This window comes from Cerasicoccus frondis (assembly GCA_031296915.1).
In the GTDB taxonomy this organism is placed as follows: Bacteria; Verrucomicrobiota; Verrucomicrobiia; order Opitutales; family Cerasicoccaceae; genus Cerasicoccus; species Cerasicoccus frondis.
Genome location: JAVDPC010000004.1, coordinates 1 through 115343 on the forward strand (window position 1 = coordinate 1; position 115343 = coordinate 115343).

At 53.4% G+C, this 115343-nt stretch carries 80 protein-coding genes, 2 tRNA genes and 3 pseudogenes (1 of these 85 running past the window's edge); 34 read left to right on the forward strand and 51 right to left on the reverse strand.

All coding sequences use genetic code 11. The features are described from left to right. Positions 1-102: 102 nt before the first annotated feature. From RBB63_RS03895 to RBB63_RS03930, 8 genes are all read right to left on the reverse strand, one after another. Positions 103-1110, reverse strand: coding sequence for a dihydroorotate dehydrogenase-like protein (locus RBB63_RS03895; RefSeq protein WP_309381289.1), 1008 nt, complete (start codon positions 1108-1110; stop codon positions 103-105). Between the two features lie 96 nt (positions 1111-1206). Then, entirely contained in the window at positions 1207-4782 is a 3576-nt protein-coding gene (nifJ, locus tag RBB63_RS03900; protein WP_309381292.1) for a pyruvate:ferredoxin (flavodoxin) oxidoreductase, read from the reverse strand. A gap of 197 nt (positions 4783-4979) precedes the next feature. Beyond that, positions 4980-6599, reverse strand: a complete 1620-nt coding sequence (locus RBB63_RS03905; RefSeq protein WP_309381294.1) for an ATP-binding protein — start codon at positions 6597-6599, stop codon at positions 4980-4982. A 214-nt stretch (positions 6600-6813) separates the two neighbouring features. Beyond that, a complete protein-coding gene (locus RBB63_RS03910) occupies positions 6814-7332 on the reverse strand; it encodes an STAS domain-containing protein (RefSeq protein WP_309381296.1) in 519 nt (172 codons plus the stop codon). An 82-nt stretch (positions 7333-7414) separates the two neighbouring features. Beyond that, positions 7415-10165, reverse strand: a complete 2751-nt coding sequence (acnA, locus tag RBB63_RS03915) for an aconitate hydratase AcnA (protein WP_309381298.1) — start codon at positions 10163-10165, stop codon at positions 7415-7417. 56 nt (positions 10166-10221) lie between these two features. Next, the gene (locus tag RBB63_RS03920) at positions 10222-10692 is read right to left on the reverse strand and encodes a redoxin domain-containing protein (RefSeq protein WP_309381300.1); all 471 of its coding nucleotides are present in this window, start codon (positions 10690-10692) and stop codon (positions 10222-10224) included. 99 nt (positions 10693-10791) lie between these two features. After that, the gene (locus RBB63_RS03925) at positions 10792-11724 is read right to left on the reverse strand and encodes a cyclase family protein (RefSeq protein ID WP_309381302.1); all 933 of its coding nucleotides are present in this window, start codon (positions 11722-11724) and stop codon (positions 10792-10794) included. Positions 11725-11769: 45 nt separating this feature from the next. Further along, positions 11770-12084, reverse strand: a complete 315-nt coding sequence (locus RBB63_RS03930) for a hypothetical protein (protein WP_309381303.1) — start codon at positions 12082-12084, stop codon at positions 11770-11772. Positions 12085-12775: 691 nt separating this feature from the next. Between RBB63_RS03930 and tyrS the strand changes: the two genes are divergently transcribed. Further along, positions 12776-13954 carry a tyrosine--tRNA ligase gene (gene tyrS / locus RBB63_RS03935; RefSeq protein ID WP_309381305.1) on the forward strand — a complete coding sequence of 393 codons (1179 nt, stop codon included), beginning with the start codon at positions 12776-12778 and terminating at the stop codon, positions 13952-13954. Positions 13955-14056: 102 nt separating this feature from the next. Here tyrS and RBB63_RS03940 read toward each other — a convergent pair whose 3' ends face one another. Then, entirely contained in the window at positions 14057-14284 is a 228-nt protein-coding gene (locus tag RBB63_RS03940) for a putative signal transducing protein (protein WP_309381307.1), read from the reverse strand. An 865-nt stretch (positions 14285-15149) separates the two neighbouring features. Here RBB63_RS03940 and RBB63_RS03945 point away from each other — a divergent pair. The 5 genes from RBB63_RS03945 (at position 15150) to RBB63_RS03965 (ending at position 19924) form a co-directional block, all read left to right on the forward strand. Further along, complete coding sequence (locus tag RBB63_RS03945) at positions 15150-16127, forward strand: sodium:calcium symporter (RefSeq protein ID WP_309381309.1); 978 nt, start codon at positions 15150-15152, stop codon at positions 16125-16127. A 35-nt stretch (positions 16128-16162) separates the two neighbouring features. Further along, positions 16163-16633 (forward strand): SRPBCC family protein, encoded by a 471-nt coding sequence (locus RBB63_RS03950; protein ID WP_309381311.1) that lies wholly within the window; start codon positions 16163-16165, stop codon positions 16631-16633. Positions 16634-16935: 302 nt separating this feature from the next. Next, positions 16936-17841 carry a FecR family protein gene (locus tag RBB63_RS03955; protein ID WP_309381313.1) on the forward strand — a complete coding sequence of 302 codons (906 nt, stop codon included), beginning with the start codon at positions 16936-16938 and terminating at the stop codon, positions 17839-17841. Between the two features lie 85 nt (positions 17842-17926). After that, complete coding sequence (metX, locus tag RBB63_RS03960; RefSeq protein ID WP_309381315.1) at positions 17927-19075, forward strand: homoserine O-acetyltransferase MetX; 1149 nt, start codon at positions 17927-17929, stop codon at positions 19073-19075. A gap of 153 nt (positions 19076-19228) precedes the next feature. Further along, positions 19229-19924: a DNRLRE domain-containing protein gene (locus RBB63_RS03965; RefSeq protein WP_309381317.1), complete on the forward strand. Its 696-nt coding sequence runs from the start codon at positions 19229-19231 to the stop codon at positions 19922-19924. A 66-nt stretch (positions 19925-19990) separates the two neighbouring features. Here the strand turns inward: RBB63_RS03965 and RBB63_RS03970 are convergent, their stop codons facing one another. Further along, on the reverse strand, positions 19991-21001 hold the full coding sequence (locus RBB63_RS03970; RefSeq protein WP_309381319.1) for a LysR family transcriptional regulator: 1011 nt from the start codon (positions 20999-21001) through the stop codon (positions 19991-19993). Positions 21002-21344: 343 nt separating this feature from the next. On the opposite strand from RBB63_RS03970, the gene RBB63_RS03975 reads away from it, so the two are divergent. From RBB63_RS03975 to RBB63_RS03995, 5 genes are all read left to right on the forward strand, one after another. Beyond that, positions 21345-21971, forward strand: a complete 627-nt coding sequence (locus RBB63_RS03975; protein ID WP_309381321.1) for a peroxiredoxin — start codon at positions 21345-21347, stop codon at positions 21969-21971. A gap of 128 nt (positions 21972-22099) precedes the next feature. Next, positions 22100-23047 (forward strand): thioredoxin-disulfide reductase, encoded by a 948-nt coding sequence (trxB, locus tag RBB63_RS03980; RefSeq protein WP_309381323.1) that lies wholly within the window; start codon positions 22100-22102, stop codon positions 23045-23047. Between the two features lie 112 nt (positions 23048-23159). Continuing rightward, positions 23160-23498 carry a divalent-cation tolerance protein CutA gene (gene cutA, locus RBB63_RS03985; protein ID WP_309381325.1) on the forward strand — a complete coding sequence of 113 codons (339 nt, stop codon included), beginning with the start codon at positions 23160-23162 and terminating at the stop codon, positions 23496-23498. Positions 23499-23541: 43 nt separating this feature from the next. Then, entirely contained in the window at positions 23542-23871 is a 330-nt protein-coding gene (locus RBB63_RS03990) for a hypothetical protein (RefSeq protein WP_309381327.1), read from the forward strand. 77 nt (positions 23872-23948) lie between these two features. Then, positions 23949-25025, forward strand: coding sequence for a LacI family DNA-binding transcriptional regulator (locus RBB63_RS03995; protein WP_309381329.1), 1077 nt, complete (start codon positions 23949-23951; stop codon positions 25023-25025). Positions 25026-25032: 7 nt separating this feature from the next. Here RBB63_RS03995 and RBB63_RS04000 read toward each other — a convergent pair whose 3' ends face one another. From RBB63_RS04000 to RBB63_RS04035, 8 genes are all read right to left on the reverse strand, one after another. Next, on the reverse strand, positions 25033-26097 hold the full coding sequence (locus RBB63_RS04000) for a hydroxyacid dehydrogenase (protein ID WP_309381331.1): 1065 nt from the start codon (positions 26095-26097) through the stop codon (positions 25033-25035). Positions 26098-26186: 89 nt separating this feature from the next. Next, positions 26187-27929 (reverse strand): sodium:solute symporter family transporter, encoded by a 1743-nt coding sequence (locus RBB63_RS04005; protein ID WP_309381333.1) that lies wholly within the window; start codon positions 27927-27929, stop codon positions 26187-26189. Between the two features lie 41 nt (positions 27930-27970). Continuing rightward, positions 27971-29602, reverse strand: coding sequence for a glycosyl hydrolase family 28-related protein (locus RBB63_RS04010; RefSeq protein WP_309381335.1), 1632 nt, complete (start codon positions 29600-29602; stop codon positions 27971-27973). Between the two features lie 166 nt (positions 29603-29768). After that, on the reverse strand, positions 29769-30560 hold the full coding sequence (locus tag RBB63_RS04015; protein WP_309381337.1) for a PEP-CTERM sorting domain-containing protein: 792 nt from the start codon (positions 30558-30560) through the stop codon (positions 29769-29771). 50 nt (positions 30561-30610) lie between these two features. Next, positions 30611-32005: a carbohydrate binding domain-containing protein gene (locus tag RBB63_RS04020; protein ID WP_309381338.1), complete on the reverse strand. Its 1395-nt coding sequence runs from the start codon at positions 32003-32005 to the stop codon at positions 30611-30613. An 82-nt stretch (positions 32006-32087) separates the two neighbouring features. Continuing rightward, positions 32088-32783 (reverse strand): prepilin-type N-terminal cleavage/methylation domain-containing protein, encoded by a 696-nt coding sequence (locus RBB63_RS04025; protein ID WP_309381339.1) that lies wholly within the window; start codon positions 32781-32783, stop codon positions 32088-32090. 64 nt (positions 32784-32847) lie between these two features. Further along, a complete protein-coding gene (locus tag RBB63_RS04030; protein WP_309381340.1) occupies positions 32848-34344 on the reverse strand; it encodes a hypothetical protein in 1497 nt (498 codons plus the stop codon). A 264-nt stretch (positions 34345-34608) separates the two neighbouring features. Beyond that, on the reverse strand, positions 34609-36843 hold the full coding sequence (locus tag RBB63_RS04035) for a CBM96 family carbohydrate-binding protein (RefSeq protein ID WP_309381342.1): 2235 nt from the start codon (positions 36841-36843) through the stop codon (positions 34609-34611). 376 nt (positions 36844-37219) lie between these two features. Here RBB63_RS04035 and RBB63_RS04040 point away from each other — a divergent pair, with 376 nt between their 5' ends. The 3 genes from RBB63_RS04040 to RBB63_RS04050 all read left to right on the forward strand — a co-directional run bounded on the left by RBB63_RS04040 (position 37220) and on the right by RBB63_RS04050 (position 41703). Further along, on the forward strand, positions 37220-38014 hold the full coding sequence (locus tag RBB63_RS04040; RefSeq protein WP_309381344.1) for a PEP-CTERM sorting domain-containing protein: 795 nt from the start codon (positions 37220-37222) through the stop codon (positions 38012-38014). A gap of 196 nt (positions 38015-38210) precedes the next feature. Further along, complete coding sequence (locus RBB63_RS04045; protein ID WP_309381346.1) at positions 38211-39632, forward strand: glycoside hydrolase family 16 protein; 1422 nt, start codon at positions 38211-38213, stop codon at positions 39630-39632. A 163-nt stretch (positions 39633-39795) separates the two neighbouring features. Next, positions 39796-41703: a glycoside hydrolase family 16 protein gene (locus tag RBB63_RS04050; RefSeq protein WP_309381348.1), complete on the forward strand. Its 1908-nt coding sequence runs from the start codon at positions 39796-39798 to the stop codon at positions 41701-41703. Between the two features lie 90 nt (positions 41704-41793). Here RBB63_RS04050 and RBB63_RS04055 read toward each other — a convergent pair whose 3' ends face one another. The 4 genes from RBB63_RS04055 to RBB63_RS04070 form a co-directional block, all read right to left on the reverse strand. Beyond that, positions 41794-43569: a GH1 family beta-glucosidase gene (locus RBB63_RS04055; RefSeq protein WP_309381350.1), complete on the reverse strand. Its 1776-nt coding sequence runs from the start codon at positions 43567-43569 to the stop codon at positions 41794-41796. Between the two features lie 94 nt (positions 43570-43663). After that, complete coding sequence (locus tag RBB63_RS04060) at positions 43664-44278, reverse strand: hypothetical protein (protein ID WP_309381352.1); 615 nt, start codon at positions 44276-44278, stop codon at positions 43664-43666. Positions 44279-44367: 89 nt separating this feature from the next. Beyond that, positions 44368-48132, reverse strand: coding sequence for a pilus assembly PilX family protein (locus tag RBB63_RS04065; protein WP_309381353.1), 3765 nt, complete (start codon positions 48130-48132; stop codon positions 44368-44370). A gap of 1052 nt (positions 48133-49184) precedes the next feature. Continuing rightward, the gene (locus RBB63_RS04070; RefSeq protein ID WP_309381355.1) at positions 49185-50744 is read right to left on the reverse strand and encodes a GH39 family glycosyl hydrolase; all 1560 of its coding nucleotides are present in this window, start codon (positions 50742-50744) and stop codon (positions 49185-49187) included. A gap of 432 nt (positions 50745-51176) precedes the next feature. On the opposite strand from RBB63_RS04070, the gene RBB63_RS04075 reads away from it, so the two are divergent. From RBB63_RS04075 to RBB63_RS04085, 3 genes are read left to right on the forward strand one after another with little or no spacing between them, the layout of a single operon-like run. After that, positions 51177-52010 carry a hypothetical protein gene (locus tag RBB63_RS04075; protein WP_309381357.1) on the forward strand — a complete coding sequence of 278 codons (834 nt, stop codon included), beginning with the start codon at positions 51177-51179 and terminating at the stop codon, positions 52008-52010. A 2-nt stretch (positions 52011-52012) separates the two neighbouring features. Further along, complete coding sequence (locus tag RBB63_RS04080) at positions 52013-53317, forward strand: NAD(P)/FAD-dependent oxidoreductase (protein WP_309381359.1); 1305 nt, start codon at positions 52013-52015, stop codon at positions 53315-53317. A 16-nt stretch (positions 53318-53333) separates the two neighbouring features. Next, positions 53334-55088, forward strand: a complete 1755-nt coding sequence (locus RBB63_RS04085; protein ID WP_309381361.1) for a sulfite reductase subunit alpha — start codon at positions 53334-53336, stop codon at positions 55086-55088. Positions 55089-55145: 57 nt separating this feature from the next. Here the strand turns inward: RBB63_RS04085 and RBB63_RS04090 are convergent, their stop codons facing one another. From RBB63_RS04090 to fumC, 3 genes are all read right to left on the reverse strand, one after another. Continuing rightward, positions 55146-60926: a glutamate synthase-related protein gene (locus tag RBB63_RS04090; RefSeq protein WP_309381363.1), complete on the reverse strand. Its 5781-nt coding sequence runs from the start codon at positions 60924-60926 to the stop codon at positions 55146-55148. 114 nt (positions 60927-61040) lie between these two features. Further along, a complete protein-coding gene (locus tag RBB63_RS04095) occupies positions 61041-61265 on the reverse strand; it encodes a DUF2249 domain-containing protein (protein ID WP_309381365.1) in 225 nt (74 codons plus the stop codon). A gap of 23 nt (positions 61266-61288) precedes the next feature. Next, a complete protein-coding gene (fumC, locus tag RBB63_RS04100) occupies positions 61289-62680 on the reverse strand; it encodes a class II fumarate hydratase (RefSeq protein WP_343219117.1) in 1392 nt (463 codons plus the stop codon). Positions 62681-63307: 627 nt separating this feature from the next. Between fumC and RBB63_RS04105 the strand changes: the two genes are divergently transcribed. The 5 genes from RBB63_RS04105 to RBB63_RS04120 all read left to right on the forward strand — a co-directional run bounded on the left by RBB63_RS04105 (position 63308) and on the right by RBB63_RS04120 (position 68290). Further along, the gene (locus RBB63_RS04105) at positions 63308-64327 is read left to right on the forward strand and encodes a tyrosine-type recombinase/integrase (protein WP_309381368.1); all 1020 of its coding nucleotides are present in this window, start codon (positions 63308-63310) and stop codon (positions 64325-64327) included. Continuing rightward, complete coding sequence (locus RBB63_RS04110; RefSeq protein WP_309381370.1) at positions 64324-65151, forward strand: hypothetical protein; 828 nt, start codon at positions 64324-64326, stop codon at positions 65149-65151. The genes RBB63_RS04105 and RBB63_RS04110 overlap by 4 nt, the downstream gene beginning before the upstream one ends. Positions 65152-65375: 224 nt before the next feature. Continuing rightward, positions 65376-65633 (forward strand): helix-turn-helix domain-containing protein, encoded by a 258-nt coding sequence (locus RBB63_RS23640; protein WP_425503864.1) that lies wholly within the window; start codon positions 65376-65378, stop codon positions 65631-65633. 1003 nt (positions 65634-66636) lie between these two features. After that, positions 66637-67800 carry an AAA family ATPase gene (locus RBB63_RS04115; protein ID WP_309381371.1) on the forward strand — a complete coding sequence of 388 codons (1164 nt, stop codon included), beginning with the start codon at positions 66637-66639 and terminating at the stop codon, positions 67798-67800. A 142-nt stretch (positions 67801-67942) separates the two neighbouring features. Next, entirely contained in the window at positions 67943-68290 is a 348-nt protein-coding gene (locus RBB63_RS04120; RefSeq protein WP_309381373.1) for a hypothetical protein, read from the forward strand. 1 nt (position 68291) lies between these two features. Here RBB63_RS04120 and RBB63_RS04125 read toward each other — a convergent pair whose 3' ends face one another. After that, positions 68292-68498: a helix-turn-helix domain-containing protein gene (locus RBB63_RS04125; protein WP_343219118.1), complete on the reverse strand. Its 207-nt coding sequence runs from the start codon at positions 68496-68498 to the stop codon at positions 68292-68294. A 150-nt stretch (positions 68499-68648) separates the two neighbouring features. On the opposite strand from RBB63_RS04125, the gene RBB63_RS04130 reads away from it, so the two are divergent. Continuing rightward, complete coding sequence (locus RBB63_RS04130) at positions 68649-68942, forward strand: hypothetical protein (RefSeq protein WP_309381377.1); 294 nt, start codon at positions 68649-68651, stop codon at positions 68940-68942. Positions 68943-69011: 69 nt separating this feature from the next. Next, a complete protein-coding gene (locus RBB63_RS04135) occupies positions 69012-69281 on the forward strand; it encodes a hypothetical protein (protein WP_309381379.1) in 270 nt (89 codons plus the stop codon). A gap of 70 nt (positions 69282-69351) precedes the next feature. Here the strand turns inward: RBB63_RS04135 and RBB63_RS04145 are convergent. The 4 genes and pseudogenes from RBB63_RS04145 to tnpB form a co-directional block, all read right to left on the reverse strand. Further along, positions 69352-70688 (reverse strand): annotated as a pseudogene (locus tag RBB63_RS04145) (DUF3387 domain-containing protein); the annotation flags it as partial. Then, positions 70670-70819 carry an IS66 family transposase gene (locus RBB63_RS23645; RefSeq protein WP_425503867.1) on the reverse strand — a complete coding sequence of 50 codons (150 nt, stop codon included), beginning with the start codon at positions 70817-70819 and terminating at the stop codon, positions 70670-70672. The gene RBB63_RS23645 and the pseudogene RBB63_RS04145, both read right to left, overlap by 19 nt. A 213-nt stretch (positions 70820-71032) precedes the next feature. After that, positions 71033-71365: an IS66 family transposase gene (locus RBB63_RS04155; RefSeq protein WP_309381387.1), complete on the reverse strand. Its 333-nt coding sequence runs from the start codon at positions 71363-71365 to the stop codon at positions 71033-71035. Between the two features lie 41 nt (positions 71366-71406). Then, positions 71407-71751 (reverse strand): IS66 family insertion sequence element accessory protein TnpB, encoded by a 345-nt coding sequence (gene tnpB, locus RBB63_RS04160; protein ID WP_309381389.1) that lies wholly within the window; start codon positions 71749-71751, stop codon positions 71407-71409. 148 nt (positions 71752-71899) lie between these two features. Here tnpB and RBB63_RS04165 point away from each other — a divergent pair, with 148 nt between their 5' ends. Then, positions 71900-72343: a transposase domain-containing protein gene (locus RBB63_RS04165; protein ID WP_309381391.1), complete on the forward strand. Its 444-nt coding sequence runs from the start codon at positions 71900-71902 to the stop codon at positions 72341-72343. A gap of 410 nt (positions 72344-72753) precedes the next feature. Here the strand turns inward: RBB63_RS04165 and RBB63_RS04170 are convergent, their stop codons facing one another. The 7 genes from RBB63_RS04170 to RBB63_RS04200 form a co-directional block, all read right to left on the reverse strand. Continuing rightward, a complete protein-coding gene (locus RBB63_RS04170; RefSeq protein WP_309381393.1) occupies positions 72754-74097 on the reverse strand; it encodes a sulfatase family protein in 1344 nt (447 codons plus the stop codon). A 68-nt stretch (positions 74098-74165) separates the two neighbouring features. Beyond that, positions 74166-77933 (reverse strand): cellulase N-terminal Ig-like domain-containing protein, encoded by a 3768-nt coding sequence (locus tag RBB63_RS04175; RefSeq protein ID WP_309381395.1) that lies wholly within the window; start codon positions 77931-77933, stop codon positions 74166-74168. A 168-nt stretch (positions 77934-78101) separates the two neighbouring features. Beyond that, on the reverse strand, positions 78102-79145 hold the full coding sequence (locus tag RBB63_RS04180) for a zinc-binding dehydrogenase (RefSeq protein ID WP_309381399.1): 1044 nt from the start codon (positions 79143-79145) through the stop codon (positions 78102-78104). A gap of 38 nt (positions 79146-79183) precedes the next feature. Continuing rightward, positions 79184-80620, reverse strand: coding sequence for an MFS transporter (locus RBB63_RS04185; protein WP_309381401.1), 1437 nt, complete (start codon positions 80618-80620; stop codon positions 79184-79186). A gap of 97 nt (positions 80621-80717) precedes the next feature. Beyond that, positions 80718-80990, reverse strand: coding sequence for a hypothetical protein (locus RBB63_RS04190; RefSeq protein ID WP_309381403.1), 273 nt, complete (start codon positions 80988-80990; stop codon positions 80718-80720). Between the two features lie 276 nt (positions 80991-81266). After that, complete coding sequence (locus RBB63_RS04195; protein WP_309381405.1) at positions 81267-82148, reverse strand: PEP-CTERM sorting domain-containing protein; 882 nt, start codon at positions 82146-82148, stop codon at positions 81267-81269. A gap of 231 nt (positions 82149-82379) precedes the next feature. Beyond that, on the reverse strand, positions 82380-84860 hold the full coding sequence (locus RBB63_RS04200; protein ID WP_309381407.1) for a glycoside hydrolase family 9 protein: 2481 nt from the start codon (positions 84858-84860) through the stop codon (positions 82380-82382). A gap of 224 nt (positions 84861-85084) precedes the next feature. On the opposite strand from RBB63_RS04200, the pseudogene melA reads away from it, so the two are divergent. The 3 genes and pseudogenes from melA to RBB63_RS04215 all read left to right on the forward strand — a co-directional run. After that, positions 85085-86359 (forward strand): annotated as a pseudogene (melA, locus tag RBB63_RS23685) (alpha-galactosidase); the annotation flags it as partial. A 951-nt stretch (positions 86360-87310) separates the two neighbouring features. Further along, entirely contained in the window at positions 87311-88342 is a 1032-nt protein-coding gene (locus tag RBB63_RS04210) for a LacI family DNA-binding transcriptional regulator (RefSeq protein WP_309381411.1), read from the forward strand. 132 nt (positions 88343-88474) lie between these two features. Beyond that, positions 88475-90817 carry a GH36-type glycosyl hydrolase domain-containing protein gene (locus RBB63_RS04215; protein ID WP_309381413.1) on the forward strand — a complete coding sequence of 781 codons (2343 nt, stop codon included), beginning with the start codon at positions 88475-88477 and terminating at the stop codon, positions 90815-90817. A gap of 48 nt (positions 90818-90865) precedes the next feature. On the opposite strand, the gene RBB63_RS04220 is transcribed toward RBB63_RS04215, so the two are convergent. From RBB63_RS04220 to RBB63_RS23600, 6 genes and pseudogenes are all read right to left on the reverse strand, one after another. Continuing rightward, positions 90866-92476: a sulfatase family protein gene (locus RBB63_RS04220; protein ID WP_309381415.1), complete on the reverse strand. Its 1611-nt coding sequence runs from the start codon at positions 92474-92476 to the stop codon at positions 90866-90868. Continuing rightward, positions 92463-94004 carry a sulfatase gene (locus tag RBB63_RS04225; protein ID WP_309381417.1) on the reverse strand — a complete coding sequence of 514 codons (1542 nt, stop codon included), beginning with the start codon at positions 94002-94004 and terminating at the stop codon, positions 92463-92465. Before RBB63_RS04225 ends, RBB63_RS04220 begins: the two co-directional genes overlap by 14 nt. A gap of 270 nt (positions 94005-94274) precedes the next feature. Continuing rightward, positions 94275-94976 (reverse strand): hypothetical protein, encoded by a 702-nt coding sequence (locus tag RBB63_RS04230; RefSeq protein ID WP_309381420.1) that lies wholly within the window; start codon positions 94974-94976, stop codon positions 94275-94277. Between the two features lie 7 nt (positions 94977-94983). Beyond that, positions 94984-98538 carry a hypothetical protein gene (locus RBB63_RS04235; RefSeq protein WP_309381422.1) on the reverse strand — a complete coding sequence of 1185 codons (3555 nt, stop codon included), beginning with the start codon at positions 98536-98538 and terminating at the stop codon, positions 94984-94986. A gap of 166 nt (positions 98539-98704) precedes the next feature. Then, the gene (locus RBB63_RS04240; protein WP_309381424.1) at positions 98705-99295 is read right to left on the reverse strand and encodes an integrase core domain-containing protein; all 591 of its coding nucleotides are present in this window, start codon (positions 99293-99295) and stop codon (positions 98705-98707) included. A 197-nt stretch (positions 99296-99492) separates the two neighbouring features. Further along, positions 99493-100383: pseudogene (locus tag RBB63_RS23600) on the reverse strand (type I restriction-modification system subunit M); the annotation flags it as partial. Positions 100384-100749: 366 nt separating this feature from the next. Here RBB63_RS23600 and RBB63_RS04255 point away from each other — a divergent pair. Next, positions 100750-100824: transfer RNA gene (locus RBB63_RS04255), tRNA-Arg, on the forward strand. A gap of 39 nt (positions 100825-100863) precedes the next feature. Here RBB63_RS04255 and RBB63_RS04260 read toward each other — a convergent pair. Then, a tRNA-Lys gene (locus RBB63_RS04260) sits at positions 100864-100939 on the reverse strand. Positions 100940-101537: 598 nt separating this feature from the next. Between RBB63_RS04260 and scpB the strand changes: the two genes are divergently transcribed. Beyond that, entirely contained in the window at positions 101538-102401 is an 864-nt protein-coding gene (scpB, locus tag RBB63_RS04265) for an SMC-Scp complex subunit ScpB (RefSeq protein WP_309381428.1), read from the forward strand. Here the strand turns inward: scpB and RBB63_RS04270 are convergent. Beyond that, positions 102398-103744 carry an MFS transporter gene (locus RBB63_RS04270; protein ID WP_309381430.1) on the reverse strand — a complete coding sequence of 449 codons (1347 nt, stop codon included), beginning with the start codon at positions 103742-103744 and terminating at the stop codon, positions 102398-102400. The two genes, scpB and RBB63_RS04270, sit on opposite strands and share 4 nt — an antisense overlap. A gap of 173 nt (positions 103745-103917) precedes the next feature. On the opposite strand from RBB63_RS04270, the gene RBB63_RS04275 reads away from it, so the two are divergent. Then, positions 103918-105519: an FAD-dependent monooxygenase gene (locus RBB63_RS04275; protein WP_309381432.1), complete on the forward strand. Its 1602-nt coding sequence runs from the start codon at positions 103918-103920 to the stop codon at positions 105517-105519. 6 nt (positions 105520-105525) lie between these two features. Here RBB63_RS04275 and msrA read toward each other — a convergent pair whose 3' ends face one another. Genes msrA through RBB63_RS04290 form a run of 3 tightly spaced genes read right to left on the reverse strand, consistent with a single transcriptional unit; the run spans position 105526 to position 108037 of the window. Further along, positions 105526-106173, reverse strand: a complete 648-nt coding sequence (gene msrA, locus RBB63_RS04280; RefSeq protein ID WP_309381434.1) for a peptide-methionine (S)-S-oxide reductase MsrA — start codon at positions 106171-106173, stop codon at positions 105526-105528. A gap of 39 nt (positions 106174-106212) precedes the next feature. Beyond that, positions 106213-107343 (reverse strand): hypothetical protein, encoded by a 1131-nt coding sequence (locus tag RBB63_RS04285; protein ID WP_309381435.1) that lies wholly within the window; start codon positions 107341-107343, stop codon positions 106213-106215. Positions 107344-107359: 16 nt separating this feature from the next. Then, positions 107360-108037 (reverse strand): hypothetical protein, encoded by a 678-nt coding sequence (locus tag RBB63_RS04290; RefSeq protein ID WP_309381437.1) that lies wholly within the window; start codon positions 108035-108037, stop codon positions 107360-107362. Between the two features lie 253 nt (positions 108038-108290). Between RBB63_RS04290 and RBB63_RS04295 the strand changes: the two genes are divergently transcribed. Then, on the forward strand, positions 108291-109628 hold the full coding sequence (locus RBB63_RS04295) for a glycosyltransferase (RefSeq protein WP_309381439.1): 1338 nt from the start codon (positions 108291-108293) through the stop codon (positions 109626-109628). Here the strand turns inward: RBB63_RS04295 and priA are convergent. Continuing rightward, a complete protein-coding gene (gene priA / locus RBB63_RS04300; protein WP_309381441.1) occupies positions 109625-111856 on the reverse strand; it encodes a replication restart helicase PriA in 2232 nt (743 codons plus the stop codon). The genes RBB63_RS04295 and priA overlap by 4 nt on opposite strands. A gap of 173 nt (positions 111857-112029) precedes the next feature. Next, a complete protein-coding gene (locus RBB63_RS04305; protein ID WP_309381443.1) occupies positions 112030-113652 on the reverse strand; it encodes a DUF7507 domain-containing protein in 1623 nt (540 codons plus the stop codon). A 208-nt stretch (positions 113653-113860) separates the two neighbouring features. Here RBB63_RS04305 and RBB63_RS04310 point away from each other — a divergent pair, with 208 nt between their 5' ends. Together RBB63_RS04310 and RBB63_RS04315 are read left to right on the forward strand one after the other, a co-directional pair. Next, positions 113861-114322: a Fur family transcriptional regulator gene (locus RBB63_RS04310; RefSeq protein WP_309381445.1), complete on the forward strand. Its 462-nt coding sequence runs from the start codon at positions 113861-113863 to the stop codon at positions 114320-114322. Positions 114323-114331: 9 nt separating this feature from the next. Then, on the forward strand, positions 114332-114709 hold the full coding sequence (locus RBB63_RS04315; protein WP_309381446.1) for a tetratricopeptide repeat protein: 378 nt from the start codon (positions 114332-114334) through the stop codon (positions 114707-114709). A gap of 56 nt (positions 114710-114765) precedes the next feature. On the opposite strand, the gene der is transcribed toward RBB63_RS04315, so the two are convergent. Beyond that, positions 114766-115343, reverse strand: partial view of a ribosome biogenesis GTPase Der gene (gene der / locus RBB63_RS04320; protein WP_309381448.1) — the end only. It continues 901 nt past the right edge of the window; only the last 578 of its 1479 coding nucleotides appear in the window; the start codon falls outside the window, past its right edge; the stop codon is at positions 114766-114768.

A 115343-nucleotide genomic window follows, 5' to 3' on the forward strand; every position in this document is an offset into this window, starting at 1 on the left:
TTGGCATTTCAATCACGGGCTTCCAGCCCGCTCAATCAAAGCCGCCTTGCGCTGCATCCAATCTATACCCCACCTGAATCGGCAATCTAGATGAAAAGTGCTCTAAACCAACTCTGCTTGAGGCTCCCAGGATTGCAGGATGCGCACATAGTTGCCGCGCTCGATGACTTCCGGGTTCGGCGCGTGGCGGTAGCTCATGCTGCCCTTCATCTGCGCCAGCGACTCGTACTCGTGATCTTCCATCCAACGCTCTAGATCGGTGCGCAGATCCTCGATCCGCCCCACCCCATTCACCAGCAGCTCGGACACCATCTGCACGACGTCGGCGCCGCACATGACCGCCTTAATCGCGTCATCCCGCGTGTGGACCCCGCCTGTGCACGCCAAGTCCAGCTGATAGCGCCCAAAGAGCACCGCCAGCCAACGCAAACGCAGCAGCAGTTCAGAAGAATCCGACAGACTGAGCGTGGGCTTCATTTCCAGCTCTTCGATGTCGATGTCCGGCTGGTAAAAGCGATTAAAGAGCACCAACCCTTTCGCGCCCGCCGCTTCCAGGCGACGCGCCAGGTGCGCCATCGACGTAAAGAACGGCGACAGCTTGACCGCCACCGGTATCTGGATCGATTCGCAAACCGTCTTCACGATTTCTTCCGTGCGCGCCTCGACAATCTCCGCCGATTCGCTGGACACACGGGGCTGGTAGTAAAGATTTAGCTCAAGCGCATCGGCGCCGGCCTTTTCGATCTCTTTGGCAAAGTAGGACCAGCCGCCGAGGTGCGTGCCATTGAGCGACGCAATGATGGGCACATTGACGGCCTTTTTCGCCGCGCTCAGGTGCGCCAGGTAATCCTCCGGTCCGTAGTGATACTCGACCTCTTTCGGGAAGTAGCTGCCCGCTTCCGCAAAGCTTTCCTCATGGGCGTAAACGTGGGCGTCGAGGCCGGCTTGGTGATGCGTCACCTGCTCTTCAAAAAGTGAGTGCAGCGTGATGGCAGCCGCGCCCGCGTCTTCCGCCTTGCGCACGCGATCAAGGTTCGAAGCCAGTGGCGAAGCGCCGAGGATAAAGGGATGGGGCAGCTCGAGCCCGAGGTATGTCGTGGTGAGATTCATGGTTTTTAATTTTGAATTATGAAGTATGAATTATGAAATGGTTCGAGTTCAGAGCTCGCTGATTTTCATAATTCATCATTCTGCATTCATAATTATTTAAATCGGCTCGCCGGTGTCGTCTTTGGGTTTGTTGACCTGCGCGAGGTTTTCGTAGAGGCGGCGTTGTGCGCCGTCGATAGACTCTGCCCGGTTGATGAGCTCCTTCGAGCGACCGGGGTTGACTTGCGCCAACGAACGGAAGCGGACTTCGTTATCCACGTATTCCTGCAGCGATTTCTTCGCCGCCTTGCTGTCGAGCTGAAGCGCGGGCTCGCCCAGATCAACACGGCGCGGATCGTGGCGGTAGAGCGGCCAGTGTCCGCTGTCCACGGCCAGCTTTTGCTGCTGCAGACCGAAGTTCAGGTTGTAGCCGTGGGCGATGCAATGGCTGTAGGCGATGACCAAGCTCGGCCCGTCAAAGCTTTCGGCCTCGTCCATTGCCTGGATCACCTGGCGCTCGCTGGCGCCCATGGCGATCTTGGCCACGTAGACGTTTTGGTAACCCATCGCGATGAGGCCCAAGTCCTTCTTCGGCGTTTCCTTACCACCGGCGGCAAACTTCGCCACCGCGCCCATCGGCGTGGACTTCGAGGCTTGGCCGCCTGTGTTGGAGTAAACTTCCGTGTCGAGCACCAGGATGTTGACGTTGCGTCCGCTGGCGAGGATGTGGTCCAGGCCGCCGAAGCCGATATCGTAGGCCCAACCGTCGCCCCCGACGCCCCACACGCTCTTGCGAACGAGGAACTCGGAGAAGGTTAGCAGTCGCTTGGCTGCCGGCTCGTTCATGCCGATCAGCTTGCGCTTGAGCTCGGCTACGCGGTCGCGCTGAGCGAAGACGGACATCTCATCCTTCTGATGGCTCATCAGGATTTCGCGGACCAGCATGTCGCCCAATTGCGGCGCGAGTTGCTGGAGGAGTCGGCGCGCCATTTCCGTCTTTTTATCAACGGCCAAACGCATGCCCATGGTGAACTCGGCGTTGTCTTCGAAGAGCGAATTGCTCCAAGCCGGGCCACGTCCATTCTCATCCGTGCAATACGGAGTCGTGGGCAAGTTGCCGCCGTAAATGGAGGAACAGCCAGTCGCGTTGGCGATCATCAGGCGGTCGCCAAAGAGCTGGGTGAGCAGCTTCAGGTAAGGCGTTTCACCGCAGCCAGCGCAAGCGCCGGAGAACTCAAAGAGCGGTTCGCGCAGCTGAGTGTCGCGAGTGGTGAGGCCCAGCGCGGTGCGCTCGGGGCGAGGCAGCTCCTGGAAGAAGTCCCAGCGCATCTTTTCCTGCGCCACGGTCTCCTGGTGCGGACGCATGTTGATCGCCTTCTCGCGTGGGTTGGCCTTGTTCTTGGCCGGGCAAGCGGTCACGCAAAGTCCGCAGCCGGTGCAGTCCTCGGGCGCTACTTGGATGGTGTAGCGGTGGCCGGTGATCTTGCGGTCCTTGAAGGGCGCGGAGAGGAAATTCTCGGGCGCTTCGTCGAGCGCGTTTTCCGGGTAATGCTTGCAGCGGATCGTGGCGTGCGGGCAAACGAGCGCGCACTTGCCGCACTGGATGCAGACCTCGGGATCCCACACGGGGATTTCGGTGGCGATGTTGCGCTTCTCCCACTGGCTCGTGGAGCACGGCCACGTGCCGTCGACCGGGAAGGCCGAGACGGGCAGCAAGTCGCCATCACCTTGCAACATGACGCCCGTGACTCGTTGAACGAAGTCTGGCGCCTCCGCCGCGACCGCCGGAGGGAAGGCGATGGATGAGTTGGCGGCGGCGGGGAGGTCAACCAGATAAAGTGAGCTCAAGGCCATGTCGACTGCGGCGAAGTTCTTCTCCACAATCGCGGGGCCCTTGCGCATGTAGGTCTTTTCGATAGCGCCCTTGATCTTCGCGATGGCTTCGTCCTTGGGCAGGATGCCGGAGATTGCGAAGAAGCAGGTCTGCATGATGGTGTTCGTGCGGCCTCCCATGCCGGCCTTGCGGGCCACGGCGTAGGCGTCGATCGTGTAAAGCTCGAGCTTCTTTTCGATCAACGTTTGCTGCACTTCGAAGGGTAGCTTCGACCAAATTTTTTCCGGCGGGAACGGCGAGTTCATCAGCACGGTGGCGCCTTCGGCGGCGTATTTCAGCACGTCGTATTTCGTCACGAACTGCCACTGGTGGATGCCCACAAACTTCGCGCTCTGCACGAGGTATGGCGCCTTGATCATCTTCGGGCCAAAGCGCAGGTGGCTAACGGTCATCGCGCCGCTCTTCTTCGAGTCATACACGAAGTAGGCCTGCGCGCAGTTGTCGGTTTCTTCGCCAATGATCTTAATGGTGTTCTTGTTGGCGCCGACGGTGCCGTCGCTGCCGAGGCCGATGAAGACCGCGGAGAACTGATCTCCAGAAGCAACCTTGAAGTCTTCATCGACCGGCAGGGAACGGTGGGTCACGTCGTCCACGATGCCCACCGTGAAATGGTTGATCGCGTCGCCGCCGAGCAGGTTGTCAAAGACCGCCTTGGCCATGGCCGGGTTGAACTCCTTGCTGCCGAGGCCATAGCGACCGGCGAGCACGGTTGGCTCACTGACCATCTTGCCGAGGTCCTTCGCTTCGCGCAGCGCGGTGACGACGTCCTGGTAAAGCGGTTCGCCGAGGGCGCCGGGCTCCTTCGTGCGGTCGAGCACGGCAATACGCTCCACCGTCTTCGGCAGCGCGTCAACAAAGTGCTGCAGCGACCACGGGCGGAACAGGCGAACGGCCAATACCCCGACCTTGCGGCCATCGGCATTCAGCGCAGCGGCGGCTTGTTGACAGGTCTCAACACCCGAGCCCATGACGATCACGACGTCGGTCGCATCCTCAGGGCCGGAGTATTCAAAAAGCTGATAACGGCGGCCGGTCAGCTCGCCGAACTTCGCCATGATGCGGTCGACGATTTCCGGCAGCGCGTCGTAATAGCCGTTGGCGGCTTCGCGGGCCTGGAAGAACACGTCGGGGTTCTGCGCGGTGCCGCGAATCATCGGGGCGTCCGGGGTCAAGCCGCGGTCATGGAAGGCCTTCACCGCGTCGTCATCGATCAACTGATCGAGCACTTCATTGCTGACGGACTCGTAGGTGTTGATCTCGTGCGAAGTGCGGAAGCCGTCGAAGAAATGCAAGAACGGCACGCGGGACTCGAGCGTCGCGGCGTGGGCAATAGCGGCCAAGTCCGCGGACTCCTGCACGCTGTTGGAGCACAGCATCGCAAAGCCCGTCTGGCGGCAGGCCATGACGTCCGAGTGGTCGCCGAAGATCGACAGCGCGTGCGTCGCAAGGCTGCGCGCTGTCACGTGGAGCACGAACGGCGTCAGTTCCCCGGCGATCTTATACATATTGGGGATCATCAGGAGGAGCCCCTGCGACGCCGTAAAGCTCGTCGCTAAAGTGCCGGCGGTCAACGCGCCGTGGAGTGCGCCGGCTACGCCGCCTTCACTCTGCATTTGGACTACAGTTGGAACATCGCCCCAAAGGTTCTGCTTACCCCCCGAAGCCCACTCGTCCGAAAGCTCGGCCATCGGGGTGGACGGCGTGATGGGGTAAATGGCGATATTCTCGCTGAGTCGGTAGGCCACCGAGGCTGCTGCTTCATTAGCGTCGGTGATGGCAAATTCAATTGGCTTATTCATGGGTTGCTCAACAATTAGATAAGCTAACCAAATCCGCCAATATACGCAAGAAAAACTAATGTGATACTGATTCTCGATTAATTTAATTTATCAAATTGTTAAACGCATACGGAAAGTACGCAACAAAGCCCCCACCAAAAGTGAAGGCTCCGGGCCTGAAATTTTTCCTACAGGCTAAAAAGTTTTTTAGTATTCTGTTAGACGTGCTGACTATTTGCCGGGCTATGCTGCTCAAGCAACTGCTGTAATTTGGCGATTAATTCATGTCTCTGGTAAGGCTTCCCCAAGTGGGCGTCCGCGCCGACATTGATAACGCGATCCTGGTCTTCCTCCATCGCATACGCGGTGAGCACCAGAATCGGCGTCCGTTTTTCATGATCTTTGTTCGACTCACGAATTTTGCGAATCGCCGCCAAACCATCCATTTTGGGCATGCGCACATCCATAACGATGAGGTCGAAATCATCCTCGTCAAAGGCTTCCAGCGCTTCCAGGCCATTGGTCACCGCAGTGACGCTTACCTGGTTCATCGTCAGCATTTTGCGCAAAATATGGCGGCTGGAGGCATTGTCTTCGGCAATGAGAATGCGGAGCACATCTTTGCCATGTGGCGGATGGAGTGTGAACGACTTTCGCTTGTTTGAAACCTGAAGCCCACTGCCAGAATTGGGCGACCCAAGCCGCACTAATGCCGTGAAGGCAGAACCAACGCCCTCTTCGCTGTCGACAGTCAGACCGCCCCCCATCTTTTTGGCCAGCTCGTTGGAAATCGCCAGACCGAGGCCGGACCCCCCACGCTCGTCATTAATTTCACCGTGCACCTGGCTGAATGATTCGAAAATTTCATCCACCCGATCGGGCGCAATGCCAATGCCTGTGTCATGCACGGCAATGCTCAGGCACACGTTGTCATCCTCAACCTCCTCCACATGCACGTGGACATCGATCTGCCCGCTGTCAGTGAACTTAATGGCGTTGGCCAGGAGGTTGGTCACGATCTGAGAGAGCCGAATGGGGTCTCCGTAAACATATGTCGGCATGTCGTCTGAGACTTCGAGCACGAGCTTCAACCGCTTCGCCTCGGCGCGCACGCGCAGCAGCTCCACGATATTGCTAATGGTGAAGTTCGGATCAAAGGGCACATTTCTCAGCTCCAGTTTTCCCGCCTCGATCTTGGCCAGGTCGAGGATGTCATTGATGATCCCGAGCAGGTTCTCACCCGACTGCTGAGCTATGCCGATTTCGGTGGTGAAGCGTTTCTTCAGTTCCGGGTCCGTGCCCATTAGCTCAATGGAGCCCAACAATCCATTGAGCGGCGTGCGGATTTCGTGGGACATGTTGGCGAGAAATTGAGACTTCATGTGGCTGGCGGCTTGTGCGTCGGCCACCTTCTGCGCTTCCAGTTGCAGCTCCTCCTTGGTCTTTTTCAACTCCTGTGGATTGGGCAGTCTCAGCGCTTGAGGGATCAGGCGAAACAGGACCGCTGCGCTCGCGATCGACACAACGCCGGTGATGCTTAAAACAACCCCTTCGGCCATGTAATACGGCTTCCAAATGGTCAATATGGCCATCGCGTGCGTGGCGGCGCAGCACAGGATAAACAAGGCGAACAGGAGAAAGACATGCTTGTAAATGATGTCCTTACGCTTCCGGACAAAGTAGAAAAGCCCGAAAGGAATGGTGCAGTAGGCAAAAACCACCATACCGTTAGCCACAACGTGCAACCACAAAATCCAGGGGTCCCACATGTAACAATGTCCATGGGGCATGAATGCAGTGCTGCAAAGTTCTTCCCACCAGTTGCTAATCGCGCTCATAAGCAAACACCCTAGCAACCATTCCTCATAACGCGAGCAAACAAGACCTTTACGAGCCTTTTACGGCCGCCTTTTTCACCTCATGGTTTGCGTTCGTAGGTTCCCCTTAGACGTCGTCAATTCCTGATAAATCAACCATCAAGTCTAAGACCCTCACCTAAACTGTATTAAATTCACACCCACCTAGGGCCGGATGGCCGCAGAGGCGCGTAACTTAAGGCGTGTCCTTATCGACCTGTAGTCGCAGGAAAGAAAGGACGTCCTGGAATTTTTTCTGATTGCTGCTGTCGGCTTCCACGAGGCATTCATGCGCCCGGAGGACCATGGCGGCGTTGTCCCGCTCGGACTGGCTGGCGCCTTGAAGCGACTCCGACTGCTTCGCATTGAAGGACATCTCAAAATCGCCGGTCTCCACGTTCATGATGCGATGGAGGCCCAAGTTGCGAACCAGCTCCAGGTTGCGCTGACTCAGGCGCACCAGCGTGAAGTCGCCTGGTGGCTCCAGCTTACGGAACTCCAGCGCGGCGCCGGCCATGATGCCGAGAAACGTGCTGTCCATTCCCGTGCAGTCTTGAAAATCAATCACCACGCTGCGCTTCCCCATCTCGGCCACACGGTCGAAAAAATCGCGCACCGGGGCGCAATTAAGGAAGCTCGCGCGGCCATGAATGCGCAGAATCACCGGCTCGGAATAAGCATCGATGAGGAATACTGGGCTCTCGCTGTCAGGCATGCGTTTGGGTTAGTCGAAATTTCTTTAAATATGGTCTTTCGGCCCGGTCAAGCCCAAGCCTAAAACGAATAAATGTTGCTAATTATTTATCGAGCAATTGGCGTAAGACATAAGTTAAGATACCACCATTACGGTAATATTCAATCTCAACTTGAGTATCTAACCGGACGTCCAAGGTGACTTTTTCCTCTGAACCATCTGCACGGTGGATCACCAAAGTGGCTTCAGCGCCCGGTTTGATGTCTTCGCTCAAACCGAGCAGGTCGTAGGTTTCCGTGCCGTTCAGCGCGAGGGTGTCCTTGTCCTCCCCTTCCTTGAAACAAAGCGGGAGGACGCCCATGCCGATCAGGTTGCTGCGGTGAATGCGCTCAAAAGATTTGGAAACCACGGCCTTCACGCCGAGCAGCGCAGTGCCCTTGGCCGCCCAGTCGCGGGAGGAACCCATCCCATAATCGACGCCGCCAAATACGATCAAGCCCTCGCCCCGCTCTTTGTAAGTCATCGCGGCGTCGTAAATGGCCATCACCTCGCCGTCTGGCTGCAGCTTGGTGTAGCCGCCTTCCTTGCCGTCGGCCATTTCGTTGCGAATGCGGACGTTGGCGAAGGTCCCGCGCGTCATGACGCGGTCATTGCCGCGCCGTGAGCCATAGCTGTTGAACTCCCGCACTTCGACGCCGTTTTCGATCAGGTAACGGCCGGCTGGGCTGTCTGGCTTGATCGCGCCAGCCGGGGAAATGTGGTCCGTCGTCACCGAAGCGCCCAGCAGCGCCATGGGGCGCAGCCCCGCAAATGAGGTAATCTTGCCTGGCTCCATGCCGAAGCCTTCAAAGAAAGGCGGGCGCTGGATGTAGGTCGAGTCCGCGTCCCAATCGTAAACGGCCCCCGTGGAGGATTCCACGCTGTTCCACTGCGGATTGGCCGAGTTAAGGTCGCCATACTTCGAGCGGAACATCTCCGGCTTCAGGCCTTTGAGAATGTTGCTCTGGATTTCTTCGTGGCTTGGCCAGAGATCCTTGAGGTAGACCGGATTGCCGTCCTGATCTTCGCCCAGCGAATCGTTGTCCATGTCGAAATTGACGGTGCCCGCGAGCGCAAACGCCACCACGAGCGGCGGACTCATCAGGAAGTTCGCCTTGATCGAACCGTGCACGCGGGCTTCGAAATTGCGGTTGCCGGACAGCACCGACGCCGTAACGAGCTCACCCTCGGAAATCGCTTCTTCAACGGATTGGTCCAGCGGACCAGAGTTGCCAATGCAAGTCGTGCAGCCGTAGCCAACGAGGTTGAAGCCGAGCGTGTCGAGATACTCCGTCAGCCCGGTTTCATTCAAATAATCCGTGACCACGCGGGAACCAGGGGCCAGCGAGCACTTCACGGTTGGGTCGATTTTCAGCCCTTTCTCCACGGCTTTTTTCGCGAGAAGGCCCGCAGCCAACATCACCGATGGATTGGAGGTATTGGTGCAACTGGTGATCGCGGCGATCAACACGGAGCCGTGGGTGATTTCCGGCAAAGTCTCGGTCTGAACCAGGGCCCCACCTTCGTCTCGCCAGCGCTCGATGTCTTTGCTGGTGTCGACTGTGGCCTTGCGCGTGGCGGCTTGGGTCGGCACGCCATAGCCGCCATCCGAGACTGGCGCGTGGAGCATTGTGTTGAACGAGTCCTTGAGCTTGTCGAGGTCGATGCGGTCCTGTGGACGACGCGGGCCAGCGACGCTCGGGACGATCGTGCTGAGGTCCAGGTCGAGGCTTTTGGTGTAAGTGATCTCGCCCGCTCTGGGCATGCCAAAGAGTCCCTGCGCTTCCAGGTATTCCTTAATGGTCGCAATTTGCTCCTCGGTGCGGCCCGTGGCGCGCAGGTAATCGAGCGACTTTTCATCCACCGGGAAGAAACCCATGGTCGCCCCGTATTCCGGAGCCATGTTGGCGATAGTCGCGCGGTCCGCCAAGGTCAGCGCTTCCGTTCCTTCGCCGTAAAACTCCACAAACTTGCCCACGACCTTTTCCGCGCGGAGCATTTCCGTAATGCGCAGGGTGAGGTCGGTCGCGGTCACGCCTTCCTTGAGAACGCCGGTCAGGTTGACGCCGATGACTTCCGGCGTCTGGAAAGCAATGGGCTGGCCCAGCATACCGGCTTCCGCCTCGATGCCGCCCACGCCCCAGCCAACGATGCCGAGGCCATTGATCATGGTCGTGTGCGAATCGGTGCCCACCAGGCTGTCCGGGTAAAGCACGTTCTTGCCGCCGATTTCTTTCTGGAAAACGACGCGCGCCAAATACTCCAGGTTCACCTGGTGCACGATGCCAATTGCGGGCGGCACCACGCTGAAGGTTTCAAAGGCCTGCTGCCCCCACTTCAGGAATTCGTAACGCTCGCGGTTGCGCTCGAACTCGCGTTCAAGATTCGCCACGAAGGCGCTCGCCGTGCCAGCGCGGTCGACTTGCACGGAGTGGTCGACCACGAGGTCCACGGGCACCAGCGGCTCGATCAATTGCGGGTCAGCATTGAGCTCGCTCACGGCGTCACGCATGGCCGCCAGATCGACGAGCAGCGGAACGCCGGTAAAGTCTTGCAACACGATGCGGCTCACCACGAAGGGCACTTCCTCCGGCGCGGGTGAAGCCGCATTCCAATTCGCCAACCGTTTAACGTCCACTTCCGTAATGCCTGCCGTGCCACAATTGCGCAGGATGCTTTCGAGGACAATACGGATCGAAACCGGTAATGAAGAAACCGGCCCCACACCGCTTTTTTCCAGCTCCGGCAGGGAATAATAGAAACCCTGGCCGGAAAGTTCTGTTAGGACATTAAACGGATCGGCGAGTTCTGACATAAGGTTAGTTAAAGCGAAGCAAGATTGATGCGAGTTCTGTCAGAATGGAATAAAGTTTAACTGATGGCAGCCTTCACCTCGTCAAACGGCGGCAAGTTATGCGGGTCTTCCGTTACCCAGGAATAAACGATCTTGCCGTCGGCATCGACTACGAACGCCGCGCGCTTGGCGACGCCCTTGAAGCCGAGCAGGTCTTCGTAAAGCACGTCGTAGCTCTTGGCCACGTCCTTGTTGAAGTCCGACAAAAGCGGCACGGTGATCGAGTTCGCCTTGGCGAACGCTTCCTGCGAGAACGGGCTGTCCACGGAAATGCCGTAAACCACGGCGTCCAGGCCAGCATACTCGTCGAGCGCGCTGCTCATGGTGCAAAGCTCATTCTGACAAACGCTGGTGAAGGCCAGCGGAAAGAAAAGAAGTACGGTTTTCTTGGACCCGTAATTCGCGCTAAGGGTGACGTCCGAAAGGCCGTCTGCGTTTTTAGTCTTCAGCGTGAAATCAGGTGCGGAGGTTCCGGTAGCAAGTGCCATAGTCTAAGTATGTTTGGAATGAAGCTCTAAACCAAGTCCTATGCCGCAGCCAAGTCAAGCATTGGCAAGAAACAGTGTGAATGTTGGCCGTCGCTTTTATTACTTAATTAAATTCGGCTTCCCGCCTGGTGTCAACACGCCCTGGGCATTTCGCCGCAGCGGGACGCCAGCCACCGGCAAAGGCGCACCCGGCGCTTCCTCCACCGACACGCCAAAAGGCCAGTCCGGCGGACATATCGCGATATACCGGGCAAAGCCGCCCGTGCCGCCCAGCGGCTTCGCGTAGCCAATCGCCACCAGCGCGCCAGCCTCCGGAACCTGATCGAGGTTCATGACGCCCTCAGCTTGCGCGAAGTTATGATGCATTAGCCAGGCCTCGCCCTCCAGGTCATCCGAGTCGTCAGTGTCCAGCGGCTCGTGCCCATGGAATAAAATATGCCGCTCCAAATGCAGAAACTTGAGCGCGGGCAAGCTCACCCCCGGAAATGGTTTGTCCGTGAAGTGCTCCACGTCGCTCCACTTTTTGTACCAGTCGCTGCGAACCATCACCACGGCGCCCTCGGGGATCAGCCCGTTTTCCTTTTCCCAGTCAATGATGTCATCGATGGTCAGCTCGTAGCCCGCGTTGTCCTTCAACTGCTCCACAATCGAAATCACCACCAAGGGGCGCACCGCAAAGGTCGGCGGCAAGTCGCTGATCGTCGCGCCAACGGGATTCCAATGCGCGGGCGGATCTAGCTGCGTGCCGTATTGGTCGCTTGGCAGCACGTAAGCCGTCGCGCGGAAACCCTGCTTGGCAATGGTGAACGCCTCCCCCTTTTCGACGTAGCCTGGCATGTCCTTGCCCGCGACGGTGGCGGAAAACGTCGCCTCGCCAAAGCCCGGCCACACGGGTTGCACCGGGGCAAAGGCATGCGTGAGGTCGACGTATTTGGCAGCCTTGAGGTGCTCCTGGTAGACGTCCCAAAGCGGGTGATCAGCCTGCGCCGAAAGCGCCGACATTGCGAGTAAGCAGACGGAAATGATTTTCATGGCGAGCCATAGATTGCCTGCGTTGCCCGCGTGGCTCAAGCCCGATTACTCAGCCGGGGCCGAGTTCTTCGCTGCATCGCCAAACTCCTTGAAATAAGACCGCGTCGCCACCGCAAACAGCGCCATGTAAGCCACCAGCGCCATGCTCTCCTGGAAAATAGCCACATTGATCCACTCAAAATAAGCCGAGAGATACAGCGAAATCATCCCGAACACAAAGCCGCCCATGATCGCGAAGATGAAATAAAACGACACAAACGCCGCCAATAAATACGGCGCCACTGCCCACCCCGGCCGCGTCCACCACGCCAACAGCGGGAAGCACGCAACCAGAATCAAGATGATGACCAGCATATCCATTGGCCGGGGATGCTACGTGGCCTAAACCCAAAACCGCAAGCCTTCTAAGGCGTGTTCGAAAATGCAAAAAAGCGATTTCAAAAGGTGGAGCCCGGTGTCCCTACCGGGCTTGTTTCATCCAGCGGGTTGACGGAGAGGCAATAGCAAGCCCGGTAGGGACACCGGGCTCCACCTGTTCGAACAGAACCTAGCGAGCGCCTGCGAACTTCATTGCCTAACCAAGGCGACGCCCAAAGTAGTTGGCGACAGCTTCCCCACAAAGATCAATGCTCTCTCAAGAGCCCCCCACAGGCGCGCTTCGCAGGATAAACGACCAACCTGCGAAGCACTTAGCTTGCGCGCCTCTGAAATCGGGAGAAAGAAACCTGCTGCCGTACGCGTACCAACACCATGCACAGACGGCAGTGGATGTAGTATGCGGATGGCAACAGGATCTTTTTCATAGCCTCAGTAATGGATGAATGCGGGTGTAGAAAACTAATTCCAGGCCAGGAATGCAAATTACATAAGCCCTTAAATTTTATGGGCCGTAGCCCCAACATTAGGAAGCCTCTGAAAATGAGCGCAGACCCACGCCACGAATCCGCACGAAAATCCGCCAATACAAATTCTCCCAGAGGGTGTCACAACATTTGCCCTTGTCCATCGGCGGCGAATCCGCCTTAAATCCTCAGCTTTCCAAGTAAATCCCATGAGCCGACTCGACATCATTACCCAGAACATCGACACCATCATTGGCGCAGACGAGCTGATGGACCGCATCCGCAAGGGCAAAAAGCTCCGCATCAAGCTCGGCGTCGACCCCACCCGCCCCGACCTCACCTTCGGACACCTCGTCGTCTTCAATAAGATGAAGCAGTTTCAGGACATGGGCCACGACTGCATCCTCCTCATCGGCGACTACACCGCCACCATCGGCGACCCCTCTGGACGCTCCGACACCCGCCCGGTCCTGACCGAGGACGAGGTCCGCGCCAACGCCGAAACCTACCTCGAACAAGCCTTCAAGATCCTCGACGAGGAGCGCACCATCGTCCGCTACAACAGCGAGTGGTTCGGCCAAATGTCCTTCGGCGACACGCTCAACCTCGCCCGCAAGATGACCGTGGCCCGCATGCTTGAGCGCGACGACTTCTCCAAGCGACACGCCAGCAACAGCCCAATTTCCATTGTCGAGTTCCTCTACCCGCTCGTGCAGGGCTACGACTCCGTCATGCTCGAAAGCGACGTCGAGCTCGGCGGCACCGACCAACTCTTCAACATGCTCGTAGGCCGCCAGCTCCAGAAAGACGCCGGGCAGCCCGAGCAGGCGGTCATCACCATGCCGCTCCTCGTCGGCCTCGACGGCGTCAAAAAAATGTCCAAGAGCTACGACAACTACATTTCCTTCAACCACTCGGCCAAGGATATGTTTGGCCGCATCATGTCCATCAGCGACGAGACGATGTGGGACTACTACCGCCTGCTCCTCCTCATGGACGAAGATCGCATCGAGCACCACAAGAACGACCACCCGATGGTCGCCAAGAAGCACTTGGCCTCGTCCATGGTCGCCATGTTCTACTCGCTGCAGGAAGCCAAGCATGAGCTTGAGCAATTTGAGCAGGTATTCGCCAAAAAAGAGCGCCCCGACGACATGCCCGAGTTTTCCTGGTCCCAGCTCGCGGGCGACGAGCCCAGCTACGGCCTGATCAACCTCATGATGGCCACGGACTTTTTCCCGAGCAAAAAGGAAATCCGCCGCCTCATCGAGCAGGGCGGAGTCAAGGTCAACGACGAAGCCATCAACGACCCGACCTACTCCTTGGAAAAGCCCGCAGGCGAGCTCGTCATCCAAGCCGGCAAGCGCAAATTCTTCAAGGTCGCTTAACCTGCGTTCCACTAGACCAGTAGCATAGGCGTCCCGCCTGTGCCCGACTCAACCTAACCGATCCACGCAGAGGCGTCCCGCCTGTGCTTCGGAATGCGCGCGTCAATCAACCAGTTGGTCCTCATCCAACCCGGCGATGATCTCGCGCGCCGTCTCGGCGTCCTCCTCGTTAAAGACGCAGATATTCGGGTACATGACGGGAATGGGAATTTCCGTAGTCATCGTGATGGAGTTCCAGTTGCGCACCATCGTCGGAATGCCTGCGCTCTCCAGCATACTGTTATACAGACCGACGCGGGCGGAGCTCATATCGCGAAAAACCTCGATCATTCTGTATCCAAGGATGCCGCAAAACGAGCCAATGTCAATCCGCCCCACGTTAAAACCATACGCTGTTTTTCAACCACGAAGGACACGAAATACCGAAGCCACCGAGACGTTAAGATCTCACGCGAAGACGCGAAGGCGCGAAGGTTGCCCTATTAAAATTTGCTGCTTCAATATGCTTCGTTCGGGAGCTTTGCGTCTTTGCGTCTTTGCGTCTTTGCGTGAGTCTCAAACAAGTGCCCCACAGCCTTCGTGTATTTCGTGTCCTTCGTGGTTGAAAAGCAGCGCCTCGGCGGCGTCTCCCCCCAAGCAAATCCTTCCACAAAAAAACTTCTCATTTGTTCACTTTTATCTTGTTCACTAAATGAAAATGTGAATACTGTATTTTCAACTCTGTAACCGCCATCCCTACCACCATGAAAAAGACCCTCTCACCCTATCCACTTTAGCGAACCGGAGGCGCGCCTAGCCGCGTTGCCTCCTGAAGACTGCTTGCGATTGCGCGCAACGCTGGACCCGCTTACCGGGCACATTTGCCGAGTACGGGCGACTTTGCCCCCCTCCTCCCCCCGGCAACGCCCCAGGGTTTAAACTTGGGCTTCCCACGCCAGCCTTGCCTCGATCTATGCCAGCTCGCCGTCACGCTCCTTAAGATTCCAGCGTCGATTAATATACTATTCGCTGCCCCTGCTCCTTACCTGCGCCCATCCGGCGACGGGCCAGGAACGCCGTTCTTTGCCAGCTGCCCATCCACAAGCTCCCCCCCCTCCCCCTGCTGCTCGAGTGATTTCGGGCGGGCGTTTCCGTTAAGAAAAAGTGAAGGATACAAACCCTGCGGAAAAATCTTCCGTCTGGATCGTAAGCTGCTTTGATTAAAGGACTTCGCGTGATTGCCCAACTACTCAACAATCCATGGTATTTGCTCAGCCTGTTCCTGGTCGCTTCGGTCCTGATGATCTGGCGGCTGGAAGAGCTGTCCAATGGCGGGATGGAGGGCACCGTGCTGGGCAACCTCGTGATGCCCTACCTGTCCGGCCTGGGTAACCTGTTTTTCGTCGTCGTCATCCTGCGCACGCATCAGCCCGGCGAGGAAGTCATGACGAACTGCCTGGTCAATAACGCGACAAACCTGACGCTCTTGCTTGGGCTGCCCGCCGTCATCTGGGGGCTCAATCTGAGCCCCAAAGGCAAGGCCAAGAAAGCCAAGCAACAGGCCGAGCTCCACCGGCTCGCCCTCCTGCTCACGCTGATGGCCATCTTCTTCTTTGGCGGCATCACCTGGGCGCTCGGCAAGGACGGCGTGCTCGACTTTGGCGACGGCCTCGCGCTGATCGGCCTGTTTTTCCTGTGGCAGCTTTTTCATGTCTATGAAGTGCTCAAGGAAAACGTCCGCAGCTCCAACCGGTTCAACCCCTGGCTCATCGTCGAGCTGACCCTCCTCACCCTGGGCGGCTACGGCCTGCTGTTCAGCATCACCGGGCTCGTCAACTGGCTTTCCTCGATCGACACGGGCTTCATTAGCCGTGAAAACCTCGGCCTACTCACCGGCCTGCTCATGGCCTTGCCCAATGCGCTGCTCGCCATTTTCTATGGCGCACGGCAGGAAGCGGACGTTGTCTACAGCGCGCAGGCGGGCGACGCCCACGTGTGCATCCCGCTTTGCGTGGGGCTTTACGCCATCGTCTCCCCCCTCCGGCTGCCGGACAACTTCACGCCCGCCATCCTGATGATCGCTGGCGTGGCGGCCTTCCACGTAATCAGCCTCGCGCTGTTCCGGCGGCTGCATCGCGTCAGCGGCGGCCTGCTCATTGTGCTCTACGGCGTGTTCCTTTATTGGAGCGCCTGACTTGCAAAAACGCCGCGCCTGACTTGGCTTGCGGCGTGTGGCACTCGATTCGAACTGAGCTGAAGCTGGACCTGCCAAGGGACGAGGTCTTCGCGTTTTTCGCCCAGGCGGAAAACCTGGAAAAGATCACCCCGCGCGAGCTGGGCTTCCGCATCCTCTCCCCCCTCCCCATCCAAATGCGACAGGACGTGGAGATCGATTACCGCATTCGCCTCCACGGCCTCCCCCTGCGCTGGCGCACGTTGATCCCCGTCTGGAATCCGCCCTACGAGTTCGTCGACGAGCAAATCAAAGGCCCCTACAAAACGTGGATTCACCGCCACACCTTTGAGGAGCTCGGCCCGCAGCAAACCAACATCATTGACTACGTGCGCTACGAACTGCCGTTCACGCCACTGGGCGATCTGGCCTTCCCCCTGATTCGCCACCAAGTGGAAAGCATCTTCCGCCACCGCAACGCCGTCATCCCCCAACTGTTGGTTCAGCAGCGAGCGACTACAAAATAGGCGAACCACTGCCCCCCCCTAGCGTCTGTTCAAAAGGTGGAGCCCGGTGTCTCCACCAGGCAAAGCAGTGCTTCTCAGGAAAAGGCGCCGTGGATCGTCTCGACCCACAGCTTCGTTGGCAATGTAGGGCTCATCAGGATGAAACAAGACACAAGGGACACTGGGCTCCACCTTTTGAAATAGCTTTTTGCATTTTGAAAACACTACCTAGGGTATTAATTACCGCCGCAGCCGTATGATGAGCCGTCTACACGCTTGACCCCGCCCCCGCAGAAAATTATTCTTCACGCAAATTTCTATCCGTGGAACTACTATTACAACGCACTGCTGCTAAACGGATCACCTGGCTTTTGGGCTTGGCTTTGGTCCTATTCTCCTTCGCCTGGGCGCAAAACATGGCGCCTATGCCAACTGCCGCGTCGGTCAACGCCGGGATGAAGCCCGCCGTCGCACTTGTCGCCCGCGTCACGGGCAACGCCACCTTCACCGACTACGCCAAAGGCGAGGAAGGCCGCATCGAGCCCAAGATGAAGTTCAAGCAAGGCGTCACGATCAACACCGCCGCCGATGCGACCGTGGTGCTCCTGTTTTCCAATGGTTCCACGCTCACGATTCAGCCAAGCTCCACGCTCTCCATTGAGCAATACCTGCAGGCGCCCATCCCCGAAGGCTCCCCCTCCCTCGACGCTCTCGAAAAGGAACCCAGCACCTCCAAGACCAAGCTCCGCCTGCTCGAAGGCGACATCATCGGCTCGGTGAAAAAGCTCAACACCGAGGAAGGCTCCAGTTACGAGGTGGACTCCCCCATCGGCACCGCTGGCATCCGCGGCACCAACTTCTCCTTTAGCACGAAAGTGCGCGGCGTCGCGACGCCATCTGGCCGCTTCGGCATTTCCGTGGGTCGCGGCATCTTCATTCCACTGGCCAACGAGCAGCAAGTCGTTGACGCAATGGAGCAGGTCAGCTTTACCGGCACGCTCAACGCCGACGGCTCGGTAACGATCACTAGCTTCCAAACCGGCGCCATGTCCGAGGCCGAAGCCCTGGCGATCAACGTCCCCGCCCGAGCCGCCCAGGCCCTCCTCAAGGGCGTGGACTTCAGCTCATTCAGCGACGACGGCGCACAGGGCGGCAATACCCGCCGCGGACCAATCACTCCGCCGCCGACCCAACCCGAAGTCACGCCAGACCAAGGCGTCCGGGATTAACGCAGCCCCATTGCCCGCCTCTTCGTTTCGCCTTGGGTGAATTGAACTTGCGCCGCAGCGTCCGTGGTTAAACAGTCCTGCTTGCATGAATGACGCATCCGCCATTCTCGAACAAGACACCTCGGGCGAGGTCGGCCTCGTCTCTTGGGAGGACTATGTCCACGAGCAGCCCTTCACCTGCGAAGGCGGCGGCGTCCTGCCGGGCTTTACCCTGCGTTACGAGAGCTACGGCCGACTCAATGCGCAAAAGACCAATGCGATCCTGATCTGTCACGCCCTCAGCGGCGACCACCACGCCGCCGGCGTTCATGATCTCAACGACCGCAAGACCGGCTGGTGGAATTCCATGATCGGCCCCGGCAAGCCCATCGACACCAACGAATACTTTGTCGTGTGCTCGAACTGTCTCGGCGGCTGCCAAGGCTCCACCGGCCCAGCCTGCATCAACCCGGAGAACGGACGCCGCTACAGTCTGGATTTCCCCGTGGTCACCATTCGCGACATGGTCCGCGCGCAAAAGCTGCTCGTCGAGCACTTGGGCATCGAAAAGCTGCACGCCGTGGTCGGCGGCTCCATGGGCGGCATGCAGGTCCTCCAGTGGATGATCGAATACCCGGACGCCCTCAGCCTGGCGCTGCCCATGGCCACCACCGCCCGGCAAAATGCGCAAGCCATCGCCTTTAACGAGGTGGGCCGCAGCGCCATTATGCAAGACCCGGAATGGCGTGGCGGCGATTATGGCGACGGCCAAGGCCCCCACGTCGGCCTGGCCATTGCCCGCATGATGGCCCACATCACCTACCTGTCCGACCGCGGCATGGATGATAAATTTGGACGCCGGAAGCGCTCTTCCGACGCCCGCGAGCTCTTTGACATCGAATTCGAAGTGGAAAGCTACCTGCGCTACCAGGGCAAGAGCTTCGTCAATCGCTTCGACGCCAATACCTACCTGTATTTCACCAAGGCGCTCGACCGCTTCGACCTATATGGGGACAACGGCAGGCTCGAAGACCTGCTGAAGATTGTTGCCTGCAAAACGCTCGTCATCGGCTTCAAGACGGACTGGCTCTTCCCGCCACACCAAAACCGGAAGATCGCCCAAGCGCTGCTCCGCTGCGGCAAGCACGCCACCTATGCAGAAATCGACAGCGATCTCGGCCACGATTCGTTCCTCATCGACGCGCCGGAACTGGAAGAGCTCATCCGCCGATTCCTCTGCGCCTCCGGCAGGTAAACGGCCAAGCTCTTGAGGGGCCCTCGCCCCCTCTTTTCGCACGGTTACCCGTTGCACGGTTGGTTAAAATATCTTTGCCAAGCCAGGTAATTATTAGTAAATTAAAGAAACCCTAATACAGGCGCCTCACGCCTCTAACCCCCGAAGAATACAATGCACCTCACGAAGCTTACCCTCGTTGCTGCGACCTTGTGTGTCGCCAATGCCGTTTCCGGCGTAGTCATCGATGCGACCGCCGACACCTACGTCTACCTGCGCAACCCCGATACTGTCTATGGCGGAGACGCCACATTTGAAACTGCCAATGACGGAGGCACCTTTGGCTTACCCAAGGCAGATGACCGCTGGGCCATCATGCGGTTTGACATTTCCAGCGAGAGTAAGCCCTTCACCACGATCTCGCTCGCGCTCGAGCAGATCAGCGGAGACGCCGCAGACTTCGTCGTCTATGGAGTGCCCGATCTGGGAGCCGATGAATTCTTCGATCAGAGCACCTACACCTTCAATACATCCGCCTATGCCGCCACGACCAATGCCCCACTCAACGACGGTGGCCTGAACAAAACAAACCTGCTGGACCTGGGTTCATTCAGCACCAGCGGCGCGCAGAATATCAGTTTCACCAGCGCCGAGATGCTGAGCTTCGCCAACGCGGATACGAATAACATGCTCACATTCATCCTCTACCAGTCGACTCAGAATAAGTTCGCCCGCGTGTTTAACTCATCGGAAGCGGCCAGCGGTCAGGTACCCCAGCTCAGCATCAACGCAGTGCCCGAGCCCTCCACCTACGCGCTCCTCGCTGGCGCATTGGGACTCTGCATCACCTTGCTCAAGCGCCGTCGTTAAACGGCAAGCTTGACTCGCGTCTCCCCCAGCAACAACGGGGTGAGAGGCATGCCGAACCAGCCCAGCTCAATTCCGGTTCTTACGCTTGCCGCGCAAAGGCGGCTTGTTGGCGGTGACGAGTTTTTCACTGGGCTTTTTGGGCTTCTTCTCAGCGATCTTCTTTGGTTTTTCCGGCATGACTTGAGTGCGTTGATTGAAGACATTGCGCAGATGCAATTGGAACTCCCTCGCCGCCAGCGGTAAAGGGAAGTCGGGCAACGAAGCGAAGACAATTTCACGCTGTGGCGGCGGCTCCTGAAACTGAATAACGTGCAACCCGCTGTCCGGCGAAACATCGCCCAACGCCATGGCGGGCAAGAGCGACACCCCGGCGCCGGAGCGAATCAGCGCCTTGAGCGTCTCCACCTGCGCGCTGAGGAAACGCACACGCGGGCGGAACTCGGCTAGCTTGCAAAAGCGCATCACCTGGCCCGTCAGGCAGTGCCCCTCGCGCATCAAGATGAACTCCTCTTCGCGCAAATCGTCGAGCGTCGGCGATCGCTGCTGTAGGTGATGGTTGCCGTCCGGCGTCACCAGAAATAGCTCTTCATGCCCAAGAGTTTCCGCCTGCCAGGGCCCACCTGATAGCGGCGGGCTGACAATGACAAAGTCCAGCTCATTGCGCTCCAGTTGCGCCAGCAGTTGCTCCGTCGTCGCCTCGTGAACCACGAGTTCTACCTGCGGATGCGCTTCATTGAAGGCCAAGAGCGCCTCCGGGATCAGGAACGGCGCGACAGTCGGAATCGCGCCCAGGCGAACAGCGCCGCTGATGACCTTTTGACGATCACGCAGTTCCTCCACCGCGCTCTGCGCCTCTGCAAGGATGCGGTTTGCGCGCGTGAGGAGAATTTCCCCGGCGGGCGTGAGACGCGATTTGCCACCCGGCAATCGCAGGATGAGCTTTTCGTCCAACTCTTCCTCTAGCTTACGGATTTGCTGCGACAGCGAAGGTTGCGCGATGTGGCACTGCTCCGCCGCGCGAGTGAAGTTGCCCGTCCTCGCCACGGCGGTAAAATAGCGCAGTTGATGCATTTCCATGGTGGTGTTTTTTAGAGGCAGAAGGGAGATGGGAGAAGGCAGAAGGGAAAAGATGGAGTCGTGACCGTTTGCAATGAAGCCTGCGGAGTGACAAAGCCATTCATTACCGAATTTTATTCCATCTCGACGCCTTCTGCCTTCTCCCATCTCCCTTCTGCCTAAAAGAAATTCTTCCATTAACTAATAACCAGAATCCCACATAGGCAACACCTATCAAAACGATAGGAACAATATATTTCACGAATAGCGATTTTCCAGCTATAACTTTTCGCAGTCAGGGGCTGGGCATCGCCATGCCTGTTCCTGACATCTCTCAGAACAAGCAATATAACTATCTGTAATCATGCCCGTATTAGTCGGTAAGAAAGCACCAAACTTTAACGCACAGGCTGTCGTCAACGGCCAGATCGTCGAAAGCTTCACGCTGGATCAGTTCCTCGGTAAGAAGTACGTCGTTCTGTTCTTCTACCCGAAGGACTTCACTTTCGTCTGCCCAACCGAGATCATCGCCTTCCAAAATGAGCTCCAGTCCTTCCACGACCGCGACACCGAAGTCATCGGCGTATCGACGGACACCGAATTCTGCCACTGGGCCTGGGTCAACACCCCCCGCACCAACGGCGGCATCGAAGGCGTCAAATACCCGCTCGTGGCTGACACCAACAAGACGATTTCCTCCGCCTACGACGTGCTGACCGGCGAATACGACATCGACGTCGAAGGCAACCTCGTCGCATCCGGCGAACTCGTCGCCTACCGCGGCTTGTTCCTGATCGACAAGGAAGGCGTCGTCCGCCACCAGGTCGTCAACGACCTTCCGCTGGGTCGCTCCATCAAGGAAGCGCTCCGCATGGTCGATGCGCTGCAGCACTTCGAAGAACACGGCGAAGTTTGCCCAATCAACTGGGAAAAAGGCGCCGACGCCATGACTCCTTCCCACGAAGGCGTTTCGACCTTCCTGAGCAAGTAAAGCTTGATTTCAACCCGGCTGGGGCGGATAAATGCCGCCCCGGCCCTTTTTTAAAAGTTACAGCGCAGCCCAACAAACCAGCAGGCCGCGCTGGCAAATTTGGCATTCACACTTAGCTTTAACATCTCATGGAAAACGTAATCATTTTGGGCACAGGCTGCGCCGGCCTCACCGCCGCCATTTACACCGCGCGCGCCAATCTGGAGCCCCTGCTCCTCGAAGGTTCCCAGCCCGGCGGTCAGTTGACCACCACCTCCGAAGTGGAAAATTTCCCAGGCTTCCCGGAAGGCATCGACGGCTTCATGCTCATGGACAACATGCGCAAACAAGCCACCCGCTTTGGCGCCCGTTTTGAGCAAGACCTCATCGCCAAGATCGAAGTCGAAGACGGCGTGAAGATCCTCACCGCCGAAAGCGGCAAGGTTTACAAAGCCCGCACGGTCATCATCGCCACCGGCGCACGTCCGCGCCTGCTGGACATTCCAGGCGAAAAGGAACTGTGGGGCGGCAAGGGCGTCACCACCTGCGCAACTTGCGACGGGGCCTTCTACCGCAACATGGACGTCGTCGTCGTGGGCGGCGGCGACACCGCTTGCGAAGAAGCGCTCTTTCTGACCCGCTTTGCATCGAAGGTCTACCTCCTGCATCGTCGCGACGAACTGCGTGCATCGAAGGTCATGGCCGATCGCACGGTTGCCCACGCCAAGATCGAATGCGTATGGGACACCGTGGCCGAGGAAGTGCTCGCTGATAGCGATGGCATGATGAACGCCGTGCGCGTCAAGAACGTGAAGACGGGCGAAGTCTCGGAGATCGAAGCCAAGGGCTTTTTCATCGCCATTGGCCACATCCCGAACACCAGCTTTGCTGCGGGCGTCCTCAAGCTCGACGACGAAGGCTACATCGTCAGCGATCACGAGAGCGGCGTGCACACCGAAATCCCCGGTCTCTACGTGGCTGGCGACTGCTCGGACCACGTCTACCGCCAGGCGATCACCGCCGCTGGCATGGGTTGCCGCTCCGCCATCGAGGCCGAGCGCTGGCTCGCCGAACAGCCCGAACTCGCCGAAGCATAAGCAGGCAGGTTTCCTTCATTGGCTTCTACACAAGCGCCGGTATCATGCCGGCGCTTTTTTGCGACCCGACTTGAGCATAGACGAACCAGCGTAATTGTCATAGCAATTGATCATGTTGACGCCTGAACCCATCGCCATTGGCTGGAGCACCACGCCGAGCCGCGAGCTTGCTGAACAGATAGGTCGCGCGCTCGTGGAAAAACGTCTCGTGGCCTGTGCGCAGATAACTGGGCCGGTCACCTCGATCTACCGTTGGCAAGGCGAGATCTGCCAGGAAGAAGAATTCCGGCTGGTGCTCAAGTTTTCCGCCGCCCGCGAAAAAGCGGTCCACGAAGCGCTTGTTACGCTACATCCCTATGACACACCGCAGTGGATCGTAACTCATGCGGACGCTGGTTCGTCGAACTACGTCGCGTGGGTGCACGACAGTCAACACGAGGACGCGCCGTAATCGACGGCTTGACCCCTCATCTGCACGGCGCCATTTTGGAGCCATGCAACTCTTTCGCCACTGCTTCCTGATTGCGAGCGCCGCAACGCTGCTCACCGCCTGCAAGACCAACCAGTCCGAACAAGCGCCGCCACCGCCAGCGCAACTGGTAGGCGGCCCATGTGAGTACAACGACACGCCCGGCATCGCCGTTGTTTCCGATTCCGACGCGGAGCAAGTGCGCTTCCTGATCGATGGCCGCATAACGCCTTATTCGCGGCAGGATCTGCCAGACTACGACTACCAGACTGGCGCGAAATTTAAAGTCATTGAAAAGCGCATCACCAAGGGCGCCTGCACGCCCTACATCCTGGAAATACTGGGCCCAGCCTAGTCCAACCAGACTTTCAAAGAAGTTCATTACCGCGCGCCTCAACGCTGATAACAACTCCCCTATCCCCCTCTGATCGCATGAAACCGCGTGTCACGATTCGTGAAATAGCCGAAAAGGCCGGCATCCATTTCACCACCGTCAGCCTGGCGCTCCGCAACAGCCCACGCCTCAAGGAAAGCACCCGCCAGAAAGTGCAAAAGCTGGCCAAGGAAATGGGTTACGTGCCCGATCCCATGCTTGCGGCGCTCAACGCCTATCGCCAAACCAAACAGCCGGTGCAGTATCAGGCGACGATTGCCTGGATTCATAACTGGCCTAGCCCAGACAGCCTATACGGCTCTGGTGAATTCCTGCAATACTACTTGGGCGCTATCGACCGAGGCAAACAACGCGGCTACCAGATTGAAGAGTTCTGGATTCGCGAGCCGGAAATGAGCATTGCCAAACTCCACCGCGTGCTCCGCGCGCGGAACATCCAAGGCGCGCTCATTGCTCCCCAGCCCAAGCAGGGAACCTACCTCGATCTTAATTTCGCTGACTTGTCCGCCGTCACTTTCGGCCACAGCATGCAGCCTCCGGTACTGGATTTGGTGACGAATCATCAAAGCCATACGATCAACCGACTCCTCCAGCATGTGCTTGAGCTGGGCTACCGCCGCATCGGCCTCTGTGTGCCGGAAGACTGGAACGCCAAGGTCGAAAACGCCTGGAACAACGCCATGATCATCCTACATGCCGAGCGGCCGGATCTCCCTCATATCCCGCCGCTGTGGGAACGTTGGGACAAGGTCGATAACAGCGACCTCAAAAAGTGGGTTAAAGCAGAACAGCCGGACGTGATTATTTCCCATCACCGCGTCTATGAACGGCTCAAAAAAATCGGCGTTAAAATTCCAGAAACGATCGGCTTTGCCTCGCCGTTTCTCAATGACAACGACGAGGTTATTTCCGGTATTTACCAGAATGATTTTCTCATTGGGCAAAAAGCGGTGGACATGGTCATTGGCATGCTTCAGCGCAATGAATTAGGTCTGCCCGAAAGCCCGGTGCGCGTCCTCGTCGAAGGGCAAATGCGACCCGGCAAAACACTTCGTCCACAGAACTCCCAACCCGCTCAGACAGCCCGTAGAAAAAACGCCAAGATTAAGTCGTAGAATTGCACTAAGTTGAGCGGTCGTAGATTTCCAGAGTCACGACGTTATCAGGAGTTTCGCCGTTCAGGTATTTTTCGATGTTGGTCATGGCTTGTTCCCCCAGCAAGGGATACGTGTCCCAAGTTGGCCCCGCCACATGCGGCGAGAGCAGGATATTCTCCGACGTTCTCAACGGAGAATGCGCAGCGAGGTGTGCGGTATGAAACACATCCAACGCCACACGAATGCGCCCTTCCGACGCCAGAGCCGCCAGGGCCGACTCGTCTTCCACCAAGTGCCCCCGGGCGATATTCACAAACACCGCTTCAGCCGGCATTGTTCGCAGCAGGGACTCCGTTACGGAACCACGACTGAGATCATTGAGCCCCTCGCATTCAATGAGGATGTCACTCGTGGCAAATAGCTCAGCCAAGCTTTCACTACGACGCACGCCATGCTCCGCGAAGAGCGCAGATGGAACTCCCTGCGACCAGGATGATAGCCTGACCTGATGTGGCTTGAGCATAGACGCCAGCTCGCGCGCAATCGCGCCAAAACCATGCAACCCCACTCGCTTCCCGCGTAAGCTGCGCGTTTTCATTCGCGGCATCATCGCAAACATTGGCTGCGGTTCAGCTATAAGTGCGGGCCAGTGCCCAACGTTACGCAAACAGGAAAGCACCATTAAGAGCGCATGCTCCGCTATCGTATAACTGATTATATTCCCCCAATTACTAACCAAAACTCCTTTCTCCAGAACTACTCTCGGAATACGTGGCTTTACCGATCCTGTAACGCTGCAAACATACTTAAGTGGACAGTCATCCGCCAAAGCCCAGCTCACCGGAATTTTGGGGCAACTCCAGGCCGTCACCAACACCGTTGGTCTCAGCTCGCGTAAAGTCTCAGCCCATTCACGCGCGCTCATCACCTTGGCGTTCACCCAGGTCTTACGCGCATCTGCGGCAAAACGATCATCGCAATCCGGCAAAAACAATTGCCGCTCTTCAGGCGTCATGACGAAGAGCACATGCTCGGGGTCGAGCGCAGCAGCCAGACTGCGCGGCTCAATGCTAGCTGAATCGGATTCCATTATGCATCATCATAAGCGGTAAAGCGCCTGCGTAAACAGACTGAGCCGACAAATTTATTCTACCTGTTGAAATGAGTAACATGTCCATTCTATCCATTATTTGACTTCTCAGCTCGTGCGACCCGACGCCCCGCCAACGTAAGCGCGACGCCAATCGCCACCACCGATCCACCGAGCGCCACGATTTGCAGCCGAGCGCCAAGCGTGTTGGGCATGAGCAGGAAAAGCAGTATCCCACTTCCAAGCACAATGGACACACCCCCTAAAACTTTATACTGCACCGCATCCTGCGATTGCCCGACCTCTTGTGCGAAGTCTACCGGACGATGCATTTTCTCATAAAACCCTCTGACCTGCTCACGATATTCCGCCGAAGCAAATCGCCATAAGGGCAGACTGATCAAGCAGCCGATGACGCTGAATAAATAAATCCAGATCAGCCGATCCTGAATCGTCCAGGTCTGATTGAACAATGAACTTTGTATCACAAAGTAAACGGATGGAATCAGCGCCAACGCGATGATGATGTAGTAAGACCACCAGTGCAGGCGCTTAATCCACAAGGCTAACAATACCGGCATGCCCAGCGGCAAACCGACCACTGCGGATATCATCAGATACGCGTCAAACAGGGAGAGCTCTTTCTGCAATGCAAGCATCAGCGCCACGGCGATGATGTACACACCAAGCAGCACGGTGAAAACACGACAAAGCATCAGCCCGGTTCGGTCGCTGATTGCCTTCAAGCCCATCCACTCGCGCACGCGTGGAATCATATTGTTGACGATGACTCCCGAGGTGTTGTTAAGCCCCGTATCCATACTGCTCATCGTAGCCGCAAGCATGGCCGCAAGCATCAGCCCCATCAAGCCATTGGGCAGCAGGTTTTGCGCGACCACCGCATAGCTCGCAGTCGCTGGCTCCTTCACCGCCTGCGCCAAAACTTCGTCACCATAAACAAAGCGCGCCACCATCGGCGGCAAGAACCACACAATTGATCCAATGAACATCAACACCGTTGCAAGCATTGCCGACCAGCGTGCGCTCTTGCTGTCCTTAACCGACAGGAAGCGCCCCGCGGTTCCAAGATTGATGTAGCCTTGAAGCTGCAGAATAAAGACCATGATCACCCATTTCCAAGTGAACTTGTCATCCGGAAATGCGCCGGGCTCTTTGATCCATTTAAAATCTTCGGCAAACCGGGGGTCCTGAAAATACGCGAAGAATTCACCAATGCCCCCCACTTTATGAAGCGCCAAAAAGAACACCAGAACCGTGAGCGCAAAGAGGATCAATCCTTGCACAAAATCAGTCGCCATCACCGCCCAGCGTCCACCGGTTGTTGAGTAAAACAAAACGATCACCCCGAGCACAACGATCACCCAGGTTGTAGGCACGTTTAAGATCGAGCTGGTAAAAATTGCCAACGCATAAAGCTGTGTCGCCGCGCCGATGGGATGAATCAGCAAAGCAAAATAGGCGCTAAATTGCTCCACACTTACGTGGAAACGTTCGCGCATAATATCGGCCCAGGTAGTAGCGCGCGTTTGTCGAAACCACGGCCCCAGCCAAACGCACAACAGCAGCCCTACACAGTTCGCCACGTAGATGACCATGAACGTCGGACCGGCGGAGAAAGCTGCTGAAGCATTGCCAGTAAACGTAAAGGCGCTGATGCCGGACATAAACATGCTGGTTCCAACCATCCACCACGCACCTTGGGCGCCGCCACGAGCGAAGTCGCTGATATTCCGATTGAGTCGCGAAAACAACGCGCCAACCACCATGAGAATGAGCAGGTAAAGCCCCAGCGTTACGTATTCAATCCACATAAAGCGCCCCCTGATCGATCACTTGCTGGACCAGCCAAACATCACTGCTTAGAGCTTAAGCGACGATGCACTTGATCGACATACAACGACTGTGGAACGAGCGAATCCCCCTGTCCCACGCCCTCAACGAAGTCAGTCGAGTCTACCGCATCAGCTGGTCCACGCGTGCCAATCACATAGCCATTATCATACTGGTGCGAGTAAACCAGCACTGGTCGTTCATCCGAATAACGCAGCCCGTTCGTATTCCAAAAGACAGACTCTGTCGTGGTGACGCCGTGAATAGTCGCGCCACCCCAGGGCCGGAACGCACGCGCCTCCAGGAAGTCGCCATCGCAGGTAATGTTGTCCAGTAGATTGGCCAACGAAACGAACATGTGAAAGTCCGAGGCTAAACGTCCATCTTTAGCCACACAGTTATAGATAACATTGCCGCTCGCCGACATGGTGCCGAAGCTGTAATTGTGACGTCCACTTTCCGCATAGCAGTCACGCACCAAATTATCCTGACCAGCCATCGTGAAGAGATAGCCATTGCCTCCTTCGCCTTCGTATTGGGGGAAACGTAGATCGCAATCCATCACGGTCACCAACCGACAACGCATAAGCTTTAATGCACCGGAAACCACATGGATATCCGGATCATTGCCTTCCGGCGCATAAGTGTTTACGCGGCGCACCCAACCGTTTTCCACATAGCTCAAGTTGATCGCCTTTGAACCATGCACGGCATAGCCGATGGTGTCCGGCTTTCTGAAATCAATCATTTCCACGCCTTCGCCGGGCTGTTGTTTCATGCCAATGGAAAAGTCTTCGAGCCCAACTTCTTCAAGCATCGCGCCACTCACTTCGACGATGCGCGCATTGTCTGCACGGTAAAGATAACCGCGTGTGGGCAAGTCGATCGTAACCGTGTTCTTCTCGGGATTGATGTCCGTAATGCGACGATAGTAGGTCAAGGTTCGATTACGGGACTGGTCCGGCTCCCACTTTCCGTGCATACCAACCAAGTCAATGTAATGCTGCGTCAGGTCATTACGAATCACCACCGCGTCTCCCACTTGCAAACCACGCACATCCGCCAGTGGTATCTCCCTCGTCGGCTTCGGCAAATCAGCAGTGATCAACACGCCTGGATAATCTACGCCATCGGCATTCCACGAAGTGGCCATCCGAGGGTTGACATAGATCACATATTTTCCACGCATGTCGGTCGCGTCGTTAAAGAGAAATGTCTGCCCAGTTCCGGCGCCCCGCAGCACGACTCCATTGTCTCGCATGTATAATGCCGCGTCGGCGTCTCCCTGCGGCGCCACGCGGTATATGCCCGGTGGGAGATACACTACGCCACCGCCAGAAATGCCAGCGTCGTCAAGCGCCTCCTGAATCGCGAGCGTTGCGTCCTCCTCTCCTGTTGCATCGGCATAATAAGGCGCCTGCGTAACGTCAAAGACAAGCCCGGGCACATCGGTCGGCGGCTCCATGCCATAGCGATATCCTGCATAAGAAAAATCGTGCAGGAACCTACCCTCGGCGTCGGTGAATCCTGGCGTCCAATCTTCAGGATAAAGGGCCGATCTCCAAGCATCAACCGGCGCCGCAACCTCTGCTACCGCCGATGTCAACCCAATCGCCAAAAAGCCAAATAATAATACTACGCGTTTTTCTAACATTAATAATGATTCCCATATTTCGGACGCTGTCGTCCCCGACGCCGCCCTCAGGCCATCGCTTTAGATACAAACCATTTACCCGCTCATTCAGTAAACGAATGAGACTACCCTGTAGCTAAAGATCAACTGGCTACGAGGCCGCCGCCGAGGCGCCGACAACTAAATACTACCGCTTGCGGCGACGAATAAATGCGACCGCCAAACCAGCAAAGCCAGCCAACATGGCGTAAGTCGATGGCTCGGGCACGTTTTGCATGGAGAAATTATTCCACTCAGCTCCCTCATCTCGACCGCTGATAGTTTCCTTCCCCCACATACCGAAAAAGTCTCCAGTCAATGGATCGCTGTCCGTGTAGTTCAATGTGTAACTATCACTATCCCGATCCGAAGTAAATGTCGCTGCGATGCTCAACTCTCCACCACTATAGGTGGCAGTTATATCATAGCTAATGTCATATCCGATGTAGTCACGCAGCTCGTGGCTTCCATCGCCATCAGCATCCAGCGTCGTCAACACATCTCCAACCTCTTTCGCTAGAAACACGGAAAATCCATTAGACTGCACGCCCCTCAAATAAAAATGATAAGCGTTCGTCGGGTCATTGGCGTCACCCAGGAAAAACATGCCTAGTTGATCGCTGGACCCCGGACCATCTGGCCCCGGGTAGTATACGGTACCGCTAAGTGTGAAGGATTCAGCTGTTTCGGCAGAGCCGCCATAGAATGTATTCTGGACCGCCGCCAAATAGTCCCCAGACACCTCATCCACATAACCAAACGTGCCGGCACCAGTATCAAGCGACCAAGTTGCAGTGGCTGGCGCTGTAGTGGTGAAGTCACTCGCAGACGAAGTGAAATCGTTCGTGTAGTTAGCGTCGTTGATCACACCTGCACTAGCGAGGCTGAATACAGCAGGGGTGGCGAGCAGAGCGAATGTGGTCTTTTTCATCTTATTCATTGGTATTACTTTGGTTTGTATATTTCAGGGTTGGGTAAAGTAGAATTGGGTTAACGTTGGGCGACTTGTTGTGCGGGCTTTCCATCGAGGCTGGCGGCATACTCGGCAGGCGTCATGAAGACCGCCTCTTGCTCGACCAGGAAATCGATGATCTTTTCGAACTCACTCCAGCGGGCGCCGCCCCAATGCATCGGGTGGCCTTGGAGAACAAAATATTCGCGGTCCGAGTTCTTCGCATAACCCGCAACGAATCGCTTATAATTGGGTTGGCCAACTGAAGCTTCCAAATTCACCGCCCAGACACGGTCCAGTACCGTCACCTTGCCCTCAGCGGCGAGCGAGCGGCCCATTTCATCAATGGGCGATGGATACAACCAAACCCGCATGTCGGGATCTTCGGCCATTGCCTTAGCGGTTGCTTCATCCTGGTGCGCGCCCGAGCCTCCGCCCCCGGGTCCAAAGGTTTGCAATGCAAAGCCGAGCTTCTCCTTGGCGAGCGCCTGCGACTTAGCGAAGCGCTCATGCTGCTCCGCCTCGGAACGACCAGAGAATTCACTGCGCTTGCGGCCATCTGCATCTTTCCACACGCCATGATCCCAGCCATGAAACCAAATTTCCACCAGACCGGATTCCTGCCGCTGCTGAATCCACTCAATGTAGTCCGGCGATGCGACCTCCAGTGTTTCGGTGATGATGCCGATGCCGTGTTTGATATTACGCTTCGTCATATAATCCGAAACCTTCGTCCACAAGTGATGCGCCTGACCATCGATTTGGCGCAGGTCATCCAGCTTTAGAATAATGACCGGCGGCTGAGCGCGCTCAGGCAACGTCTCCGGGATTTGCTCCTGTTTGGCAATTTTTGCCAAGCGCGCCTCATTGCGCTGGATCGCAGCCTGAGAAGCCGCCTGCATCTCTTCCAAGCGTTGCAATGGTTGCGCACCTTCAGCCAACCCAGTGATTTCAAAATTATCCAGCCACGACGTGCCAGTGGCGGAGCTCCAGGAATGAACCCAGATCGAAAAAGCAACGGCGCCCTCTGGCATCACCTGCGACACCGAATAGTGCTTCCAACTGCCGTCGCCACTTTTCACTGCAACGCTTTCAATGCCGTTGCCACGACTTTTTCCATTGCCGACAAGCTTGTCGTTCGCATCGACTGGCCAGATGTATACGCCGAGGAAATTGGCGTCGGCTTTGGCGTCAAAGGACACCGTGATCTCCTGCCCCGCCCTCACCGCATAGCGACCGCTATGCAGGCCCGATCCGTGTTGCTTATCGTTATCCACCACACGAAGCCCTTGCTTTCCTGAATGTGCAGCATCAGCCGTCGCTTCGCTCATGGCGTCACCAACCAGCCACCCATCCAGGCCATCTTCAAAACCACCGTTATACGGCGCAGACGCCTGCAGGACATTGCCCAACATCAGCAACAATGAACTCATCAAGCAGGATTTCGTAAAACTATAATTCATCATATCTTAATTTATCGATGTTCAAAGGTTTAAACCAACGGCCCTAAGCGTTTTACAAATTGCCACGACCGCGAGCGATGACTTGCAGCACTTCGTCCAAGCTCAGTAGCTCCACATGCCCATCCACAAACAAGTAATTCGCTTTACTCAGATGGCGGATGGGATCACCCGATTGAAACTCATCTGTTTCCTCATCTGGCTTCATGTTTTTCCAAACACTGCAGTGATAGTCATCTGCATCTCCCAACAGCAGCACGTTGCTCGGGTCTGTGACTAAGGCGACCGGCGTTTTGTAATCAAGGGCGCTACTGGTGCTGTCGCTCGAATCTTTATCTATAGTTCGGTTGGCCACATTGCCATTCATGCCAGTGCGGCCATGCGGGCAAATTGCCAGCGTTACCTCGCCGTCTTCTCCGGCAATCTGCCGGATGTTGTAGCCAACATACTCGGCGATCTCCGTTTCCCAGTGCCCATTTTCATTCTGAGGTCCGAGATCTGGATTGGCTCGCGGGTGCAGGCGGGCGGCCGGGAAATAACCATTGTTGTCAGCCGCATAGGCATTGAAGGCAGCGCCAATCGAGCGCATGTTAACTGAGCACTTGGCTGCATCAGCCCGCTCTTCCACCCGCTGGTAGACCGGAAAGAGAATCACAACCAGCAGGGTAAAGATCGCAATGACTGTCAATAACTCTAACAGTGTAAACCCGGAGTGCGCGCCTATACTGTTCTTGGGGGAGTGGGGCTTCATTGGTAAAGAGTATTCCATATCTGGATGAGGGTGTCAATTTAGGCAAAATTCTAACTGTTGAATTCTAACGATCATAGGCGGGAAGCACATTCTGAATGCCCCAGCTCGACACATCCGGCCCATAGACCGGCCAATCATAGCCCGACATAAATGCAGGCTCCACCGCGAGGTAAAGCGACTCTGGCAAGACCGCGACCGAACTGATGTCTCCCCAGTTAACCCAACCGCTTTCATATTGATTGGCGCCCAGGTAGTGATTGGTTCCCTGCGCCCAGATGGTTTTCAGGATGTTGCCGATTAAATTCTGGTCGTGCGTATCTTGATTGATCGCGCCCACCTCTTCGGTCGCATAGTTGCGAAACCAGGTATTGGCTGGCCCATTGGCGCCCCAGGCATTGTCCGCCAAGCCTTGGTGAAGCATGTTGCCCTCCATCAGGTTGTTGTGGGGAAAATGACCATGCAGGCAAAGGCTGTTGGTGTTGTTGATAAAGTCTGGCTCCAACGAGTTATAACTAATCACACAGTGGTTCGCTCCCTTTTGCAGCAAAACATGGTGACGCAAATTCCAAAGCTTGTTGTTGCTGATGCGCGCTTTGGTCGTGCATAAGTTAGCGACAATGCCGTAGCCATAACCGCCATCATAGAGAAACGAGTCGTGCACGTCGTTCTCTTCCGCAATGACATTGATGCAGTACTTAAACGCAATGTGCGTATTGGAGCTGTTCTTGGACTCAACTTGCTTCACGTAACCGTTGTTCACGTAGCGCATCGAGATATTGTCGACGCCGAAAGAGCCATCGTCATTGTGTCTGGCTCGACGGACTTTCATTTGCTCGATGCCAACGTTCTGCAGCATGTCGATCTCCTGCAAATGCGGCAGATAGTCTGCGGGAAAATCGAGCCCCAGCTTTTGGTCAAAAAAGATTTTATGCTCTGCTCGGTCGATGTTCGTTATTTCAAAAATCTGCCCATAGAAGTAGTTGCCACTATTGTCGTGCGCGCCGTAAGGATCGTCCTCCAGGTAAAGCTGCACAAAGTCCCCGACATCCAAAGTCGTGTCGTCCGCATAGACATGGTCGGCGCCCATGACCGGGGAATTCGTCACGGCAATTGCACTGCCAACGAATCCACCGCCCAGAAAACTAACGCCGCCAACGCTCGTGGACGACATACTGATGATGATCTCCGTCGAACCGGAGCCCTGCCCACGCAAGCGCACGTTGTCGCGGCTCATCACCATGTCGCTGTAAACCTTGAAAACGCCTGCAGGAAATTCCAACAGTAAGTTGCCTGTAGGATAGGCCGCAAAAATGTCGTTCACCTTGTCGATGATATCGACGCTGTGGTCATTGGGAATCATGCCCCACTGCGTTACGTCGATCGCGATCCAGGAGCCCGGGTCCGCCCATTGCACATCTTCCCAGCCCGATGGCGGGAGTCGATCTGCAGGCACGTCCTCGTAATCAAATGCGCAAAGCGACTGCGCTGAGAGGCAGCCTGTAAACAAGGCGACGCGGACAACAGCTTTGAACCAGGCAAAGCGAGAATGAGACGGGGTCATGATGGGGCCTTTCAATTCAAGGTGGGGGTATTGAGAACTTGCGCAAGGGGCTGCGCAGTTCGCTGAGCTGTGCGCTCATGTCTTCACTTGCTACTGAATAAAATCGGACGCAGGCAAGCATTGCGAAATTCTACCTGTAGGATTTTTTCTGTGATTCGCCACGCTCCCTCTCCCCAAATGGGCATAAAAAAATCGCCGTCCTTGCAATAAGGACGGCGACCATAGAAGTGCTTTAATTTACTTTGCGATGCAAAGCATATGGCGTTACCAGGGTGTAAAGGTAGAGCCAGTAAGTCCGAACTCTCCATCATTGCTGGCGCCATTCCACCAGTCAGCGATGTAGGCCAAGTCGCCACTCGCATAGCCTTTGCTGATTCCATTCTCCGTGCTATTAACGCCTTCCAACGAGCTAACCGTGTCGTTGGTAAAGTCCACGTCCGCCAATAATACATCCGAGGCAACCGGCGTAAACGAGACCTGCCCAAAGTTCGTATCGGCATACCACGCGCCTGAACTGTAGAAAACCGCAATCACATGCGCTGCATTTCCAGTATAAGCGCCAAAGCGCGTGTCCACGTCGGCTTCACTATACATCAGGTACCCTGCGCCGGATCGCTGATCATGCGCAGCCACACCATTGTTTAGCGGTGTGATGTCAATGCCAGTCATCGGCTCGCCTTCCGTAATTTTCACGTCGCGAAACTGCGCATAAACACCATCGCCTGCATCATCATCTGACACAATGACCAGGTAATTCATATTGCCAGTGTAGACGTTGCCAATGTTAACGACATAGGTGGAAGGTCCGCCATTGAGCACGTAGTCATTCGTATCTTGATAAGCGTTCGCCCATGTCTGTGTACCGGCAACCTGGAAGACACGCATTGTGTCGTTATTGTTGTCATTTTCATCCAAACCAATACCCAAGATTTCGCCGCCTTCAACTGCCTCAACAGTAAACTGCAACCAAGTGTCTGATGTTACGGTATAGCTAAGCGGGAACTTGATCCACCCGTTTTTACAAACCGACATATCGCCGCCATCATCGGCAATCGCCACGTTGGGAATTACATTGCCACTGTAGGAAGTGTAGTCATCGCCAAAGGCAACATTACCACTACCGTCGATGGAGGTAGACGATGCAGGCGCGCTCGACTTTGTGCCCGACCAAACCTTGACGTAATCGAAGTCAACCGCCTGGTTATTCATCTCGGGTATTGGCGTATTGCCCGCGTAAGAGCCACCGACCTGCATCGATAGCAAGATGTAGGCAGGCACGTCCATGACTCGGTCATCTTCACGCACGCCGGTCTTCACGCCGTCCACGTAGAACTCCAGCAGACCTTCTTCCCAGTATACGCCATAGGTGTGGTATTCGCTGCTGTCATCAACAGGCACTGGCCCCCACCCCAGCAGCTTATGTGAACCACCATAACCATCCCAATGTGTTGCGTGCGACAGTTGATATGAACCCTGCACACCATAGCCTTCAAAGATGTCAATTTCCATTCCCTGCCCATAGTCCTCGATGACCACACCGTTATCTTCCAAAGTCTCGTGATAAGTGCTGTCAGTCCGGTCGCTGTACATCGAACGCGCACTGAGTTCATCGACACTGCCGTAATTAGTGTCAGCGGATGTGCCCCACTTCGTATAGGAGTCATCGCTTGGATAGTACGCTACGCCGTTGATGATCAATTGCGGGCGATAAGCGACCGTCGTTGCCTCCTTACTGTAGAACCATTGTCCGCGTCCTTTGCGAAATTCATCAGCGAGCGCGAAGGAAACAATGTCATCACCGCTGACTTCTGCGGTGACGAATTCGGTGACATCGAAATCCACATACGTGCCCGTAGGCGCATCGTAACCGAACTTCTGCTCAATGTAGAGCGGGTCCCAGGCAGGCTGATTATTCCAGGTAATGGAGCCCTCGGTCCATGAGTCGTCATGCACCCGGAACAGCTGTAAATTGTTGGGCTGACTCGAGCTATTGCCAACTAGCTTCGCGCATAGTCGCAGCGTTGCCGTGCTCACCGATCCGATGCCGCTCGAGCTTAAGTCGAATTTAATGAACACGTTGTTCTTCCATTCCTTCGTGCCATATTCATCGCGCTCCGGCATCAGCCAAAACGCCGGCCAAACCCCTGATACGCTTGACCACTTGGCGCGCGTTTCAAAGTAACCATACTTTTGTTTAAAACGCAGAAACGTCGTCAACTCAGCGCCCGAATACGCATAGGTTGCATAACTGAAGTCAACCGGATCAGTGGTCGCCTTGAGTGATAGCGCGCCGCTGGCGACTTCATAATTTTCAACATTGTTGCCGCCAAGTCCTTCGATAAAGGCGTCGGCCGGGCCGACCTTCCAGGTATCGCCATCGATGACCGATGTGTTAAATTGCTCTTCAAACGTCAGCGTAAAGCTGCCGGGGGGTGGGTCGGCAAACAACAGTGGGGCAGCCGCAAACACGCAGAACAGTGAGATCTGATATCTTTTCATACTTAGGATAACGGGTTAAGAGATAAACGCCGTAAGGCGTTTGAGGGTATGTTCCGGCAAACTCCGGAACGCAGTCATCCTAGCAAATTTTTACCACAAACGGTGAATGGATTGCCGATGCACTCTTTGCGATCTGCCGACTGTAAGCCATCAATTTGAAAGCGGACGAACGTCCATCCCCGGCCAAAGTCGCCGGGTCCCCACCCTATCCTGAAGCCAGCGCCTCAACGATGTCAATCTGTGGGCCCCTAGAACTGTCGATAAATAACACACAAGGTGTCAGTAAAAGGCTAACGGTGTGATGAAAGTCTATGCTATGCTTGGAAACTTAAACAAACCTCTGAATCTTTCTATAACCCTCACCCCATACCTTAAAATGAAGCATAAGTTCATCACCGCACCCTTAACCCTGGCTCTTTGCGCAACGTCGCTTACCGCGCAAGTGCTGATGTTCAACTTTGGCAGCACTGCCGTCCCCGGCGGCGAAGCGGGCGACAGCCCCTACCACACCGAAAACCCGACTTTCAGCGGAACCAGCTGGAATGAACTCGGCAACTCCGACAGCTCCTCCCTGATCTATGCCGACGGCACAAGCGCAACCGGCATTGCACTCGACCTCGGTCGTTCCAACCCACTGAACTCAGGTTCCACGGTCGACTTCACCACCAACCCATCTTCCACCAACACCCTCAGTGATGACGGCGGCGTTTATTCTCTCACAACGATGCGTAGCACGATTTGGACGGGCAACAATAACGTCGATGACAACTGGGTTGCTGGCCAGATAACCGGCCTCGCAGCTGGCCAATACGAAATCCTCATCTGGGGCAACAACGGCAACGTCAACCTCGGCGACACTGAAATGGCCGTGTATGTCACCTCCGGCTCCGCCGCCTCGACTTTCGATTTCGACGGACTCGGCAGCTCTGCCCTGTCAAACAGCAACAACTCCAGTTGGACCGACGGCGTTTCCTATTCCAAGGCAACGATCACCATCGCGAGCGGCGAGTCGATTTACTTCGCTGTCGATGGCACGAAAACGCCTTCCTTCAATCGCGGCTTCCTCAGCGGTGTGCAAGTTGCCTCCATCCCGGAACCCGGCGCCTACGCGCTGATCCTCGGCGCCTGCGTTCTTGGCCTGCTGGCTCTGCGTAGACGCGGCAACAAGTAAAAGCCTCCGCCCGAGGTTATGACTTTCAAGAACCGCTGTCTTTTGGCAGCGGTTCTTTTTGGCAATATAACCTGCCATTTTTCGCCCCATACAGTTGTCGGCAATTCACACGCAAGTCAGGTCAGCAATTGACACAGCAACCATCGGCTGCCGATAGCCGACACAATCCTATCCCGAGCGAATCACTCCCCAAACGATGTCTTCCCAACCAAGCTTACGCCACTTCGGCGCTTCCTGTTTTTCTCTCTTTCTATTCTCGCTGAACGCCATTGCCGCCAGCGACGCAACGCAACGGCTCAGCAACTACAGCAAGGCAGACGCCCTCAGCCAACTAAAGCCGCACCGAGCCATCATAACAGACGACGGCAGCGACCACACCCTGACCATCAACTTCGAACCAGACGGCTACCCCAAGCTTGCATTCCCCTGCCCAATTGGCGGTTGGGACCTGTCTCCATACCAAGGCATAGAATTACAAGCGACTAACCTCAGCGAGCATCCCGTGCGCGGCGCCTTGCGCATCGACAATCCAGGCGAAGACAAGGAGCAATTTTGGAACACCGAGTCTCAGCTCATTCAGCCCGGCGAAACCGTAACGCTGCGCTCCGTTTTCGGGCAAAACAACGGGCGTCCCGGCTTCCCATTGGACGCCTCTGAAATCACCGCCTATCAATTTTTCCTCGTCAACCCAAGCGCGCCTACCGTCATGAAGCTCGGTGAACCCGCAGCCTACGGCGCCGCCAGCGAAGAACAGCGGCGCGAACGCTTTAGCAAACCTGCCGACCGACAAACCTCGGTCACTCAGCCAGACTGGCTGGGAGCACAGCCACCGATTTCTGGCGATTGGGTAATCGCGCTCAATGAAGAGTTCGACCAAGACCAACTCAACGCAGGGATCTGGTCCACCCGCCTTGCTTTTGGCGGTCCAGCGAAGATCGAAACCCAGCGCTATCGCGACGAAAATGTCCGCTTGGAAAACAACGCCGCCGTTCTGACCGTAGCAGTCAATCCAGGCCATCAATACGACGACCCAACCCTGCCGCAACGCAACTACGCCGCCGGGATGCTGTCCAGCTACGACCGCTGGACACAACGTTATGGCTACTTTGAAATGCGCGCTAAAATGCCAACCGCGAGAGGGCTCGCGCCGACGCTCACACTGATTCCCGATCGCGGCGCCGATGGCGGACTCAACCTCCACGAACGCCGCACTTCCCACGACTTCAATGGCAAAGGCATGGAGATGGACATCGTGCGTCACCTCACCGAATGGGGCCCGGGCCGCGTGGGCATTGGCGTGCGCTGGGGCGGCCCGGCCGGCACGCACATTCAGCGCAATTGGGGCGACAGTTACATCTACCACGGTCCGACCGAAGACGGCTGGCACACCTATGGTTTACTCTGGGAACCAGACCGCCTGGTTTGGCACATTGATGGACAGAAAAAGGGCGAGTGGCAGAGCGACGCCATCGCCGACGTCCCCTGCTACCTGGCAGTCACGCTGCCCATGGGCAAGCACGCCACGAAAAACGTCGACCAAGCTAGACTCCCCGATGATTGGCGGATCGATTACCTGCGCGTCTGGCAACTGCAAACGCGCCTTACGGCAGTCGACTGACCGATACCAGACAGCAATTGCCCCCTACTGCATAAGCTGTCGACACACTTGCGTTTATGCATCATCATTTGACCATTCAACCACCCCAAAACGGTCAGTGTTTACCACAGCCCAAGTCTGCCCATGACTTGTCCCCAACCTCAATATTCGCTATGATGTTCCCATGTTAACCTTGACTCGTTATCCCCAAGCTACGCCCACCCGCGTCTCTCCTCACCGTCTCTTCAGACTCTTGTGCGTCGCGCTGCTTCTGGCTGCGCCAGCACTCCAGGCCCGCGACTGGGACACCAGCTTCGCCGACTACGACGTGACCGTGAAACCTACGGACGACACCGTGAAAATCGACTACGCCCAAGCTGGCGTTTTCGATGGCATGACACTCACCTTCGACCAAGGCAAGTCGAGCTATCCCGGTGTTCGCTTCCTGCCGCCGGAAGGCCAAACCTGGAACTTTTCCGAATTCACCTGCATCGACATCACGTTGACCAACGAAGGCGAAAATGCGGTCTACGTAACGCTGCGCGTCGACAACAAAGGCGACTGGCGCCAAAAGCCGTGGAACAATGAATCCGCCCGGCTCGCCAAGGGCGACACGAAAAACATTCGCGTGTTTTTTGGCTTCAGCGCGCGCAAGCCAGGCTACGAGCTCGATACATCGAACGTATCCGCCGTCCAGCTATTCACCGGCAAAGCCTCGGAGGGTCAAAAATTAAAAATTGATAAACTCAAACTCAGCAAGGCGCCCTCCCCTTACAAGCCCAACGTCGCTCCCGTAAACAGCTACGTGCTCGGCGAAGGCGCCGCCTCCATCAAGCGGACTTACACCGGTCGCGCTGACGCTTCTTATTCTGGCGGCGAAGGCGCAGACCCGCTGACAGTGCATTTCCAGGAAGCCAATCAAGCAGTGGACATCGCCCCTGCTGACGGCGTAATGTGGGATTTTCGCCAGGGCTATCAACTCGAAGTCAGCGTAAAGAACATTGGCCGTTCAAGCATCAACCCAAGCGCGAAAGCCACCAGTGGACGCGGCGACACGGACCTTGCTACGCTTGCCGCCCCTCTCAAGCCCGGTGAAGAAGGCAAGCTCACCATTTCATTTATTCGCGCTAAATCCATGGACGCCGGCTTGGGCCGTAAGAATGAATTTTTCGAAAGCAATAAAGCCAAGACCATCACCCTCTTGTCCAACAGCGACACGCCTCAGGAAATCGAAGTGACGTCCATTCGCTTGACGGCGCCGCCACTGAAGTTGCCCGACTGGGTCGGCAAGCGCCCGCCAGTGGAAGGTGATTGGAAAATGACCTTCCGCGAAGAGTTTGACGCCGATGAACTCAACAGCGATGCCTGGCGCGTTTACGCTTCGAACTTTTGGGACAAGGTCACCCGCTTCAGCAAGGACAACGTCCAAATGCACGATGGCAAAGCGGTGCTCATCTACGAGAAGAAGGCCGGACACCACAACGACGACCCCACCCACAAACGCTACAACGAATACACCACCGGCTTCCTCGACAGCTACGGCAAATGGGTCCAGCGCTACGGCTATTTTGAAACGCGCATGAAGCTGCCGAAAGCGCCCGGCCTCTGGCCAGCATTCTGGCTCATGCCTGATCGCGGCGTCGAAGCCGGCCCCCAATGGAAGCGCCAAGACACCGGCAACGGCGGCATGGAGTTCGACATTATGGAGTTCCTCTCCGGCTGGGGCCCCTACCGTTTCACCACTGCATTCCACTACGACGGCTATGGCAAGGATCACAAGGCCACGGGCTCCGGCGTCTACACCGGCCATGACGAAGAGGGCTACATCACCACCGGCCTGCTCTGGCTCCCCGGCCTGGCCGTCGTCTACAACAATGGCCGCGAAGTCGCCCGCTGGGAGACCGATCGCATTTCAGACGTCGAGTCCAACATCATCTACACCTTTGTCGCCGGTGGTTGGGACAACGAGCCAATGGACAACAAGCAATTGCCGGATGAATTCATCATTGATTACGTCCGCGTCTGGCAGCGCGCGGACCTCGCATCCGACGTTGATGGCTTTAAGAGCGAAAGCTCTGCATCAGAAAGTTAATTTACTTTGCACTGCAAAGTAACTCGTATCCCTTCATGGAAAAAGCGCTTCGGTCTACCGGAGCGCTTTTTTATGGAGAAGCACACCGGCTTACGAAACGCGCGGATTCTTCGAAACCTCGATGGCGGGTATTTCGTTGGCGCTTTCCTTGGTGCGGTATTGCCGCTGGTATTCACCCGGCGTCATGCCCATCTCTTTACGGAAAACTTTCGTGAAGTGAATGCGGTCCGAGAATCCGCAGCAATCCGACACCACGCTGATCAATATCTTCGGATCACGCAGCATATTCCGCGCGCACTCCAGGCGTATCCGGCGGATGTGAGCGCTCAGGCTCACCCCGGTATACTGCTTGAAGCGACGGCTCAATGAATCCGGGTGGCAATTTAAATGCGCCGCAATGGTCTTCACATTGAAGGCCTCGGAAATGTTATTCTCGATGTAGCGCTGCGCTTCCTTCACCACATAGGGCACGGGCTCCTCATGCTTGTGTGCAAATTGCCGGAGCGACTCACCATTGGTGCTGATGATTTCCTGGTAAGTAAACGCCGACTCCTTGAGCGTGCGCTCCTGCGTTTGGAAATCAACAAACACCAGGCCGAAGCGATGCTTGTACCCTTCCTGCCATTCAAAACTGTCGAGTAGCGACCAATGAAAATACCCCTGTACATCGATGCCGTCGCTGATCGCTCGATGCAGCGACAACAAACTGCCGACGATGAATTCCTTGCGATTCGTATCGTGCACCGCGCCATCATGGCCAATCTGATCCAGCAGCGAGCAACCATTTTCAGTAATGATGAGCGGCGTCTGATAACGCTCGTGAAAGTAACGCAAGGCCCAGTAAATGCCATCGGTATTGAGTGACCATTCGTAGGTGGAAATCGGCTCGTTTGGCTCCAACTCCACGCCAACGGGCACGCCGGATTCGCTCATTTTAATCGGGCTAACCTGGAAGAGATTACAGCCGCAGAAATCAATCGGCTGGTAGATGAGCTTCATCTCCGACTTACTGGCGGCAGGCGCATTCTTGCCATATATTTGCAGCCCCTCTTCCGGATAATGCCCCAGCAGCACCGGATCAGTCCACCAACATGTGTTCCACAGATTATTCGGATAAATCGCGTAAGTCGCCTCGCGCGCAGCGTTGATGTCGTTCAGCGATTCCGTCGCTGGGCGATAGGCGGATGCTGCCGGCGACCAGCCAATGGTGGGCTTCAACTTCGCGTGATTTCGAATCGCCGCCACCGCACGTCCATGGGCGAGCAATACATTGTGACCGGCCAGCAAACACTCGCGCAGGCAGAGTTTCAAGCCCGGAGCCTGGTAGCCATCGTAGTAACCCAGACCGAGAAAACATTGCGGCTCATTGATCGTCATCCAGTGGCTAACGCGATCCGAAAACTGGCTGATGACAACGCGAGTGTATTCCTCGAACCACTTCGAGCTGTCGGGGTTGAGCCAGCCACCGCGCAAATAAAGCGCATAGGGATAGTCCCAGTGAAACAGCGTCACCCACGGCTCGATATCGTGCGCCAACAACTCATCAATGAGCATATTATAAAAGCGCACGCCTTTCTTATTCACCTTGCCCGTGCCGTTGGGCAACAGACGCGGCCAGGACAACGAAAAGCGATACGACTTCACGCCAATGCGCGCCATCAGCGCCACATCTTCCTTAAAGCGATGATAGTGATCACAGGCGACTTTGCCCGTTTGGTTACGCCACATGCGCCCCTCTTCCTGGACAAAATAATCCCAGACCGAAAGCCCTTTGCCATCCTCGTCCCAGGCGCCCTCCACCTGATAGGCGGATGACGAAACGCCCCAGTTAAACTGGTCGGGAAATTTCATGCTCGGGGTGCTCATGCCTTAACTCAGTATAACATGAAATCAGCCAAGCAGTCGCAACAAGGAAATGTCAGAAAATGACCTCCACTTGCCTTTTTTATCCATGGACTAATTACAACACTTGAGGCACGCCTGCCTCATCAGCAACAACGCTTTCGCGCGCCTCACGCACAATGAGACCAATCGGATTTGGGTCCTGCCTCGTTGGCGGGATGTCCATAATCACGAGCGTTGCGCGCGTGGTGTTGTCCACCGGCCTGGGCTTGCTGACAACTTTGATCCAACCGTTTTCCTCGTCATTGACGGCGACTTTAAGCCATGTCTTGCGGCCTTCCGGGTAAGCTGTTTTTTCGGTCTTCCCGGAGTCCAACAGCATGTTATGATCCGCCAACCGAATGGCCAGACGCCGCTTGGACAAATTGATTACGCGGTACTCCGCCAACGGATGCGCATCCAGCGAATGCTCTAGCACGACGGTTCGCAACGTATCATCGTTCGGGTTTTCGTTAACTAAAATCAGGAACGGCCCCGGCCCAGCTGGCAGCTTCGTTTGCGCGAGCACTTGCTTAATTGGCGCGCCATCCGCCTGTGGGTTTGGCGTCTTTCGATAGAACGCTACATTGCGGTTGGGCGGCGCCGTAAGCCAGGGCGAGAACGACGAAGGCGTCGCGTAAACCCGTTGTTCTTCCTCATCTCCATCATAGAGCAGGCTAATTGAATTCGACAAGGAAAGGAGTCGAAATCTGACAGCCTCTTCTGGCGCTGCACTGGCAGTCAAGAGACCGCCAAGGCTGCTGATTAAGCAAACAAGCGCGATTAAACTTCGTCGTTTTGGAGCCATCGAAAACTGATTATTTTATACCTTCGGCCGAAGGCTTGGTTAAGCGTGGCGGTAGGCGCGTCTTCCGGGGCGTCGGCTTCGTCCAGGTAATCCGGCATGCGCTGAACCACCGCTTCGCACCAGGCGCCAATTCGGTCGCCAGAGAAAGTGGACTCGACTTCGCCGTAGGCGCGAATCGTAAACGTGTCGGACCGCGCCGTGAGCCCGGCGCCGATCGCGGAAAGCACATCGGCCTGCGTGATGTATTTCGGCGAAAACGCGGAACGGTTGCTGTATGGCTTACGCTCCTCATCTCCACCCTGCAAACGCTGCAAGTCGTAGGCATATTTGGAGCCGGAGCCAAACTGGCTGCTCGTCTTGTAATTGCCTTTGTGCTCTTGCAAATCATCTTCAGCCCAGAAATCCACCTCTGCATCGTTAGTGGGAAACGCCTGTATGACATCGCCCAAACTGTCGGCGTCAGCCGTGCTCCAGGTTCGGTCAATGGCCGCCTGAATCACGCCGCGCAACGTTTCGTGTTCATAGGGCGCGTCGGTGACTTCCGAGTCATCGGTATCCGGGTTGTCCACGAGTCGGCGGTTCACAAAGTCTCCCACTGAAATGAACGGCCCACGGTTTTGAATCTCAATGACAATGTTGTGCGCGAGCTGGGCAATCTCCTGCTCGCTCAGGCTGCGATAGCCCTGCCAGGGGTCGTCCCAAGAGTCATCCGCCGTGGGGTGCGTGAAGCGCGGGTAGGCAGCTTTGTATTGCAAAGTATTATCGAACGCGCCCGTCTCGGGATTGTATTTCAGCCCATAGCCGGCCCCTAACACTGCGCGCCATGCCTGCTCGGAAGTCGAGTTGACGTTGAAGCCGCCCTCCAAGGAAAGCTCTGCCGCAGCGGTATCTGCATCGCGCAAGCGCGTCGAATCCCCCGTGTGCGTCATCCGCGCGTTGGGGAGTTTGTCGGGGACCTGCCCAGTGCGGGGAATCGTGGAGAAATAATACGCGTCCCAAAGATTTCGATTCAGCAAGTAAGAGATGTCGTAATACGCCTCCATGTCTTCCTTGAGCAACTTGATGGAGTTTACCGAATCCGCACGCGCCAGCTCGAAGTCTTCCGGATCCAGGATGCTGCCCGTGGTCGAGCGCTCATGCAGTCGAAAATCAGCCAGGCTGTTGCCAATCGGATAAGACGGATACGCGCCAACCAGCGAAAGGTTCGCATGCTGCAGTTGGCCAATGGACTGCAATTCGTCATCGCTGCCCAGGATTTCAAACAAGGTCGCATCGACCGGGCCTTCGCTCGACCAGTCATGCCCGGAGCCGGCGGAAGTGCGGTTACTGTCGTCACCTTCATCGTTGGCGAATTTCTGCCAGGCGCTGCTATCCCCCTCGCTGCCAGCGGTGGCAATGAAGAGTGGCAGGTAGTCCATGTCCCGTCGCGTCCGGCCATTGCGCGGCGCCCGCATGTTGCCCTGGGCGATCCAACGCGTGGGGAACATGTATTGGTTTTCATTGTACTGCGCGTTGTTCCCGGCGCCCGAGAAAAGCGCATGCGTCATGATCACGTAAGCAATGCGCGGCGAGGACGCGATCGGCGCTGGCGCCTGGATGGCGGACACCTCATCGAGAACCGACCCGCCTTCCTTCTCCGCCATGTGCACCACATATTCTCCCGCAGTCACGCTGACCAATACTGGCTCGTTCGTCATGGTCTGCACCACGGCGTTTTTCCAGTCGATGCTTTGATGGCTCTGGTACCATTCAATATCCGTATTGGATGGATTAAATCCAGCGGCGTCATCCATCGGAATGGCCGCCAACCGGTCCGTTCTCGGTTTTCCCAAATACAAATGCAGGCCTCCCTTCCCATCCTCCAGCAGCGCGCTGGATAAGCTCACACTAGGCTCCCCGAGATAATTAAAGCTATAACGAGCGCCTGCCCGAAAGCGGGTGTCCGCTGCGTAATTTTCATCGAGCTGGCCAATGGGCACGGACACAAATGAATCCGGCTCCGGCTCGATATTTTCCAAGACCGGGTAGCTCGCATAACTGTCTCCCCGTTGCGCATATGGCAGGGAAAAAATCAGACTTTGACCGGGCGGAATGTCCGGAACTTTGAGGCCAAAGCGAATGTATTGCCCATCATCCTTGGATAGCGCAGAGCCGCTTTGGTCGATGCCGCGGCGTAAATCCACATTCGCCACATTCTTCCAGGTGTAGTCCGTCCCGTCATGTGTGCCGGGGGCGTCGACGTCCACGCCGATCCGCGCTTCAACGGAGCCCCCCATCATCATGCCGACCTCCATGTTCGCGCCCCGCGAATCCAATGCCGGCGCCTTCAGCGTAACGTTGTATGGATTCCACAGGACGACCATCGGGTAGAGATTCAGGTTGATGTCCGAGCCCGCAGCAGCGCCATCAATCGTGAAGCCCAGCCCCAGGGAAAAATACGTGAGCACCGGCGCCGCGCCAACATCGTCGCTCTGCGTTGCGTCGTTAAAAATCGGCAACCGCATATCGATTTCATTCGCGGCGTTCACGCGAGTTTGCGCGAAGCTGCGCAAGTGTCCCCAAGTTGGAACCGCGTAGCCCGTGGAGTCCGAGCCATGCCGCGTCCACAGCAAATTATCATTCGCAGTGGCGTCTGAGGCTGGAATCGTATACCCCTGCGCAAGCAGCGCGGACAGGTCACGCTTCAGACCTCCGGCAAAGCTGTCGGTCAACAAAGAAGCAGAGGCGACTGAAACATCGTGAAAACGACGCCGTTGCGCTGCGGCGTAATTCGCTGGCTGCGGCGATAGCATGACCAAATCGCCCAGCCCGGAAGCGCGCGAAAGCCCGGAATCGGGATCATACCAATTGCCAATCATGCGATCCGAACCGAGGTCCTGCTCGTTGTCGTCCTGCGCCATGAGCTCGATCGCCGCACGGCTCGGATTAACGAATGCGTTGGCCGCATCGGTCAAATTCGACTCCCGCGTCAGGTTCGCGCGGGCCTTCACATTTTCATCGCCGACCCACCAGGCGTAGCCATTGGTCATGCCGTTTTCATTGACGTCGTCGATCTCCACAAGCGGGGCCACCACGTAATCCTCCGGCACGCCATTGAGCAGTGGGGACAGATCACCCACCGCGCCGCTGCCGACCAAAATCCGCGCCGGGTGCTGCGCGCCGTTCACATCGGTGATGGCGACATCACCCTGCGTCCCGGCAGCCACGCCATCCTGAAACGTAATCACCGCATTCGGTTCAAACAAATTCTGCCGGGCAAACTCCGGATCTTCCAGCACGCCTTCAGTGGTGAATGTCGGCCAATGACTACTCGTGGTGTTCCCGCTGATGAGCCAGGTGAGAAGCTTCGCGGCAGACCCCTGATCGTTCACCAGCGCATCATCCGTCCACTCGCCGGCAATGTCCTCCGGGGCCATATCATAGTCAGGCGTCATGCCATGCGCGTAAACGCCCACCCAGTTCGGGCTGGACGTGGCGCCCGCGTATTCCAGACCCGCGAGCGCCGTGACCCGCTGGTCGGGCCCCGTCGCGCGCTGCAGCTCGCCAATGGCCACATTGAGCCCCAGTAGCGCGTTTTGCCGCGCCTGCGAAAGCATCAGCGATTGGCTCGCGGAGTTCACCTCTACGGACACCATTGTCGTCAGCGACAACAGCAGCATCACGATAAAGCCCATCAGCACCAGGCTGACAATGAGGGCAAAACCGCTGCGGGCGGGCATCTTCTGCTTAGGGGGGAGCATTCAATTAACTTTTGGGGCGCGCGGCGCCTTTTCGACGCGAACGATGATCAACAGCATACGCAAGAATCCCGAAATGTGAATGGGGAATCTGGCTTCTCTACTATCGGTCATCTTGGGGCTGTCATTAAATCGTCGGCCCATGTGCCGCGAGCACATGAATCATGGGTGGGTATTTCAGAAATTTATCGTTGGAAGTATATCAGCCCCGAGAACACATTTCCAGCATGATGCTGACATTCTTCGTGTCATTTGCCGACACCTTAAACGGCATTTTTCGCTAAAAACGACCCAAGGCGTCAGTGAACAACCCTCACAGGTTTATCAACAGCCCACCCGCCACCACGAGTGAAAGCCAGTCACTATTAGTCAGAGCCACTCACTAACAAAATGCTCGCACGTTCACTTTTAGATTGTGAATTCGGATGCATTCGCTAGTATTCAATCGATCACTAAAAGCAGCATAGGCGCCCCGCCTGCGCAGTATCGATCAGCTGGAGTCGGGACACAGGCGAGACGCCTGTGCTACGGCAATGTGCGCCCTTAGCAGCACCGCCTCCCACCTCAACACCTCCCCATTTCCACACCCATAAAAATAACCGCCATGAAACAATCTCCCACCCAGTTACGCCGTCCGCCATAGCGAGCGGACAGTCCAGTCCATGACGCGCGAACGCATTCGTTTTCGCGCGGCTCTTGAACCGTATGATGGGGCTCATTCAACGCCTGCCAGGTGACAGCTGGCTAGCGCGTTGACGCCCCGAGGTTTTAATTCGGCTCTAGAGATAACCTGAAGTTGCCGGGTCCAGCACTTGCTCAACCCGGCAACTTCAGGTTATCTCTAGCCGACAAGAGACGCCCGGAATTATGCCAGCCTGCCCTTCGCCGCATGGACGTTAAGGCATCCGACACAACGGGATGCCGCCCCGACCTACGCCTCTTCCCGGCGAGTGGGCGGGATGTGCGTTCTTTGATAACTGGCCAAAAACCAATTCCCCCCCCCCCCCCCCCCCTCCCCCTTCAAGTGGAGTTGGGGCGAGCGTTGGGCGGCCCTTTTAACAAGCCTCGATCTCGTAGTAGATCAGGGCGTTTTCCGGCAGCTCATGTGTGATGACCAAGCCTTTGGTCACGGTGATGATTTCGTCGCGGACCAACACCGGAGTCGCACTCTCGCGTAATGACGCTACCTGCGCCTGGTTCAAATAATCCGGCTCTCCCAGAGCCTGCCAGGCGCGGAAACTGTTGCCGCGTTTGCGGTCCACCTGCCAGGCGCGAACACGGAAACGCCCCGATGCCTCAGCAAGCGTAATCACGTCGCTCACACTGCCGTCGACAACGGTCCACTCCCCCCCATTGAAGTCGCTTTCAACCGGCTCACTGTGGTTCCACGCCAGGATGCGGTAGTGCTCACCGTCGGTCGTCGCCACGCTCGACTCATGCGGCGTGCGGAGCTCGTGCTCGAACAACTGATTGAGGAAGGCATAGGCATGAAACGCAGGCTTCGGCACGCCGTTGATATTCACCAGGCCATACTTGCCGCTGAAGGGCCCCTGCCCCGGCCCGCTCTCTTCAAAGATGTCGTTGATCGTCCAGTAGGAGTAGCTGTCGGGAATGCCGCCAAGGTCTTTGAGCGTTTGCAGAATAAACGTCATCGTGAACTCACTGTCCTTGCCAAAACGATCATTGTGAACGGGCGAGATGTTCCACTCCGTGTAGTGAAGCTCGGCTTCGGGGAAGGCGGAATCGTCGATCAACTGACGCACCTGGGAAACGTCCTGGAGCATCTTCTTCTGCCCGAAGTAGATGATCTCATCCGAGGCATGGCCAATCTCCAGCGCGGTGTCTGAGCAGTAATGATGCGTGCTGATAAAGTCCAACGGAGCCTCAGCCTGCTCGCAGAATTCGAGCATTTCGCGGACCCAGGCATTCTTGGAAGTGGCTGGCCCGCCCACACGGATGCCCGGATCGATGGCCTTGATCGTGCGCGCCGTCACCTCGTAGAGTTTGAAGTATTCCTGCATGTCGGCGTCCTGCCAAAAGTAGCTGAGGTCGGGCTCATTCCAGACTTCGAAGCGCCAGGTAAGCACTTCACTGCGACCAAACTGCTCGATGAGGTGCTCGACAAAGCAGCGGATGAAATCGCCCCACTCCTGGTAGTCGCGCGGGGGCGTCACGTTGGCTTGGTAATTAAAGCACGTCTGGTCCCCACTGGCCAAAGCCGATGGCATGAAGCCGAGTTCAACAAAGGGCTTCATCCCCAAGTCAAGAATGCCCTGGTAAGCCTTGTCCACGTTGATGAAATTAGTGACAATGACGCCGTCTTCATCACGGCTGCAAACGCCCATCCAATCGTTGAACACTCCGTGGAACCGACATTGCTTAAAGCCGACTGCGCGCTGCACCTCCGCCGAATACTCCCGCCAATCCTGACGCAACGTCACGTAAGCATGGCATGAGCCGATGCACTGCTTGAACATCTGACTCCGCGGATGCGTTTCCTGATCGAGACGGATTGTCAGCTGGCGCGGCGCGGCGAGCCCGGGCTCGCTCTCCAGCCGACCATTTTGTTCGTGGCGTGCGGGGTTTTGCAGGGATTCGTTGAGGGTGCTATTCACTGACTGGCGATGTAATGCTGTTGGTTGTCGGATATCGGATGGACGCGTCAATTACCGGCGTGGAGATTAGAAAAACGCATGCGCCAGCGACTGAATTCCATACGCCCATCATAATGCATACACCACGGTTTTGATTAGTGTTTTGGTTGCCGAATTAGTGTCATATACCGACACCTGCCCCACGCTTTCAGCCTTTTCTGGACCTTGCCCCCCCAGCCCGCAGTTGCTTGGAAGCACCCCTCTCAGGCCAACGGACATTCAGTCTAAGCGCCCAAAGCGCGGCTTCACTCAAACTCGGCGCAATGGCCATACGTGCGAATTTGACCACCGCTCGCCGCTTTTATCGATATAGAGTCTCAATATCGTTGACTGCAACGCTATTAGTGTTTGGGTCTACGGCAAACAGGAACAAGAACTACTGATGACTCCAACATGTTAATATCGGACGAATACAACATTCGAGGTGCGGCGCCATCCGCTCACTGCACAGGCAAGAGCCTGGCATTTAATTTTGAAACCATGCCGGACGGCCAAATTCCCGTCACCGGAGATTTGGGCAAGATCTTTGAGAGCATGGGGAGCCTCCCGTCCGCCTTTGTTCATGCGGAGCATCAGTTCGCCAGCATGGCGATTCCCTTGAGTGGCGTCGATATCGCCATGGCGCACCAAGATGGCGAGAGCCTTGCTGGCCTTGAGTTGGATGCGTCATCGCTGAAATTCCGCGAAGCATGGGCAAAGCTGGAGGTTTGCACTTGTTGTGGATCCCCAGGGAATGTGAAATTTTTTGACCCATCGAGAACACGCTTTCTGATGATTGGCGCTCCCCATTTTATTGATCCAATCATCTGGGCAAACACCTTGTCGAAGATTACTGTGCCGTTGGACGAAATCGATCTGAGTGAACCAGAGCCAACGACCATTGCCTTTCCCGCGCTTAGCCCACTGGCCAAGAAACTCCCGTTGCCGATCTGGGCCCTGATCAAATTAATCGTCGACTTCTCCAAGATGAATCAGGCGATGACCTGCCGTTTCTCAATCCGAGGACTCACTCTGCAGAAGTCGTTTATTGCGCATCACATCGATGAAACCAAAGGAGAACTCACCTGCCAAAGCGCAGACACCGGCTTCCAACTAAACCTGAAGGCGATCCAGGGCTTCGCGCTGGAAGAGGGCCACGATTGCCACACCCTCTCGGTGCTCGGCTGGGACGACATCGTTCTCTTTGAGTTCGATCTGCCACCCATGGACTGGAGCGAATACTGCTAAACATGCCGCAATTTACAACTACCAGACTGAACACAATCGCCACAGATAGATCCGATGCCAAACGGCCGCACATCGTCATTCTCGGTGGTGGCTTTGCCGGGCTTTCGGCAGCCAAAGCGCTTGCCGATTGCCAGGCAATGGTGACCTTGATTGATCGCGAAAATCATCACCTGTTCCAGCCGTTGCTCTACCAGGTGGCGACCGCCGGACTCTCGGCCGCCGACATCGCACAACCGCTACGTCACATACTTGAGAAGCAGAAAAACTTGATGGTCATCATGGATGAAGTCCAGAGCATCGAGTTGAGCGAAAAGCGCGTTTGCCTGAAGAGTTCCGCACTGGATTACGACTACCTCATCGTGGCCTTGGGCGTTCAAACCAGCTATTTCGGCAACGCTGACTGGGCCAAGCACGCACCGGGCTTGAAGACTCTCGATGAAGCCACTGAAATTCGCCGTCGTGTGCTCCTTGCTTACGAGAATGCCGAAAAAGCTGCGGATTCCAGCGCGGCTGAGGCTGCGCTAAATTTCGTCGTCGTCGGCGGCGGGCCCACGGGCGTGGAGCTGGCGGGAGCGATCTCCGAGCTCTCGCGCTTTGTCTTGGCGCGCGAATTCCACCGCATTGATCCAGCCAAAGCCAAAGTTCACCTGATCGAGGCTGGGCCACGATTGCTCCCCGCTTTCGATCCCAAGCAGTCGCAATACACCCTGGAAGTGCTCCAGAAAATGGGGGTCAGCGTGCACTTGGACACGATGGTGACCAACATCGAGGAAGGAACGGTGACCACCAGCAAGGAAACCATTGAGTCATCTGCGGTATTGTGGGCCGCCGGCGTGGAAAGCGGTAAAGCCGCGCGCACGCTCAACGATGTAGAGCGCGATCGGGCAGGCCGCATTATTGTGAATTCGAACCTCGCGATTCCGGAGCATGCGAGCGTTTACGTCGTTGGCGATTTGGCCTCCTTTACTCCTGATGGCGGTAGGCCCGTGCCCGGTGTAGCGCCAGCAGCACTGCAAATGGGCGCCCACGCAGCAATGCAGATCAAGCGTCAACTGGACGGCCAGACCTTACAACCCTTTGCCTATCATGACAAAGGCAGCATGGCGACAATCGGGCGATCCAGCGCTGTGGCGCAGTTTGGGAAACGCACGATCAACGGCGTCTTTGCCTGGGTCTTATGGTTAATGGTCCACCTCTTGTTTTTGGTTGGCATGAAAAATCGTTTGACGGTCTTCCATCATTGGGTTTGGTCCTACTTTACGTGGCAAGTCGGCGCGCGAATAATCACCAAGAAACGCATCTATTAAGACTACACACTACACCATGAAAGCGCCATACATTCCAGAGAATGCTCCATTCAGTGACGACCAGCGAAAATGGCTCGGTGGTTTCTTTGCAGGCCTGAATTCACGCTTGCTGGCATCGCAAACAGCAACCGGAGCCGCAGAGTCTTCGTCGAATTTACTCACGATCCTGTATGGCACCCAAACCGGCAATGCCGAAACGCTGGCCAGCGAAGCAGCGCAAAGCGCCGCCGCGCACGGGCTCAAAGCCCAGGTCAAAGGCATGGATGAAATTGCCGTCGAGTCCCTTCAGGATTGCGAACGACTACTGATCATCACGAGCACCTATGGCGAAGGCGAAATGCCCGACAATGCTCAGGCGCTATGGGAATCCATCAACGCGGAAAGCTTCAGCCTCGAAAAGGTGAATTTCGCCGTGCTTGGCCTCGGAGACACCAGCTACGATCTGTTTTGCCAAGCCGCCAAAGACTGGGAGCGCAGGCTCGAAGAACTTGGCGCAAAGAAGCTCACAGAGCGCGTCGACTGCGATCTGGATTATGAAGAGCCATTCGCCGAATGGCTGGAACAAGCGTTGCCCGCCATGGCCAAGGTGAATGGCGGCGTAGGCGCTGTTGATCCCGCTGCCGTTGCCAGCGCCCCCACCGCGCCCAGATGGAGCAAGAAATCACCCTTCCCCGCCCGCCTTCTCAAGAAGCAAGTCCTGACCAAGAATGCCTCCACCAAAGAGACCTGCCACTACGAAATTTCGCTGGGCGATTCGGAAATCACCTATGAGGTCGGCGATGCATTGGGGGTCATTCCCACCAATTGCCCCGAGCTGGTTGGAGCAATCATCGCGGCGCTTGGCTGCAAGCCAGAGGACATCGTTCCCGGCGCTAGCGGAGCAGACATCTCCTTGGGCGATGCGCTTCGGGATGATTTTGAAATCAAACTGCCGAGCAAGGAACTGATTGCCGCCGTAGCCGAGCGCTCTGGCGATCCGCAACTCAACCAATTAATTCACGCCAATAAGCCCGACGAGCTCAAGTCCTTCATGTGGGGCGTCGATACGCTGGATTTGCTCCTGATGTATCCGAAAGCGGCCTTTGACGCCAAGGAATTCGTCACCCTCCTCAAGCGCATTCAGCCACGTCTTTACTCAATTTCTTCCAGCATCAATAAGCACCCGGGCGAAGTGCATTTGACGGTCGCCAGCGTACGCTATGAGACGCATGGCCGCGCCAAGAAAGGCGTTGCCTCGACCTTTTTGGCGGACCGCGTGGATGAGGATACTGACGTGCTGATTTATGCCGCCCCCAACAAGAACTTCGGCGTGCCACCGAGTGACGAAGCGCCGATGATCATGGTCGGACCAGGCACGGGCATTGCGCCATTCCGCGCTTTCCTGGAAGAACGCGACGTCCGTGGAGCCAAGGGCAAGAATTGGCTGTTTTTTGGCGATCGTAATCGCGCCAGCGACTTCTTCTATGAAGCAGAACTCACAGACCTGCAAAACCGCGGCGTGCTAACCCGGCTGGACTTGGCATTCTCGCGCGACCAGAAAGAAAAAATTTACGTGCAGGACCGCATGCGTGAACACGGCGCCGAGCTTTACCAGTGGCTGGAAGAAGGCGGCTACTTCTTTGTCTGCGGTGACGCCTACCGTATGGCTAAAGACGTTGACCAGGCATTGCACGATGTCATCGCCGAACACGGCGACCTCTCAGCCGATGAAGCCGTGAAATACGTGAATGAACTGAAGAAGGCCAAGCGCTACGTACGCGACGTTTATTAAAGGTGCCTTTACTTTGCATCACAAAGCAGCGCGGGCTCACCGCGCTGCTTTGGCGTGTCAAATCATCGCTTTCAGCGAGAGTTCGGCCAAGCTTTCTTCAAAACGCTTCAAGTGCATGGACGCCTCTTCGTTCGCGCGTTCCTGCTGCGCAATCCACGCGGTGGTTCCGGGTGAGTGTTTAACCTGCACATCACGGGCGCGCATTGCTGCCTTGTAGTCATTGATGCGCTTGTGCGCGATCTTCGACGCCAGCTCTTCCTTGCTGAAGATGCTCAGCGCTCCCCGAATGTCTTTGGCGATGGTTTCCAGAAGCTTGCGATCAGCACTCACTATGAAGTGACGCGCCAAATCGTCCACCCGTGGTCCCTCGCCCGCCAACCCCTGGCGAGTCAGGTTATCGCGCGCCATCGCGAGCGCTTTGGTCAGGTGGGAATAGGCGTTGAGCAAACGGAACATCCCATCGCTATCGACCTCGCCATACTCTGGGCTTAGGCCTTCGAATACCGGTTGCCCGCCCTTATAAGCCTGCGCGAGTATCTTCAGCTGATCGCCTGCGATCGCAAAGGAAAGCTCTTCGATCATCGCCTTAGCGTCCATCGAACTGAGGATTCCCTCCGCTGTCTGCGTGCGATAGAGCGCACGAGGCACCGCATACTTGAAGAACTGCTTTTCGTAGGCCCACTGATCCAGAAGCTTTTGACCGATCACCGAGCCGGTGCGGCGGACATGCTCCGTCAACATTGCCTTGATGATGGCTTCGTGCGCGGCAACCTCTTCCGTCTCATCGGCCAGCGATTTCACAATCACCGAGTCCGCGCTGTGCAAAAGCTTCAGCATGTCGTCAGGATCATATTGGTAGGCGTTGCCACCGCTCATACCGTTACAAAAACCCATGCCAAACGTGCCAAGGTTCAATACGGCGCCGCTAGTCATGTATTCGCAGCAGAAGTCGCCAACGCCCTCAACGACGGACAACGCACCCGAGTTACGAACGGCGAAGCGGTCGCCTGCTTCCCCATTGACATAGACCTGCCCACCCGTGGCGCCAAACAGCGCAAAGTTGCCGATCAAGACATTCTCTCCCGGGCGGAAACTGCCGCCGCCCGGCGATTTAATCACCGCAACGCCGCCACAAGCGCCCTTGGCCACACCGTCATTGCAAACGCCCGTATGCTCCATGAGCATGCCCTCGTTCATCCAGCAGGCATAGGATTGCCCGGCTGAGCTGGTCGTGCGGATGGTGATGCTTTCCGGCTTCAACGTGCGGCGACCGTTTACATCGATTTCGATCACGTCCGAAGCTTCGGCTTGTTCGCGCGTCACGTCGTAGGCCAAAATACGCTCAATATCGATGGCTAATTGCCCACCGACGGTCTTATCGCTGTTCTTCAATTTATAGCGATCACCTTCAAAGATGACTGATGGCTTCGAGCCGAAAATCTGTTCATCGCGCACGGCGGTCAGCATCGAATCGTCGACACTGAAATCCGCCTCCAAGTAGATGGGTTGCGCGACTTTTACCTCCGGCGTCTCACTCAGGAAGTCCCGGAAGTCGAGTTTGCCCACAATGGATGGATGCTCAATCAAATGAAGCAGGCTCGTCTTGCCACGCACCTCTGCCAAGCTCGCGCAACCGAGCCGCGCCAAAATGCGACGCACATCATGGGCGATGTTTAAGAAGAACTGAGCCAGGGCCCGCGCGTCCCCTTCGAACACTTCGGGGTTGGTCGTCAGGCCCGCCGGGCACTTCACATTGCAGTTCTTCGCCATGACGCACTTGAGCATCATCAAGGCAGTCGTGCCGAACTCAAAGGAATCCGCGCCAAGAATAGCCGACTTCACCACGTCGGAGCCAGTCTGATGCGCGCTGCTGGCGCGTAGAATGACTTTATCTCGAATGCCGTTCTGGCAAAGCGCCTTGTGAACTTCGGCAATGCCAAGCTCTGCCGCGCGGCCTGTATTCTTCAAGCTGGTAACTGCGGCGGCTCCCGTGCCCCCGGTCGAACCAGCGACATTGATTACGTCAGCCCCAGCCTTCGCCACACCGACCGCGATCGTGCCAATGCCCTCTGAGGACACCAGCTTGACGATGACCCTGACCCGCGCGGCGTGCGCGTCATGAATCAACTGAGCAAGGTCTTCAATCGAGTAAGTGTCATGGTGCGGTGGCGGGCTCACCAGCTCGACGTAAGGCGTGCCGCCACGTGACGAGGCAATCTCCACGTTAACCTTGTGCGAAGGCAACTGACCGCCTTCACCTGGCTTGGCGCCCTGCGCGATTTTAATTTCGATCTCCTGCAGATTCGGGTCTGCGAAGTATCCGGCCCAAACGCCAAAGCGGCCCGACGCGATTTGCTTAATCGTGCTGCTCTTGACGGTGTTAAACCGAGTCGCCTTCTCACCCCCTTCGCCGGAATTGCTCATCGCGCCAGCAATGTTTGCCCCCTGGGATACGGCTTCATGGGCAATGCCAACCAAGGCGCCGTGACTCATCGCGCCAGCAGTCAGGCGAGGCGTAATCTCGTGGGCGGGCTGAATGGCGTCGAGCTCCAGTGGATCAGTTGCGCGACGGAGCTTAGTGAGGTATTTCTCCATCAAGGGCGGCGCCGTTTTCACCACCAGACGATCCGTTTCGCGCTCGATCACTGCTCCGGGGAAACGCGTTTCCCAGTGCCGTTGCAGGCTGCTCAAGCGCAGCAAATTGCTCTTGGGATAAAGCGTCGCAACAAATGCATCTCCCTCCGGCAACACTTCCAAGCCGTGCGTCGCCAAATGAGCGTTGCCGAGGATGTTCTGCTGGCCGAGCACCTTGCTAAAATCTTCAACGGTCTGCGCCTCGCGAATATCCGCCGGGAAATACATGATATCGCGCAGGGCTGCCGGCCGCTCCGCGCGGGCCGCGGCGACATTCTTCACGAAGTTCTTGTAAGCGCGCGTCATCTGGAAGCGGTCAATTTGCTCCGGCGTGCGACGCTCATAGCCAAACAACTTGTAACCCACGTTGCTAATGTCAGCCGTGTCGTTGACGAGCTGGTTCAGCGCATCTTTGATCTGCGCCGGTTCTTCGTCATGCTGCCCGCCAAATAAGTCATCGATTATCTGGGCCTGAGATTGCTTCACCCGTTTTTTGAGCACGGCCTTCACCTGCTCCATCGCGGCAGGATGCTGATCAAGCTCATAAAAAGTGAAGGTTTGCTCGATCATTTTGGTAACGTCTTCATGGTGATCAACCATGCCGCTGATTTCGTGATAAAGCGTTAAGATCGCTTCCAACGCTTCGCCGTTGCCGATTTCACTAATGCCGTATTGGTCGAAGATATGGCGCAGTTCTTCATCGGCCATGAAGAGCATTTCTTCATGAGTCATGTTGATGTATTCCTGCACCGCAGTTGCGCCAAAGGTGTGCCCTGCTCCATCACGACGCTCCTTAAACAAGCCCAGGTGCGGGATGTCCGACTCCTGATGGATATTCAGCGCCTTGAAGTGCCACTCTGCCGCACTCGCGGCGATATCCGCAAAACCGGCCCCACCAACCGGAGCATTCAGATTCGGGAAATGTGGCTTCAACCGGGGGTCCGACGTATCGATAAAATTGGACTCAAAGAACTCGCCGCCAATGTAGCTCTCCACCGTGCACAAGCCGAATTTGCCCATCGTTTTGAGCAGAGACTTCGCAACGGCCGACTGATAGTTGTTCAAGCCTTCACCGAGGTTCTTGCCATCGTGCAGGGAAAGCGCCCGGTTGTGCACAGTGAGCGGGCATATGGCATGCGCGCCAAAGCCCAACAGCGAGGCGATGTCATGGGAGCTGGCAGCCTGGCCCGTCTCCATGATGATAGACACATTGAAGCGAAGCCCGCATTCGATGAGCCGTTGGTTGACGGCCGCGATCGCCAGCATGGCAGGAATTGCCGCACGCTTGAGGCTGATGCCAGCATCACTGATGATGATGATCCCGGGCTTTTTCCGCGCTAATTTTTCTACCTCATCGCAGAGCGCCTGTATCGCAAGCTCGAGGTTTTGCTCGTTCACAGCGGCGTCGAGACTCGGCTCAAAAAGGTTGGCCGCTTCGGAAATCATGACCTGATCCTGCTGACGGATTTGCTCCAAGTGGTGTCGTTGCAAGACCGGCGAGTTCAGGATGATTTGCTTGGTGTCATCCTCTGAAAAATTAGGCTTCGCGCCGATGGACACGCGCAGCGTCATACCATCTTTTTCACGAATCGAATCCAGCGGCGGATTCGTCACCTGGGCAAAGCGCTGACTGAAATATTTCGACATGCCGCCCTCAACCTTGGTCATCGTATTGGGCGCGACGCCGTAGCCCATGGCGCTGATCTTCTCGCCACCGGTCACGATCATCGGATCCAGCAAAAAGCGGAAGCTTTCCTGGTTCATCGAATACGCCACATGCCGCTGCTCGATCGACAGCTCATGCGCCTCGTCGAGCGAAGAAAGTTCTAACGTCGGCAGTTCGGTTAACTCCACCGAGCGCGCCTTCACCAAGGCAGTGTAATCCTCCTCGGCTGCTAGCTTCTCGTGCACCTGCTTGGTGATGAACACCTCCTTGGTCGCGTGGTCCACGTAGAGGATGCCACCAGCTTCAATACGGCCGCGGCGAATCACCTGCTCGGGGGGGAAATCGATCTGACCAGCTTCGGAAGTCACGGCCAAATATTCATGCGTTTCGACCGTTCTGAGTGGACGCAAACCCATGCGGTCCAGCGCAGCTCCGACCTTCACGCCATCACTGAACACCAGCGCCGCCGGGCCGTCATTTTTCTCCTCGTAGAGGCTGAAATAATCAAACATCGCCCGGACCTCGGGCGACAAAGTCGCATCGTTCTCCCATGCGGGCGGCATCATCGCGACGACTGCGGTGACGATGTCCTGCTTGTCCTCAATAATGCGTCGCGCAAGCGTCTGGTCGAGGCGCGCCGAGTCGGATTGTCCATTGGGAAAAATGACGCGCTTGTTCTTTTGCTTGGCAATCGCGTCCTCGCTGAGGCGGTTTTTCTTGTCCGTGTTCAGCTCGCCATTATGCGCCATCCAACGGAACGGCTGAGCCATGAAGGTCGCCGGTGAAGTGTTTGTCGAGAATCGCGTATGAAAAACAAACACGCTGATGGCGTGATCCGGATCAGTCAGATCCGCAAAATAAGGCACCACTTCACCAGAGTTCAAGCGCCCCTTGTAAACCATGGTGCGCGCGCTCATCGAGAGCGGGTAAAAACCATCCATGCCCTCCTGATTAAAGCCCGACGCTTCAATCGCAATCAGCGCGTCGTTGATGACGTGGTCAAATGCATCTTGGCCATCAAGCGCATCAGGTCGGCCAAAGACCATTTGCTTGATTTCCTGCTGCGCCGCTGCTGCCGCCGGATTAAGCTTGTCGGCGTTCACCGGGACGTAACGCCATTGCAAAATCGGCAACCCGACTTTTTTCATAACCGCCTCAATCAGCTGCTTAGTCGCAGCATGGTAGGCCGAATCATGCGGGAAGAAAAAATTGCCCACCCCGAATGCGCCTTTTTCGAGCGAATCACGGCCAAGGACTTTCGCAAAGAAGCGGGGCGATAAATCGATGTTGATGCCAGCGCCATCACCAATCCCTTCCGAGCTCATGCCGCCACGGTGCGGGATCACACAAAGCGCCTCATGCCCCTTGAGCATCAGGTCGTGGGTCTGTTCCCCGCTCTTGGTCGTGATGAAGCCTACGCCACAACTGTCAGAGTATTTATCCCGATCATAAATCTGGTGATCCACCAATTCAATGCGATCGCCGCCAGCCTGGTTGCTGGAGACATCTTGAAAAACTCTGACTGTCTGTTCGCTCATAGTTTAAATTTTCGAAAATGCGATAATGGCAATATTCACGCCAACATAAAACATTTGGCGCGTTTTGTCAGCATGCATGGCCAGAATGTAACCTGCACCCGCGTTGAACAGGATTTAATGCCGACCTGCAAAGATCCGGTATTCTCCCAGATCATAGAAATAAGCCTGCATGCTAAACCCGAGATCGTCCAGCAATTCATAGAGCTCAACGGGGTCATGGTCGTGGATCATCCAAAATGAACCATTTTCCGCGACTGAAGCGACCCGTTCTCCGATCGCAGCGGAAGCCAGCAAAGTATCCATATCTCTCAAATCCAGAGCCATAGAAATCTGTTCCATCCCTGCCGTTCCTGAAAGCATGCTTACAGCCCTGTCATCTTCGCCGGGACCACCCACTCGTCGAATTGCGCTTCCGTTAAAATCCCAAGCTCGACTGCGGCCTCTTTCAGCGACGTGTTCTCCGCATGGGCTTTTTTCGCGATTTTAGCGGCGTTGTCATAGCCGATGTGTGGGTTGAGCGCAGTCACGAGCATCAGGGAATTCCGCAAATGCTCATCAATACGCGCCTGATTCGGCTCAATGCCAACCGCACAATGATCCGTGAAGGCCGCACAGGCGTCGCCCAGCAAAGTAGCAGACTGCAACAGCGCATTGATCATCACTGGCTTGAAAACATTTAACTCAAAGTGACCATTGGAGCCGGCAATCGTCACCGTCGTGTCATTGCCCATTACTTGAGCACACACCATCGTGAGCGCCTCCACCTGTGTGGGATTGACCTTGCCCGGCATAATCGACGAACCCGGCTCATTCGCAGGTATGATGAGTTCTCCGATGCCAGACCTCGGCCCAGACGCGAGCAGGCGAATATCGTTGGCAATCTTCATCAGGCTGACGGCGAGCAGCTTGAGCGCGCCATGCGCTTCAACCATCGCATCATGCGCCGCCAAGGACTCAAATTTGTTTTCCGCCGACACGAAAGGATGCTGCGTGAGTTCAGCAATTTTCTTGGCAACAACGTCTGCGTAGCCCTTGGGCGCATTCAACCCCGTGCCCACGGCGGTGCCACCCAACGCGAGTTCCTGCAGATGCGGCAGTGCATTCTTTAGGCTCTTCAGACCATGGTCCAACTGTGACACATAGCCCGAAAACTCCTGCCCCAGCGTCAGCGGTGTGGCGTCCATCCAATGAGTCCGGCCAATCTTGACCACCGACATCATCGCCACGGACTTTTCCTGCAGGACATCCCGCAAGCGCTGAACCTTCGGAATCGTCTGCTCCACGATAACTTTATATCCGGCGATATGCATCGCCGTAGGAAACGTATCGTTGGAAGATTGGGACTTATTGACGTCGTCATTGGGGTGAATCGAGCGCTCACCTTCACCAAGCACCTTGCCTTCATTCACATGGCAGCGATTGGCAATGACTTCGTTGCAATTCATATTCGACTGCGTTCCGGAACCCGTCTGCCAAACAACCAGGGGGAAATGGTCATCCAGCTCTCCCGAAATGATTTCGTCGCAGGCTTTCGCAATTTGTTGAGCCTTATCTTCGGGCATCACGCCCAACTGGGCATTCGCGAGCGCTGCGGCCTTCTTCAAATAACCAAATGCATGGATGATCTCCTTGGGCATGGAGCCCGCCGGGCCAATCGGGAAATTCTGGATCGAGCGCTGGGTTTGCGCTCCCCATAATTTATCAGCCGGGACTTCGATCGTCCCCATGGTGTCTTTTTCCGTACGAGTCATGATGGTGCTTTGGGTCACAGTTCATGCACTCCATCAATGTTATCCCGTCATGCAAGATTTTATTGAGACCAAGACTCACGCTCATAAGTTCACTTTCGGCGTTTCCCATTAGCAAAGCGCTCGCGTCTGCCTTTTATCTCTCCACTGATAAAAAGATCTCTTACAGGTTTTGACTTTGTAAATTCAGACAACCACCGAGAGAGCATCAGTGCTTGCCTCAGTGGAATCAGACTACTACAGACTACTTCGAATAATTTTGGGACGAGTGGAAATTCGAGTAGAACTATTCTCTAAACCCACGACCCCAAAATCCATAAACATCTCATAACCAACGGTCCCCATAGTTCAATGGATAGAACCGCGGTTTCCATCCGCGTGGGAATTAACCGCCAAAATCCCTTTAAAATAGAGGATTTGGATAGAACCGGACCTTGACAAACGACAGTGGACGTGGGAATTTTTGTGGGAACTAGTTCTAAGGAGCCACACAACATGCCAAGCGTCAGAAAGAAAGCGAAATCCAAACACTGGATGATGCGCTACCGGGACGAAACCGGGCGCTTGGTCGAACGCAGCACAGGACAGATTGACCGCCGAAAGGCCATTGCGGTTGCTTCGCAAACGGAGACTATGATCGACAAAGCTCGTGCCGGAGAGCTGACTCAAGCATCGATTTTCAAAAGCTGGGGCGAACTTCTGGAACGCACAACCGGCGAACCTTTGGATGTTGCGACCATTGAAGACTATCTCCGCGAATACCTAAAATCAAAAGAAGCTACCGGGACAGCAGAGAGCACCTTAAAACGCTATCGCCCCGTCATCAACGGTTTCCTCGACAGTCTACCTCCCCGACGCCTGAAAGCCTCCCTAGGCTCAGTAACTGCACGAGAAATTGAACAATACCGAGACTCTGAGAAAGCCGCCGGGAAAAGCGCCAGCACCTGCGATTTCACATTGAAAGTGCTTTCAAGCGTGTTCTCTAGTGCCCACCGCAAAGGCCTAATACTTAGCAATCCAGCCCTAGCTGTCGATGCATTGCGAGGCGAAGCGGAGGAACGCGAACCATTCACCATAGAGCAAGTCAAGGCGCTACTAAGGGTGGCAGACACTGAATGGCGCGGCATGATACTACTAGGATTACACGCAGGGCTACGACTAGCCGATGCCTCGGCCTTAACATGGGCAAATGTTGATCGCCAAGCTGGAATCATCACCTACAGGGAGCAAAAGACCGCAGGCCGTAAACGAACAGGGAAGCGAGAAACAACCGTGGTGCTCCATCAAGATATACTCAACTATCTTGACGGTCTACCGCCTACTATCGGCTCCACTCCCCTATTTCCTTCCCTAGTTGACAAAGCAACTGGAAGCTCTGGTGGCTTAAGCAATACCTTCAACCAATTGATGAAGGCGGCAAAAATAGCTGTACCAAGGGGACGAAAAGCTACTGGCAAGGGACGCACATTCCGTAAGTTAGGCTTCCACTCCCTCCGCCACTCAATGATCAGCAACTTGGCTAACGCGAATATCTCTGCCGATGTGCGTCAGACAATGGTCGGACACAGCAGTGATGAGATTCACCGCCGTTACACTCATTTAGATTTATCAACCCAACGAGATGCCGTGGCAAAACTAGAAAGTGTGTTATGAGCGATATTAGCTTTAAGGATGTCGACTTCGATCTAAACGTTGATCCAGACACAAGGAAGGAACGTGACACTCGTGAGGAGTGGATCGTCAAATGCTATCAGATCATTCAAAGGCTATCAGACATACCCGTATTCCGAGCAGTAAATGAGATTGAAGGCATGCGTGGACACATAAACCCTTTATACGATGGAGGCTCCTTTGTTCGTGTAACTAAACGCCAAGACAATACTCCCCCACTTAGTCAATTCATCGTTCGTTCAATAAACGAATACCGGAGGGGATTAGGGAAACCAACAACCCGAGCTAAATACCAAGATGCAATCATAGGCTTCGAGCAACGATTCGGCGCAAAAGAAACAAGTAAAATCGTAGGACAGGCGAGTGAAGATTACTTTAAAAAATATGGCTATACTGCTCTTGATTCGCTTGATGAGTTTCTGTCCCAAGTACTACCGAAATCATACAACAATCGTCCTATCCGCCTTCGCCGTTGTGCCTACATATTAGTCAGGTCACATATCAGAAACTCACGTTTTCAGTTTAATCAGGTTCAAGCATTTCTTTACGCCTTGGCTGGTGTAATTGTTGATCACGAAGAATTTGCGATAACAGTCCTTATTGACTCCGACTCCAAGGATGTAAAAGAACTGGATAGAGAAACGCGAAACAGGCTCGAATCAGGATTCCACACAACCAAAAAGGTGCGTGATCACTTCCAGTTTTTGTTGGCAGATATTGTCGAGGAAGGAAAATCAAAAGGTGGAATTGCGCGAACCGAGAATGCTTCCAGGAATAATGGTTGCTATGACAAGAGTAAGGACTGAGCATATACATTTACTTCCCTCGCATAAAACATCCACAGAAAACCCCTTAGATTCACTGTGGTCCAAAAAAAATGCGTGAAGGTAAGATTTTTCTTGATACACAAATCACCAGCAGATCCTTAATTTTCAAAGTTATGCAACCAGCAGATCAGAGTTGCAGGTGAGAGGTTTGACCAGCAGATCTGGATAAATTCGCCTAAAGCCGATTCGTTAGAATAATCGGCATGGACATAAATCATCCGAAACACGATACGACTAATACCAACCTTCGCCCGGAATTTCTACGCATTCCAGATGCGGTACGTTATTCAGGGCTGTCACGATCTACTCTGTATCAACTGCTGAGCACCGGAGAGATAAAAAGCTTCGCTTTGCGCAAGAGAGGTAATGCACGAGGCATTCGCCTAGTGAGTGTAGATAGCCTGAATGCATATCTAAGGCAGGAGTTCAACCTTCAGCAGGAAGAGGGAGGGCAAGAATGAATCCCTCCCGATTTGAAGACTCTCCGTTGGGCCGGGCTAAAACCATCATCACAATCTTTGATGCTTGGAAACGACTCAATCTCCCTGGCACCCCCAAACGCTCATGCAGAGCCCCATGGCGCGATGACAAGAAGCCATCCCTGTCCATATTCGAGAACGGACATCGCTTCAAAGACCATGGATTAAACATTAGTGGGGATGTAGTCGACTTCGTCATGCGTGCGACTAACGTAACGAAGTCAGAGGCCGCACATCTCATTATCAGTTGGGCAAGCTTCTCCAGGACTGGCCAACTCGTCCGTCCGTCCAACAACATAAGGGCAAGCGGACGGACGGACAAAATAAAACAACAAAGAAAGCACCCCAGCATCCCCTTTCTAGAGCATGGTAGTATCCATGATTTAACTTCGCTCCGAATCAGTCGTCACTTACCGCGCCAGGCCCCACTAGAGATCTTACATCAACGCGGACTCCTCGGCTTCACAAACATGGAGGGAGTCCGCTGCTGGATTCTTACAGATTCGGCTAAACGAAACGCGCAAGTACGCCCTATAGAACCAACCACAGCAAAATGGTCGATGAAGGCCAAGACGTTGCCGGGCTCCGATACATCATGGCCAATAGGTGCAGCCGACATAGACGGGCGTAACATCGTATTCATTTGCGAGGGTCCACCAGACCTGTTAGCCGTTGCTACTGCGGCTTATATGGAAAGAGACGGAGGTATGCTTGATGATATCGCCTTTATCGCGATGACTGGCTCCAGCTCATTGATTTGTAAAGAAGCACTAGAATACATGAGAGATAAAGAATGCCGCTTCTTTATCCATAACGATCCCTCTGGCTGCAAGGCTGCCTGCAATTGGTATAGGCAACTAGACGGTATCGCAGGCAATCTCAGCTGCTGGACCAGCGAACTAGAAGGAGAGGACTTCAACGACTTTGCAGCTCGCCATTGGATAACTGGGGCAGTCACCCCACAACTCCCATTCTCCATCATTCCATGCACGCACTTGTCAAAGATATCACACGCGTCACAGAACCACCAACAACCGTTTTAACAGTGAAACATGATAACATAACGTCAGCTCCTCCGGGGTACGTATACAATCCAGTCGAGGTTTCCTCAGTCAACAAAGGCAACTCCAAGCCACAACTCCAATTCCTCAAACCATCTCAAATTGCGATATGGGAACCACCACTCGACTACTGCCTCGTCGGCGACCACCAAATATCCCGTGAAAGCGTATCAGTTATTGCCGGTCCTCCCGGATGTGGCAAAAGCCGAGCAGTTGTATCATTAGCAGTTGCAGGGGCAAAAGGGCAAGGGAGTAAATGGATGGGATATAAGATACATATCCAATTCAGAACGCTAATTATTCAAAACGAAAATGGCCGTTATCGATTAAGAAATGAGATCAGAGAGTCCCTGGGCAAAGAGGTCAACGAAATGGATGAGTGGATTCGCATCACACCTCCCCCAGAGCACGGACTTGCATTCAACGACCCCTCCTTTTGCCAAGAACTTCGTAAGTACATTGAGGAATTCAAACCTCAACTCATCATAATAGACCCTTGGACCAATGTAACAGCTGATGACAACCGAAAAGAATATAAAGCTGCACTCGAAAATATACTCGCAACACTTCCACCAGGATCGAATAGACCAGCTTTGCTAATTGTAGCTCATACGCGAAAAGCATCAACAGGACAAGATTCCACGCGGAAGAGAGGTCGCGATTTACTCAACGAAATATCCGGTAGCTTTGTATTAACCAGTACCGCACGTACCGCGTTCATTCTAGAGCCCGTCTCCCCTGACCCAAATGATGATAGAATAGTTTTCACTTGCGCGAAATGCAATGACGGGAGGATGCCAGCTCCAACCGCCTGGCACCGACGCAATGGTCTCTTCACGCCCTGTGAAGACTTCGATTTCGATGCGTATTATCACAATACTAAATCCAACCGTAGAGCTGTAACCGAAGATCACATCAAAGAAACTCTATCTGCATTTACAGGCCTAGCACGAAAACAGGCTGCTAAGGACTTAATGATCAAGGCAGACGTGGGGCGTAGCGCCGCTTATGATGCCCTTAAAAAAGATGGAGCTTTTGGACACCTGATCAGGGAGGGTGACGATGGAAAACTCTACCTAAACGAATAATTCAGAATAACCAAGACATCCGTCCGTCTGCATGCCTATGAAGACCGGACGGACGGACAGGTTTATTCGAAGTAAAATTGATCTATATATACAGTAATCAAGTCATAGTTGGTATAACTGCCAAAACTAACACTATAAAAGAATGAGAAAGCAAAAATTTACAGTTAAACAGGTTTCAGATGCGCTAATCAAAGCTGATGGCATTAAGTCTGTTGCGGCACGAATGCTCAAGTGCCACCGACGAACAATTGATGATTACATCAAACGGCACCCAGCCTGTGAAGCAGCCTATAGCGAATCAATTGAAGCAGCGGGCGACACCTGCGAATCAGCACTCATGAAACTAGTACGTCAAGGGAACCCTAGCGCAATAATATTTGCCTTAAAGACGCGATTCAGACACCGAGGTTATGGGGTAAAGGAACCGCCACAAAGCACTTCACCCATCGAGTTTAATATAAATTTAGGTAATCCGGAGAATGAAGAGTGACTTACTTACGCTTTTCAAGCTCATCCATATACTGCTGCAAAAAGTGAGGTGCAGATAATTCAATGGACTCAATTACCTTCACAAACTCCACTACATCCAGACGCCGCTCCCCTCGCTCTACTTTGGCAATAAAAGACTGGGGTTTACCTAGTCGCTCAGCGAGTTGTGTTTGCGTCAATTTCCTCTGCTGACGTGCACTCCTAAGCATCTCACACAATATGACGTTCTCGACGCTGTAGATTGATTTTTGCACTGCTGTAATGGAGGGTAAAAGCAGCTATAATAATCCCACTTCAGGATTATCCCAAATCGGGATATTTTTCTTGCACCCCACAATCCCTCATGCAAAGTTTGAGACATGAAATTCAATCTTGTTTGGGCAATTAATGCCCTAGCTTTCGTGATATTCTGGGGCCTAAATAGCATAACCAGAGGCAATTTTGATGGCTTGGGGATCATGCTGGTCTTTGGTCCCTTGTTTTTCGTTGTTGGGGGAGTGCTCGGCTTGAAATGTGAAAACGACGGATTCGGCAGGAAGTCACGCAATTACTGGATTACACTGGTTGTTCTGCTCATCCTCTCGACTATTGGTTTCTACACCATTGGATCGTGGGTAGGTGAAATGCAGCGAACCCAAGGGCTTCTGCGATAAACAAAAAGAAATGCGCCTCTAACCCGATCAAAAGGGCCTTTGCTCTGATACCGCTAGCAATAAACGCTCATGAAATTCCTTACGCTAGTAATCTCCTTGCTAATCTGCCAAATTGCGATTGCGCAATATGGCACACAGTGGGATGACGGCAGGTACGACGATGAACCGCCATCGAATAGCAAAGATGTAACAGGCTATGTGGTACTAATTTTTATCGGCTATCATATCTGGAAGTGGATTACAAATCCACGGCCCAAGATTGATGAACAAGCCAATGAAAAATCAGCGGAAGAACCAAAAAATAAGCGGAAGAAAAAGGAACGCAGTCCCGATTGGTAACTGACAACGGTCCTTTGAATGAATTTCCCAAATATACATGTTGATTCTCACCTGTAACAGCAATGATCCGCTAAGCAAACTTCCATTCAGCACAAAGCACCTCGGCTTGCTGCAATACTTTCTGCACTGCTACGTCTTGCAGGTCTGGCGGGTAGCCGTATTTGCGCAGGATGCGCTTCACAAAGCGCCGAATGTTCGCGCGCGCGCCTTCGCGGTGTTGCCAGTCGATGGTCACACTGGCACGAACCTTCGTAATTAACTCCGTGGCGATGACCTTTAATTGTTCGTCGCCCATAATGTCGCGTGCGCTACCATTGGTCGCCAGTGCGTCGTAGAAAGCGAAGCGACTTCATCTTCATTGAGGCCGAGATCAACGCCTCGTTGACCTGCCAATTCGACTTCCTTCGCGAGCTTGATCAGTTCCTCGATGACTTCCTGTGTTGAGATCGCCCGGTTATGGTACGCGTTCAAGGTCTTCCGCAGCTTGTCGCTAAACAGTTCGGACTGCACGACGTTGCGGCGCGCACGGACCTTGATCTCGTCTTTAAGCAGTTTCTCCAGCAACTCGGCGGCAACGTTCTTGTGCTTCAGGCCACGCACTTCGGCGAGGAACTGATCGCTGAGAATGCTGATGTCCGGCTTGGGCAAGCCGACGGCGGTAAAGACGTCGATTACCTGCCCGTCGGTCATGATCGCCTTGGAGACGAACTGGCGCACGGCGGCGTCCATTTGCTCAGGCGTCCTCTTGCCTCCTACTGTCTGCTTGTTGAGCGCAGCTTGCAGTGCTTGAAAGAACGACACATCATCGCGAATGGCCGTCGCTTCGTCACTCGCAGCACAAAGCGCAAAGGCGCGGGAGAGCTGCATGACGACTTCAATAAAACGCTTCTTGCCGTCTACTTGTTCGTAAATGTGCTCTTGCGCAGCGGGGATGAGCGCCAGCCGCTCGGACGCGTTGCCTGTCGTCCACTTCACCCAGTTGAAGCCATGCAACATGTCCGCCGCGACGCCGTGCTTTTCCAGCATCACAGCAATGGCCTGCTTAGCGTCGATTGCGGGACTGCCCAGACCGCCACTATCGGTGTAGGTCGCCAGAGCGCGTTTGAGCTGGTCAGCCAGCCCCAGGTAGTCCACGACCAACCCGCCTGGCTTATCACGGAAAACTCGGTTTACGCGGGCAATCGCCTGCATTAGCCCATGGCCCTGCATCGGATTGTCGACATACATCGTGTGCAGGCAGGGCGCATCAAAGCCGGTCAGCCACATGTCGCGCACGACCACGATCCGAAACGGATCGCGTGGGTCCTTGAAACGGTTAGCCAATTCGCGGCGTTTCGGCTTGTTGCGGATGTGCGGTTGCCAGTCGGGACCATCCGCCGCGCTGCCGGTCATGATGACCTTTGCCACGCAGTCCTTCCCTTTTTCTGCCTCAGTGGCTCAAGCCATTCGGCGACAGTTTCGACCCAGTCGGCTATCGTTTTGCGAGAGATCGTCGCGCCCCACATCGCCGAAGCTTTTTCCTGACGGTAAAGTGGCATGTGCTGGACGTATTTGCCGAGGGTGACCCACGCCAGCAGCCCCGCCGAAGCGTAACCGCCCTCGATGACCCGTGAGGGAGCCGGGGCAATCACCGGCGGCTGCGAACGATCCGCCTTGCGGCGATACTTGGGCCGCACGATCCGGCGCTTAAAGAGTTTGGGCGGATGGATATCAACCTCGAAGGTTTCCTCCTCGGCGATCTTTTCAAAAGACTACGGTTCAGTGGCAACTTCCTCGGGTTCGATCACCACGGTTTCTTCCACTGGCAGATTCTTGAAGCGCTCAGCCGGTAACTCGTGCTTGCCCGCTTTCGGGGCCCGGCGTTCGTAGCTGACGCTTTTCGGAGCGGAGTGCTCCAACTGCCGCTCCAGCTCTTCCAGCTTCAACCGCAGTTGGGCCGCATCGAGCTTTTCACTCTGACCCGAGCCAAACAGCCGCTGCTTGAGCCAAGCGATCTGTTCCTTTAGAAGATTATTTTCCAGCTTCATTTGCTGGTTTTCTTCCCATATGGCCTCGGCGGCAGGCATGCAGCCCATGGCAATCATTGACGAAGCTATGTCAACTCACTTTGCAAGGCAAAGTTAACTCAACCCTCATACCACGCTTTTTGCATGCCGTCCTTCAGATCAATCCCGTTCATCAGCATCATCAAAGCTGCCGGCTTGATCGACAGCTTCTTCCCATTGCTGTCCAACGGCCACGATAGTTTTCCTTGCTCGATCCGTTTGGCCAAAACCCACACGCCCGAACCGTCCCAGTAAAGCAGCTTCAGGCGAGTTCGCGCCTTGTTGCTGAAGGCGAAGATCGCCCCTTCCTTCGGATTCTCTTTCAGCCGAGCACGAGACACCGCCCACAGTCCATCAAACTGCTTTCGCATGTCCACCGGCTCCACCGCCACAAACACCCGAACCTGATTGGGCAACGCCAGCATCGCAGCGCCTTGGCCAAGGCCGAGAGCTCCGCTGCGTTGTCGCCACGCAGCAGTGTGCCGTCGGGAAGATAGACTTCCAGCTTGCTCGAAGGACCCGGCAAGCGAAACTCGGCAAACTGCAACGACTCAGACCCAGCTGCCTTACTGCGTGGCTCCGGTGATTCAGCACGGCGCTTATGATCATAACGCCAGCCGATCAGCGTGTGGTAGTTCAAGCCCTCACGACGGGCGAACTCCACCAAACTCAGGCTCGTTTCAAAACTCCCACTACCAAGTCGCTCACGCTCCGATTTCGGACGATGACGACGACCACGGCTGTCGGGCACCACTCCGTCTGCGACTACTTCTACTTCGGGTATTTCCATCGACTACCAATATAGCACCGTCAGCCGATCTACGGAAGGAGGACGCTCGGCAGACGCTTACCGAGCAACGATCCGCCCTCATTTACTCCATCGTGGTCTCCTGTCAGCGACATGGCGTCAACCCCTTCGATTACCTCCGGGATGTCCTGACCCGCCTACCCAAGATGACCAACCAGGACGATATCGGCGCACTGACGCCATCCAAATGGTCGCTACCAACCACGTGACCTCACGGCATCAATCATTGGTGAATGACGTCACCTCATGGATCCATGTGAAGTCACGTCATTGCCAAATAGAGCCATACCTGCCAGGCTACACGCCGCGTCAATAGGGCCGAGCGCCGGACGTTTACACTTCAACAACTCCAAATCCCGCACATTGACCGTACGATGATGGTGATGCCCGAGAACCGGAAGTCTTCATGTGCCGAAACCTTTCAAATAGACAGGCTCGCCATTCAGGAGCAGATTTTCGCCATCAATGCTTACGGTCCTGACCCCACATGATTGCGTGTAATGATCGCACGCTTTCCCCTCAGCCAACACACATAATTTCAGATGATAGAGCTCTGGTTTTTATATACACCAAATGCGAGCCTTAGCTACTTCAGCGACTAAAGAAATACTATGAATAGTTAGCTATTTGACTCACTGCTTAGTGCATCTGGGAATTTGCCATCTATAAAGGGATCGTTTGTCTCGATCATCCATTCGTCGAGCCTGGCAGATAATTTAGTTTTAATGCTTAGATATAATGGATCATTAATCCGATTGCAGGCCTCCCACGGGTCCAGGTGCAAATCAAACAATTCTTCATGTCCGAGATCGCGATCATACCACCCTGCCTCTTCCATTATCGGAGTAGTAGCTGGCCCATCATGCCGCATCTGTGGGCCAGTAGAAAAATAACGTCTCACATATTTATACCGTTCAGTTCGTATACTACGCAGTGGTTCCAAAAGCCCATGATAGGTTTGTTCGCCGAAAGTATATTCGTGCAAGTAGTCAACCTCTTCATTGACTAGCGGCAATAGGCTGAGTCCCTCAAGCTTGTGCCCCGGCGTCTTGCCCAGCAACTCACAAATGGTCGGATATAAATCGAGGTGTGTAACCATCGGTTGCACTACTTTACCACCAACAAATGGAGTTCCTTTTGGCCCCCGTATCATCAACATGACCTGCAAGCCCTGATCAGTAAGCGTCTTTTTTCCACCAGGAAACTCGATGCCGTGGTCAGAGGTGATGATCACAAGAGTATTATCATCAAGCCCATTATGCTTCAAAGCATAGAGTACGCGTCCGATATACTCATCCATAATCCTGACGCCTTCTTGGTAGCTCCTCATATCCTTTCTGATCTCCGGTAGATCGGGTAGCCATGGTGGCGGTGCTGTATAACGCCAATCTAGGCGATCAGGGTCATAGTAGCGTGTTTTAGTGAAGCGGTCGCTCTTGCCGAAAAGATTCATCTCAGGTCGGCTTAAGTTGTCCCGATGGGGTTCATCGATACCCACTGAAAGGAAGAAGGGGCGTTCATCATCTCTTGTTGCGAGAAAACGTTCCAATTTATCCATGGAATCTTCATACCATTCGCCATCCTGCAACCGGACTGGCTCTTCACGCTCCAACACGCGTTCGTACTCTATCTCGGGAAAATGTTCAGAGTGGTTCGCTTCGTGTTGAACGCCACACAAAACGGTCTGATAACCCCATTTGTTGAACTGATTCGCCAAATGCTTGTTATAGTCGTCAAATTTCCAGCCCTGATTGCCGGGGAGACCATACATGCCAATTTGGTGAGGATATTGACCACTGGTCAGAGCTGCGCGGCTAGGCCCACAAGTCGGAGCAATGCAAAAAGCATTACGAAAAAGAACAGAGCTCCGTGCAAAATCCATTAGATTTGGTGTCTCAAGTGGAAATCCATAAGGCTGGACGTAACGTCCGGCATCGTGAGCATGTAAGTAAAGTATGTTCATAACTTCCTGAAACCGTATATTTAGAGCGGTGGCACGGTGGTTAACATTTAATGATAAAAATATTTCTTTTATTGAGAAGGCATCAGTTCGACATTTGTCACAACCAATCGATCACCTTCATTTACATAATCACCCCATAAAACGATGACGACATAATCATATCCAGCTCCAAAGTCGATCAGCGGATAGGAATACTCTGACAAATTATAGGAACCAACTTCTGAGACATCCAGAACACGTGTCTCTTGACCAGCATAGAAATGGCCATGCAACCAGTGGGTAATTTCTACTTGAGTGCCATTTACACCCCAAACGCCAACACGAATCTCATTGTCCATTCCACCATCAATAGAGGAGGCTTGCATTGCCATTTCATACAAGCCGGCGATGCCACTCCCATCAATGATCTGAATAACGTTTCGAGATCCGTTCGTCTTAGTTCCATCCATGTATAGATAGCCTTCATTGGAATCGTGCTGCCAGCGCGTATTTACGGGAACGTGCCATCCTTCGCCAACATCAGTTTCGAAGATTTCGCCGGTATTGGTATTCAAAGCTGACGTGAAGTCACCATTGATAAGCACATTCGAATCGGCCTCGATAACTACCTCAGATGCCGCGAGTCGATCACCTTCGTTAACATACCCACCCCAGACATCTACAACCACATAGTCATAGCCCGTCCCGAAATCCACACCTGGCAGTATGTAGTCAGTCTCTACAAAAGCACCTAAAAAGCTGCTATCAGCCAATAAGGACGCAGTGCCCATCTGAAATCCTCCAAAGAGCCAATGCGATATTTTAACATCAGGGCCGGTCACACCCCATATTCCAATGCGCACTTGGTTATCTACACCGGTATCGGTTGAGGCAGCCCGAATCATAACATCACGTAGGCCAGTAATATTGCTCCCTTCAACAATTTGAATAATGTTCTGTGCTCCATTCGTTTTAGTGCCATCCATGTACACTTGAGAATTGCTTGAATCATACTGCCAGCGACTGTTCACAGGAATGAACCAACCCAAACCCGCATCGGTTTCATATACATCCCCCGTATTTGAGTTTAAGTTTGTGCTGAAGTCGCCATTGACCAATTCATTTCCCGAAAATGTTGGATTCGAAACTGACCCAGCACCGATAGTTAGCATGCTTTCACCAGCAGGCGTTGGTTGCGACAACTCCCCTTCCCACGTTTTAGCAATAGCTGTAATTCTTACTTCATCGCCCCCAAAGAAACCAAAAAGATTAGGATTAAAGGTGACTAAAAAGTCCGAATTTCGCTCCGTGCTTTCACCTATAAATTTCCACCCGGCAAAATATTGAACCTTATGCGTCTCACTGGATGTAGTCGCAGTAAGTTCATAGAGTGATGACGACACGCTCACATCTTCGATGTTGAGCGTCACATCGGGAACAACGTATGCTGCAACTGGTGCTCCACCTGGATCCAAAAGATAACTTGTAGCGTATATCCACTTGATTTGGTTTTGATAAATAGTAAACTCACTGCCTGCAATTGAGTAACGGCTAAAAAACCTCTGCTCGCTCAATGGGTATGTGATTTTATCCATATTCGATAAATTTACGTCGTTTAAACTCGGCACTGAGCTTTCGCGTGTCCACAATTCGCTTCCTGGTCCTCCAACATCGAATCCGGGCAATCCCAAGGTCGAAATCCCCGGTAGAAATGGATTCCGATAGGCCGGATGGTTAAAGTCCAGCAGCCACCATGAGTCAGGATGAAAGGGAGCATATTCTCGATCATAACCAATTCCGGTCATACGGGAACGGTTAGTCGGATCCCCTCCAAGCAGATAGGCAATCGATCCATGCAGATCATTTATATACTTATCACTGCCTGTTAACCAATGTGCAACAGGTCCTGCTGTGCCACGTGGAATACTAAAGAATAAAAGCAGACTGCTTTGCCAATATGCGATACCTCCCATTCTAAATCCATACTCATCGTAATAGTTAGCAGTAATATCTCCTCGGCCAATCATATAATTCTCTACTTCAGAGTAGATACTACTCGAGTAATTCGGATGGTCTTGCGCACTTAACAGGTAGAACGCTGACGCCATCTGAGACCAATTCGAGGCTCCCCACTCTGCATAGTTCTTCTCGGTATCACCGACCACTCCACCTTCGCCAAAAAGGTAATTAAAGTATTCAATCTCATAGAATTTCTCGCCAGTGAGCCCATACAACGCGACTGCTGCCATATATCGCGCACGTAGCATGTCTCCGAAAGTCATATTATCGGAGAAAGAGGCAGTGGCCGGCAAATGAGCTTCACCCCAATTCCAGGCTTCAATTGCGTCCGACTCCAAAGTCATCCATTCAGAACTAGATCCAATATTATATTTTTTATAGGCATACGCGATCATAGCCGCCGCAGCTGCATAATCATAAGTAGATTCAACACTCTCGCCTCCAATGGGTATCTCGTAAAGCGTCCCGACATCCCAACTTGGCAGATCAGCGCCAGCATCTGGTCCAATATAGCTGGGCACGCCACCTGTTCCATAACCAGTCTCGATTAGAAAATCCCTCGATCGCTTCGCGAAGTCGACAAGCCATCGCGCCTCATCAAGGATGTCTGGTATGCCATTGTTCCCTTCTTCAATCCAGACGTCAGAATTGCCAATTCGATACCGATTACCCACATCCCCATCAAAATGTGCAGTTGGATTAAGTAAATATGCTAGAGTAAGCGAGAAAGGCACCCGAAAATGGCGATGCCCATAATAATCCCAATCTCCGGCGTCCGCATACCATCCCCAAAGGCCCGTGTTCGGATCATATCCATTGCCGGCAGCAGCACTAGTCACATCCACGCTCGTGTAGTTGCTCCAATTCCCAGGCTCGGTCGCCATATAATCTGGATACAGTCGATAAACATGTCCCCTATCGGGGTGTCTTGAATACGGGTATTCTATTCCAAACTCAGGCACATCCTTTTGGATTCCCATCCGCTGAAAAAATAGACTACGCATCGCAGCGCGATAAGCTTCGCGATAAACATCAGCTTTCACCCTAAATGGCAAAGAGCTGCCTATCCCATCGACAGCGAGCTTATAGAGCCCTTCAGTCTGCAAGCTGGAAAGGTCGATTTCATAAATGTCGGCTTGTGTCCAATTAATGGGAACACCCTCATACTTCATACCGATGTTATCCACATCACCTTTTGCTTTCTGCAAAGTAAAGCCAGTTCCATTTAAAACAGCAATGCCAGTCTCAACATCAATAACTTGCCAAGCTGCCGAGCTGTAAGGTTGTAAATCCAGTGGTCCACTTGTTCCCATCCACTGAGACAGATACGCGAACTTTGGGCTATTGGGAGTAAAGCCCAATTGACTAATATGGATGGTCGGACTGCGCAGATCCTCTTCATTAAATGTCATCTCACGAACGCCAGAAGCGCCCGTAACACTAGAGGCATCAATTGTGTATGTTTTGCCCGCTTGCATTGCATAGGGCAACCTTAGAAATACCCACCAAGTTCGCAGTAACTTTGGTGCATTGTTATCGTAGCGATTATTAATATCCGTGCCCTTCGCCTTATACCCGACTGTGGTTGGATTGGTGATTCCATTGTAAATCGGATCGTCACTGCTGGAGATTGAAAAAGCGTAAATCGTGTCAACATCTGATTCCGTCAGAAGCTCGTCATAGTAAACGATATTGTTGCCAACGCTGGCTGTTTCGTATGCCCCAGTCTGCACGTTAACACCATTGTAATCAATGTGTCCTTCACGAATTTCTAACATGAGAATTTCGTCGGTCACCGGCTCGACTGTCATCAAATTGGCAGCGTTTAGAAAATTCACGACATAGCAAACAGAGAACCCGACTAGGAGTGTTATGCAACGGATTGAGGTATACCAGAAGCGGTCAATCATCACGCCAATTTAGATATTAGAAAAACGAATTATCGAGGGAGGTAAAAAACAATACAACGAATCACATAACCTGATACGAACAGCGTGTAATAATGACTAGCCCCATTCAAAAACGACAGAGCTTACCTCTTGATTTTCCAACTGCTTATAACCTTCCGCTGCCTGCGAGTATGGCAATACTAGGTCAATATAATCATCTGCTCGAATTTGACCTGTGCGAATGTATTCAACGACCTTCAGGCGATCTTCGACACCGCGATCTGCTGGTGTGAGAATCGTGACACCTTCACCATCAAAAAAGCTATGTGGATTAATTGAGACATCCTCAATGTAGTTAGCCTGCACAATTAATCTAGGCCAGTCCGAACCATAGAAACCAATGGGCTCAACTTTGTAGTCCGCACCATAGGCCTGAGGTTTCTTTCGTAGAAGCTGAAATGCGGTTTCGATGCCCTTCGAAGTTCCAGAGGATTCAACGACGATGTCTGCGCCCCCATTTAAAAAGAATTTCAAGCGCTCCAATGCATCGGATTCTCGCATGTTAACAGCTGCAGCAGCACCACGCTCCATGGCCTTTTCAAGTCGATTTTCATTCACATCGCAAACGATCACTCGGCAACCACGTTCAATCAAAAATGCAGCAGAGAAAGCCCCAATCATGCCTTGGCCAATGACGACTGCCGTTTCCTCCGCTTTTGCACCTGCGGCGTCGACTCCCCGATGGCTAATCGCGGATACTTCAGCTATGACATACTCAAGAGGCTTATCTGTGTTAATCAAAACCGGTCGATCCTCTCCCAGTGTGCTATAGACATGATGGGCAGCCTGAGCTCCCCACATAACATTGATTTCAGGAAGCCGCTTTGGATTACGACCACTGATTAAGTCTCCAGGCCGAACTCCGGAAACGCTAGACCCGACTTCCAATACACGAGCGATTGCAGAGTAGCCTGGCACTAATGGAAAATCCTTCGGTTTGGAGTATTTCCCGGACAACACACGAAGTTCAGTGCCTGGCGAAACAAAGGTATACAGCGTTTCGCAATACAAATCGTATGGTCCACATTCAGGCAGTTGATGTTCCTGAATACAGACCTCATTCACGTTATTAAAAACGATAGCTTTTGTTGTGTTTTTCATCGATATAAATTTGTAGCTAAATGATAACCTCGTTTAGATCAGGCGGACGTTTTGGGCGGATCCGGGAATTCTCCCCGGCGGCGGAGTTCAGCTTGGATTTCTGCAACTCGCTCAGCGGTAAGCGGGTAATTGCGCAACACCCAGAGGCATACGATCAACAATACGCATTTACCGCTAAACAGAATGAGCATATTGTTGAATACGCCGTCAGCCTGATCTGCACCTGATTCAATTTGAAATCCAGTTGCTTCTACGAGAAAACCCGAAGCTCCAGTAGCAATTGCAACAAACGTCTTCATCATAAAAGCCGCAGTCGCGCTGAACAGCCCTTCACGGCGTTGATGGTTTTCGAGCTCATCAGCATCTACAACGTCGGCTAGCATGGAACCAAGAACCATAAAAGTTGCGACAATCCCCGTGGAATAAAAGAACGGGCTAACAAACATCAAATATGGGTAATCTGGGTTTAATAGCACCATCTGCAATAACGAGCCCACAATCATCATGCTCAGAGAAAGACGCAGCGCATTGTGTTTCCCATATTTAGCGCAAAGCTTGTTGATCAGAGGTATGCAAAGCAAGGTAAGTACATTCGCCAGTGTTTCCACTGCGGCCATAAAGGATGCCCCTTTGGATACATCGCCACGAAAAACATAGTAGATTCCAAGGTAGTAATTGAAAACGCCAAATGCACCCAGCACTGACACCAATACCAAATAAATAAACGTTATTCGCTGGAAGTGCTTTGAGCGCGCAGTGGACCAAATTGCTTTCAGGAAACTATCCTTGCGCTCTGATACCACTTTGATGCGATCCTTCGTGTAGAGACCCGCTGCCAAGGTGCTAGCCAATAAGAATATCCCCAGCGCCAAACCTAGCCAGCGCACACCATGCAATGCACTAGGAAAGATACTCAACAAGCAAAATGGAAATAGAAACGGAGTAATGAAATGCGTAATGCGCTGGGCAATGGTTCGAGCAACTTGAACTCGCGTACGACCATTGTATTCCGTGGAGAGCTCCATCGCCAAAGCTCCATATGGCACGGAGAATATCGTTTGGGCCGTCGCAAACCCTATGGTCGCGATTCCAAAATACCAAATAATATAGCTATGGCTGGCATCACTTGGAAAAAGCCAACATACCGACACCATAATGGCCATTAACAATCCGCCTAGAATGACAAAGGGACGACGACGCCCCATCCGGCTTTTAGTATTGTCGGATACATAGCCCATGATCGGATCAGTAAAAGCGTCCCATACACCACGGCACATAAGGACGATGCCAATCGAACTCGGTCCGATGCCTAGTGTAGTTGCCAAAATCGGATTCACCAAGCTATTCATCATGTAATTGCTTACATTGTTGACACCCTCGGGTGCAGCAAACACCGCCAGTTCTTTACTTGATATCTCCTCGATTGGCTCGTGTCTTATTTTAACCTGTTCCTGATCCGACTCTTCGGCACGCATGAGCGTTGATAATGAAATTAAATTGATTGGGATAACTGCGAGATCAGCATAGCAACCTCCAGCATGCTATGAGTTCACTCTGGGAAATTCGGCTAGATCAGCTAAATTGGAAACCAGTGCCTCTTCCCTCTTTGATAATCCCCCCCCTCGCATCCTCTTTTGCGACCAACCGATTTACAACCTGTATACATTGCACTCGTTTCGAATAACCAGACTCGCCTAAAATTTTAGTCCGTTCCAGCACTGCAACATTTTCGGAAAAACCAATAGGCAGACATTCACCAAGCTTACCCAAGCAGATTTCGAAGCGGCCAGAAAGAGTTTTAACGATTAGCTGACCTGATTTAGTATTCAAATCGGAAAAATCCACTAAACTATATAGCGAGTATCCGTTGTGAATGGAGGTATAACTACGAGATTTTGGGGCTCTCATAATGATTGTCTATGCAAACCAATCAGCATGGGAAACATTTTGGCAATGCATACTAATGCACTCCAAAGGAAAAACCATTGGTGCATACTGCATCCCTGCTGACAGAATAATTATCAATTATGGTAGTTTCGATTGCTTCGTAAGGCATCAAAGCAAGAGCGCATTCATATGAATGCGCTCTTGTTTGATGAAGAACAGCTTCTTCGCGTGAAACTACGCCTTGGTCGCTTTGCGACGACGAATTACGTACATCAATCCGACCAGGCCAATTATACCTGCATAGGTGCTAGGCTCGGGAATGACCCCAGTGGCCTGAAATTCAGTCATTTCAGGAAGGACATAGATAGTGGATCCGGTGCTACTTGCATCGAAATCCAGAAGCATGCCTACAGCCGTCAAATTGTCGAAGCTAGACAGCACTACTGCACTTCCCTGGTTCGAAAGATCAGTAATGTCCGTTAGCGGATCATACTCAAACCACAATGCCGCAGACGGATCGGTTAGCTCTGTTCCTTCATTGAGTGCATTTCCACCTGTTGCGTAGAAATCAGAGCCCAACCGAATAACCCAATAAAAGTCCACGGAACTATTTGTACCTGTAAAAGTTGCGGTCATACTTGTCAGTGTGACAGAATTTGTATCACCGCCATTCAAAAATCCGTGACTTGGCCCGGTACCATAATCATATCCGTCTTGCGTCCACATAATAATCTGACTACCTTGCACAGCGCTTCCAGCAATACCATCGTCAAGGTCACGCATACCGATACGCATTTCTGAAGTTGTAGGGGCAGTATTATTAAATAACCGAGCATCGATCTCACCAACGGTTGCCACGCCAGTGTAAAAGAACACTGGAGACCGATCATTAGTATTATTGGGATAATAAGAGCCACCATTTGTAGTCGGCGCTCCCAAAGCGGGAGATGTTAAGTCAAGCTGACTTGGGTTGGTTGTATTGCCGTTGAGGTTAAGCGCATACGATCCGCCAGTCATACCAATGTCAGCCCCCCACTGGACAACGACACTTGCATTGGAAGCCATAGGGGCAAGGATTGCTACTGAAAGAGCGAGGTGACATGCATACATCTTCATAATATATAGTTATTTAGGGTGGTTATGAGGTGAGAAGTTAATCAATATTCAATGGAATACGAGATTGAGCGTAAACTCTGGCTTCACGCATATCAATGCATGAAAGCAATCCTCCTGCAGAAGTAAGGCGACAGGAAATCAAGTCAAAAGCTATCATTATAAATTAGCATGCGGCAGATATGCACGAAATCGTAGTTTGATGCTGCCACTGACTTTCTTAAAACTATCAATCTAACGATCAACTTCCTGATCTCGAGCAGCCAGCGCTCCCCAATAAAATGATGTCGGACGAAATGTCTGCTGTATGGTATATTCATTCATCGAGGGCCAGCGATATAAATCAACATAAGCTTCAATCGCAGGCCACTGCCTACTGCTGGGGGTCATCTCCTTCAGTACATATTGATGCACCCATTCGTTGAAACTCCAACCCCCGGCAGGGTCAGATGGGCCGAACACAGTAATGCCATCAGGTGCACTTTGACCCGATACTCGACTGTCAATGTGTAGTGGGGCTTGCGGATACTTTTTGCCCACACCAGTTGTGTAAACGAGATTGGAAGGGTTTGCCCCTACCGTCGGATTAACGGCAACGAGTGCTGCTTTGAGATATTTTTCATCTCCAGTCAGCCAATAAGCTCGCGGCAATACAGGCCCGATAGAAGTCTCTGGCGTCGAATAATAGGCTACGTAACCCATCATTGGTATGCCTGGTGCAAAAGTGGTGATTCCATATGCATTTGCCTGCCCAAAACTTGCTGCAGCATCGGCAGCATTGGTGAAGGATTTACGTGCTCTCGATTTCAATGAATCTTCCCCCATCCCATCTGGTAATCGCGCATAGGAAAAATTCAACAGCCAGTCGATTGCTTGTGGGTTCTGAAAAGCTGGCTGATGGATCGCATCTTGGTGGTATCGCTCATCTTTAGTTGATCGGTACAGCTCTATTGCTGCCATTGGCGCCCAAGTTCGAATTTCTCCATCTACTTTCTGCTTGTTCCAATTAGGCGTTCTTTTGGACGCCTCTTCAAAGACCCTCTCTTGATTCGTGATTGCCCAGTCATAGGCCATTTTCGCCGAATCAAGATATGCACGCGCCGCTGACGCATCATAGGGGGCAATAACACGTGAAAGCTTTGCTGCACTGGCCGCATACAGGTAGCTAGATACCGGATCCGGTGCAAAAGCTCCAAGCAATAGTGTTTCTTGCCAACTAGCTTCTCCATGTCGTGGATGCGAAGTCGATTCAATACCTCCGCGAATGCCCCCATCCTCTGTTTGTAGCCGACGGAAGAAATCGACATTCCACTTGGCCTCATTTAGGAGGTCAGGCAGGTCGTCGCTTCTTTCCGTCGGCGTCAACGAGAGCGGCTTATCCGCATAGAAATCAGGATACATTTCAAACAACTCGATCATTGAGAAACTTGCCGCTAAATGCTGTGATCGACGGTCCCAGTCTCCAGCATCCATATATCCTCCCCATGCTTCTGGCAGCATATCGAGTTGATCTGTATTGTTTTCATTTCCCAACATCCGTTGAAACGATGCTTGCACAGCTTCGGACTCACCTTCCATTCTCGTCACATCGAGCTCGAAAACAATAAAGCCATCAGCTGGATGCATTGGCCGTGGACGCTCATAGGCCGAAAAAGGAGCTTTCAGTTCAATGCCGCTACGGTGCGCAAAGAAACCTTTCATTGACTTGCGAAACGCCTTCAACCAAACGTCATTTCCAATCTCAAAGGGAAATGAACACCCAACGCCTGGCACATAAATCTGATAAGTACCTGGTCGAGTAAAGTCATGGAAATCTAGATAGTAAACATCGGCCTGCACATTGTTCTTTTTGTTTTGCGTGCCCTCTGCTTTATCTGCTGGCCAACCAAGAACGATGTCACCTTCGTAAACCGTCTCTTTTGAATTCGCATCAATAATTTCAAAGCGATCGACATCGAAGCTGATGCCACCTTTGGTTCCTGCCCAAAAAGACAAATAAGCTCTCTTATAAGGATCATCGGGACGAAACCCAACTTGAGAAACTTGAACCGCATCACTTCGAATTTTCCTTGGCAGGTGTCGATAGGTGACGGCATCCTGCGCGGTATTTAGGCCGGGAAATGCGATACGGTACTCCGCACCTTCCACCAGTGAATCATCGAGTTCCAGAGTAAGCACATGACTATAGGGCATCGTGCCAGTTATGTCATTTCTGTTCGTGGGCTTACTTTTCCGGGACACTGATGTCGGCGTCCGTATTCCCAACAAAGAGTCACCCGATATCTTATAGGATCCGGGTTCATCAACCTTAGTTAGGTCCAGGGGGCTGCCCACTGTTTCTTCCAGCCATATGGTCGGTTCCCAACTACCATAAACTTCTGTGTAATCGGCGAACTTGCCTCGATGCTTTGCCCGGTGAAGTGCTTGATTTTTTGAAGTCATTGATACTCCATCCGCGCCCCAGGCAAACACTTCAGCACCTTTTCCCGCTTCAATACGGTCACCGGGTTCTTTCATATATAAACGCTGGCCAACATCCGGGATAGACTGAGCCTGAATCTCGACTACCAGCATATTCGGCCCGACCGCAAAAACACGCTCAACGCTCGGCTCGCTGACATCTGCCGCTAGTATACTAGCGCCGCACGCGAGTGAAGCAATGGCTGCCCAAATAATCGCATTCATATATTGGTGATGAGCAAACGGAAAAATCATCGAAAAAGTAGGGATATGCCAGAAGCGCCAAAATGTCAGGGTATTGATTACTAAAGTTTAAATACAAAGGGCATAGCAAAGAGATGTCTCCAACGCCACGATGCATACTGATGCATTCCGAGGCTATGAGATGCCAATGCATCCATATGCCTGCTTCCACATGTGACTTATCCAGTGCCAAGGTTGAGCATATTCCGTTTTCTGCCTTTAATATATCAGATATCATGCCCTGTAAAATAACGCTTATTGGCGCCGGCTCAGTCGTCTTTGCAAAAACATTAATTGGAGACATCCTCCAATTCCCAGAATTAATGGATGTAACGATATGCCTAATGGACATTGATGCCGAGCGCCTCAAAGTCGCCGACGTCATGATGAGGCGCATGGCCTCAAAGCTAGGAGTTGCAGCAAAAATCGAGTCGACACTTAACCGACAACAAGCCATCCGGGACGCGAAATATGTGATCAGCACGATACAGGTCGGCGGATATCAACCTTCGACGGTGGTTGATTTCGAGATTCCTGCTAAATATGGACTAAAGCAAACCATCGCCGATACACTTGGGATTGGCGGCATATTCCGTGGACTGCGAACCATTCCTGTGATAATAGACATCGCAAAAGAGATTGAGCAATACGCGCACCCCGATTGCCTATTCTTGAATTACACCAACCCAATGGCGATGAATTGCTGGGCGGTTGATCGCGCCGTTGGCATTCCTCACGTGGGCTTGTGTCATTCAGTCTTTGGAACGGCGCGCATGTTAGCATCTCATGTAAACCTTCCATTCGAGGATATTAGCTACCGTGTAGCAGGCATTAACCATATGGCCTTCTTTCTCGACTTTAAATATCGTGGCCAAGACGCAACCCCACTATTGTTCAAAGCACTGAATGACCCAAACCGGGACTTTGAAAAAGTACGCTACGAAATAATGAGGCGCACTGGATACTTTGTTACTGAATCAAGCGAGCACCAGTCAGAATACACACCATACTTCATTCCACACGGCGAATCAAGTCTACTGCAGTTCGACATTCCCATTAACGAATACATCCGGCGCTGCGATGCAATCATTGCGACTTGGAAAGACACAGAAGCGGAGCTGATCGGGGAAACTGGCGAAATAAAAGTTGCCGAACAATCGCATGAGTATGGATCCTACATCATTCACTCCCGTGAAACCAATATTCGGCGCACCATCTACGGTAACGTACCCAACAACGGTCTGATTGACAACCTAACGCATGGATGTTGTGTAGAACTACCCTGCCTTATTGACGGCAATGGACTTCAACCAACTAAGATCGGTATGTTACCGTCACAGCTGGCGGCGATCTGCATGACCAATGTGAATGTGCAGCAACTCACTGTGGACGCAGCCCTTACCGGCAAGCGTGAGCATATTTACCATGCTGCGATGCTCGATCCAAACACGAGCGCCACACTACCGTTGGATAAGATTTGGGCAATGTGCGATGAGTTGATCGAGGCACACCAGAGAGATGGCTACCTAGGAGAATTTGCGCCAGTCATTATAAACACTGGTCGAAGCCAAGCAGGCATTGAAGACCGCATCATTGCCAGGGCGAATGCAAAAAACATAAAACTGAATCAGGCTAACAGCACATTTACACTTGAGATAACAATAGAGAATCCCTCCGTGAATGAGGAATCAATCATACTGCAGTTAGTTCCAAAGCATGAGGCAATCACGGTAGAAAAACGACACATCGAGACAATTTTATCTGCCAATTCCGCATGCACACTGGAGCTAGCAGGCAAGATTATAAGCCCTATCGAGCAAAGCACTGAAATTGCGCTTCTGAGTAATGATCCACGTATCCTAGCAATCAGCGCGCCACTGCTTGCTCGTAAGCAGATAACCGGGTACGACGATAATCCAGCAGAATTCTCAATGGAACTCTCTGGATTTCCTTGTGCGAAAGGCTCAATTTCTCGTGATGGCTGTTACTTGCGACTCCAAATGCAAGTTCAGGACTCCAATCCCAAGCTAAGGCTCGAGAAACCATGGGAAGGCTCGTCGATCGAACTCTTCTTCGCTTCTGAAGATCGACCGGGCATCACTCAGCTAATTGTAGTTCCAGACAAAGAAATTAACGGATCCATCGTTGACTTAAACTTGAACCCGGTAGATGGCGCAAAAATCGAGCTAAATTCCAATAAAGCAGGGTATGAATTTACTTTACTGCTTCCATCAGCTGCTGCGCGAATTGACACTAAAGGAAGCTTCTTTTTTGACATTTTTGCCAATCTCAACGCACTTGGTGACGCGCATTCCGGCGGGCGTAGCTCACTGAGTGGAAAATTTGATTCTCATGCCGATATGTCATTCGCTTGCCTAGCAGATGTGTAGCCCAAACCGTGGTCGGAATTACACATATATCTGACGTGACAAAACGCTTCTTCAGATTACGATTCTATTCTAATGAATGAAGATAAGCGGAGTCGCCCTGTCAATATGTGGGACATTGCCAAAGAGGCAAATGTATCCCAATCCACAGTATCCAGAGCTCTTCGCAATGACCCACGTATTACCGAAACAGTAAGACTTCGCGTGTCGGAGGCCGCGAAAAAGCTAAATTACCGCCCCAATCCATTTGTCTCTGCACTGACAGCCCAAGTACGCTCCTTTCGTGCTCCCCCCAGCGGCGCGACTATCGGGTTGCTCAACTGCATGCCAAAGTGGCAAATGCCAATGCCCTATTTTAAGCTCTACAGCGAGGGTGCAACCAAACGAGCAGAAGAATTAGGTTTCAGCACGGAATTTTTCCATCTGGAAGACCTGGATAATTCAATTAGTGCCGTAAATCGCATTTTATGGAGCCGCTCCATCATAGGATTGTTAGTCATGCCAGTCCCCAGTGGTGTAGATCTAAGCGAATTAAAATTTGAAAATTTGGTCAGCGCGACTGTAGACACCAGCTTACGCAGCCCGATGCTACATCGCGCCACTGCTAACTATTTTCAGGGAATGTCCCTGGCGCTAGACAAGCTTAAATCTAAAGGTTACAAGAGGATTGGCTTTTGCACTCACGAAGATGAGCTTGGTCGTATTGGCGCGCGCTGGCATGGAGCCTATCTTCACTGGCACAGTATCAATGGAATCAAGCCACTTCAGGCATTTGTCGCCAAGACCTATGATCCTCAAGAGCTCAAAGCATGGTGCCAACGCGCTAAGCCTGACGTCATAGTAACCAATCGCGATGACCTCTACGATCACCTTTCCGAGGTCGGCATCCGCATACCTGAAGATGTCTCATTTGTTGCATTAAATGCAGAATGCAGCAAAGCCAACGTATCTGGAGTCAATCAACACAATCGCGAAATCGCAGAAGCTGGCATCGAAATGGTCGTTAACCAAATTTACCACAACGAATACGGCCTATCGGACCAACCCAAAAGCCTTGAGATCAAGAGCTCCTGGATAGAAGGCCAAAGTGCTCCCGACAAACACTAAGAGTTATCGCTCCCAACCCCAAAAAACGAGATTACAAGGTCTTGGCCAAGGGTTACCACTGCTGGATTTTAATTAAAGCATAGTCCCTTGGAGGTGATGCATCCATATGCATGAGGGTGTAATTGTGATGCATTGCTTGAAGCAGATATTGCAATAATGACGCCAGCAGAGACCACAGAAACTCCCAACTCAACGATTGCTCAGTTTGGTCACTTTGATGAAGATCAGGGATGTTTTATAATGACTCAGGAACCACCACGAAAATGGTGGAATCTGCATTGCTCTAAGATCAATCCAGATGGCATTGAAATGTATGCCGAGTGTGCCCACATCAATGATGGGCAAACATGGTTAAGAGACGCTGCCGGCAACACCACGTATCTCTGCAGCTACGACAATAAATACCATTACATCCGTGACGATAAAACCAACATCACGTTCTGTGTGTCAGGTATTCCTGAACCTACAGAGGTAGCTAAACGCACCGTTGAGTTTCATCGGGAAAAAACAGTCATGCACTCCCAGTGCATTGGGCTTAATTCAACGCAGCGAGTCTTTGTTCCACGCCATTATCCAGTTGAATGCACCACGATCACTTTGCAAAACACGACTCAAGAAGAACGCGAGATATCTGTCTTTAGTTATGTGAAATTCCACCTTGGTGGATGGGATGCAAACGGGAACATAGTCTATAGCGAGATGTTTTCCGAAGTTAGACCGGACATAAATGGCGTCTTTGTTACCAATCGAAATACCGATGTCCCAACAGCACGGTATAAAGGCTATTTAGTGACGCTGAACCAATTCCACAATGCCAACGGTTATCGTGACCATCTCTCACGTGCAGATTACCAGATGAGTGCAACAAAACTCGGCTGGGGATGGAACTGCGATGGCCGCGACGGCTATGGCCCTGATTGCGCAGGAGTTGTTCAAGTTAAGCTTAAAATTCCTCCTTTTGGAACTGCCCGAGCTGACTTCATTCTGGGGCATGCATCAAATCCCGAGGAAGTCGTTAAAATACAGAAGACGCTATCTCCCGAGTTGATAGACATGTGGTGCGATGAAGCGAGGACGGAATTCAAAGATCGCGCAGAGAGCTTTAAAATCGATGTAGGCCATCAGCTTTACAACGGTCTCTTTAACATATTCCTAAAAAAGCAATTTGACCATTATCTTATAAATAAAAGCGGATTCCGCGACAACTTACAGACAGACATGGCACTGGTTATTGCCGACCAACCAGCTGTAGAAGCAAACTTGCTGCGTGCCCTGTCGAGCCAATATGCAAATGGCTCAGTACCTCACGGCTTTAGGCCGTTAAATCGATTAAATTATTCAGATAAACCAGCCTGGTTACTGCAAGCGCTACCTGAGGTCATCAAGGAAACGGGAGACTATAACTTTTTAGAACGGGAAGTTCCCTACCTTGACTCCACTGAACGTGGCACCGTCTGGAACCACGCAGTGCGCGCTCTGCGCTGGCTCGCAAGCGACACGGGGAAACATGGGCTCTGCGATCAACACCACGCAGACTGGAACGATGGCCTGGAAGCAACCCGTGAGGCAGGGGCAAGGGAAAGTGTTTTTGTCTCGATGCAACTTTGTCTCGGCGCACGTGAAATAGCTGAGCTTGCACAGAGAATCGGAGACAAAACAGTTCAACAAGAGGCTGAATCCATTTACCAAACCTTCAAAGACCGCATCAATGAAGTTGCATGGGATGGTGAATGGTATGTCAGAACACTCTGCGAAGACGGTTACCGAATTGGTTCCAAATCCTGCAAAGAAGGGCGAATTTACCTTAATCCGCAGAGCTGGGCTGTACTGAGTGGTGTGGCGGAGGGTGACCGCGCCCTAGCCATCATGCAGAAAGTTGATGAGATACTTGAGGAAGATATCGGCTATCGAATTTGCTATCCTCCCTATGCTCATTACGACCCTCGCGTTGGACGCATGTCCAATAGCATGCCAGGCGCATCAGAAAATGGTGGCTGCTATAATCACGCAGCCGGCTTTAAGGGTGTAGCTGACTGCCATATCGGACGCGCAGACCAAGCCTGGCGTACATTTACTAAAGTGACGCCCGATAGCCCAGATAACCCTATTATTAATTCTGGTGCTGAACCTTTCAGCTACACCAACAGCTATTCTACGGCTTCCCAAATTTACGGAGCAGCTGGATATGCATGGCGTACTGGAACTGCCGCCTGGTTTGGACGATTGTTAGTCGAATACATTCTTGGTGCTCGACGAAGCTATGAGGGATTAATCATTGATCCCTGCCTGCCCGCATCACTCCCTCAGGCCTCCCTTACCCGAAAGTTTCGTGGAGCGACCTATCACATACAACTAAAGAACCGCCCCGAAGGCGGTAAAGGGGCGAAGAAAATCACTGTTGATGGGCAGCAAATTACTGGCTCTAAGTTACCTGTAGCCACCGGTGGTGAATACCATGTAAAAGTAGAACTTTGAAGAGCCGCTCAATGAGGAAATGACATGAACTCCATTTCCTAACGGTTATCACGGCTTTAGCTCACCAAAGGAACCTGGAAGATCATTCAAATAATGTGTCAACAGTGCTTGCATTTCGGCAAGTTTTTCTGGATTTGAAGTCGACAAGTTTACCTGCTCGCCCGGATCATCTGGCAGGAAATACAGCTGATCCGCATCATAAAACGCCGGGTATTTACCCGTGGATGTCCGCTCCGCATCACCGCCACCTGGAATCGCCTGGATGTGGCTAAATGGAGCCATTGGGTCTTCAGTCAATGGATCTCGCCCGCGCATATCTCTCATGGTTTTATTAAATTCCTCTAGGCGGTGCTTTCTTTCTTCGATGCTCATGTTTTGAATCTTCTCAGGATAACGTAACGCAATATACTTCCAACCGTCCTTCAATACAGCGCGAACGTATCCCAGTTCGAAGTAAAGTGAATCATGCGACTGCATTTCCTCCGCCATCAAGGCTGGATAGAAACTTACGCCATCAAATATTCCTGGATCATAGTCAACCCCAGCCATATCCAGAATTGTAGGCGCAAAATCTACGTTAGAAATAGTTTCGGAAAATTCATTCCCAACCGGAAATCCACCATCACGCCAAATGAAACCTTCTCCGTGGACACCACCCTGATACAGCGTGCCTTTCGCTTCTTGTCCATGATCATTGAAATAGATGATCACGGTATTATCCAACTCCCCGATTTCGTCAAGCTTGGCAACTAAAGCAGCCAACGAATCATCGAGCCACAGCAAGTTCTCTTTTTGCCAACCCGAGACGCCGGCGATACGTAAGCGTTCGCTCAGCGAATGGCGATCTGGTTGCACCGTCAGTCCTTCATCCAACATCCCCTCTGGAGTAATGCGGGGATCAGCTCCCCAACTTCTTTGCTTCGAACCCGGTCCATGTGGAATTGTTGTGGCAAACCAAAGGAAGAAAGGACCTCCTTGGAATTTTTCAATGAAGTCGACGCCTCCTTGCGTAATCCAATCTTGATTATGAGATGCCAACGCCTTGATTCCGTTATAGTCAGGATTATTGTTATATAAGCTGGCTGCATAATCAAACCCAGCTTGATAGCAAGCGCTCCTCAATCTTTCAGCATTACGTTCTAACAGAGCCACTACCTCAGGGTCCGTAGGATCATCGTCCCAATTGGGTCGCTCCATTTCAGACGTTATGATAACGTGATTCTTTCCAACTATACCCGTGCTGTAGCCAGACTTCTTCAGTAACCACGGCAAGGTATCCTGATCATCTTTTGTAATGAAGCTATTCCACTCGACGATTGTTTGCCCTTCGTTTTTACGAGTGCTTTCAGTAAAAGGAATACTCTTGGATCGACTAGGGTATCTGCCAGTAAGGCAAGCGAAGCGGCTTGGCGTACAGACTGGTGAGGTTACGTAAAGATTCTCTAAGATCGTCCCCTCTGCTGCAAGCGCATCCGTTGCCGGAGTTAAGTTCTTGCCTTTCCCTTCCGGCAGGAAATTCATCATTTCCTGGAATTGATCATCCGTTATAAAGAAAATGAAATTTGGACGCTTATCTAAAACAGGCTCATTGGCCCCTGACTCAGGCACTGCAATAATTGCCAATGCACAGGCACACTGAATTGCTTTAAGAAGCTTCATGTTGAGCGAAATATTCAATCATTTCCTGTTCTAACATGGCACGGACTTCCTTGTAGTCTGGATCGTTTGCTAAATTCACGCTTTCGAGTGGATCCGCCTCGTAGTCATATAGCTCTATCGTTTCCACAAAACTGTCACTATACGGCATCGAGGTTCGCCAGTCATTTTTCATCCAAATGATCATTCGGTATTGTGGATCACGTAGTGCATAGCCCATTCGATTTTTCCATCCAGGAAATTGGCTAATGGAGTAATCCTTAACACTTGCATCCTCGTCCTTCATGACTGGAACCAAACTAACTCCCTCTAGCTCATATGGTGCTTCCAAGCCGGTTAGATCAATAAGAGTCGGAAAGATATCAACCGACTCTGTCATGCTTTTAGCATTCTTTCCTCCTGAAAAACCGGGGGCACTGATAATTAACGGTGCTTCTGTCGCATTTTCGAAGTTGGTGTGCTTCGTCCACAAACCATGATCTCCAAGGTGAAAACCATGATCTCCCCAAAGCACAACAATCGTATTCTTATCGAGACCTGTTTCGTGCAACGTGTCTAAAATCTTGCCGATTTGGGCATCGATGTATGCCACGCAAGCGTAATAGCCATGAATAAGTTCCGCTTGCTGAACATCCGAAATCGGCTGCGACCACTCACTTGGAATATCGGTATAGGCGCGCAACTCTGCAAATGGGTGATAAGCGAAGCCTGGTGAGCCCTTGGCATGCTCTTGGAATTCTGCTAGTTCAATATCTTGCCGGTCAAACATATCCCAATATTTCTTAGGTGCTGCAAACGGAAGATGCGGCTTTGAAAAACCCACAGTTAAAAAGAATGATTCACCGGTCCGAGCATATTCCTCAAGGTTGGCATTTGCCCAGTTGGCCAGGGCGCCATCAAGATAGGCATCATCAGGCAAGTCCAGGCATTCCGTGGCTGGCATGGCGTCATGCTGCTGCATGTATTTATTGCGTGCTCCCCACCCTTTTAGACCAGAAGCGTTCATTTGGTCATATACCTTATGAGTATTCTCATTTTGATAATATGCGCTATCATGTGCGGGAATTGGGTGGTCAGGATTGTACGGGAGTTCTCGGTTATAAGTAAAAGGCGTCGACCATGATTGCTTGGAGTGGTTCTTAGAGCCATGCATTACTTTACCAGCTCCAGCCGTAGTATAACCCGATTCCTTAAATACCTGCTGCATCGTTTTGGCCTTGGGGTTGGAATCTTCGATAAACGTATTCAGATCCCAAACTTTTGTGCTATCTGGACGCAATCCAGTAAACATGCTCATACGTGAGGCTGCACAAATTGCTTGCTGGCAATAATTGTTTTGCATAACAGTTCCCTGAGCAGCCAGCCGATCGATATTGGGTGTGGGTATCTCATCATTGCCATATGCGCCAAGGACTGGTTTCAAATCATCAACCACAAGCAATAGGACATTGGGTTGATCGACCGTGGCCATGGCGTTCAAGCTAAAACCTGAACAAATTAAGCCAAGAGATAGGATACTTTTAAGTTTCATACGGGTTTTAATGGGGCATCACTCTCTGTTTACAATCAAAGGCATTGAGAGTGAGCGAGGTTATGTAGTGAATTAAATAACAATTTTCTTACTGGTTTAGGCCCAATGCGATGCGCATCGCCTGCATATGGATGCACAGAAAGAGTAATTATTACGAATTGCCCCATTCCAATGCCATGTGCAATATGCAGCGATAAAAGTCGCAGCATCACTACAGGCTTGAACTGTAATGCTAATTCCGATGCTGACCAACACTCGTCGCAATTTCCCTCACTCGGACACCGGTGCTGGTTCCACAAAGTTGCGAACTAATAGTTCTTCAGACTCTGGCCTACCAATAGTCGGTAATTGATCTACCAGTATAAGTGTTGATCGCGTATTGGGCATAATCACCTGTGGCGTGCTCAATCGAAGTGACCATTCATCGCCATCAAGTACTATCGCTTGTATCCATACTTGAAGGTTGTCCGAATACGGAAAAAGTTTCGATTCCGCCGTTGCAAGTTGTGCCGTCTCACTACCAATTTTCACCATTACCAATCGGGGAGAATAATTAAATAGACGCATAGTTCCAACCGGGTGGTCATCCCAAGAATCTTCGACAACCTTGACGCGTACGTCATTCGTATCTTTCGGGTTAACTTGAAACAACACAATGTATGGTATCGGCTTATCCAGAACAAACTCAACCAGCTCATGTTTTATCGGAGGCAAACCCGATTTAGCCGGAGGCAATTGACGATAAAGCGAAACCTTCTGCCCAACATTAGATTTATATTCCCGTGAAAAGTTGGAACTTCCAGCTGAAATCCTACTGGTGTTTCCTTCAAAATCGTAGTAAACTCCTGAAAGAGATTTACCAATTGCCAAAGTTCGGAATGACGCCACCTCTTCACCAATATCCTTGGCAGTCGTCGTGGCACTGAGTGCAATGCTTAAGGCCATGGCCCAAAATGCTATCTTTTGAAACATACAATTATTAAATTTCGTTGGGTGTTAGCCACCGAAATGAAACTATTTTAAATTTACGTCCAAACTTAAAATTCTCGAGACTCAAGTCGGCCAACACGTCATTCGGATCGTTTGCATCACTATCCAGGTATTCAATCTGCCGTTGTAAAACCGCTTCGCACCAAGCCTGCGCCTTGCGCTCATTAGTTAGTGGATTGATGGACTCACCATAAGCACGAATCACGAAGGTATCAGAACGTGCAGCAAGCCCAGAACCAATTGCCGACAGAACGTCTGCTTGCGTTAAAAATTGTGGCGCAAAAGCCGATGTCGATCCATGTGGAACCTCGCCATCTGGCACTCCCTGATAGCCTTGCATGAGTTCCAAATCGAAGTTAGATCCACCATAGTTTGGCAATTTCGAATCTTCGTGATAAAAAGGATTGGACCCTGTGGGTCCATATGCGGTGTCCTCTCCCCTATTAACCGCAGACGAACCACTGTATACTGAATCAATGGCCGCTTGCAAAACACCTTTAAAACGCTCATCCGAATCAGTCTCAGAATTGTCCACTAAGCGCCTATTCACAAAATCTGCCAGTGAAACGAATGGCCCACGATTTCGCACTTCCGCAACAATATTCTTCGCCAAGCCTGCAATCTGCTCTTCCGTCAATTGACGGAATCCCTGCCAAGCCCAAGCACCTGTTGGATCAACCGACGGAGCTTCTGTAGGTTGACTAAATCGTGGTAGGGCTGACATCAGCGTATTAGGCGAAGAAACTCCATCTTCAGGATTGTAGGGTAGCTGATTCATCCCTCCCAAAACCGCACGCCAAGCTTGCTCCGAGGTTGAATTGATATTGAACCCACCACGTAATGTTAATCCAGAAGCGGTCAAGCTACCATCCCGATACTCTTCTTCGGCAAGCTCGCCTGTAATCTTCATGCGCGCGTTTGGCAACACATCAGGCAAAGCCGTCATGCTTGTATCCGTTGAAATGCCAGTTCCTTGATTCGGGATCGTGGAAACAAAAAAGCGATCCCATAGCTGCCGATTTAGCAACCATGAAATATCATAGTAGGCGCTAATGGAGCGCGTAGGCTCAATTTGAGTATTGGAGTGGTCTAAGCGTAGTTCACCGCGAGCATCTAAGAAGTGGAAATCGGCTAAACTGTTGCCAATCGGGTATGATGGATAATTGTTGATTAAGGATAGATTTGCATGCTGCAATTGCCCAATAGACATCAGGGGCAAATCTTCGGATCTATGTTCAAATAACGTTGCGTCAACCACTCCCAGAACTGAATCAAGCCCATAGCCAGCCGATGCACGCTCACCAGATGTCTCAGCATTAAAAGTGATCCACTGACTCTCCATCCCGCTGCCAGCTACAAATCCTTGAGGCGCACTACCGCCATTAACGACCCTAGTTGCATATAGTGCTCGCGGGTTTCCCTGAGCTATCCAACGAACATCACGATAAACGCTCGAAGATTGCGGACCAGCAGCGAAATTCATCTCAAAATAGCGAACAGATGTCGGCCCCAGAACATATTGGCTCAAGGGTCCTTCTGTTTGCAGAAACTCATTGCGCATACCACGACTGGTGCCAGAACTATCAATACTCTCGATTGTATTACTTGAGCTATCTTGTGCCGGCCAAACCCGCGATATGGATTGATACCAACCCATATCATTCACATCACTAGATATATAACCTACTGGGCTTTGTTCAGAAAGGTCGCCGAGATAAACACTGATCTCACCACTTGACATACCAAAGGAACTCCCTGATGGCGGTAGCACTTTTGCACCACTGACCCTAAAGTTGCTATCTACTTCGTCAGCTTCGAATCTTGCAGTATCCGCCCCAAAATCGAGCAACACATGACCAGCGGCATTAAGACCATTGGTTAGCGTATTTTGGGGTTCGTCGAGAATATCTGCATCGTAATAAGCTCCGCTCTCAGCATCTTGTAAGGTGAAAATCATACTCGCACCTGGCGGGATATCGGGGCTGTCGATTTTAAAGCGCACATAGACATTCTGCGTGCCCTGATCGTTCTCCAACGTCGCCCCTCGATTAAAATTCACCGTTTCCTTTTCAACCCACTCAAGCGATGAACCACCTGCCCCATCGGAAACTTCCTTTTCAACTTGGAGCTGGTAGTTTGCCGCCGTAGTAAAGATTCGAGAAAACCCAACTTCATATTCATGCGCTTTAATAGTGCTCGTATATGGGTTCCAAAGCACTACCAGTGGAAACATTGCCACCCGTATAGGAAGCCCCTCACCAATCCCATCTGGAGCAACATAGCTTAGCCCTAACGAATAATAAGTCATCACAGGGCTTACGCCAACATCGATCAGCGTGGGAACCCGAGGATCAATCTTGTTATCCGTTGGAACAGTAGTTTGGGCATAAGAACGCAACGCTCCCCATGTTGGCACTCCAAAAGTATCAGAAAGGTTATCAATATCTGGCGGAAAAAGGTATTCGAAATTGCCAGGCGAAGTAGCTCCAGTTGCCAATAATGCTGACAGGTCTTGCTTCAACCCTCCAGCATATGTATCGACTAGAAGCGATTCAGAATACACGGTCAGATCATGCCGATTTGATCGAATTGCTTGTGTCATTTCCTCTGCATCCTGAGCTGCAAGAAATGTAAGCTCATCCAATGAATTTAGCACTGAAAGAGCTTCAGAATCAGGTGCAAAATTGTCCCCCAACAAAAAAGACTCATCGAAATCAATGACTCTCAGCCTATCAACCAACTCCGGCGCCGTACGCTGTGCCGTAAAGAATGCCCCTTGCAGCCTAGTGCTTTCGGCTATCTCCATTGTAACATTCGCCTTTGCTCCCTCATCGCCAATCCACCATGCGTAGCGCCCCGTCCGAACATTAGCATCATCTCCGAAGACATCTACTAAAGGCGCCATCACACGGTCGCTCTCTGCCTCGACAGAACCATCACCCACCAGGAGCACCTGAGTCCCTCCCTCAATTGGCACAGTGGTCGCCGCCACAAGGTCAACCGCATCCGTAGGTCTGAAGTTGAATGAATTTGGCGCATTAAGAATATGGCCATCAGCATCCACATCATTTTCAGGTAAGAAAGCGACAGATTCGTTTCCGCTTACCAGCCAATTCAACAACTTCGCCTGAGAGCCCTTCGCATCCGATTGCTCTTGAATTGTGGCAGGAAGGCTCGAAGGGATTTCCGCATAGTTAATAGGTGCTCCATTTCCATAAACGCCAAGCCAACGCCCATTTGCAGTTGTAGTATCAGCTAGCGTCTCATCAATGTCTGAACGGGCAGTTGTGCGCTGGTCTGGACCTGCATATTTCTGCAGTTGGCCGATAGCTAAATTCAAGGCGAGTAGTGCATTTTGCCTTGCGGCGACTTCCTCATTTTGATTGCTCGATAAACCAGCGCTTACTCGCGTGAGCATTGAAACCGACATGATCAATAATACCATCATGCCCATGAGCAACATTGAAATAACTAATGCAAAGCCGTTGCTCCGATGCAACTTACCCATGTTGCAACATAATGTAGGTTTATTGATTTCTTCCATGGGGCTAGACTCTAGGCGGCTGAAAAAACAGGGGAATTAACTAATTTAGGATGAAAGCGCGAAATACTTTTTAAATCGCAGATACGAGAAAAAATACTCAAATGCAAACTCGTCGCCCACGCACATCGTTTCTCATGCATACTCATGCAAACACTCCGACTGCAGTTTAACAATAGTCAATAAACGAACAAGTGGCTGAGTCCCCCTTTTTGGCCCACTTGTTATGAGAAGATTCAGTCGGTTTGTTGTTTACTCTGTTGGTTGGGTTGTTGAGGTTCTGGCGTAGAGAGGCCGTAGGCCGAACGGAGCCGGAACCTGTGGATTGTTGTTTGGCAAATTGGGCTGGCGTAAGCAAGCCCAGAGATCGGTGAGGTCTTTCGTGATTATGTAGGTGACGGTAATCATCGAAGATGACGCGTGATTCGCTCAGAGTGTAGATGAGCTCCCGGTTGAGGCATTCACGCCGGAACTTATCGTTGAAGCTCTCGACGAATCCATTCTGCCAGGGGCAGCCGGGATCGATGTAGATGGTCTTGATTTGATGGTCCTCAAGCCACCCTTGGATACACTTGGCGATGAACTCTGGCCCGTTGTCTGACCGGATATACTCAGGTGCCCCGTGTTCGGCAATGGCATCTTGGAGCAAGGTCAGCACATCCTCGGCTTTGATGGCTCGGTCGGAATGGATGCAGTGGCATTCACGCGTGTATTCGTCGATGAGATTGAACACTGGTTGGCCCTCGTAAAATCGATCCATTGCTACTGAGATGATTTTCTGGCAAAACCGGAAAATCGAAGATGAAGAACAGCCGTAGAAGCACCGAACGGATCATCCGCATCCTTCGTGAGACAGAAGGTATAACCACCTAGGAGGCATGCCGGGCGCACAACATGAGTCCGGCAACTTATCACCACTGGAAGGGCAAGCATCCCACGCTGGGCTATCGCAAGATCGCCGCCAAGCTGCGTGAAGCTGGCTGGATGGACAACGTGCTGGACCAAGACGAAATTGGCGTTGCACTTGGGCGGGACGCCGAGCTGCCAGCGCACGTCGCCGTCCTTGCGGAACCAGTCGGAGTCGTTGAAGGGCAGGTTGGCCAGGACGTATTCGGCGCGGAGATCGGGGTGCAAGTCGCGGCGGAAGGTGTCAGCGTGCTCGGGGCCGAAGTCGGCCTCGATGCCGCGCAGGGCCGGGTTCATCACCGCGAGGCGGCGAGTGGTCGGATTGCTCTCCTGTCCGTAAACGGAGATGTCACCCAAGCGGCCGCCGTGGGCCTCAACAAACTTTTCCGACTGCACGAACATGCCGCCCGAGCCGCAGCAGGGGTCGTAGATGCGGCCCTTGTAGGGGGCAGCATGCGCACGACGCAGGACGGGGTGTAGAACTGGCCGCCTTTCTTGCCCTCGGCGCTGGCGAACTGGCTGAGGAAGTATTCGTAAACGCGAGCGAGGATGACCTTGGCGCGGCGTTCGGCGGCGCCCAGTGATGGTGCCGACGAGATCGATCAGCTCGCCGAGGCGGTGCTTGTCCAGCGTGGGGCGGGCGTAGTCCTTGGACAGGACGCCTTTAAGGCGCGGATTCTCGCGCTCGATGGCAACCACGGCGTCGTCGGCGATCTTACCGAGGGTCGGCTGTTTGGCATTGGCCTGCAGGTGGGACCAGCGGGCGTCGGCGGGGACTCAGAAGACGTTTTCGGCCTTGTATTCGTCTTCATCCTCGGGGTCGGCCCCCTAGTATTCACCATCGCCAGCGATGAGCTTGGCGCGATGCTCCTCGAAAGCGTCGTAAGTGTATTTGAGGAAGATAAGACCGAGCACGACGTGCTTGTATTCAGCGGCATCCAGGTTCGATCGGAGCTTGTCGGCAGCTAGCCAGCGCTTTTACTCAAAGCCGAGCTGAGCGCCCTTGGCGGTCTTCTTTACGTTAGCAGATGATTTCTTGCGAGGCATGAGGTGAAACCTCCGATGAAATAATTCGTTCCCGCGAGGCAATCAATAATAAGATTTAATACAGAAGCACACAGATCAAGTCATTCAAGGGGCAACATCGAATAGCCATGAAGCTAAACACCCTTCCAGAGAATAGGTACTTGCGCGTAAGCAGTCGGACGACTACAGACTTGTTCGGATAATTTTGGACGGGTGGGAATTTCTGTGGGAATTTTCACTAATTTCTACACCAAAAAATCCATAAACATCTCATCATCAACGGTCCCCATAGTTCAATGGATAGAACCGCGGTTTCCTAAACCGTTAATCTGGGTTCGAGTCCCAGTGGGGGCGCCATCAATGAAAGAAAAAGCCCGCGTATTGCGGGCTAATGAATGGTGGGTCGGCCGGGACTTGAACCCGGAACCAATTGCTTAAAAGGCAACTGCTCTACCGATTGAGCTACCGACCCATACTGCTAAGAATTAAACACTTACAACTTTCGAATGACAGACTTTCTAAACCAGACTTCTGCACCTAGAAAAGGCGTCGGAATACTATGTATTCGAGTAAAAGACTCGTTGGTCTGCTACGTTCGTAACTGTTTAAGAGCTAGAAAAACGGAGGATACTACGCCCACCTTATCTTCAGTCAAGAAGGAAACCGGAACTATTCTGAGCATTTCTGCAGCGACATGATCTAAGCCGCAGCAGGCCAACGAAACCTCGCAGTTATGTGATAGCCTGCAAAGTATCTGTTTAATCATAATTAAAAGGCGGCCTAAGTGACACTTGCCCCATGAGCAAAGCCTGACCTTCATTACGCCAATAAGCACCGGTCAAAGACCCATGCGATTTTGCACTTTCCCGGAGAGCATTTGGTGCGTGTCACTTGTTAAACTTTCGCCCCCCATCGAAACGATACAGCTTTACCGCACGATAGGCCACTTACCACTCCGTTCACCCAGACGACATTGGTTACGCACGCCTGCATCGCATTTTGCTTAAAGGCGTGGAGAACCCACGCGCGACGCAGGCTTGGGCTTGAACTTCGAGCATGATTCCGTCTGAATGCCGGTTTCATCCATGGTCTTCAATTTAAAGAAAATTCTGCGCGCCCTCTTATTGTCGACGTCTGACCCGCTGTCCATTCGCGACATCCAGGCGGTCATCACCCGTTACCATCAGCAGGCAACGGATGATCCCGAGGAAGCGCCGTCCATGCCGCCCCCCGTATCGCGCCCTCCCTTCGAGCCCGAGCAGAGCGAATTGAACGACATCATGGAACAAGTCCCCACGCTGCTGACCGCGACTCAGATTCGCGACGCAATGGACGCTATTTCAGCCGAACTGATTGAAAAACGTGAAGTTTACCGAGTGGTTCAGGGGCCTGCGGGTTACCGCATCACCACCGCGCCGGACTACGCCGATTGGGTCCGACTGCTCCGCAATGAAGCCCGCCCCATGCGCCTTTCGCAGGCTGCGATGGAAACGCTGGCCATCGTTGCTTACCGCCAACCCGTTACTCGTGCTGAGCTTGAGGCGATTCGCGGCGTATCCGCCGATGGCGCCATTAATCGTTTGCTAGAGCATGAGCTCGTAGTGGTGACAGGCCGCGCCGACTTGCCTGGACGCCCGATCCAATACGGCACGACGGATAAATTTCTTGAATTCATTGGCATCCAATCCATTGAAGAACTCCCCGCCTCCGATGTGTTGTCGCCCAACCAAATTACCGAGTGGATCCGACAAGCCACTCAGGGCGAGCAAGAAGTCACCGAACAGGACGTGGGGCTGCCCAGCGAAGAAAGCCAGCAGCAACTACCCGTACCCGATGATGACGAGTTCGATGCTGAGCCTGACGCCAACGATGAAGAACCTGTCGAGCCTATCAGCTCGCCTTCCGAAGAGGACGAAGAGCCTAAAACGGTCTAATCAGTAGCGGTCTGTTCGTCAGCATAGCGACGCTGGGGATTTTCCACCCGCAAGCAAAGCGCAAGGATCACCACACACCCTCCGATGCTGGCATAGAACGCTGCATGATACGATTCGGTCAGCCATTTACTCAGATCAAAAAACACCGGCCCAAGCGCGCTCGTAATGACCATCAGCGTCATCACCCAACTGCTGATTTTGCCCAAGTGCTTGCGCCCGTAATAACGCGGCCAGGTGACCGTGAGCAGCGTGCCAAAAGATCCCCAAGTGACGCCAGTGCCAACAAGGAACAATGCAATGCCCCACCCCGTTGGAAAATTTAAGTAACCCACGAGGGAAACGATCATCGCCACCATTGTCAGCAAGTAGCAGTATTTCAGGCGAAAGCGACTCGTCATCCACCCAATGCCGAAGCTCACCGGAATGTTGATAAAAACGGTTTTGGCGAAGAGCGCATACAATTCCTCGGGCGTTAGGCCAAACTCTGGAGCCATCGATTGTGCATGAAATCCAAGCGCCGTGCCAATGAATCCATTGAGGCAAAACGTTCCTGAAAACAGCCAAAATGGCAAGGTGCGCGCAGCTTCGTTAGGCGTGAATTCCCGATAAACCGTAAACTCGCTCGAGTCTACTTTCTTAGCCGGTTTATCCGTGGCTCCACCGTCCATTTCGAGCCCGCACTCCTCGGGATTATCACGAAAGACCAGCCAGCAAAACAACGTGCCGACCACCAGCATAAACAAGCCCATGCCAATCCAGGCCTGTCGCCAACCGCCCAGCCAGTCCATGATCCACGCGAGAATCAACAGCGCCGAGGTGAAGGCAATCGACACGGGCATACCGCTGATCGCACTGGCCATGCCTCTCTTACGATCGAACCATTTGCCAATCATTGCACGCGAGACGATCGACAACACACCCTGCCCCCAGAAGCGAATGCAAAAGAAGCCCACAATAATCAGCGGCATCGCAACCCAGACATTTGGCTCATCAACAATGGCCAACATGATATGATCAGTCTGAGACATGTAGAGCAACGCCGCCCCCAAACACAGTGACGCCATCACCCCAACCTTGCGCGCGCCGATACGATCGAAGACTCCCCCCATCAACGGCAGCGTCAACCCGGAGGCGATCGTCCCAATCATATAGGCCGTGCTTAGCTCAAGGCTGCTGACGCCAAGCGCGGCCATCACATATTCCTTAAACGGACCCACGCCCGCCGTCTGCCCAGGCAGGCTGAACAACATCGCCGCTGTCCCCGCCGCCACAATCATCCAACCGTAGAAAAACGGAAAGCTCGCGGGCCGGAATGGCAAATCTGGATCAAAAAGTCGTTTCATAAGGCTCACGGAACCGCGAGTAATCGGAAGGAAATGCTTGGTCAGCGCCACCAACGATCAGCTCGCTCATCCAGTTTTTTATTTTCGAACAGTCCCCGAGGGAATGTCGCCATCTTTTTCGATTAATCTTTTTCCTTTAACCCCGATCCAGGCTGTGGCTGAATAAGGTCCGTATGAGCGATTTCGATGTCATCATAGTCGGAGGCGGGCCTTGCGGGCTCTTAACGTCGCTCTTACTGGAGCACATGGGCGTATCAAGCCTCGTCATCGAGCGACACCCGGACATCTCCATTCACCCGAAGGCCATGGGCATCATGCGGCGCACAGGGGAAATTTACCGACAGCTCGGACTCTATGACCGCATGCGCGCGGCGGACCTGACCGCCAAGTCCCCCCATGACTTGATGATCTGGTCCAAAAGCCTTACCGGTGAGATCCTAGGACGGGTTCCTGTTACGGAAAACGCTGAAGCGGTTACGCCCTGCGTGCGCTTCCACGCGCCACAGCCGCATACCGAAGCCGTCATTGCGCGGGAGATCAATGCGAGTCGCATCGGTAAGATAATCCATTACAAAGAGGTCGTCGCCACCGCCGAGACCGATTCCGGCGTCTCTGCAACCTATGTCGACCGCACCACCGGCGCGGAAACCATCGTGACTGGCCAATACCTAATCGCCGCTGACGGAGCCCGCAGCCCCATTCGCGAAAAGCTCGGCATTGAGGTTCAGGGACCTGGCGACATGGGGCACTTCCTCAACACCTATTTCCGCGCCAACTACGGACCACAGTTGGAGGATCGCAAATCATTACTTTATAATGCGCTCGGCGAAGATTTCATTGAGAGCTTTGTCACCGTCAACGGCCATGACCTGTGGCTGATGCACCACTTCCTTGAGGATGGTGAAACCATAGAGGATTATCCCGAGGAGCGCATGACGCAACTGATCAGAAAGGCGTCGGGCCTGCCAGACACACCCGTGGAAATCATTTCGATCCTGCCCTGGATCATGAGTCCCAAACTGGCGCTGCAATGGCGCAAAGGCAGATATTTTCTCGTGGGAGACGCCGCAGCGCGCCTCTCCCCCAGTGGTGGCATGGGCATGAACACTGGCCTACAGGGAGCTCACAACCTTGCCTGGAAACTGGCTTCAGTGGTCAAAGGCGATGCTCCGCAATCCTTGCTCGATACCTACCAAAGCGAGCGCCTCTCAGCAGCAGCCATGATTTCTCAAAGCAGTAACGACAACTTTATGGAGGTTTACTCCATCGTCGAGTGTGCGCTGCGCGGCGACTGGGACCGCGCCAAAGAACAGATTGCCCATAGCCGACGCGCGGGCAGTATGCTCGGCCTGGACTTGGGCCTCACCTACGAGCACGGCGCATTTGCCGCCGATGGAACCGACGCCCCCGAACGCAGCGATCCGCTCAACGACTACACCCCCAGCGGACGGCCTGGCGGCCGGGCGCCACACGTTTGGATCAGCGATAAGCAATCCACGCTGGACTTATTTGGCGACGGTTTCGCCCTCCTCACGGGACCAGACGGCGACGGCTGGCAAGCAGCTTTGGACAACGAAAGCTGGCCGTTGAAGGGAGTCCTAGCGACCAAGCGACACACAATCGACAGCGATGAGTTCCTCTCAATTTATGGCATCGAAAGCGACGGCGCCGTTTTGGTTCGCCCAGATGGCTATGTCGCGGCACGCTTTCAATCAATTCGTCAAAACGGGCCGGACTGGCTGATTGCGGCTGCCCGCGAAAGCATCGGCGCCTGAGGAGCGTCAGTTATCCAAGCCAAGCTTATCAAGCTTCGGCAGGATAACAAAACGGCAATAACCGGCATTCTGGTTATTATCGTAATAATCCTGATGATAATCCTCGGCTGCAAAGAAAGTCTCAGCCGGTGTAATTTCAGTAACAATCGGACTCTTGAAATTCTTCTGAGCATCGGCCTTTGACTTGGCGGCGGTTTCAGCCTGCTCATTGCTGTGTGTGAAAATGGCGGAGCGATACTGCGTGCCGACATCAGCGCCCTGGCGGTTGAGCGTAGTTGGATCATGCATTCTCCAAAACACGTCCAGTAGCTGATCGTAGCGAATGATATCCGGATCAAACTTCACTTGGATGACTTCAGCATGGCCGGTTCGCCCAGTGCATACCTCTTGATAAGTCGGGTTATCAACGGCTCCCCCCATGTAACCAGACTCAACACTGGCAACACCCGGCAGGCGCTGCATGACTGCTTCAGTGCACCAGAAACAACCGGCGCCAAAGGTGGCGACCTCCAGATTTTCGGGATTAGGCGTAGGCATATCGGCAATGGGCTTGGGTTCAGCGGTTCCCTCAGAACACCCTAAAAGGAAAGACAGAATCGCGACGACTGCAATCGCCGTCAGCGATTTTCGAAAGCGGGTGGATTTCAATTTCATGGGGGTTCAGTCGCAACTCACCGCGAAACCTGACACTTTTTACCAGTGAAGGAGTCGCTTAATCTCGAGCTCAAGCTCCTGAGCATTACGGTAATCCTCCAGGAAACGATCATTGGCGGCCAGCACTGGTTCCGCTTGATCGGCAGCCAAGGCAACTTCGAAAAACAAGCCCAGCGACAGGATTGAATTATAATATACCGGATTCGTGCGTTGGAGCTCGAGTTTGATCTCCCGGCGACGTAATTCCAAAGCGCTTTGCACCTCTGGCAGCGCACGCTTTTCCCATAGAGCCGGTCCCGCCATGCGCTGGTCTTCGCCATTAATCGCAACGGTGACAATGGCCAAATCGCGCACCATATCGCGTGACTGCCCCATCGTAAAAAATGGTGTTTCCCGGCTGCGCGCCATCGCTTGAAAACCAACCGCCCACCACATTTCCAAATCTTGCCGCGTCTCGAATTTATTCGGGAAAGCCTTAACCATGATGTAGTTGGGATTCAGGTCCTGCAGAAACGCCGCCAACACACGCCGAAAAAACGTTCGCTCAGGAATGCGGTTCTCCAGGAGCCGGAAAAACCAAACAGCATTGAGTGCAATTTTTTGCTCATTCACCCCAAACGGACCCTCGGCGTTCAGTAGCTCCTCCAGACCGAGTGGCGGTCGCTTGAGCGCCAGTTCACGCTGCACATCAGCATAACCAGGGCGGATACTCGCTTCAAGCAGTTGCCCCAAAGCCAACTCCAGCCAGGGGGGGGTGTTCTCGGCCGCAGACTGTCCGTAGCGCCAGACTGCGGCGCGGCGAACGAACGCACTCGCCAGCGCCTGGCAAACATCGCCAAAACGCGTGTCTTCATGCCAGGCAATGTAGACGTAGAAATTACCATTGGGCTGCATCTTGACAACATAAGGCGCTTCAAAGTTGGCGTTACTCATCAAGGTAATGCGTATCGGCAGCGGCACGCTACGGATTTCAGGAAAATAACGCAGCCCGAGGCGCTCCATCTGATCGGCCATCGCGCCCACGGTTTGGGTGCCGTCAAAGCTGACGCCGATCACCTGAAACAGACCATCGCGGCTGGTGCGCTCCAGAATATCCTGCCCCCGAGCTGGCGGCAGGCCCAGCATCAGCAAGCAAAGGCCAATGAACAGCGCGCGGTGAATTGAGCCCATGAACGCAAACAGACAGCTAGCGAACAAGCAGCAGTGCATCCCCCTCCAGGGAGACATTGGAAAGGGTCATCCAAGCCTGATTCAAGGCGGGATACTGCTCGGTATTCTCGAAGACTCCGTAGAGCGTTCCAGACACCACCGGAGCAATGCCAACCGAAGGCAAGTGGGCCGAGCCCAGATAGCTGTCAAAAGACTGGAATGCGTAACCACCGCCAGCAGGGACGAATACGCCGGAAGTCTGAAAACGGAGCTTCTCAGATTTACCAAAGGCCGCCACTTCAACAGTCATGCCAATCGTCATGATCCCATTCGCAATGCGGAAGTTGGGCGTATTGGGCTTAAGCGTAAGAAACCCACCTTCCTCCTCGCCCTGCTTGGCTTTGCTGAATTTAAAATTATCGGAAGCCCAACGATTGAGGTCTTCTTCGCTCAATTTGATGGCGCCTGGTTTCTGCTCCAGAAAAGCGCGCAGCAATGCCTTATACTCACCGCCACGATCATTCCCGATGACGTAGTAAACCGTCTTCGGCTCGATTTTATCCTCGTCCGGCATATTCCGCACCTCAGCAGCCGGCTTCACCGCGAGCGCACCGACGCCAATCAATAACCCGACGAATGCAGTGATGACGCCAAGAACAAGGGATGTGGCGAAATTTCCCTCAGAGGCTTCTTTCTTAATCTTTTTCCTGGCCATAAGTGTGAGTCGCCTGACCGTTCGCAATTAAACGGCGCAGGACAATTAACCGTGCATTATGAGTTGCCTTGTCAAAAAGCCAACGAAGAAGTGGCGTCAAATTTTAGTCAAAACCCGGCCTGATATCTGCTCTTAGCGAGCTAACAATGAAAGAATTCACACAGTTTCCGTCTTGCCGCCAAACGCAACTAATGCTGTTATTCGTGGTTAACTACTGAATTCTGCCAACTACATCGTCGGATAACTATACAGTGTGAGCGGAACCGCCCTAGAACCTTTGAGCCAGACGGTTGTCGAACCCGCGACCGCAACGATTAAGCAGCAGCCAGTCCCTATCTGCGTCGAGAAGAGGACTCCTGAGGCTTGCCAACCAACCCAGCTTAAAATCGCTTACCTGTTCACCACATTCCCCGTTACTTCGGAAACCTTTCTCCAACGGGAAGTCCGCGTAATGGCCTCGCAGGGGGTAAAAGTAGACCTCCATTCACTCTGGCTCGGCGATACGGAATGGGAGGGCATTCCCATTAAAAAGTTCCGGCATCGCTGGCTGCTTAAGCTCCTTTACCTGCTGCCCAAGCATTTTCTGGAGCGACCAGAGGTCTTTCGCGAGCTTTCCGAATACCTGCTCAAGCATCACATGCCGTCGTTGCTGAACCTCGGCGAAACCATGCGAGGCATCGGCTGCGCCCTGGTTCTGGCAGACGAGTTTAAGCGCGATAAGCCTGACGTTTTTCACTGTGTCTGGGCCACCATGCCCGCCACCACTGGCTGGCTGCTGAGCAAGCTGACCGGCGTTCCTTACACCATGGGCGCACATGCCTATGACGTATTTAAGAAGGAGGGAGATTGGCTGCTCGGTCCAAAGCTGAAGTCCGCGCTCATGGTCCACACCACCACCGACGCCGCCCGAAAGCACCTCATAGCCAAAGGAGCCCACAAGGATAAAGTGCTCCTCATTCGACGCGGGCTTGATGAATTCCCTGCTTGTAAAGCGCCTCGGGAGCAGCGTCGCCCGCTGCGCATCCTCAGCGTAGGTCGCCTCGTTCCCAAAAAAGGCTACCATCGCCAATTGGAAATTTTCCGCCGGTTAGCCGACGATGGCTTTCAATTCGAAGCACGCATTGTCGGTGGCGGACGCCTGGAGGACAGTCTGCGTCAGCGTCATGCGGAGCTCAACCTGCATCAGCATGTTGACCTGTTGGGCCGACGCCCGTTTAGCCAAGTCAAGAAGCAATACGACTGGGCCGACATCCTAATCTTCACTGGCATTGTGGCTCCCGACGGTGATCGTGATGGTCTCCCCAACGTGATCCCCGAAGCCATGGCCATGGGCCTCCCCGTCATCACATCACCCGTTTCTGGAACTATCGAAGCGATTCATCACGATGAGACCGGTTTCGTCGCCCGCAACGATGATTACGAAGCCTGGAAGCGCGCCCTAACGACGCTGCAATGCGATGACGCCGCGTTCCACCGCATTCGCGCCAATGCCCGCGCCTGGGTCGAGGAAAACTACGACAATCAGGTCAACGCCGCCTCCCTCGCAACGCGCCTGAAAGATTCGATCAAAGCGCGCGTCACCAGACGTTAAACCATGTCAACTGGATCGACGTCGAACACGTCGATGACTTCTTCGTCCATTGGAAATTCTTTGCGCAGCTTAAGAATCGCGGGAAGAACCTTGCTCACGTTGCCCAGAAAATACCAAATGTGGTAGCGGTAAGTGTCCTTAATCTTCTCCAATGGCGCCGGAGCCGGGCCGCGGATTTCCACCGGATGCTCAAGTTTTTCCTCCAGCAAATCGGCCCATTTTTCTGCGTAGAAGATTACCTTGTCCGGGTTGCGCCCCCGGAACAAATGCCGCACGATATGGCGAAACGGCGGATAATGAAACTCGCGACGCTGCTCAAGCTCGACCTCCAGATAACCGTCGAAGTCCCCGCGTCGCGCAAACTGAATCGGCTCATGATGCGGCATGTAAGTTTGCACGATCACCTCTCCCGCCAAGTCTCCCCGACCCGCACGCCCAGACACCTGCACCAGAAGTTGGAAACAGCGTTCGCTCGCCCGGAAATCGGGAACATGAAGCGAGATGTCCGCGTCGACCATGCCAACCAGCGTCACATTGGGAAAATCGAGTCCTTTGGCGATCATCTGAGTGCCGACGAGGATATCAATTTTACCCGCCCGAAAATCGCTCAAAATATGCCGAAAGAGATTTTTCTTCGTCATCGTATCGGTGTCTAGCCGCACGATTTTTGCCCGGGGCACGATACGTTGAACCGCCTCCTCAATGCGTTGAGTGCCAGCGCCGCGCTTGCGAATTTCTCCAGACCCACACTTTGGACAACGGGGGGGGAGGCGCTCGAAGTAGCCACAAATGTGGCACTTGATGCGATCATCGGTTTTGTGGTAAGTCAGCGTCACCGCGCAGTGGGGGCACTCGGGAGTAAAACCACACTCCGGGCAGAGCACCGAGTTTGAGTATCCACGGCGGTTGAGAAAAAGAATCGACTGTTCCTTCTTTTCGAAGCGGTCGATGAGCTTGTCCGCCAACGTTTGCGAGATGCTTTGCAGCCCATCGGTGCGTAGTTTCTCTCGGCGCATGTCGACAATGTGCACCGTCGGCAAGGAACGGTCATCCACGCGCTTGGTTAGACGGTTGAGCCGGTAGCGCTTTTGCTGGACGTTGTAAAGCGACTCCAGAGACGGCGTCGCCGATCCCAGAATGCAAGTCGCTCCAGCCAGCATCGCACGGTAGACCGCCACATCGCGCCCATGATAGCGAGGCGTCTCACCCTGCTTGTAGGCCGGTTCGTGCTCTTCGTCTACCACCACCAAGCGCAGATTATGAACGGGCGCGAAGATCGCCGACCGAGCCCCCACCACTACTTGAGCTTCGCCTTTGGCCAAGGCAAACCAAGCGTCAAAACGCTCGCCCACCGAGAGATGGCTGTGCCAGACAACAATCTTGGCGCCGTCGCGCTCAAGCCGCGCCCGCAGGCGACTCACCGTTTGCGGAGTCAGCGCGACTTCGGGCACAAGGAAAATACACCCCCCACCCTGTTGCATCACCGCGCGCATGGCGTCGAGGTAAACCTCCGTCTTTCCCGAGCCCGTCACCCCATGCAACAAATGTGGCCGAAATTCATTCGCCGACAAACTTGCACGAAAATCGTCGGCCGCAGCTTGCTGCTCTTCATTAAGCTGCACTTCGTGCGCGGCGACCGTTTCGGCCCCGGCGAGGTCGTCAGCGTAGACAACGCGCTCCTCGCGTTCGGCAAACTCACGCACCAGCCCCTTTTTGACCAGAGTATCACAGCTGGCCGCATTGACCTTGAGTCGATTCAAGACCATTGATTTCGGCAGCGGCTTGATTTGCTGCTGCAGGAAGCGATAGAGCTCCGCCTGCTTGGGCGCGCGCTTCTCGAGCTTGGCCATTTCATCGTCCGGCAGGATCTGCCGAACTTCCAGCAGCGAACGCATTTTCGGCGCTGTCTGCTGGCGGACGGCTGCGGGGATCATCGTCTCAAAAACCGTCTCCGCAGTCGCGGCGTAATACCGCTGCATCCATTGCCCTAGCTGGATGAGTTGCCCGTCGAGAACCGGTGTAGGATACAACACCTCAAGGATGAACTTTATCTTCTTGGCCGGGACATTTTCCTTCGACCCGATTTGCTTCACCACGCCCAGTTCCGTGCGGTTCAACAGCGGAATCCGCACCAGCGAACCCACAGTCACCTGTGCCTGCATCGCCTCGGGAACCGCATAGGCAAGGCTGCGATCAAGGCCGGTTAATGGCAGGATGGTGAGGAGCATCAGGAAATTAAAGTGAGCAAATTAAAAATTAAAGATCCGGGACAAAACAAGGAACCGATATTACCTGCGACACTCCACTTTAATTTTTAATTTGCTCACTTTAATCACAAAAACAAAAGAGCCCGCAGTATCCTGCGGGCTCTTGAAAGATTGGCTTAGTTAACCGAGTCGACTTAGTAAATCGTGGTGGATTCCTGGTCGAGGATCGGCACTGTGCGGAAGTTCGTCATCGTTTCCATCGGAACGGTGATCGTGCCGCCGCTTACACCAGTCGTGGTGATCGTGCGGGTAACTTCCTTACCTGGGGCCAAGTCAACGGCGCCGAAGGTAACTGTCTGACCGGAAACCGTGCCGCCAGCGCTGACGCTGTCGATCTTCAGGTTAGCCGGGAAGGTGATGACCTGCGAGGTAACCGTGATGCCTTCATATGGCGACTGGTTGAGGGCCTTGATGGTGTAAACCGTCTGCTGGCCAACCTGGATCGGGTCGATCGAGTCAGCAAGCGTGGTGTGAACACCTGGAACAGCCTTCCACAGTGTCTTGGCCGAAGCGCTGTCAGTCAGACCGCGACCGGTCTTCACGTCAGCAACGTTGGTGAGCGTGCCTGGCTTAGCCGAAGTGTAGGTAAGCGTGAAGGTTTCGGAAGCGCCGGGAGCCAGCGAAGCGATCTTCCATGTGACGAGGTCAGCATGGTCGTCGGTCTGCGGGTTCGGGCTGCCTGGACGCCAGTAGCCGTAAACATTGCGGCGTGGGTCGTGGGTTGGCGTGATGAAGACAGTCTTGCCGGTGTCGATGTCGTAAACTTCACCGCTCTTTTCAACCTTACCGCTGAGAACAGCGCCGTCCGGAATCTTGTCGCTTACGACGAGGTCCGTGAGGGTGGTGTTACCCTTGTTGGTGACGGTGATCTTGTAATCAGCCGGAACGAAGATGTATTGCTCAGCCGGGCCAGTCTTGCTGATGGCGACTGCGGAGCTCACGACTTCAATCGGAGCGGAAGCAGTGACAGGCTCGCCGCCGTCGAATGTAGCGGTTGCGGTGTTGGTGAACTTACCAACCTTGGTGGACTTACCAACAACCTGGAAGGTTGCCGTGTCGCCAGGCATCAGGGTGCCAGCATTCTTGGTGAGCGCGCCAGCAGCGGTGAATTCAGCAGGCATTGCGTCCTTGATCGTGGTCATGTCAGCAGCGGCGTTACCGGTGTTCTTGACAGCGATGTTCCAAGTGGCGGACTCACCCAGCTCGATGCGGGCAGGACCAGTCTTGGTGATGGACAGCTCAGGCTTGCCAACGAAGAGCGGCAGGCAGAGAAGCGGATCAGCCTTGATGACCGAGCAAACGTCGAAAGTGCCGGTGGTGCTGGGGACAACCATGACCTTGATGGTCTCGGTCTTGCCAGCTTCGATCGCTTCCAAGTCCCAGCTGGGCATGCCAAACTGGTTCATCGAAGCCTTAGGAGTGGCGTCCTTGAACTTAACCGAGCTCGGCAGGAACTCGTCTACTTCAACATTCGTGACCGGCTGCTTGGCCATCACGTCGATGTCGTAGGTATAGGTCTGACCAACAGTCGAGCCAGAGCCATAACGCTTGGTGACCTTGACCAGGTGGTCTTCGTAGATGACATAGCCGTCACCGGACGTACGTGCGTAGCTCGGTGCTGGTGTCGGTGCGGGAGCCGCAGTCTGTGGTTGCGGTGCGGGCTTGCTGCCTGCCGTGGTGCCACAGCCAGAAAGCAAAGCCGCAATCGCCAGACCCGGAACCAGAACGGTTTTGAGGAGGGACTTAGTGCGCTTCATAGTGTTAGTGTGAGAGTTCAGTATTGCGTAACATCGGCTGATTACCGATTTGTAAGTAAACATCTTGCCCGCAATGTGATGCGCGTCAACTACCAAACGCATTTCAATGGTGCACAAATGCCCTTAATAATGAAGGTCGAGATTTTTACAGTTTATACATTGACGCACGCCCCCAATGTCTCAAATTAGTCTCAATAAAAATAAAACCATGAGTATGACTATTGCCAGTGAAATGAGCCTAGACAGCCCCCGTGAAACATTTCAGCAATTTCTGACCAGTAAGGGTTTGCGCGTCACCAATCAGCGGATCGCCATCTTTGACGCCGCCTATGGCGCGGATGACCATTACACCGCAGAGGATCTCCTTGATCGCTCTCGCAAAATCGACTCATCCGTCTCCCGCGCAACGGTTTACCGATCGCTCCCAATCCTGGTCGAAAGCGGCATGATACGCGAAGTCGATGTAGGCCTGGACAATAAATACTACCTCGCCAATCGCGAAACGCGCACCTTTCAGGCCCAAGTCATCGACGCCGACAACGACAAGATCTACGAAGTCGACGCCCCTTTCATGGAGTGGTATGGCAAAACAGTCTGCGAGCGCCTCGGCATGGAGCCCGTCGCCATGCGCTTGCAAGTGACTGCCCGAAAACTGCCCGAAAAGAAGTAAGCTGCCCCAATGGCCGAGGAAGACCACAGCTTCGAAATTGAATTCTTCGAGGGCGTGCACCGTCGGAATCCAACCGACCCAGAAGTCGTTGAAATACTAGGCAGTCTCTACTCAGACCTTGGACAGGTCGACGACAGCCTGCGCATGGACAGTTGCCTCGTAGACTTACAGCCCAAAAACGCCAACGCGCATTACAATCTGGCCTGTTCTCTGGCGCTCAAACAACGCAATGACGAGGCTTTAAACTCCCTGCGTCAAGCGGTCGAGCTTGGTTACCGTGACGTCACCTGGCTGCTGGATGACCCAGATTTTAAAGACCTTCGCGAGCATCCGCTCTTTCAGGAAATAGTGATTGAGCTGGAAGGCTTTCAGGAAAACGTCGAATAGTCTCCCAGCCCCCCTCTACCCTTCGGGTAATAAATATGGATGCAACGGCGCGTTGCTTACTTTTTGCCTTTGCGGACGGGCTTGCGCGACGTGCCTTTACCGTGCTTGTTGAGCGTATTATGGCCCTTGTTCGGGGAAGTGTTAGGCGTATAATACGGGTTTTTATCCGATTTCCCGCGTAAATCAAAACGCACCGGACAGCCTTCCAGACGGAAAGCTTTGTGGAAGCCATTTTCGAGGTAGCGCAGGTAACTGTCATCCAGCTTTTCTTCACGATTGCAGAACAAGCGGATTTTAAAAGGACGCGACGCTACCTGCAAACCGTAGTAAACCTTGAAACGGCGACCCTGGACAATTTTCGGCTTCTGGCGTTCGAGTAGATCGGTGAGTGTTTTATTCACCTTCGCCGTGGGCAATTCGAGCCCCAACGTGGTGTCGACCATCACGCCGCTCTTGAGAATTTCCTCGATATTGTAGCCGGTTTTCGCCGACGTGAACAGAATGGGTGAATCCGGCAAGAAGAACAGCTCTTCGCGAACGGCGTCAGCAAAAGCTTTACGGAATTCCTTCTCGCTATCGTAACCCCTCAGCGGGTTCTCTTTCCACTGCTCCAGCGCGAGATCCCACTTGTTGA

Bases quoted from the DNA above. Each gene is read 5' to 3' on its own strand.
- RBB63_RS03895 (WP_309381289.1), bottom strand. From the start codon at position 1,110: ATGAATCTCACCACGACATACCTCGGGCTCGAGCTGCCCCATCCCTTT.
- nifJ (WP_309381292.1), bottom strand. From the start codon at position 4,782: ATGAATAAGCCAATTGAATTTGCCATCACCGACGCTAATGAAGCAGCA.
- RBB63_RS03905 (WP_309381294.1), bottom strand. From the start codon at position 6,599: ATGAGCGCGATTAGCAACTGGTGGGAAGAACTTTGCAGCACTGCATTC.
- RBB63_RS03910 (WP_309381296.1), bottom strand. From the start codon at position 7,332: ATGCCTGACAGCGAGAGCCCAGTATTCCTCATCGATGCTTATTCCGAG.
- acnA (WP_309381298.1), bottom strand. From the start codon at position 10,165: ATGTCAGAACTCGCCGATCCGTTTAATGTCCTAACAGAACTTTCCGGC.
- RBB63_RS03920 (WP_309381300.1), bottom strand. From the start codon at position 10,692: ATGGCACTTGCTACCGGAACCTCCGCACCTGATTTCACGCTGAAGACT.
- RBB63_RS03925 (WP_309381302.1), bottom strand. From the start codon at position 11,724: ATGAAAATCATTTCCGTCTGCTTACTCGCAATGTCGGCGCTTTCGGCG.
- RBB63_RS03930 (WP_309381303.1), bottom strand. From the start codon at position 12,084: ATGGATATGCTGGTCATCATCTTGATTCTGGTTGCGTGCTTCCCGCTG.
- tyrS (WP_309381305.1), top strand. From the start codon at position 12,776: ATGAGCCGACTCGACATCATTACCCAGAACATCGACACCATCATTGGC.
- RBB63_RS03940 (WP_309381307.1), bottom strand. From the start codon at position 14,284: ATGATCGAGGTTTTTCGCGATATGAGCTCCGCCCGCGTCGGTCTGTAT.
- metX (WP_309381315.1), top strand. From the start codon at position 17,927: ATGAATGACGCATCCGCCATTCTCGAACAAGACACCTCGGGCGAGGTC.
- RBB63_RS03965 (WP_309381317.1), top strand. From the start codon at position 19,229: ATGCACCTCACGAAGCTTACCCTCGTTGCTGCGACCTTGTGTGTCGCC.
- RBB63_RS03970 (WP_309381319.1), bottom strand. From the start codon at position 21,001: ATGGAAATGCATCAACTGCGCTATTTTACCGCCGTGGCGAGGACGGGC.
- RBB63_RS03975 (WP_309381321.1), top strand. From the start codon at position 21,345: ATGCCCGTATTAGTCGGTAAGAAAGCACCAAACTTTAACGCACAGGCT.
- trxB (WP_309381323.1), top strand. From the start codon at position 22,100: ATGGAAAACGTAATCATTTTGGGCACAGGCTGCGCCGGCCTCACCGCC.
- cutA (WP_309381325.1), top strand. From the start codon at position 23,160: ATGTTGACGCCTGAACCCATCGCCATTGGCTGGAGCACCACGCCGAGC.
- RBB63_RS03990 (WP_309381327.1), top strand. From the start codon at position 23,542: ATGCAACTCTTTCGCCACTGCTTCCTGATTGCGAGCGCCGCAACGCTG.
- RBB63_RS03995 (WP_309381329.1), top strand. From the start codon at position 23,949: ATGAAACCGCGTGTCACGATTCGTGAAATAGCCGAAAAGGCCGGCATC.
- RBB63_RS04000 (WP_309381331.1), bottom strand. From the start codon at position 26,097: ATGGAATCCGATTCAGCTAGCATTGAGCCGCGCAGTCTGGCTGCTGCG.
- RBB63_RS04005 (WP_309381333.1), bottom strand. From the start codon at position 27,929: ATGTGGATTGAATACGTAACGCTGGGGCTTTACCTGCTCATTCTCATG.
- RBB63_RS04010 (WP_309381335.1), bottom strand. From the start codon at position 29,602: ATGTTAGAAAAACGCGTAGTATTATTATTTGGCTTTTTGGCGATTGGG.
- RBB63_RS04015 (WP_309381337.1), bottom strand. From the start codon at position 30,560: ATGAATAAGATGAAAAAGACCACATTCGCTCTGCTCGCCACCCCTGCT.
- RBB63_RS04020 (WP_309381338.1), bottom strand. From the start codon at position 32,005: ATGAGTTCATTGTTGCTGATGTTGGGCAATGTCCTGCAGGCGTCTGCG.
- RBB63_RS04025 (WP_309381339.1), bottom strand. From the start codon at position 32,783: ATGAAGCCCCACTCCCCCAAGAACAGTATAGGCGCGCACTCCGGGTTT.
- RBB63_RS04030 (WP_309381340.1), bottom strand. From the start codon at position 34,344: ATGACCCCGTCTCATTCTCGCTTTGCCTGGTTCAAAGCTGTTGTCCGC.
- RBB63_RS04035 (WP_309381342.1), bottom strand. From the start codon at position 36,843: ATGAAAAGATATCAGATCTCACTGTTCTGCGTGTTTGCGGCTGCCCCA.
- RBB63_RS04040 (WP_309381344.1), top strand. From the start codon at position 37,220: ATGAAGCATAAGTTCATCACCGCACCCTTAACCCTGGCTCTTTGCGCA.
- RBB63_RS04045 (WP_309381346.1), top strand. From the start codon at position 38,211: ATGTCTTCCCAACCAAGCTTACGCCACTTCGGCGCTTCCTGTTTTTCT.
- RBB63_RS04050 (WP_309381348.1), top strand. From the start codon at position 39,796: ATGTTAACCTTGACTCGTTATCCCCAAGCTACGCCCACCCGCGTCTCT.
- RBB63_RS04055 (WP_309381350.1), bottom strand. From the start codon at position 43,569: ATGAGCACCCCGAGCATGAAATTTCCCGACCAGTTTAACTGGGGCGTT.
- RBB63_RS04065 (WP_309381353.1), bottom strand. From the start codon at position 48,132: ATGCTCCCCCCTAAGCAGAAGATGCCCGCCCGCAGCGGTTTTGCCCTC.
- RBB63_RS04075 (WP_309381357.1), top strand. From the start codon at position 51,177: ATGTTAATATCGGACGAATACAACATTCGAGGTGCGGCGCCATCCGCT.
- RBB63_RS04080 (WP_309381359.1), top strand. From the start codon at position 52,013: ATGCCGCAATTTACAACTACCAGACTGAACACAATCGCCACAGATAGA.
- RBB63_RS04085 (WP_309381361.1), top strand. From the start codon at position 53,334: ATGAAAGCGCCATACATTCCAGAGAATGCTCCATTCAGTGACGACCAG.
- RBB63_RS04090 (WP_309381363.1), bottom strand. From the start codon at position 60,926: ATGAGCGAACAGACAGTCAGAGTTTTTCAAGATGTCTCCAGCAACCAG.
- RBB63_RS04095 (WP_309381365.1), bottom strand. From the start codon at position 61,265: ATGGAACAGATTTCTATGGCTCTGGATTTGAGAGATATGGATACTTTG.
- RBB63_RS04105 (WP_309381368.1), top strand. From the start codon at position 63,308: ATGATCGACAAAGCTCGTGCCGGAGAGCTGACTCAAGCATCGATTTTC.
- RBB63_RS04110 (WP_309381370.1), top strand. From the start codon at position 64,324: ATGAGCGATATTAGCTTTAAGGATGTCGACTTCGATCTAAACGTTGAT.
- RBB63_RS23640 (WP_425503864.1), top strand. From the start codon at position 65,376: ATGGACATAAATCATCCGAAACACGATACGACTAATACCAACCTTCGC.
- RBB63_RS04115 (WP_309381371.1), top strand. From the start codon at position 66,637: ATGCACGCACTTGTCAAAGATATCACACGCGTCACAGAACCACCAACA.
- RBB63_RS04120 (WP_309381373.1), top strand. From the start codon at position 67,943: ATGAGAAAGCAAAAATTTACAGTTAAACAGGTTTCAGATGCGCTAATC.
- RBB63_RS04125 (WP_343219118.1), bottom strand. From the start codon at position 68,498: ATGCTTAGGAGTGCACGTCAGCAGAGGAAATTGACGCAAACACAACTC.
- RBB63_RS04130 (WP_309381377.1), top strand. From the start codon at position 68,649: ATGAAATTCAATCTTGTTTGGGCAATTAATGCCCTAGCTTTCGTGATA.
- RBB63_RS04135 (WP_309381379.1), top strand. From the start codon at position 69,012: ATGAAATTCCTTACGCTAGTAATCTCCTTGCTAATCTGCCAAATTGCG.
- RBB63_RS23645 (WP_425503867.1), bottom strand. From the start codon at position 70,819: ATGCCACTTTACCGTCAGGAAAAAGCTTCGGCGATGTGGGGCGCGACG.
- RBB63_RS04155 (WP_309381387.1), bottom strand. From the start codon at position 71,365: ATGATTGCCATGGGCTGCATGCCTGCCGCCGAGGCCATATGGGAAGAA.
- tnpB (WP_309381389.1), bottom strand. From the start codon at position 71,751: ATGCTGGCGTTGCCCAATCAGGTTCGGGTGTTTGTGGCGGTGGAGCCG.
- RBB63_RS04170 (WP_309381393.1), bottom strand. From the start codon at position 74,097: ATGAACATACTTTACTTACATGCTCACGATGCCGGACGTTACGTCCAG.
- RBB63_RS04180 (WP_309381399.1), bottom strand. From the start codon at position 79,145: ATGAAAAACACAACAAAAGCTATCGTTTTTAATAACGTGAATGAGGTC.
- RBB63_RS04185 (WP_309381401.1), bottom strand. From the start codon at position 80,620: ATGCGTGCCGAAGAGTCGGATCAGGAACAGGTTAAAATAAGACACGAG.
- RBB63_RS04195 (WP_309381405.1), bottom strand. From the start codon at position 82,148: ATGAAGATGTATGCATGTCACCTCGCTCTTTCAGTAGCAATCCTTGCC.
- RBB63_RS04200 (WP_309381407.1), bottom strand. From the start codon at position 84,860: ATGATTTTTCCGTTTGCTCATCACCAATATATGAATGCGATTATTTGG.
- RBB63_RS04210 (WP_309381411.1), top strand. From the start codon at position 87,311: ATGAATGAAGATAAGCGGAGTCGCCCTGTCAATATGTGGGACATTGCC.
- RBB63_RS04220 (WP_309381415.1), bottom strand. From the start codon at position 92,476: ATGAAGCTTCTTAAAGCAATTCAGTGTGCCTGTGCATTGGCAATTATT.
- RBB63_RS04225 (WP_309381417.1), bottom strand. From the start codon at position 94,004: ATGAAACTTAAAAGTATCCTATCTCTTGGCTTAATTTGTTCAGGTTTT.
- RBB63_RS04230 (WP_309381420.1), bottom strand. From the start codon at position 94,976: ATGTTTCAAAAGATAGCATTTTGGGCCATGGCCTTAAGCATTGCACTC.
- RBB63_RS04235 (WP_309381422.1), bottom strand. From the start codon at position 98,538: ATGGAAGAAATCAATAAACCTACATTATGTTGCAACATGGGTAAGTTG.
- RBB63_RS04240 (WP_309381424.1), bottom strand. From the start codon at position 99,295: ATGGATCGATTTTACGAGGGCCAACCAGTGTTCAATCTCATCGACGAA.
- scpB (WP_309381428.1), top strand. From the start codon at position 101,538: ATGCCGGTTTCATCCATGGTCTTCAATTTAAAGAAAATTCTGCGCGCC.
- RBB63_RS04270 (WP_309381430.1), bottom strand. From the start codon at position 103,744: ATGAAACGACTTTTTGATCCAGATTTGCCATTCCGGCCCGCGAGCTTT.
- RBB63_RS04275 (WP_309381432.1), top strand. From the start codon at position 103,918: ATGAGCGATTTCGATGTCATCATAGTCGGAGGCGGGCCTTGCGGGCTC.
- msrA (WP_309381434.1), bottom strand. From the start codon at position 106,173: ATGAAATTGAAATCCACCCGCTTTCGAAAATCGCTGACGGCGATTGCA.
- RBB63_RS04285 (WP_309381435.1), bottom strand. From the start codon at position 107,343: ATGGGCTCAATTCACCGCGCGCTGTTCATTGGCCTTTGCTTGCTGATG.
- RBB63_RS04290 (WP_309381437.1), bottom strand. From the start codon at position 108,037: ATGGCCAGGAAAAAGATTAAGAAAGAAGCCTCTGAGGGAAATTTCGCC.
- priA (WP_309381441.1), bottom strand. From the start codon at position 111,856: ATGCTCCTCACCATCCTGCCATTAACCGGCCTTGATCGCAGCCTTGCC.
- RBB63_RS04305 (WP_309381443.1), bottom strand. From the start codon at position 113,652: ATGAAGCGCACTAAGTCCCTCCTCAAAACCGTTCTGGTTCCGGGTCTG.
- RBB63_RS04310 (WP_309381445.1), top strand. From the start codon at position 113,861: ATGAGTATGACTATTGCCAGTGAAATGAGCCTAGACAGCCCCCGTGAA.
- RBB63_RS04315 (WP_309381446.1), top strand. From the start codon at position 114,332: ATGGCCGAGGAAGACCACAGCTTCGAAATTGAATTCTTCGAGGGCGTG.